Source organism: Paracoccus jiaweipingae (assembly GCF_044335505.1).
Classification (GTDB): Bacteria; Pseudomonadota; Alphaproteobacteria; order Rhodobacterales; family Rhodobacteraceae; genus Paracoccus.
In genome coordinates this window covers 1-110,851 of sequence record NZ_JBISBS010000009.1, presented here as the reverse complement: position 1 = coordinate 110,851, position 110,851 = coordinate 1, and the positions used below count along the sequence as shown (strand labels likewise).

The following is a 110,851-nucleotide window of genomic DNA, read 5'->3' as shown; positions in this document are numbered from 1 at the left end:
AGATGGCGGCTGTTGGCGGCATTGACCACGGTGATTTCGCGCGCGGCATCGGCCATGCCGGCGGCGGCCAGCAATTCGCGCACCTCGGTGTCGCGGCCCACGACCAGCGATTGCCCCATGCCGCCGCGTTGCCAGGCCACCGCGGCGCGCAGCACGCGCGGGTCGTCGCCCTCGGCAAAGATCATCCGGGCCTGTGCCTGACGGGCGCGGGCATGGATGCCTTGCAGGATGCTGGCGGTCGGGTCCATCCGCGCCATCAGCGCATGGCGATAGCCGTCCATGTCGATGATCGGGCGCCGCGCGACGCCGGTGTCCATCCCCGCCTGCGCCACCGCGGGCGGCACGACATGGATCAGGCGCGGATCAAAGGGCGTCGGGATGATGTAGTCGCGCCCGAAGGTCAGCTTGCGGCCATAGGCCACGGCGACCTCGTCCGGGACATCCTGACGGGCCAGTTCGGCCAGCGCCTGTGCGCAGGCGATCTTCATCTCGTCATTGATGGCGCGGGCGTGGATGTCCAGCGCGCCCCGGAACAGATAGGGAAAGCCCAGAACGTTATTGACCTGATTGGGGTAATCGCTGCGCCCGGTGGCGACGATGGCGTCGGGGCGCACGGCATGGGCGTCCTCGGGGGTGATTTCGGGGTCGGGGTTGGCCATGGCAAAGATGACCGGGTTTTCGGCCATGGATTCGACCATGGCCTGCGTCACCGCACCCTTGGCGCTGACGCCCAGAAACACATCGGCCCCCACCATTGCATCGTCCAGCGTGCGGGCATCGGTGTCGACGGCATGGGCCGATTTCCACTGATTCATGCCCTCGGTCCGGCCCTTGAAGATCACGCCCTTGGTGTCGCACATGATACAGTTTTCGGACCGCGCGCCCATGGTCTTGATCAGTTCCAGACAGGCGATCCCCGCCGCGCCGGCACCGTTCAGGACGATGCGGCAATCCTCGATCCGCTTGCCCGACAGTTCCAGCGCGTTGATCAGCCCGGCGGCACAGATCACCGCCGTGCCGTGCTGGTCGTCGTGAAAGACCGGGATGTCCATCAGCTCTTTCAGGCGGCTTTCGATGATGAAACATTCCGGGGCCTTGATATCCTCCAGATTGATGCCGCCGAATGTCGGCCCCATCAGCCGCACCGCCTGAATGATCTCGTCAGGGTCTTCGGTGTCCAGTTCGATGTCGATGGCGTTGACATCGGCAAAGCGCTTGAACAGCACGGCCTTGCCCTCCATCACCGGCTTGGAGGCCAGCGCGCCAAGGTTCCCCAGCCCCAGAATCGCGGTGCCATTGCTGATCACCGCCACCATATTGCCCTTGGTGGTATAGTCATAGGCGGTCTCGGGACGCTGCGCGATGGCCTCGACCGGGACGGCCACACCGGGGGAATAGGCCAGCGACAGGTCGCGCTGCGTCGCCATCGGGGTCGAGGGCACAATGTCGTATTTCCCCGGCCGCGGGTCCATGTGATAGGCCAGCGCCTCTTCCGGGGTGATACGGGATTTGCGGGGGTGGTTGTCGCTGCTCATGGGGTCCTCTGACGCGGGTTCAGGCCTGATTACCCCAGCGCTGCGATGCCCTCAATGGGCTGGGTTTATTTTATTGCGCAAAACGGCTTTTTTCTTTTCGAAAATACCAGATGTCTGCGCCTGTTCCCATCGCCGTGCGGCGGCTTTAGAAGGGGGGGACTGACGCGAAAGGCCGCCCATGTCCGACAAACCGACCCCGATGATGGAACAGTATCTGGCGATCCGCGCGGCCAATCCCGGCGCGCTGTTGTTCTATCGCATGGGCGATTTCTACGAGATGTTCTTTGACGACGCGGTCGCGGCGGCGGCGGCGCTGGACATTGCGCTGACCAGGCGCGGCACGCATATGGGCGAACCCATCCCGATGTGCGGGGTGCCGGTTCATGCCGCGGAATCCTATCTGCTGACGCTGATCCGCAAGGGCTTTCGCGTCGCCATTGCCGAACAGATGGAAGACCCCGCCGAGGCCAGAAAGCGCGGCAGCAAATCGGTCGTCGCCCGCGACGTGGTGCGGCTGGTCACGCCCGGCACCCTGACCGAGGAATCGCTGCTTGAGGCGCGTCGCCACAACTATCTGGCGGCCTTTGCGCAGGTGCGCGACGATTGCGCGCTGGCATGGGCCGATATCTCGACCGGGGCGCTGCGGGTCAGCCCCTGCCCGGCGGTCCGGCTGGCGCCTGAACTGGCCCGGCTGACGCCGCGCGAATTGCTGGCCCCCGAGGGCAGCGCGCTGGACGATCTGACGGCGGAAACCGGCACCGCGCTGACCGAACTGCCCGCGCAGGCCTTTGACAGCCAATCCGCCACCCGCCGCCTGTGCGCGCTGTATGGGGTCGACACGCTGGATGGATTCGGCAGCTTTTCACGCGCCGAACTGGCGGCGATGGGGGCGATTGCCGATTATCTGGACCTGACCCAGCGCGGACAGATGCCGCGACTGGACCCGCCCCTGCGCGAATCCGGTGCCGGGCTGATGCAGATCGACGCCGCCACCCGCCGCAATCTGGAACTGACGCAGGCGCTGTCGGGCGGGCGCGAGGGGTCTTTGCTGACCGCCATCGACCGCACCGTGACGGCAGGCGGGGCGCGGCTGCTGGAACGCCGCATCAGCGCCCCCAGCCGTGACTTGCCCACCATCCACGCGAGGCAGGATGCCGTCGCCGCGCTGGTCGATGACAGCCGCCTGACCGCCGATCTGCGCGATGCGCTGTCGCGCGCGCCCGACATGGACCGCGCGCTGTCGCGGCTGGCGCTGGAACGCGGCGGGCCGCGCGATCTGGCGGCGATCCGTGCCGGGCTGACCGCCAGTGCCGACCTTGCGCAGGCACTGGCGCGCGACCTGCCGCCGCTGCTGGCCGATGCGGCGCGCGACCTGACCGGCCATGACGCGCTGATCGGGCTGCTGGAACAGGCGCTGGTGGCGGAACCGCCGTTGCTGGCCCGCGATGGCGGCTTTGTCGCGGCGGGGTTTGACGCCGATCTGGACGACACCCGACGCCTGCGCGACGAAGGCCGCGGCGTTATCGCCGGAATGCAGGCCGATTACGCCGCCCGCGCCGGCATTGCCAGCCTGAAGATCAAGCATAACAACGTGCTTGGCTATTTCATCGAAACCACCGCGACCCATGCCGAAAAGATGCTGGCCGCGCCGCTGTCGGAAACCTTCATCCACCGCCAGACCACCGCCAATGCCATCCGTTTTACCACGGTCGAGCTGTCGGAACTGGAAACCCGCATCCTGAATGCCCGCGACCGGGCGCTGGCGGCGGAACGCGCCATCTTTGCGCGGCTGTCGCAGGCGGTTCTGGACCACGCCGCCGCCATCGGCCAGACTGCGCGCGCCCTGGCCGAGATCGACGTGGCCACCGGTTTCGCGGATCTGGCCACCGGCGAGGGCTGGGTGCGCCCTCAGGTCGACGCTTCGCGCGCGTTTCAGGTATGTGGCGGGCGGCATCCCGTGGTCGAACGCGCCCTGCGCCGCAAATCGCAGGTCTTTGTCGCCAATGACTGTGACCTGACGGCGGGCCAGACCCCGGCGATCTGGCTGCTGACCGGGCCGAACATGGCCGGGAAATCGACCTTTCTGCGCCAGAACGCCCTGATCGCCATTCTGGCGCAGGCGGGGGGCTTTGTGCCGGCGCAATCGGCCCATGTCGGGCTGGTCAGCCAGCTGTTCAGCCGCGTCGGCGCGGCGGATGATCTGGCGCGCGGGCGGTCCACCTTCATGGTCGAGATGGTCGAAACCGCCGCCATCCTGAACCAGGCCGATGACGCCGCGCTGGTCATTCTGGATGAAATCGGGCGCGGCACCGCGACCTGGGACGGGCTGTCAATTGCTTGGGCGGTGATGGAACATCTGCACGCGGCCAATCGCTGCCGCGCGCTGTTTGCCACCCATTACCACGAAATGACCGCCCTGTCGGCGCGTCTGGACGGGGTGGAAAACGCCACGGTCAGCGTGCGCGAACATGACGGAGAGGTGGTCTTTCTGCACGAGGTCCGCAAAGGCGCCGCCGACCGGTCTTATGGCGTTCAGGTGGCGCGTCTGGCGGGGCTGCCGTCAGCGGTGGTCGACCGCGCGCGCCAGATCCTGACCGCCCTTGAAAGCGGCGAACGTCAGGGCGCGGCCAAGCCTGCGGCGCTGATCGACGATCTGCCGCTGTTCCGCGCCGCGCCGCCCCCAGCCCCGGTGGCCCCTGCCGCAAACAGCGCCTCGGGGGTTGAGGGCCGCCTGCGCGACATCCGCCCGGACGAGCTGACGCCGCGCGCCGCGCTGGACCTGCTGTATGAGCTGCGCGATATGCTGGATGACCGGGCCTGACCGCCCCGGTCACACCCACAGACCCGATCACACCGACAGAAACAGCCGGTGAAACACGAACCCGCCCGCCAGACCAAAGACCAGCCCCGCCGGGACAGACCCTTCTGACAGGCCATAAGCCGCCGCGCAAAATGGCACGGCGGTGACAAGCAGGCGCCACCACAGGGGCGATTCGGGGCTGACAATCCGCATCCGCATGGCGCGACTATACCCGGCTTTTCACCCTGCACCAGCCGCGCCACCCCCGGCGCGTCAGCAGGCCGCAGGAATTTTTCGTTTTTTTCCGTGCCGTTGACGGGTTGGTAAGGATTTGGGCGTAGAAGGGGGCAAAACAGACAAGGGAAACGACATGGATCTGACTGTTACCCCCGGCAATGATTCGCTGATGGTCCACCTGAATGAGGCCCGGCTTGACGCGGCCATCGCCACCCCGTTCAAGGACCGCCTGCGCGACGTGATCCGCAGCAGCGAACAATCTGTCGTGCTGGATATGGGCAAGGTCGATTTCATGGACAGTTCGGGCCTTGGCGCCCTGATCGCGGTGTTCAAAACCCTGCCGCAGGGGCGCCAGATGGCGCTGGCCAACCTGCAACCCAATGTCGACCGGGTGCTGAAGCTGACGCGGATGGACACCATCTTTACCATCCTGCCGGATGAGGTGCGGCAATGACCCCCCGACCCCTGAAACCCCCGCAAGGCCGGAAAAAACAGCGGCGTGAACCGCTGTTCCACCGCTGGTTTCAGGCCCGGCCTCTGGCGGTGCGCGATGCGCTGCTGCGGCTGCGCCAGCGTTTCCAGGGGCAGGTCTGCGACGACATGCTGGGACGTGCGGAACTGGTTCTGGCCGAGGTGATGAACAATATCGCGGAACATGGCGGTGCTGACCCCTCGCGGGTGCCGGTGATCCACCTGACGGTGATGCGCCATGATACCGGGCTGGTCTGTGCCATCACCGATGACGGACCCGCCCTGCCCGGCCGTATCATGGCACAACAGCCGGGCCTGCCCGCCGCCGATACCCTGCCCGAGGGGGGGTTCGGCTGGTTCCTGATCCACGATCTGACGCAGCAGCTTTGCTATTTCCGCGATGGGGGGCGCAATGTGCTGGCCTTCACCATTCCGCCGCAGGATTAGGTCAGTTCAGCGCCAGTTGCAGCGGCGGGTAATGACCATCCTCGTAATCGCCAAACATCTCGGGCAGTTCGGGATGCTCCAGCGGTTCACCCGACAGGTCCGGGACAAGGTTCTGTTCGGACACATAGGCCACATAATATGTCGCCTCGGCCTCGGCCAGCAGGTGGTAAAAAGGCTGGTCACGGTCCGGGCGCGATTCTTCGGGAATGGAATCGTACCATTCCTCGGTATTGGCAAATTCGGGATCGACATCGAAGACCACCCCGCGAAACGGGTGCTCGCGGTGGCGCAGGATCTGGCCCAGACCATATTTGGCGACTCGGGGGGCTATCAAGGTCATCCTCTTCGGGTTCCGCCGGGAACGGCCCCGCCCTCTAACGCAAATGGGGCATCCTGTCCACCAAGCATGGCCCGGCACAGCGTTGACGCAGTGGAAAAAGACCGCAATGGACGGCTATTTCGCGGCGGCGGCCTGTTCCTCGGTCGTGACAGCCACGGTCGAGATCGACATCTTGGCCGACCCCTGATTGATCTGATTCGCGTGGGCCAGATAAATCAGCACACCATTTTCCGCGTCATAGATCCGCTTGACCCGCAGCGATTTGAAGATCAGCGACCGGCCCTCGGAAAACACATCCTCGCCATTCTTTGCCCCGGACAGCCCGGTCAGGTCGATCGGCCCGGTGCGGCTGCATTCGATGGCACTGTTCGAGGGGTCTTCGAACCAGTTGCCCTGACTCAGCCGGTCCAGAACCGAGCGGCTGAAATAAGCCAGATGACAGGTCACACCCTTGACGTCGGGGTCGTGGATGGCCTCGATCACGATGTCATTCCCGATCCAGTCCACGCCCACCTTGGCCACCTGATCGGCCTGCGCCGTGACCGCCGCCCCGGACAGCGCCGCAACCAAGGCCAGTTTATGCATCCATCGCATCATTCTGCGTTCCTTTCCTGCATCGGGTCACAGCCCGGCCTGCCATTGACGCACCGCCTCAAGCGGCCACAGCAGCATCAGCACGTTCAGCACCAGCCCATCGCTGATCACCCAGGCGGTCAGCGCCTCGAACGCAACGAATATGGCAAGGCTGGCCCAGACCGGCAAGATGCGCGCCAGCCAGAACCCGACGATCATCGCGGCCATGTCGGCCAGCGAGTTGACCACCGAATCGCCATAATAATCCAGCGACACCGTCACCGCGCGGTATCGTTCGATCACCGCATCGGTGTTTTCGACAATTTCCCACGCGGCCTCGACCAGCGTGGCCAGCACCAGCCGCCAGCCAAAGGCCAGACGCGGCACCAGCCCCCACAGCGCCGCATAGAACAGCAGACCGTGCAACAGATGCGAAGGCGTATACCAGTCCATCAGGTGTTGCGAGCTTTCCGGGCTCATGGTCTGGCCATGCCACAGTTTGACCACACCACAGCCGCAAACCGGCACCCGCCCCAGCGCCAGCAGCACCCCCGCCGTCGCGACCAGCACCGCCGGCACGACCCCCCATGGCGGCACGCGCCTCATGCGCCCGCCCCCGGCGGCAAGGGCTGTGCGCCATCCTCGGTCAACAGCCACGCCCCGTCGCGGTCCAGCCGCACGGCGGTCAGGGGCCCGCCATAGGCCGCGCCAGTGTCGATGGCCAGCCGCCAGCCCAGATGCGTCGGCTGCCGCACCGGCGTGTGACCATGCACGACCAGAATGCCGTGATCCCAGGGGCAGTCGACAAACCCCTTGCGCAGCCACAGCAGGTCTTCCTCGGTCTGGTCCAGCAGGTCGATCCCGGGCCGCACCCCGGCATGGACGAACAGTGCCAGTGGCGTCAGCCGCCAGCAGGGCAGCCCCGCCAGCCAGCGCAGATGCGCGGGTGGAATGGCGCGGATGGCCTTCGCATGGACAGTGTCCGGGTCGGCGTCGGGGCTGCTGTCGACCCCGTAAGAGGCCAGCGTCGCCGCGGCGCCAATATCCGGGTGGCGGGTATAGGACAGCGGCCGCTTGACGCCGCTGTCCACATGATGCGGGTCGCGCATGAACTGGCACAACATCCGGTCGTGATTGCCCTTTAGCACCGCCCAGTTCCGACCCTGAGCCTGCCCCCGCATCAGATCGTCAATCACCCCACGCGAATCGGGGCCTTTGTCGATCAGGTCACCGACATGCACCACCAGCGCATCGCAGCCCCCATCAGCGACGATGCGGCGATGGGCCTCGGACAACAGCGCGCGCTGGCCGTGAATATCGCCAATGGCATAAATCCGCATCTGCCCCCCGCATAAAAGAACCCCCGGCCAAACATCTGGCCGGGGGTTGGGTTCCGTTGCTGACGCTGCGATCAGACCTCGAATGCAAGCGGCCTGATCTGTTCGAACTTGCCGGTCGCGGCCAGCGCATTTTGCGCCGCTTCCGGCAGGGCCTCGTCCAGATACAGGATCGCGATCGCATCCTTGCCCGCCTCGGCCCGGCCAAGGGTAAAGTTGGCGATGTTGACGCCCTGCTCGCCCAGGGTCATCCCCAGCGCGCCGATCACGCCCGGCACGTCCTTGTTGCGGGTATACAGCATATGCGCCCCGATCTCGGCGTCGATATTGATGCCGCGGATCTGGATAAAGCGCGGCTTGCCATCGCTGAACACGGTGCCGGCAATCGACCGCTCGCGCGAGGCGGTGACGCAGGTCACCTTGATATAGCCGTCATAGACGCCGCCCGCCGCCTGATGCGTGGTGGCAACCTGAATGCCGCGATCCTTGGCCACGACCGGGGCGGACACCATGTTCACATCCGGGTTCGTCGCCTTCATCACCCCGGCAATCACCGCCGCGTTCAGCGCGTTCAGGTTCATATCCGCAACCACACCGTCATACAGCACGTTGATGGCCTCGATCGGCTCGTCCGTCATCTGGCCGATAAAGGCGCCCAGATGCCCGGCCAGCTTGATCCACGGCCCCATCACGGCGGCCTCTTCGGCGGTGACCGACGGCATGTTCAGCGCGTTTTGCACCGCGCCGGTCAGCAGGTAATCGGCCATCTGCTCGGCCACTTGCAGGGCGACATTTTCCTGCGCTTCCGTGGTCGAGGCCCCCAGATGCGGCGTCACCACCACATTGGGCAGGCCAAAGACCGGGCTGGCGGTGGCCGGCTCGACCGCGAACACATCCAGCGCGGCACCGGCGACATGGCCCGATTTCAGCATCTCGGCCAGCGCCTCTTCGTCGATCAGGCCACCACGCGCGGCGTTGACAATGCGCACGCCCTTCTTGGTCTTGGCCAGGTTTTCACGCGACAGGATGTTGCGGGTCTTGTCGGTCAGCGGCACATGCAGGGTAATGAAATCGGCCTTGGCCAGCATCTCGTCCAGCTCGACCTTTTTGACACCCAGCTCCTTGGCGCGATCCTCGGACAGGAAGGGGTCATAGGCCAGCACCTTCATATGCAGCCCCAGCGCCCGGTCAATCACGATCGAGCCGATATTGCCCGCCCCGATGATCCCCAGCGTCTTGTTGAAAACCTCGACCCCCATGAAGCGGTTCTTTTCCCACTTGCCCTCGTGGGTGCTGGTGCTGGCCTCGGGCAGCTGGCGGGCCACGGCGAACATCAGGGCGATGGCGTGTTCGGCGGTGGTGACGCTGTTGCCGAACGGCGTGTTCATCACGATCACACCTTTTTTCGACGCGGCGGGAATGTCGACATTGTCGACCCCGATCCCGGCCCGGCCCACCACCTTCAGGTTACCGGCCTTTTCCAACAGCTTTTCGGTGACTTTCGTGGCCGACCGGATGGCCAGACCGTCATACTGACCGATAATCTCGGCCAGCTTTTCCTTGTCCTTGCCCACATCAGGCAGGTAATCGACCTCGACCCCGCGGTCGCGGAAAATCTGGACGGCGGTTTCGCTCAGCTTATCGGAAACAAGAACCTTCGGCATGTTCGTATCCTTTCGGGTTGCGCGGATATGCGATCCGGCAATGGCATTTCATCTTGGTCAAAATATCCCGGGGGTCCGGGGGCAGCGCCCCCGAAACCACGCCGGCAACGGGCATCAGCCCTGCGCCGCCAGCTCGGCGTTGAAGGCCCATTCGATCCACGGCATCAGCGCAACGACATCGCTGGTTTCAACGGTCGATCCGCACCAGATCCGCAGCCCCGCCGGCGCATCGCGATAGGCCCCGGCGTCCAGCGCCACGCCTTCCTTTTCCAGCCGCTTGGCAACGGCCTTGGCGAATGCGGCACCGTCGCTGATGCGCTCATCGGTGAATTTGACACAGACCGAGGTGGTCGAGGCCGTCGCCGGATCAACCGCCAGATCAGCGATCCAGTCCTTGCCAGCCATGAAATCGCGCACCGCTTTGGCATTGGCATCGGCCCGCGCGATCAGCGCGTCCTTGCCGCCCAGTGATTGCGCCCATTTCAGCGCGACAAGGTAATCCTCGACGCACAGCATGGACGGGGTGTTGATGGTCTCGCCCTTGAAAATCCCTTCGTTCAGCTTGCCGCCCTTGGTCATGCGGAAAATCTTGGGCAGCGGCCATGCCGGGGTATAAGTTTCCAGCCGCTCGACCGCGCGCGGGCTGAGGATCAGCACGCCATGCGCGCCCTCGCCGCCCAGCACTTTCTGCCAGCTGAAGGTCACCACATCCAGCTTGTCAAAGGGCAGGTCCATCGCGAACGCGGCGCTGGTGGCGTCACAGATGGTCAGGCCCTCGCGGCCGGCGGGAATAGCGTCGCCATTGGGCACACGCACGCCGCTGGTGGTGCCGTTCCAGGTGAACACCACGTCCTTGTTGAAATCGACCTGCGCGAAATCGACGATCTCGCCATAGGGGGCCTTGCGCACGGTGGCGTCCAGCTTCAGCTGCTTGACCACATCCGTGACCCAGCCCTCGCCAAAGCTTTCCCAGGCCAGCATTTCCACGCCACGCGCGCCCAACAGCGACCACAGCGCCATTTCAACCGCACCGGTGTCGGATGCGGGCACGATGCCGATGCGGTAATCGGCGGGCACATTCAGGATCTGGCGGGTCAGGTCGATGGCCTCGGCCAGCTTGGCCTTGCCAACCGCCGACCGGTGCGACCGCCCCAGGGGCGCGTCAGCCAGCATATCCAGATTGTAACCGGGAATCTTGGCGCAGGGGCCAGAAGAAAAGCGCGGGTTTACCGGACGCGCAGCCGGGATCGTCGTATCGGTCATGAACTAGCCTTCCAGCTATATGGCCCCTCGTTGGGGAGGGGTGTCCCGCTGCCGGACATACGCCACGCGGATCGCGATTTCAAGGCCCGTGATCTGCCGCGCAGCCCGGCGCAGCGGTGCCGCAATGGCCGGGGGTGGCGCCTGTGGGCGCTGGCGCAGGGCCGGGCTTTGCGTTAACCAGACCGCGATCCACGATCTGACCCCACGATCTGACAAGGTGCGCCAATGCTGACCGTTTCCATCATGGCTTCGCCCACGCGGGCCGACCTCACGCCCGAGCATGTCGACCATCTGCGCGGGCTGTTCGACGGCGGCCATGTGATCTGGCTGAACCCCGGCGTGGCGGCGGAATTCCCGGTTCAGACCCAGCCGGGCAACTTCTGGCACCACTGGCACGACCTTCAGAAACGCGGCTTCGATCTGGCCATCCAGCCGACCGACGACCGGGTGAAGTCGCTGCTGATCGCGGATATGGACAGCACGATGATCATGCAGGAATGCATCGACGAACTGGCCGATCATGCCGGGGTCGTTGACCGCGTGGCCGACATTACCCGCCGCGCCATGAATGGCGAGCTGGATTTCGAGCAAGCCCTGACCGAACGCGTCGGCCTGCTGGCCGGGCTGTCGACCGATGCCATCGCCGAGGTGCTTGAGACCCGAATCACCCTTGCGCCGGGGGGGCGGGCGCTGGTGGCGACGATGCGCGAACAGGGCGCCTATACCGCGCTGGTTTCAGGCGGGTTCACCGATTTCACCGATGTCGTCGCCGCAAGGCTTGGTTTTGACGAACACCGCGCCAATACGCTGTCATCCGATGACGGGGTGCTGACCGGCCATGTCGGCCTGCCCATTCTTGGCCGCGACGCCAAGGTTCAGGCCCTGACCCAGATCTGCGACCGGCTTGGCATCACCCCCGCGCAGGCCATGGCGGTGGGCGATGGGGCCAATGACCTTGGCATGTTGCAACTGGCTGGCACCGGGGTGGCGCTGCACGCCAAGCCCATCGTGGCGGAACAGGCGCGGTTCCGCATCAATCACGGCGACCTGACGGCGCTGCTGTATCTGCAAGGCTATGGCGCCGACGAATTCGCCACCGGCTAAGCCGCCGCGCTGACTGCGGGCGCGCGGGCCGATGGCCGCGTCAGGGGGCCGGGCCGGGGCCGTCCTGCGCCCCCGCCGCATCGCCCTGCCCGGCAAGCCACGCCACCACCTGCGCCGCCGGCAGGGCACGCGCCTGCGCCGCCCCCGTTCCCGCCCAATGCGCGCCATAGCCCGTCTGCCCAGCCGCCAGCGCAGCCGCATTCAGGGCTTTGCCGGCATCATAGGCCACCGGATAATCAGGCGCCCCGGCACCGTCGATGCCGGTAAAGCGGTTGCGCAGACACCGCGCCCCCCGCCCCGAGATCGCCCGCGTCATCACCGTGTCCCCAGCGGCCAGCGCGGCACGGTGGGCGGGACTGGTCGCGGCCTCGGGCGTGGCCAGAAAGGCGGTGCCGCATTGCACCGCCACCGCCCCCGCCGCCAGCGCGGCGCGGGTCTGGGTGGCCGACATGATGCCCCCGGCGGCGATCACCGGCAGGCGCAGGCCGCGCAATTCGGCCAGCAGGTCCAGCGTTGCCAGCCGCGCGTCATCGGCCTGCGGATCAAAGACGCCGCGATGCCCGCCCGCCTGCCAGCCCTGCGCGATCACCGCGTCCAGCCCGGCATTCTGAACCATCTCGGCCTCGGCCCGGCTGGTGGCGCCGCCCATCAGCACCGCCCCGCTGCGGCGCAGATCCGCAATGACCGACAGCGGCGGCAGGCCGAAATGAAAGCTGATCACCGCCGGGCGCATCCCGACCAGCAGGCGCTGCATGGCGTCATCCAGCAAAAAACTGGAATAAATCTCGTGCAAGGTCGCGGGCGGGGTGGCACCGAACGCCGTGAAATGCGGGCGCAAATGGTCCAGCCACGCGGATTCGGCCCCGGGGTCGCGGCGCGCGGGGGCGTGGCAAAACACATTCACCCCAAAGGATCGCGCGGTCAGGGCGCGGGTCCGGGCGATGGCGGCCTGCGCGTCCGGGGCCGTCATCGCGCCCAGACCAAGGCTGCCCAGACCCCCGGCGTTACTGACCGCCGCCGCCAGCGCCGGGGTCGAAACCCCGGCCATCGGGGCCTGAATCACGGGGCAATCCATCCCCAGACGCCGCATCAGGTCCATCCTTGCCCCCTTTCACGTTCTGCCCACCCTTTACAGTCGCAACGCAAGCGCAGATCAAGTCAGCATGTTTGACCTTGCCCCCGATCTGATCGCCCTGCTGATGCTGGCCGCCTTTGCGGCGGGATTTGTCGATTCCATCGCCGGGGGTGGCGGGCTGATCACCCTGCCGGCGCTGATGCTGGCCGGGGTGCCACCGGCGCAGGCGCTTGCGACCAACAAGATTCAGGGGGCTTTTGGCGCTGCCACCGCCGCCATCACCTATGCCCGCCGCGGCCATGTCGACCTGCGGCGGCAAAAACTGGCGGCGGCAATGGCCTTTGGCGGCGGGCTGGCCGGGGCGGGGCTGGTCAGTGTGCTGCCGACCGACTGGCTGCGGCTGGTGCTGCCGGTGCTGATGATCGCGATTGCCGCCTTCTTTGCGCTGAAGCCCGGACTGAACGATCTGGACCGGGCACAGCGCATCGCCCCGGCGGGGTTTGCCCTGCTGGTCGTGCCCTGTCTGGGCTTTTACGACGGGCTGCTGGGACCGGGGGCGGGGGCGTTTTACATGCTGGCCTTCGTGATGCTGGCGGGGTTCGGTATCCTGAAGGCGACGGCGCATACCAAGCTGTTGAATCTGGCGTCGAACCTTGGCGGGCTGACGGCCTTTGCGCTGGCCGGCCAGCCGCTGTGGCTGTTGGGGCTGGCAATGGGCGCGGCCCAGATCGCGGGCGCGGCCTGCGGTTCGCGGCTGGCCATGCGCATTGGCGCGCGGCTGATCAAACCGCTGCTGGTGGTGACCTCGGTCGCGCTGGCGCTGCGGCTGATCTGGCAGATGGTCTGAATGCCCGGCACCGGTTTTCGCGCATAAGCTGCGCGGCAATCTAAATACAACCTTGACGTGTTAAAGCGCTTTTGCCACCCTGCCCTGACCAACCCCAGCGGCGAGGCAGTCATGACAGGCAAGGTTTTTGCAATCGGCTTCAACAAATGCGGCACCACCAGCCTGCATGTGATGTTCCGCAAATCCGGCCTGCGATCGTCGCATTTCCGCCACCGGATGCCCGATGGCACGCGCGAGGTGATCGCCCTGCGGATGCATGAAAACGAAACCCTTGGCCTGCCGCTGCTGGACGGCATCGACGACGCCACGTTTTACTGCGACATGGATATGTGCCTGTCCAACGCCTATCTGTCGGGCATCGGGCGGTTTCGCGAACTGGACCGCCAATACCCCGGCAGCCGCTTTATCCTGAACCTGCGCGATCCGGCGAACTGGCTGCGCTCGCGCAGTCAGCACCGGCAGGGCGGTTTCCTGCGCCGGGCGATGGAATACAGCGGGGTGCGGTGCCCCGACCATATGCGCCGGGTCTGGCTGGGGCAGTGGCATGACCACATCGCCAGCGTGCGCAGCTATTTCCGCGACCGGCCGCAGGCGCGATCTGTTTCGACATCGAACGCGACGACCCGGCCCGGCTGGCCCGGTTCTTTGCCGATCTGAACGTGCAGCCAAGGCATTGGAGCCACCGCAACAAAACCACAGCCGAACCCGCCGCCCCCGCCCCGCGCGTTCTGGCGGCGGCCTGACAGGCGGGCGGGAAAAGCCGGCGCTTTCGCTGCCACCAAAGCGCCGGCTGTGAATGGTTAACCCACCACCGCGCGGCGCGGGGGAACGCGCCGGGCGGACAGCGCCATCCTGCCCCGGTGTTTGAATCGGGGGCGCGACACCGCGCTGACAGTTGCGCGACGATTTCGCGACAGGCGCGGGGGCGGTTTCGCGACAGGCGCGGGACGGCGGGGAAAGGGCGCGATGCGCGCCTGATCAGGCCGGAAAGCCCTGCGCCAGCCGCAATTCGCCGGTGCGGATGCCGTTCCAGTTCACCTGCGGGTTGGTGACAAGGCGGTCGACCACGGGATGCGCGGCGTCCAGCACCCCCAGATGCACCAGCAGCGCGGTAATCGCGGCCTCGGACGCGCGGGTGCCGCCATCCAAGATCTTGACCGCCGCCCCCAGCCCCAGTTCGGGGATGATCGCGACGTAAACGGCCTCGGCCCCGGTTTTAACGGCAACCCGGCCTGCGGTGGCGCGCATCAGCTCCGTGCAGGCGCGACCCTGACCGGCAACCAGTTCGGGATGCGCGGTCATCGCATCGCGCAGCCGCGCCATCGCCCGCCCGCGCAGGCCGGGGGGTGGCGCCGCAAAAGCCGCCATGGCGCGCGCCAGCCCGGTGATGGAACAGGCGTGGTTGGGGGCCGAACAGCCATCAATGCCAAAGCCGGGGCTGGTTTCGGCGGTCAGGTCCTCATGCGCCTGTTTGACCGCGCGCTGCACCGGGTGGTCGATCAGGTGATAATCCGCATCCCCGCCAAGATGCCGGCTCAGGGTCAGAAAACCGGCATGTTTGCCCGAACAGTTATTGTGCAACTGGCACGGCGCGGTGTCGGAACAGATCAGCCGCCGCTTTTCATCGGCGTCGCGCGGCAGATGGCTGCCACAGCGCAGGTCCGGTTCCCCCATCCCCAGCCCGGCCAGCCAGTCGCCCACCCCCTGCACATGCAGTGCCGCGCCGGAATGGCTGGCGCAGGCCAGCGCCAGATGGCGGTCGGTCAGCCCTGCCGCATCGGCGGCGCCGCTTTCCACCAGCGGCAGCGCCTGCATCATTTTGCACGATGATCGCGGAAAGATCACCGCCGCCGGGTCGCCCCAGCTTTCGGTCACGCCGCGGTTGTCACAGACCACGATATGCCCGCGATGGGTGCCCTCGCGCAGGCCTCCGCGCCACAGCTCGACCAGATCGACCGCATTCATGGTGAAAATCCTCTGACAAATACGCGATTTTCTGCGCGCGGGCCTTTTGCCCCGCGTCATTTTCGCGTTATCTTGCCGCCATCACGTCGGAATGACCACCGATGTTTGTAAAAACCCGTGAAACCGGGGCCAGAGGCAGGAGGCCAGAGCATGAACCATCTGACGCTGCGCGGCGCATGTGCCGCCCTTATCCTTGCGACCGGGCTTGCCGCACCGGGTCTGGCGCAGGTCTCGACCAATGTTGTCGCGACCGAAGGCGACTGGACCGTGTTCAGCGGCGACAAGCCCAGGGAATGCTGGGCCGTGTCGCCGCCCAAATCGACCCAGAACACCAAGGACGGCAAACCGGTCGAGGTGCAGCGCGGCGATATCCGCCTGTATGTCGCCTATCGCCCCGGATCGGAGGGCGAGGTGTCCTTTAGCGGCGGTTACCCCTTTGCCCCCGACTCTACGGTCGAGGTCAATATCGGCGGTCAGACCTTCAGCCTGTTCACCGAGGGTGAAAACGCCTGGACCGGCAGCACCTCGGAGGATGCCAAGTTGATCGGCGCGCTGCGCGCCGGGTCGTCGGCCACCGTCACCGGCCGGTCGTCGCGCGGGACGAAAACCGTCGACACGTTCAGCCTGTCAGGCATCACTGCGGCCACCAACAAGGCCAAGGCCGAGTGCAAGTAACCTGCTGAACGCGGTCTGCGGGGTCGCCCCCGCAGCCGCAACCCGAGGTGGGACGCGCGCCCGGCAGATGCGCCGTCTGTGGGGATCACGCCCCACATCCGCGGCTTTGCGTGGGGAATCAGGCCCCCATACCCGCGGTTCTTTCTGGGGGTTTCACACCCCCAGACCCGCGACTTTTTGTGGGGGTTTCACACCCCCACACCCCCGTGGGATATTTCCGCCAGGGTGAGGCCCCCGCCGCCGCGCTTGCAGGGCGGGGCGGTTTTGCCTATATTGCGGTCTTTCCGCACATTCCCGCCAAATCGGTGACGCGCCATGACCGCCCCCATCACGCAAGACGTGCTGACCATTCCCCGCAAGCTGCCGGATACGGGCCGCACCAATATTGTCGGCCTGACGCGGGCGCAGCTGCGCGATGCGCTGATCGCCGCCGGCACCCCGGAAAAGCAGGCGAAAATGCGGGTCGGGCAGATCTGGCAATGGGTCTATCACTGGGGGGTGCGCGATTTCGCGCAGATGACCAATCTGGCCAAGGACTACCGCGCCCAGCTGGCCGCCCAGTTCGAGATTGCGGTGCCGGAAATCGTCACCCGGCAGGTCAGCGCCGATGGCACCCGCAAATACCTGCTGCGGATCGCCGGCGGGCACGAGGTCGAGGCGGTCTATATCCCCGAGGAAACCCGTGGCACGCTGTGTATCTCCAGCCAGGTTGGGTGCACGCTGACCTGTTCCTTCTGCCATACCGGCACGCAAAAGCTGGTGCGCAACCTGACCGCAGGCGAAATTGTCGGGCAGGTCATGGTCGCCCGTGACGACCTTGGCGAATGGCCCCAGCCCGGCCAGCCCAAGGACGAAACCCGGCTGGTCAGCAACATCGTGCTGATGGGCATGGGCGAGCCGCTGTATAATTTCGACAATGTCCGCGACGCCATGCAGGTGGTCATGGATGGCGAGGGCATCAGCCTGTCGCGCCGCCGCATCACCCTGTCGACCAGCGGCGTCGTCCCCGAAATTGCCAAGACCGCCGAAGAAATCGGCTGCCTGCTGGCGATCAGCTTTCACGCCACCACGGACGAGGTCCGCGACCGGCTGGTGCCGATCAACAAGCGCTGGAATATCGACACGCTGCTTGGGGCGCTGCGCGATTACCCCCGGCTGTCGAACAGCGAACGCATCACCTTTGAATATGTCATGCTGGACGGCGTGAATGACAGCGACGATGACGCCCGCCGTCTGGTCAAGCTGATTCGCGGCATCCCGGCCAAGATCAACCTGATTCCGTTCAACGAATGGCCCGGCGCGCCCTATCGCCGGTCTGGCTGGGACCGGATCGAGGCTTTTGCCGACATCATCTATAAGGCCGGTTACGCCAGCCCCATCCGCACCCCCCGTGGCGAAGATATCATGGCCGCCTGCGGGCAGTTGAAATCCGCGACCGAGCGTGGCCGCAAATCGCGCGCCGAAATCGCCGCCGAGGCCAGCGCCTGACACCGCCGGAAGGGCGCCGGAAGGGGCCGTGGCACCCCGCCCTGATGTGACGCAAACGTGACCCTGCGCCCCTGCAACCCTGTGGGCGGGTCGGGCATTATGCGGTCACAGGCCCGGCGTGACCGGGTTGTCGCAACAAGGAAATCCGCGATGAAGATGCTTGCCGCCACCACGATTGCCGCGCTGTCGCTGGCCGGTGCCGCCCATGCCGACACCGGCAAGGACGAGGTCAGTCAGGTCAAATACGCCTGCGCCGGAAACGCGGTTCTGGACGTGGTTTACGTCAACACCGCCGCTGGCAATTCCTATGCCATCATCAGCCAGATGGATGAGCTGATCCCGATGCAGATCACGCCGATGGCCTCGGGGGCCAGCTATGCGGCGATGGATGCGAATTATACCTATCGGCTGGACACCAAGGGCGACAACGCCACGCTGGTGACGGTGGATGGCGACAAGGACACGCCGGTCCTGTCCGACTGCACCGCGTCGGAATAAGCCGCGAAGGCGTCTGCGCCCCGTATCGGCCCCCGCATCAGGCCGGGGGCCAGACAGGCCACTGATCGGTGATCTGCCCGCCTTGCAGGACATGCAGGGCGGGAAATTGCTGGATCAGCGCCTCGGACTGGGTGGGGCGCAGCCAGATGCGGTCGGGGGGCGGGGTGCCGCGCGGCAGGACAAAGCCCTGCTGATTCGCGCTTTCGCCGTAAAACGGACTGCCGGTCAGGCCCTGCGGCCAGACCGGGCGCGCCATCCATTTGCCGCCATAAACAAAGGCAATCCGCCCGCCGATCAGCCGCAGGTGGCGCAGCCAGCGCGACAGGCGCGGATGGCCCGGCAAGCCATGCGGCACGCATTTCAGCACCGGCGTGGCAATGAACAGCGCCGGGCGCAGCGCCGCGTTACAGGGCTGGTCGAAATCGGACGGTTTGACCAGCGCCGAACCAAGCGTCAGTTCCGTCCCCGGCCCATCGGGCGGCAGGGTCAGCGCGGTCGAACTGCCGCCGGTATTGACCACCAGATCCCCCGCATTGCCGCCCGCCTGTTCCGCCACGGCCTGCCGAAAGGATGCCAGCCGCGCCATCGCCGCGTTCTGCGCCCACGCGCCGCGCCCCAGCAAGGCAGGCAGGGCGGCGGTGTGGGCCTCGTATCCCATCAGGCCGCGCGGGGTCAGGCCGGGCAGACAGGAAGCCGCCAGATCGCCGGGGTGGGTAAAGCCCCCGCGACCAAGGCCGATATCGACCTCGAACGCGACGGGCAGGTCGCGCCCCAGATCGCGGGCCAGCGCGGCATAGTCCGCCGCGCGGCGGGGGCTGTCGATCAGCCATGTCACCTGCCCGGCGCGGGCATGGCCGCGCAGAAAATCCGCCGCCATCGCCACCGGCGCGGGTTTGCCCATCAGCACCCCGGCGCGGGAAAAGCGGTCCAGCACGCGTGCGGTCAGCGGCAGGTGAAAGCTCATGATCCGGTCTGTCGCCAGCCCCGCCATTGCCGCGGCCAGCAGGTCGGGCGCGGGCAGCGATTTATCGGCAATGCGCAGCGCATAGCCCCGTGGCAGGTCGCGGCGCAGCGTCGCGATATTGGCCGCCAGCGCGTCATGGTCCAGCACCAGCACCGGGCCGTGCAGCCCCGCCGATGCCAGCGCCCGACCCGCCTGTGCGAAACCCGTCACAGCCCCAGCACCCGCCGCAGATAGGGCGACAGAAAACGCCCGCGCGGGTCCAGATCGCGGCGGATCTGCATCGCCTCGTCCCAGCGCGGATACAGGGGTTTCAGCTGTGCCGCATCCAGCCCGTGGCACTTGCCCCAATGTGGCCGCCCGTCATGGCGCATCATCACCGCCTGCACCGCGTCGAACAGCGCCTGACAGGGTTGCCCGGCCTCGTGATGGACGGCGATGGACACCGACGGGCGCTGATAGAACGGCGACAGCCACAGGTCGTCGGCGGCAACGCTGCGAACCTCCATCGGGAAATAGACCTGCGGGAAATCGCGTTCCACCACGCTGATGACATCGGCCAGTGCCTGCGCCCCCGCCTCGGCCGGGACGTGCCATTCGGTTTCGACAAAACGCAGCCCGTCGCGTTCGGTCGGATAGGCCAGATGCCAGTCGTTGATGAAATATTCGGTCGTGTGCGTCATCAGCATCTTGCCCAACAGCCAGCGCCGCAGGGCCGGGGTCCGCCCCAGCAGGCGCCCGGCCAGCCGCAACTGGCGCAGCCCCTGCTGATCGCGGTCGGCGGGGCGTTCGGTGGCGGGCTGGTCGGTCTGTTGGCTTTCCATCCCCAGCGCGGCACCGGAATGGGTGATATAGTAAAATTCGACATTGCGCGCCGCGCCCATCAGGTCGTCGAACCCGTCGATCAGATCGCCAAGCCGCACCGCGAAACGGCGCTTGGCCAGGCGATAGGGCCGCACCGCGCCCATCACCGCCTGCGTCAGGATGGCGCCGGTGCCCAGACCCACGGCCAGCGCCTGAAACATCGCATCGCCGCGCGCCGTCTGCCAGCGCTGGCCCTGTGCATCGACCAGCGTGATGTCATGCAGCATCGCGGAATAACAGCCAAAGTCGCGCCCGGTGCCATGCGTGCCGGTGGCCAGCGCACCCCCCAGCCGCTGGCCATCGACATCGCCCATATTCGACAGCGCCAGATCAAGGGCGTGCATCCGCGCGGTCAGGTCGCGCAGCACGATCCCGGTGCCGGCACGCACCAGCGCCTGCCCATCGGGGCCGGTTTCGGCGCTGACCCCATCCAGTCCGTCCAGCGCGAAATGCAGATCGTCGGTTTCAAGCAGCGGGCTGAAGGAATGGCCCGACCCGACCACCCGCACCGGGGCGGTGGTGGTGGCCAGAAGATCGGCCAGTTCGGCCTCGGAAGCGATGGGCTGGCGCGGGGCGGTGCCCGTCACATTCCCGGCCCAATTGCGCCATTGCGTTGTCATCCCGGCTGTCCCCCCATGCACGTCCAGAAAATGAACAGTGTCGTTCAGTTTCTGGAATGATGCGGCAGGCCGGGTCATATTTCAAGCCCGCGATCCGGCGCCTTGCGCGGGCGGCGTCAGCTGTCCTGACAGGGCAGGTCGTAATCGTCGATAATGGCCACGGCCTCTTCGGCGGTTTCGACGTAATGGAACAGGTCCAGATCCTCGGGGCTGATGGTGCCGGCATCGGCCAGCGCCTGCCAGTTGATCACGCTGTCCCAGAAATCGCGCCCGAACAGCAGGAACGGCACCCGCCGCATCCGCCCGGTCTGGATCAGGGTCAGGGTTTCGAACATCTCGTCCAGGGTGCCGAAACCGCCGGGGAAAATGGTGATCGCCCGTGCGCGCATCAGGAAATGCATCTTGCGAATGGCGAAATAATGAAAGTTGAAGCACAGATCCGGCGTCACATATTCATTGGGCGCCTGTTCATGCGGCAACACGATGCCAAGCCCGATGGAATGGCCCCCGGCCTCGTGCGCGCCCTTGTTGCCGGCCTCCATCACGCCGGGGCCGCCACCGGTGCAGATGACGAAATCGCGGCCATAGCTTTCAAGGCTGCGTTCGGTCATCATCCTGGCAAAGCGATGCGCCTGTTCGTAATAAACCGACAGCGCCGCCAGCGTTTCGGTGCGGGCCTGATCACGGTTTTCAGGCGCCGGAATGCGCGCGCCGCCGAACATGACCACCGTGCTGCGGATGCCGCGTTCATCCAGCACCAGTTCGGGTTTCAGCAGTTCCAGTTGCAGGCGCACGGGGCGCAGATCCTCGCGCAGCAGAAAGTCGGGGTCGGCGAAGGCCAGACGATAGGACGGCGCACGCGTCTGGGGCGTGTCCGCGATGTCGCGCGCCTCGCGGGCGTCCTCGCGGCTGTCGCGGAAGGGGTGGCTGCGATCGTCTTTATCCGTCATGCTGTCCTCTGGCTGACTGGCGGCCGCGTTGCGCGCCCGGCGGTTCAGGCTTATAGCCCCAAGCGAACAGTTTCCACCCGAGAGAAGACGAATGACCAACGCCGCACTGGAATCCGCCATCGAAGCCGCGTGGGAAACCCGCGACCAGATCACCCCGCAAACCACGGGCGAAACCCGCGATGCCGTCGAGGCCACGCTGGAGGCGCTGGACAACGGCACCCTGCGCGTTGCTGAAAGGCGCGGCGACGACTGGCACGTCAATCAATGGGCCAAGAAAGCCGTGCTGCTGGGGTTCCGGCTGAAGGATATGGAACTGCAACCCGGTGGGCCGCAAAATGGCGGCTGGTGGGACAAGGTCGACAGCAAATTCGCCGGCTGGGGCGAAAACCGCTGGCGCGATGCCGGTTTCCGCGCCGTGCCCAACTGTGTGGTGCGCAAATCGGCCTTCATCGCCAAGGGCGTGGTGCTGATGCCGTCTTTCGTCAACCTTGGCGCCTATGTCGACGAAGGCACGATGGTCGACACCTGGGCCACCGTCGGGTCCTGTGCGCAGATCGGCAGGAACGTCCACCTGTCGGGCGGGGTCGGCATTGGCGGTGTGCTGGAACCCATGCAGGCCGGCCCGACCATCATCGAGGATAACTGTTTCATCGGCGCCCGGTCCGAGGTGGTCGAGGGCGTGATCGTGCGCGAAGGCTCGGTTCTGGGGATGGGCGTGTTCATCGGCCAGTCGACCAAGATCGTCGACCGCGAAACCGGCGAAGTCATGTATGGCGAGGTGCCCGCCGGGTCCGTCGTCGTGGCCGGGTCGATGCCGTCGAAAAACGGCGTCCACCTGTATTGCGCCGTCATCGTCAAGCGCGTCGACGCGAAAACCCGTTCGAAAACCTCGATCAACGAATTGCTGCGCGACTGATCAGGCGCGGGTAGAAAGGGGAGGGCTTTCCGCCCTCCCCCTGGCCTGCGGCCATTCCCCCACCCGAGGATATTTTGGCCAAGGCGAAAGCCGCCAAAAAACCGCCCGAACCGCCGAACCGAAACGGTTTTTGGTGCGTTAGGCGGTATATTGCCCAACAGCGGAAGGGAAAGATCATGCAGGGTTTGGGGTGGATTGCCGCCATTATCGTCGGCGGTTTGGCCGGTTGGATCGCCAGCAGCATCATGAAGGCCGATACCGGGATTCTGATCAATGTGGTGATCGGTATTCTGGGCGCGGTGATCGCCAATGCGCTGTTCGCCATGGTGGGGATCAATGCGCAGGCAGGCAGCTGGATTGCCCAGGGCATTGCCGGGCTGGTTGGCGCGGTGATCCTGATCTGGCTGTATCGCGCGATTTCCTGAACGCGCCGCGTGGCGCGAAGGCCATGACCTGAACATCCGGCCCGCGGTGATCATGCCGCGGGCTTTTTACGTTCTGGCCTCAGGCGGTGAAGGGCGCGACCTGTGCCCCGGTCAGCCGCAACAGATCGGCGGGGCGGATGGCAAAGACATGACGCGGGGTGCCGGCGGCGGCCCAGACCATTTCGAAATCCTGCAATCGCGGGTCCAGAAACGCCGTTACCGGGCGCAGATGCCCGACCGGCGCGACGCCGCCGATGGCAAAGCCGGTTTCGGCCCGGATCAGCGCGGCATCGGCCTTGCCCAACGGCTGACCTGCCGTGGCCGTGGCCCTTGCGGTGTCGACGCGGTTGCCCCCGGCGGTCAGGAACAGCACGATATGGCCGGTTTCCTCGCCGCGAAAGATGATGGATTTGGCGATCTGGTCAACGACGCAGCCGACGGCACGGGCGGCATCTTCGGCGGTGCGGGTGCTGTCGGACATTTCTCGGATGTCGGCGGCGATATCTGCCGCCGCCAGCGCGGCCTTGACGCGGTTCAGGCTTTTGCTCATGTGGGTCCCCGGATGGTTTCGGGCCAGCATACGACCTTGATCGGAAAGGAACAGCCATGGCAGGCGAGGTTTACACATTGCTGGTGCAGGTCGGGCGCAAACAGGGCGATGGCCTGCCCGATGGCGCGACCGGCGCCGCGCTGGTCTGTTACGCCAGCGGCCGCGACGAGGCCGAGGCCGTGCGCGAGACCGTCGCCATCCTCAAGGATGCCGGACTGGCGCCGCTGGATGTCACCGGCTACGGCACGCTGGCCGAACGCGAGGCCGAAGGCCATGACATCCCCGACGAGGAACGCGCCCTGATGGCCCGCGCGGCGGATGAAAACGCGGTGATCATCGCCCAGATGGAGCCGTTCTTTCAGGGCTGCCCCGATGCCGGGGACGATACGCTGCACTGATTGCGGGGCTTTGCGCGCAGCCCCCGCGCCCCCTGTGCAAGCCTTCACGCCTGCGTTAGACTGTTGTGAAAACCGCCCGCAAAGGGCCGCAAACCGCAGTGAAGAACCCGCAGTCAAGGAACAGGCACAGACATGACCAGAACCCGCTTTTCCCTCGCCGCTTCGGCCGCGCTGATCGCCCTTGTCGCGGGCTGTGGCGCGCCCGTTTCGCGCGGCGCCCCGGTCGAGATCAAACCCATCCCCACCGCCGCCCCCGGTGACGAGGCCGGGCTGCAACGCTGGGTCCAGTCGTTCCGTCCGCGCGCCTTGGCATCGGGCATCCGCCCCGGCACCTATGACAATGCGATGCGGCTGGCGCGCTATAACCCCGATGTGATCCGGCTTGACCGCAAACAGGCGGAATTCTCGCGGCCGGTCTGGCTGTATCTGGACAGCGCGGTCTCGGATGCGCGCATCCAGACCGGGCGCCAGATGCTGTCGCAGCACGGGCGCACGCTGGCCGCGATCGAGGCACGCTATGGCGTTCCGCGCGAAATCGTGCTGGCGGTCTGGGGGATGGAATCGAATTTCGGCGCCAATCGCGGCAAGATGCAGATCATCCCTTCGCTGGCGACGCTGGCCTATGACGGGCGGCGCGGCGAAATGTTCGCAAAACAGCTGATTGCGGCGCTGAAGATCATTCAGGCGGGCGACACCGACCCGGCGCATCTGGTCGGGTCATGGGCGGGCGCGATGGGCCACACCCAGTTCATGCCGACCAGCTTTCTGGAATATGCGGTCGACTTTACCGGCGATGGCCGCCGCGACATCTGGTCGGACGACCCGACCGACGCGCTGGCCTCGACCGCGGCCTATCTGGCCCGCAACGGCTGGAATCGCGGCCAAAGCTGGGGCGCCGAGGTTCAGTTGCCGTCCAGCTTCCCGATGGGCCAGATCGGCAAAGGCACCCGCAAATCCAGCGCCGCATGGGCCGCACAGGGCGTGCGCCGCATCGGTGGCGGCGGCCTGCCGTCGGGCAGCGGGTCGATCATCATGCCGGCGGGCGCACGGGGTCCGGCCTTCTTTATCACCGACAATTTCCGGTCGATCCTGCGCTATAACAACTCGGACAATTATGCGCTTGGCGTCAGCTTCCTGGGCGAACGCATCGCCGGGCGGGCCGGCATTCAGGGCGCGTGGCCGCGCAGCGACCGCCCGCTGTCCACCGTCGAGCGCAAGGAAATCCAGCAGCGGCTGATGGCCAAGGGCTTTTATCAGGGCGAAATCGACGGCCTGTTCGGGTCCGGCACGATGGAGGCCGTGTCCGCCTTCCAGCGCGCCATCGGGGTGACGCCGGATGGCTATCCGACCTCGATCTTGCTGGGGCAGCTGCGCCGCTGACCCAACAGGCGGCGGCGCCCGTCCGGGGTGCCGCGCCATTGGGTATTTTCACAACGAAGAAGCGACCGTCGGGCAAAACCGCACGGTCGCTTTGTCATTCAGGGTTTCTTCGTTGTCCAAATACCCGGCCCCGGCCCCACAGCCAGGGCACGGCGGTCAGGCAAGGTGATCGCGGAAATCGCGGAACACCTGTTCGTAAACCGCGCGTTTGAACGGCACGATGCGGTCGATCAGGTCATCGGCGCGCATCCATGCCCAACGGCTGAATTCCGGGTGTTCGGTGGCGATATTGACCTGCGCATCCGTCCCCAGATAGCGCATCAGGAACCAGCGCTGGCGCTGACCGCCATATTTGCCGCCCCAGATCTTGCCCAGCATATCCTCGGGCAGGTCGTAATAGACCCAGTCGCTGGACTTGGCGATCACCTCGACCAGATCGGGGGCCAGACCGGTTTCCTCGGTCAGTTCGCGCAGGGCGGCCTCGCGGGGCGATTCGCCTTTGTCGATCCCGCCTTGTGGCATCTGCCAGGCCGCGCCGGGGTTGTCGATGCGCTGGCCGGCAAAGACCATGCCACCCCGGTCGATCAGCACCACCCCGGCGCAGGGCCGATAGGGCAGGCCGCCGGGGCCGCTGCGGTGGCTGTCATCATGGCTCATTCGGGCTTGTCCTTGTCAGCGGCAGCTTTGGGGTTGGTGTCGCTGCGCAGGTCCGTCGCCGCCGTGGCGGAAAAATCGACCGCAGCCAGACCTTTCAGGATATCGACCGCATAGGCCAGCTGGTAATCTTCGTCGCGCAGCTTGGCGGTGGCCTCGACTTCTTTGGCCTCTTGCTCGATCTGCTTTTTCTCTTCCGCGCTGATGGAATCGTTGTTCAGCGCGCCGCGCAGATCGGCCTCGGACCGGGCAAAGCTGGACTGGGTCTTGGGCTTGTCCTCATCGGCCTCGGGCTTGGGCCTGGGTTGGGCCACGATGATATCGGGCTGAATCCCCAGCGACTGGATCGACCGCCCCGATGGCGTGTAATAGCGCGCCGTGGTCAGGCGGATGGCGCTGTCCTGTGTCACCGGCATCACCGTTTGCACGCTGCCTTTGCCAAAGCTCTTTTCGCCCACGACAATCGCGCGGCGGTGGTCCTGCAAGGCGCCGGTGACGATTTCCGACGCGCTGGCCGATCCGCCATTGATCAGCACCACCATCGGCTTGCCATCGGCCATATCGCCGGGCTTCGCGTTCCAGCGTTCGCTGTCCTCGGGCTTGCGGCCACGGGTGCTGACAATTTCGCCCTTGTCGAGGAACGCATCGCTGACGTCGATCGCCTGGTTCAGCAGGCCGCCGGGGTTGTTGCGCAGGTCGATGACAAAACCCGTGACCTTGTCCATGCCACCGGCGTCCTTGACCGCCTTGGCCATCTCGGTCTTCAGGGTCGACATGGTTTCATCATTGAAGGTCGAGATGCGCAGCACCACGGCGTGCCCCTCGACCCGCGATTTCACCACGGTCAGCTTGATCGTGTCGCGGGTCATGGTGATGTCGAACGGTTCTTTTTCTCCCTCGCGCAGGATGGTGACGGTAATGTCCGACCCGACCGGGCCGCGCATCATGTCCACGGCCTCGTCCAGCGACAGGCCCATCAGCGATTCCCCGTCCACATGGGTGATATAGTCGCCCGCTTTCACCCCGGCCTCGGCGGCGGGGGTGTCGTCGATGGGCGAGATCACCTTGACCAGCCCGTCTTCCTGACCGACCTCGATCCCCAGCCCGCCAAAGCTGCCACGGGTCTGGGTCTGCATGTCTTCGTAATCGTCGCCCGCCATAAAGCTGGAATGCGGGTCCAGCGAGGTCAGCATCCCGTTGATCGCGGCCTCGATCAGCTTTTTGTCGTCAACCTGTTCGACGTAATCGGCACGGACACGTTCGAACACGCTGCCGAACAGGTCCAGCTGTTCGTAAACCGAGACCTTCTTGTCGGCCTCCTGCGCGATGATCGGACCGGCCAGTTGGGTGGTCGCGACGATACCAGCCAGCGTGCCACCGATGCCTGCGATCAGATATTTCTTCATTCTGTCCTTGCCTTAGTCCTGTGTTTCGGGCGCGGCGGCCTCGACAATGGGATTGAGCACAAACCATTCCGCCGGGTCCAGCGTTTCCTTGCCGTGCCGCAGTTCGACATACAGGGTTTCGGTCTGGCCCGCACCCCCGCCCTTGGCGGCATTGCGCACGAAACCGACACCGAATTCCTGTGCCGGGGCCTCGGCGCCGCCCATCAAACCAATGGGTTCGCCGGATTTCAGCACATCGCCCACCTCGCCAAAGACCTGCGACAGCCCGGCGAAGACCATCAGATAGCCCCGTGCCGGTTCGACGATCATCACATTGCCGTAATCCAGCAGCGGCCCGCGATAGCGCACGGTTGCGGGCCAGGGGGTGGTGACCAGTGCTGCGGGCGCGGTGGCGATGATCATGCCGGGGCGGCGCACCCCCGCCGCGTCGGGCTGGTCATAGCCGCGCAGCACGCTGCCCATCACCGGCATCCGCAGGCTGCCTTGCGCGCCTTCGAAATCGCCCATCGGGGCACCGACATCTTCCTCCATCGTGGCGATACCAGCGGCGAACTGGTCCAGCGTGGTGGCGGAATCCTTCAGCATCTGCAATTCCTTGGGCGTGCTGGCAAAACGCGGCGGCAGATGTGACCGGTCGCTGACGGCGCTGGCCAGCAGGCGGCGGGCCTCTTGCACCTGCCCCAGGCCCTGCGCCAGCTCATTCGCCGCCGCCTGTTGCAGGGCGCGGACCTTGTTGATTTCCTGCAAATCGCCGCGCAACGCCTCGGCCTGTGCCTGCAAGGCCGGCGCGACCGAGGTCAGCACCATCCCCGAATGCGCGGTGGCATCCGGCCCGGACGGGTGCAGCAGCAGCGTGGTTTCGGGGCTGCGTTCCATCGCCACCATCACCCCCAGCACCCGCCCCAGACGGTCGCGGCGCGCGTCAAAGCCCTGCCGGATCTCGGCCTCGCGGATCGAGGCGCGGCGCAACCCGTCCCGCAACGCGCCAAGCCCCTGTTCATAGGCGCGGATCATCCGGGTCAGCGCCACCACCTGATCGTCAGCGGTCAGCGCCGTGTCGATCTGGCTGATGGCGTCGCGCAATTGCTGTGCGGCCCCGGCGGCCTGTCGTGCCGCATCTTCGACCGCGTCGGCAGACAACGGCAGCGGTGGCGCCAGCAGGGCCAGCGCCAGACAGATCGCGCGGATCGGCCTCATGCCCGGCGGATCAGGCTGTGGCCGGTCATTTCCGGCGGCAGGTCCAGCCCCATCAGGTCCAGAACCGTGGGTGCGACATCGGCCAGCCGGCCGTCCTGAACCGTTGCCCCCTGCGGCGCGCCAACCACGATCACCGGCACCGGGCTGGTGGTGTGGCTGGTATGCGGGCCGCCGGTTTCGGGGTCGACCATGACCTCGCAATTGCCGTGATCCGCGATGATCACCGCCGCCCCGCCCTGCGCGGCCAGCGCCGCCAGCGCCTGACCCAGCCCCTTGTCGACCGCCTCGACCGCCTTGACGGCGGCGGGCAGGCTGCCGGTATGGCCGACCATGTCGGGGTTGGCATAATTCACCACGATCAGGTCATAGCGGTCATTGATGGCCGCGATCAGCCGTTCGGTGACCTCGGGGGCGGCCATTTCGGGTTGCAGGTCATAGGTCGCGACCTTGGGGCTGGAGGGCATAAAGCGGTCCTCGCCCGGTTCGGGGGATTCCTTGCCGCCGTTCAGGAAGAAGGTGACATGGGGGTATTTCTCGGTCTCGGCCAGCCGGAACTGGCGCAGCCCCCTGGCCGCGACCCAGGCCCCCAGCGTGTTGACCACCTGTTTCTTGGGGAAGGCGCTGGTCATAAAGTGGTTATGGACATCGGAATAATCGACCATCCCCAGCATCGCGGCCCATTTCGGGCGCGGGCCGGTGGCGAAATGGTCGAACCCCGGTTCGCCAATGGCGGACAGGATCTCGCGCGCGCGGTCGGCGCGGAAATTCAGACAGAAAATCCCGTCGCCATCCACCGCACCGGCATAGCCGTCCAGAACCGTGGGCTTGATGAATTCATCGCTTTCGCCGCGCTCATAGGCGATGCGCACGGCGCTGGGGGCGTCGTCGGCGCGATATTGCGCCGATCCGGCCACCATGGCCGCGTAAGCCGCGGCGATGCGTTCCCAGCGATGGTCGCGATCCATGGCGTAATAGCGCCCGATCACCGTGCCGATCCGCGCCCCCTCGGGCAAGGCGGCGTGCAACTGGGTGATGAAATCCAGCCCGGAATCGGGGGCCACGTCGCGGCCATCGGTGACCGCATGGATCACCACCGGCACCCCCTGCGCGAAAATGTGACGGGTGGCGGCGATGATGTGGCGGATATGGCCATGCACCCCCCCGTCCGAGATAAGCCCGATCAGATGCGCGGTCCCGCCGCTGGCCTGCATCGCGGCAACGAAATCGCCCAGCGCGGCATTGCGCACGAAACTGCCATCCTCGATCGCCAGGTCGATCTGGCCCAGATCCATCGCCACCACGCGCCCGGCGCCGATATTGGTGTGGCCGACCTCGCTGTTGCCCATCTGCCCCGAGGGCAGGCCCACATCAGGCCCATGCGTGACCAGCGTGCCATGCGGACAGGTCGCCATCAGCCGGTCCATGACCGGCGTATCGGCCTGATCGGGGGCGCTGGTTTCGGGGCGGTCGGACAGGCCCCAACCATCCAGAATGCACAACATGACGGGATTGCGGTCGCTCATCGGGGCCTCCTGACGGGAAATACAGGCCGGGTTTACGCCCCTGCCCGCCCTGCCGCAAGCAAAGCCGGCACACTGCGCGGGGTTTTGCGCCGATGGGGGCTTTGCCCCCCGGCCTGCGGCCGCCCCCCAAGGTATTTGCAACAGAAGCGAGGTCAGATGACGGCGCGCCACCCTCGCTTCTGTCACAAATACCTTCAGGGGGTGAATGGCCACCGGCCAGAGGGGGCGCGAGCGCCCCCTGACCCCGCCTCAGCCCGCTTGCGCGCCGCTGAACGCGCCGCCCTTTTCCAGGGCCCGCTGATAGGCGGGGCGGGCGTGGATGCGGGCCAGCCAGTTTCTGATCGCGCTGTGATCCGCCGCACCCAGACGCAATGCGGCCATTTCGACGGGAAAGCTCATCGCGATATCGGCCACGGTGAAATCACCACCCGCGAACCATTCGCCTTGCTGCAACTGCTGGTCCCAGAACGCAATCTGCCGGGCCAGGTCCGGGCCGGTAAAGCCGTCATGGACGCCTTTGACCAGCTTGCGGGCAAGCGGGCGCAGCAGCGCCGGGCTGCGGTCCACCATCTTGTTAAGCACCAGCGACATGACCAGGGGTGGCATGGCCGACCCTTCGGCATAGTGCAGCCAATAGGTCACATCGCGCCCGGTTTCGGTATGTGGATCGGGGCGCAGGGGCGAACCTTGGGCCATTGCCTCGATGATCGCGCCGGTTTCCGCGATGATCTGCCCGTCGCGTTCCACCATCGGCGCCTTGCCCAGCGGGTGCAGCCGGCGCAGGCTTTCGGGGGCCAGCATGGTTTTCGGGTCGCGCCAGTGCTGTTCGATGCGATAGGGCTGGTCCAGCTCCTCGGCCAGCCAGATGATGCGGTGCGACCGGCTTTCGTTCAGGTGATGAATGGTCAGCATATGCCTTAACTTCGATGATAGGGGCTGCCCGACAGGATGGTCGCGGCACGATAGATCTGTTCGGCCAGCATCACCCGCGCCAGCATATGCGGCCAGACCATGCGGCCAAAGCTGATCGCCAGATCGGCGCGGTCGCGCAGCGCCGGGTCGATGCCATCGGCACCGCCGATCACGAAACACACGTCGCGGGCCTGATCGCGCCAGCCGGCCAGACGTTGGGCAAATTCCGGCGAGGTCGGTTGCGCGCCGCGTTCATCCATCACCACCAGCGCGGCGCCGTCGGGGATGGCGCGGGCGATCAGCGCGGCCTCGGACGCCATGCCGCCGCCTTTGCGGTCGTCAAGCTCGACCAGATCAACGGGCGGCAGGCCAAGGCCGCGGGCCGCCTTGGCAAAGCGGTCAAGGTAATCGCCCACCAGCGCGGCCTCGGGGCCTTTTTTCAGCCGCCCGACGGCGACCAGCACCAGCCGCATCAGTGTGACACGGCGGGGCCGGGTTGCGGGGCGCTGGCAGGGGACTGGCGCAGTTCGGCCAATGCGTCGGCGGGCATCCACATTTTTTCAAGCTGGTAAAAGTCGCGCACTTCCGGGCGGAAGATGTGAACGATCACGTCATCGGTGTCGATCAGCACCCAATCGCCCTGCTCCTTGCCTTCGACGCGGACGGGGCGGCCGGTCATCTGCTTGACACGATCAGCCAGTTTTTCGGCCATGGCCGCGACCTGACGGGCATTGCGCCCCGAGGCGATCACCATATGGTCGGCCATCGACGACCGGCCGCGCAGGTCGATGCTGACCACATCTTCGGCCTTGTCATCGTCCAGCGAGGTCAGGACCAAATCAAGAAGCGCCTTGGCCGGCGCGGTTTTCGGGGTCGCGGCAGGGCTGCTGGGCGACGGGGTCTGGGTGGACAGGGGGTATTCCTCCGGGTCACGCGCCGAATGGCCCCCGGCGCAGGGGCAGGTCCAATGTAACACGGATGGGCGATTTCTCAATGGCCGGGGGCATTTTCCTGCCGGCCCGGCACCGGGTCGCCGCCGACGCCTTGCGGCGGGTCCAGCGCCGGGGTGATCATGCGCAGTTCACGCTGCGGGAAGGGGATGGTGATGCCCTTGTCCTGAAACGCGTCCCACAGCGCCAGAAACACCTGCCCGCGCACATTGGTCAGCCCGCCCTGCGCGTCGGATATCCAGAACCGCAGCACATAATCGACCGAGCTGTCGCCAAAGCCGGTGATCCAGCAGACCGGCGTGCGCTGTGCCAGCACCCGGCGCACCTTCAGCGCGGCATTGATCGCCACTTTGCTGACGATATGCGGGTCATCCGCGTAAGAGGTGCCGAAATGGATGTCCAGCCGCACAAAGTCATTGGTGTGCGACCAGTTGACGACCTGCCCGGTGACCAGATCTTCGTTGGGTATCAGGTATTCCTTGCCATCGCGCGTGACCACGCTGACATAGCGGGCGCCCAGTTCCTCGATCCAGCCGAAGGTGTCGCCAAGGCTGATGACGTCGCCGGGCTTGATCGACTTGTCCAGCAGGATGATCACCCCCGACACCAGATTCGACACCACCTTTTGCAGGCCAAATCCCAGACCCACGCCGACCGCGCCGGAAAACACCGCCAGCCCGGTCAGGTCGAACCCCACCGCCTTCAGCCCGACGATGATTGCCAGCGTAAAGGCCACCACCTGCACCAGCTTGGCCGTCAGCACCCGCATCGTGGGCGAGATGTCCTCGTTCAGGGCCAGCCGCCCTGAGACCATGCGCGACAGGATGCGCGCCGCCGCGATCATCATGCCGGTGACGGCCAGCGCCTTCAGCACCGCCAGCGCCGACAGCCGGAATTCGCCAAATGTGATGGCGATGCTGTCCAGAATGCGGGTCGCCGCGCCCAGAAAGCCCAGGAAATACAGCACCGCGCAGATCCACGCCGCCCATGTCACGATGCGGCGCAGGAACCGGTTGCCGATCACCCGCGCCAACAGCCCGATCAGCGCCACCGCGGTGGCAATGGTCGCCGCCAGCGCGATCAGCTGGCTGCGCGATGGCCATGTGACCTCGCGCATGATGGCGACGGTCAGCCATGCAAGCGCGCAAAACAGGATCAGCCGCAGCCGCTTGTCGATCAGCAGTGCCAGCCGCAGCCGCGCCCTGGACCAGCCCCGCGCGCGCAGCCAGCCGCGAAACAGCGGCGAGATCCCGCGCGCCAGCACATGCGCCGCGCCGAACAACAGCGCAATCGCACCCAGCTGATACAGCCGCCACGGCAGCAGCATCGTTTCAAAGAACAGCCTGATCTGCGCCCAGGCGCTTTGGGCCGCGTGCATGACCTCGGGGGAAAACTGATCCATCCTGCCTCCTGCCGCTGATTTGACCACCCGGCGGGCCTTGCCACAAGGGGCGCGAGGGCTTATTCCAATGCCATGATGCGTTATTTCGACATTCACGACCGCGCCCGCCTGCCGGGCCGCTTTTACGGCGAAAGCCTGTCCGTGACTGCCCGACTGTGAAGCCGGTTCTGGCCGCCTGCGCGGCCCCGATGCTTTGCACCCTTCATCCAGCCAATCTGAAAAGAGACAGCCATGACCGGCAATCCACGCACGCTTTATGACAAGATCTGGGACGCCCATGTCGTCGACCGGCAAGCCGACGGCACCTGCGTTCTGTATATTGACCGCCATCTGGTCCACGAGGTCACCAGCCCGCAGGCCTTCGAGGGGCTGCGCATGGCCGGCCGCAAGGTCCGCCACCCGGAACGCACCATCGCCGTGCCCGACCACAACGTGCCCACCACCCCCGACCGCGTGAACGGCATCGAAAACCCCGAGGGCCGCGCGCAGGTCGCGGAACTGGACAAGAATGCGCGCGAATTCGGCGTGAATTATTACCCGATGGACGATATCCGTCAGGGCATCGTTCATATCGTCGGCCCGGAACAGGGCTGGACCCTGCCCGGCATGACCGTTGTCTGCGGCGACAGCCACACCGCCACCCATGGCGCCTTTGGCGCGCTGGCGCATGGCATCGGCACGTCCGAGGTGGAGCATGTTCTGGCCACCCAGACCCTGATCCAGACCAAGTCGAAAAACATGAAGGTCGAAATCACCGGCCATCTGCGCCCCGGCGTCACCGCCAAGGACATTACGCTGGCGGTGATCGGGCGCACCGGGACGGCGGGCGGCACCGGCTATGTCATCGAATATTGCGGTCAGGCGATCCGCGATCTGTCGATGGAAGGCCGCATGACCGTGTGCAACATGGCGATCGAGGGTGGTGCCCGCGCCGGCCTGATCGCGCCCGATGACACCACCTTCGACTATTGCAAAGGCCGCCCGCACGCCCCCAAAGGCGCCGCATGGGACGCCGCCGTCGCGTGGTGGAAGACGCTGCAAACCGACGAGGGCGCGCATTTCGACAAGGTCATCACCATCCGCGGCGAAGAGATCGAGCCTGTCGTGACCTGGGGCACCAGCCCCGAGGACGTGCTGCCGATTTCCGCCACCGTCCCCGCGCCCGAGGATTTCACCGGCGGCAAGGTCGAGGCCGCGCGCCGCAGCCTTGACTATATGGGGCTGACGCCGGGCATGGCGCTGCGCGATGTGAAAATCGACGCGGTGTTCATCGGCTCCTGCACCAATGGCCGGATCGAGGATCTGCGCGCCGCCGCCGGGATCGTCAAAGGCAAAAAGCTGGCGCAGGGCGTGCGCGGCATGGTCGTGCCGGGGTCGGGCCTTGTGCGGATGCAGGCCGAAGAAGAAGGTCTGGACAAGATCTTTACCGATGCGGGTTTCGAATGGCGTCTGGCCGGGTGCAGCATGTGCCTTGGCATGAACCCCGACCAGCTGGCCCCCGGCGAACGCTGCGCCGCGACCAGCAACCGCAATTTCGAAGGCCGCATGGGCCGTGGTGGCCGCACCCACCTGATGTCGCCGGTCATGGCGGCGGCGGCGGGCATTGCGGGGCATCTGACCGATGTCCGCGACGTTCTGGCGGAAATGGCGTAAGCGGGGGGTTATCATGGACAAATTCACCACCATCACCGGGGTTGCGGCGCCGATGCCGCTGGTCAATATCGACACCGATATGATCATCCCCAAGCAGTTTCTGAAAACCATCCACCGGTCCGGGCTTGGCAAGAACCTGTTTGACGAAATGCGCTATGACGCCGATGGCAACGAGGTGCCGGATTTCGTGCTGAACAAGCCCGCCTATCGGCAGTCGCAGATCATCGTCGCGGGCGATAATTTCGGCTGCGGGTCATCGCGCGAACACGCGCCATGGGCGCTGCTGGATTTCGGCATTCGCTGTGTCATCTCGACCAGCTTTGCCGATATCTTCTATAATAACTGCTTCAAAAACGGCATCCTGCCCATCACCCTGCCCGCCGAGGCGGTCGAGGCGCTGATGGACGATGCCCGCAAAGGTGAAAACGCCCGCCTGACCGTCGATCTGGCGGCCCAGACCGTGACCGGCGCGGATGGCACGGCCTATCACTTTGACATTGACCCGCATAAAAAGCACTGCCTGCTGAACGGGCTGGACGATATCGGGCAGACGCTGGAAAAGGTCTCGGCCATTGACGGGTTCGAGGCGCAGATGGCGCAATCGCGCCCCTGGGTGTAAGCGCCCTTGCGGCTGGCGCGGGCTTTCGGGGCGGTGATCGCCGCCGCGCTGACCACTGCGCTGGCCGCGGCACCGGTCGTGTCGGTCGCCACCCCCGCCGCGGCGGACCGGCTGCGCCTTGCCAGCTTTGACCCCGGCCTGACCCGCAAGGGGCCGGGGCTGTTGCTGCGCGACATTCAGCGCGGCAAGGATGACCAGATCGACGCCGCGCTGACGGTGATCGTGCAAACCCGGCCCGATATTCTGCTGCTGACCGGAATCGACTGGGATTACGACAATCTGGCCCTGACCGCCTTTGCCGACCGCCTGCGGGACGCGGGGCTGGACTATGCCCATCTGTTCGCCGCGCGGCCCAACAGCGGCATGGCCACCGGCATTGACCTGAATGGCGACGGGCGGCGGGGGCGGTCCAGTGACGCGCAGGGCTATGGCCAGTTTACCGGGCAGGGCGGCATGGCGGTGCTGTCGCGCTTTCCCCTTGATCCGCCGCGCGATCATTCCGCGATGCTGTGGCGCGACCTGCCCGGCAACCTGATCGGGCAGGCGCTTTCCCCACAGGCGGCGCAGGTTCAGCGCCTGTCATCGGTCGCACATTGGGATGTGCCGGTGCGCGTCGGCCAGACCACCCTGCACCTGCTGGCCTTTTCGGCCACACCCCCGGTCTTTGACGGTCCCGAGGACCGCAATGGCCGCCGCAACCATGACGAAATCGCGTTCTGGACCCGCTATGACGTGCCGGGGCCGTTCGTGGTGATGGGCAATGCCAATCTTGACCCGGTCGATGGCGAGGGGCGGCATCAGGCGATCCGCGACCTGCTGGCGCGCACCGGCGACCCCCGCCCGCGCAGCGCCGGGGCCGCGCTGGCGCCGCAAACCGGCGCCAATGCCGGGCATCGCGGCGACCCGGCGCTGGACACCGCCAGCTGGGGCGACAAGCCCCCCGGCAACCTGCGGGTGGATTACGTCCTGCCTTCGCGCGGTTTGAACGTCACCGATGCGGGCGTGTTCTGGCCCGCCCCGGACCAGCCGCTGGCGGAACTGGCGGCGCGGGCCTCGGTTCACCGGCTGGTCTGGGTCGATGTGGTGATCGAATGACCTTAGCCGCCATCACCGCTGACGATGGGTTCGGTGCCGCCGCCCATGCCGACCAGACGCTGGATCAGCGGGCGCGCGGTCGGCCCGATGCGGTCGCAACTGGCCGGGTCGTCCAGCAGCCGGAAGGCCGGCCCGTAATAAGTCTGGTCATAGCTGGCCGGGTCCAGCCCCAGCCGCGCCGCCAGCTTGTCCCCGGTGCCGGTGATCAGCGTCCATTCGCCGTCCGTGATCTCGTAACCCGGACAGTTCGAGGTGATGACATTGACCCGCGCCAGTTCAGCGATCAGCGCCTGTGCCTGCGCCTTGGGCAGCGCCGACACATCGGGCAGCTTGACCGTGACCCCGCCATCGGCCAGCGCCCCAGTCGCTGTCAGGCCAATCGCTGTCAGGCCCATCGCCGTCAGACCCGTCGCGGCCAGATGCGCCGCGATCAGAACCGGAATAGTCAGCCTCATATCGCCCCCTCGTGCCGTATCTGTCGGCGCCGATCCGACCCCATCGCGGGCCTGGGCACAAGCCAAATCAGCGTGATCCTGACCGTGATCCGCCCCCTCGACACCCCGTTTTCCAACCCCGTCAAGAAAGGCAAAACCCATGTCTGACCGCTATTCCCTGCTGATCCTGCCCGGCGACGGCATCGGCCCCGAAGTCATGGCCGAGGTGCGCAAGATCATCGGCTGGTTCGAGGCCAATCGCGGCATGTCCTTTGACATTTCCGAAGATCTGGTCGGCGGCGCGGCCTATGACAGGCACGGCGTTCCGCTGGCTGATGAAACCATGGCCCGCGCCCAACAGGTCGATGCCGTGCTGCTGGGGGCGGTGGGCGGACCGGCCTATGACAACCTTGATTTCAGCGTCAAACCCGAACGCGGGTTGCTGCGCCTGCGCAAGGACATGGACCTGTTCGCGAACCTGCGCCCGGCGCAGTGCTTTGACGCGCTGGCCGATTTTTCGTCGCTGAAACGCGATGTCGTCGCGGGGCTGGACATCCTGATCGTGCGCGAGCTGACCTCGGGCGTGTATTTCGGGGAACCGCGCGGCATTTCCGGCGAAGGCGATGACCGCGTCGGCATCAACACCCAGCGTTACACCACGGCCGAGATCCGCCGCGTCGCCCGCGCCGCCTTTGACCTGGCCCGCAAGCGCGGCAACAAGGTCTGTTCGATGGAAAAAGCCAATGTGATGGAATCGGGCATCCTGTGGCGCGAAGAGGTCCAGTGGGTGCATGACAACGAATACCCCGATGTCGAGCTGTCGCATATGTATGCCGATAACGGCGCCATGCAGCTGGTGCGCAACCCGCGCCAGTTCGACGTGATCGTGACCGACAACCTGTTCGGTGACATCCTGTCCGACGCCGCCGCGATGCTGACCGGCAGTCTGGGGATGCTGCCCTCGGCCAGCCTTGGCGCGCCGATGGCCAATGGCCGGCCCAAGGCGCTGTATGAACCCGTCCACGGTTCGGCCCCCGATATCGCGGGCAAGGCGCTGGCCAACCCGATCGCCTGTATCCTGTCTTTCGCGATGGCGCTGCGCTATTCCTTTGACGAGGGCGCGGCGGCAGACGCGCTGGAGGCCGCGGTCCAGCGTGTGCTGGCCGATGGCGTGCGCACAGCCGACCTGATGGGCCCCGAAGGCGGCACCCCGGTTTCGACCAGCGGCATGGGCGACGCGATTATCGCCGCGCTGTCGGCCTGACGCGCCCGGCACCTGTGGGGCCACGCCTTCCGGCCCCGCACCCTGGCCCGCACCTTGGAACCGCCTGCCGCCACCGGGCGGCGGGCACCCGCCCCCCGGTCAGCCCGGCGTGGCGGATGACGCGGCGGGTGCTGACCCAGCCGACACGGCACCGGGGGCGGCCAGCGCACTGGCCCGGTGCCGCGCCAGCCCCGACAAATGCGCCGCGACCCGCCCCAGCCAGCGCACCGCATCGGCCTGTTGAAACAGCACCTCCAGCCCCGCGCCGGGGGTGGCGGGACGCGCGGCCAGCAGCGCCTGCCGCACCCGCCCGCCCCGCTGTGCCACCATCGCGGCCAGATCCTCCAGCCCGTCGGGGCGGCGGCGGCCATCCAGCACCGCCGTCAGCGCCGCCGCCATGGCCTGCGCGGGCCGCCGCATCGGCGCGATCTGGCGCAGCGCGGCAATGGCCTGCTGATCCTGCAACCGGGTATGCAACCGCGACAGGTGGTCCAGCTGATGCAGCAGCGCGGTATAACGCGACAGCAGCGCCCCCTGCCCCAGCGGAATGGTGATCTGCGCCAGATAGGTTTCAATCGCCGCCAGCGCCGGTCCGGTCTGGGCCGACAGCGCCGCCAGCGGACGCAGGTCGCCACCCCCCGTAAGCGCCGCCGCCAGCGCCTGCGCCTGACGCCGCGCCACCGCGTCGCATACCGATTGGGCCGCATCCAGCGCCGCCGCCGGGTCAGCCAGCAGATGCGGGTCCAGCGGCTCGGCCAGCGCGGTCGGGCGCTGCGGGACCAGCCGTTCGATCAGCCGGGCAAAACCGTGGGTAAAGGGCAGGAAGGCCAGCGTGCCCGCGATGTTGAAGCTGCTGTGAAACAACACCAGCGCGGTCTGGTCATCCGCACCCAGCGGCGTTGCGTGCAGCAGCGGCGCCAGCAGCGACAGGACCGGAAAGGCCAGCAGCGCGGTGCCAAGGTTGAACAGCAGGTTGGCCAGCGCCGTCATCCGCACCGGGCGCGCACCCCCGATTGCCGCCAGAATGGCGGTGAATGTCGTGCCGATATTCATCCCCACCACCAGCGCCGCCGCCTGTGCAAAGCTGATCGCACCGCTGCCCAGCAGCACCAGCGCCAGCGCCAGCCCGGCACTGGACGACATCATCACCATCACCAGCACCGTCCCCAGCCCGACCAGCGCCAGCCGCCCCCACAGGCCGTCCCCCGGCAACAAACCGGGGGTGATCAGCCCGCCAAGGCCGCTGGCCGCGTCCTGCATCATGTCCAGCCCGATGAACAACAGCGCCATGCCCGCCAGCATCCGCCCCAGCCGCGCCACCCGGCCGCGCCCCAGCACCGCCATCAGGCTGGCCACGAACAGCGCCGGCAGGGCGATCTGGCCCAGATGCAGCCTGAAGCCCAGAAACACCACGATCCAGCCGGTCAGCGTGGTGCCGATATTGGCCCCGAACAAAATGCCCAGCGCCTGCACGAAACCCAATATGCCCGCGCCGACAAAGCCGATCGTCATCACCGTCACTGCGGTCGAGGACTGGACCACCGCCGTCGCCGCCAGCCCGGTCAGCACCCCCCGCAACGGCGAGGTGGTGAACCGCGCCAACAGGTGCCGCAGCCCCGGCCCGGCAAGGTCGCGCAGCGCGGTGGTCATTACCTCCATCCCGAACAGGAACAGCCCCAGCCCACCCAGAAACCCGAACACCGCCGATCCCATCGTCCCGCCTTTCCATGCCGGCCATACCCGGCGCCGCACCCTTTGGCACCGGCGCCCCGGCCCTGCCCCACCCTAGCCGCAGCCTGACCCCGCCTTCAACGCCGCCCCGCCACCCGGCCACAGCGCCGGGACACACCGCTGCCCCGCCGTGATAAATATCACGCGGCCACCCAAAACCCCCTTGCATTTCCCCGCCCATGGCGTTACCTGCCCCACCTACGGTCGGAGCGTAGCGCAGCCTGGTAGCGCACCTGCTTCGGGAGCAGGGGGTCGGAGGTTCGAATCCTCTCGCTCCGACCAGATTTCCCGTTGTCGATTCCAGTGATATTTAGCCTTTGGGGTCGGAATTTATCCTTTGCGGCAGTGGGGCTGATTTTTAAGCCAACTCTGTGACAGAAATCGAAGCCGGCTACTTTCGGCCCTCATTTAGATCGCAAAGATCGAGACCGAACCACAGCCCTATGTACTGTGCAGCCCGGATGGTTCGACAGCGCACGATGCTGGGGGATGGAAGCGATCAAGGGCAGATGCGGATACCGTGACCCTTATGACGATCCACGGCGCCAGGGGGAAGGAATTCGATCATGTTTATGTGGCCGGACTGGCAAAGGACATCTTGCCGCGATTCCAAACCCTGAAAGCGGGCGCGAACAGTGCTGAAGTGGCGGAAGATGGGCGCAACGGCTTCGTGGCTATCACGCCTGCGCCAGTGCGGCCCTGCCTCTCCGATGCAAACAGTTATTGGGGATGGCCGCGCTGAACTCTGCCGCCAGCGCGTCATCCCTCGTTGTGTCGGCTTAACCGGTCTCCCGGCAGCCCGTTCTCGCGGCGGAACTGCTCCACCTTGGCCGACCACGCCTTCGGGCGTTTCCTCGACGCCCACTTCGGGCCATAAGATCAGGTCGCTGCCCCGCGGGTCGGGCGCGACGATGTTCTCGAAATGCAGGATCTGCGCAATATTCTCTTCTTCCCTCTCTGCTTCTCCGCGAAAAAAAAGCAGTGATATAGGCCAGAAATTCGTCCCGAGAGAAATCGGACACACTGTTTTTCTGAAATGCCCTCGTCAATTCATTCATTCCTGCTCTTCTCCACATGCGCCTTTGGCGACAAGACCTGCATGTTGTCGCTATCATGGACCGGTCCACCCCGCCTCAAAGGTACATGGTGGTCCAGCTCGAACTTTCTTCGCCCGCCTGCCGGCACTGCCTTGGGCGTTGCCGGCGCCAGCCCCAGCTGCATCAGTTTCCGGCTGGCCACGCTGAACTGCTTTGCCTGCGCGTCATCCCGTGCCACCTTTTTCAGAACGCCTCCCGGAAGGCGCAGAAGTCCGGGAACGCGCGCCTTGCTCGACCAAGTGCATCGTTGAGGTATTCTGCATTTCAAAAGATGTGCCCAAACCCGCCTTGAGCGCCCGAACCATACTGTGGCGGTCCCGCACCGTCCCACGCTCGATCGGGCCGTGACATAGGCGTGGGTGGCGTTCCGGCATTCATTGGGCCGGAAGCCGTTCCGCTGCCACGCCTTAGGCCGCGCCCAACCATGCGACAGATTCAACGTGTCCCGCAGCGTCGAGAAACTGCGCCCCCGGCCGGAAGGGCGCGATAATCAGCGTCCGCCCGCTGATCAGCCCCCTGAAAGGGGGTACAAAACAAAGCGCCATCAACGGCAGGTCGCGTGATCAGATCAGATGCGCGACCTCGGGTGCGGACACAAAGCGCCAGTTGCGGCGCGGCCCCGCCATCACGTTCAGGTAATACATCTCGAACCCGTAGGGCGCGCCGCAGGGGTGGTGGCCACGCGGCACGCAGACCACATCGCCGTCACGCACCGCCATGGTTTCGTCAAGCTGGCCATCATCGGTATAGACCCGCTGGATGGCCCAGCCATTTGCCGGGTTCAGACGGTGATAATAGGTTTCTTCAAGATAGGTGATACGGGGAAAATCATCCTCGTCATGGCGGTGGCTGGGATAGGACGACCAGTTGCCTGCGGGGGTGAAAACCTCGGTCACCAGCAGGCTGTCGGCGTAATCCTCGGCCTCCATGGCGATATTGTTGATCCAGCGCGTGTTGGCACCTTCGCCGCGCTGGGTCAGGGTGATGCCATCCGGCCCAATGCGGCGCGCGGCATGGCCTGAATGGCCCGGCGCCTTACAGACCGCGATGGTCGCATCGGTGGTGGCGCGCAGCGACCAGTCCTGCCCGTTCGGCACATAAAGACAATGCGGCGGCGTCTTTTCGAACACGTTCATGCGCTGGCCAAGCTCGCCCCAGCTCTGACCGGCGGCGGTGATGACGGCGCGACCCTCGACCATGACCAGAATGACCTCGTCATCGCCGGTGACCTCGGCGGCGGTGTCCCCCGCACGCAGGCGGTAAAGGTCAAAGCCGACATAGCGCCAGCCCGCCGATGCGGGGGTCAGGTGATGCACCTTTCCGCGGCTGCCGGTGGGGCGTTTCAGAAGCTCAGCCATGCGCGCCCCCTTCGACCAGACCCGCCGCACGCGCCAGCCGTTTCAGCGTCGCCAGACCAAGCGTCTGATACATCAGCGGATTGCGGACCGAGGGGTCCTGTTCAGCCTCGATCACGATCCAGCCGTCATAGTTGTTCCGGGCAAGAATCCGCAGCAATGGCGCGAAATCAATGCAGCCTTCCTGATCGCCGGGCACGGTAAAGACCCCGGCGCGCACCCCATCCATGAAGGACAGGCCCTCGGCCTCTGTGCGCGCGCGGATGCCGGGGCGGATATTCTTGGCATGGAAATGCCGCACCCGCCCGATATGGCGGGCCAGAACCGCTTCCGGGTCACCGCCGCCAAAAACACAGTGCCCGGCATCGAATAACAGCCTGGTCGCGGGGCCGGTCGCCGCCATGAAGCGGTCAATATCGTCGGGGCTTTGCACCACGGTCCCCATATGGTGGTGATAAACCAGTTCGATGCCCTGATCGGCGCAATAGGCGGCGATTTCCCCCACCCTGGCGGCGAAATCAGCCATCGCGGCATCGTCCAGCACCACCCTTTCCGACAAGGGAAGGTCCAGCCCCTGAACGGAATTCGAGGTCTCGCAGGCGATGCACACCGTGCAACCGTTATGTTTCAGCTTGTCCAGATGCGGCTGAATGGCGCGTTTTTCATCCTCGACCGAATGGGCCAGCAGATTCAGCGAATGCCAGCCAGAGATAAACCTCAGCCCGTATTCCGCCAGCAGCGCCCGCAGGGCCTCGGGGTCGTCCTGCGGCCAGCGATGGCCGTTTTCGATGCCGTCAAAGCCGATCTGGCGGCCCGCCTCGTCCAGAATGCGGGTGGTCGGGATGTCAGCGCCAAGGCTTTGGTCGTCATCATTGGCCCAGGCAATCGGGTTGGTGCCAAAGCGGATCATGTCGGTTCCTTTTCAGTTCACCAGCCGCGCATGGGCGATCTGGGTCAGATAGTTTTCGTAATAATCGCGTTTCGTCCCATCCCCGGAAACCTGTGGCAGCGCGACATCCCAGAAATGACCCGGACGGCCTGCGCTGCTGTCGATCCCGGTGCCGGGAAAATCGCGGGCTGTTGTCTCGATCACGATCACGGTCGGAATGTCGCGGCTGCGCGCTGCGGCAATCGCCGCTTCCAGCGCGTCGGTGCCGCCGACCTGCACGGCCTGCGCGCCCATCGCGCGGGCATGGGCGGCATAGTCGATCCGGGGCTGGTCGACGATGTCGCAATCGACATACATATTGTTGAACGCCGCACCGCCACAGCCCTGTGTTTGCAGCCGGTTGATACAGCCATAACCGCGATTGTCGGTCAGAATGACAATAAACGGCACGCGCCGCATCACCGCCGTGGCCAGTTCGGAATTGGCCATCATATAGCTGCCATCCCCGACAAAGCAGATCACGTCCCGGTCGGGCCGGGCCAGCTTCAGCCCCATCGCGCCCGCAATTTCATAGCCCATGCAGGAAAATCCGTATTCCATGTGATAGCCGCCCTGCGCCGGCTGCCACAGCAGTTTCAGCGCACCGGGCATGGTGCCTGCCGCGCAAATGGCGATGGCGTCATCCCCGGTCGCGCGCTGGACCGCGCCGATCACCTGCGCATCCGATGGCAAGGCGGTCTGATCGTCGGGTCGGGCGCAATGGGCATCGACCGCCGCCAGCCAGTCGGCGCGCGCGGCACTGTCGGGCGCGTCGGCGCGGTAATCGCCAAGCGCCGCGTCAAGCGCCCCAAGGACAACCCGCGCATCCGCCACAAGGCTTTCCGCGCCGTGCTTTGCCGCATCGTAAGGCTGAATATTGACCGAAACCAACCGCGCATCCGGGGCAAACAGCGTGCGCGAGCCGGTGGTGAAATCCTGCAGGCGCGTGCCAACCCCGATCACCAGATCCGCCCGCGACAGCGCCGCATTCGCCGCTGCCGAACCATCCACCCCTGCTGCGCCAAAATTCATCGGATGGCTTTGCGCCAGCGCCGATTTTCCGGCCTGCGTTTCCGTCACCGCAATGGCGTGGCGGCTGGCAAAACCTGCCACAACATCCTCTGCCCCGGAATAGATCACCCCGCCGCCGGCGATGATGACGGGGCGCTTTGCGGCACGGATCAGGCCCGCAACGCGCGAAACCTCGTCCGTGTCGGGGGCGGGGCGGCGGATATGCCAGATGCGCGGTTCAAAGAAGGCAACGGGCCAGTCGAATGCCTCGGCCTGAACGTCCTGACAAAAACTGAGGGTTGCGGGGCCGCAATTGGCGGGATCGGTCATCACCCGCAATGCCCGCGGCAGCGCGCTTAGCAATTGCTCGGGGCGGGTAATGCGGTCGAAATAGCGGCTGACCGGGCGCAGACAGTCATTTGCGCTGACCGTGCCGTCGTCGAAATCCTCGATCTGCTGCAAGACCGGGTCGGGGCGGCGATGGGCGAACACATCGCCGGGGATCAGCAACAAGGGCAGCCGGTTCACATGCGCCAGCGCGGCGGCTGTAACCAGATTGGTCGCCCCCGGCCCGATGGACGAGGTCACCGCCATCGCCCGCCGCCGCGCATGACCCTTGGCAAAGGCAATGGCGGCATGGGCCATGGTCTGTTCGTTCTGGCCGCGCCATGTCGGGAAATCGTCGCGATACTGGTGCAGCGCCTCGCCAAGACCTGCAACATTTCCATGTCCGAAAATCGCCCAGATGCCGTCGATAAAGCGGCTGCCTTCGGGCGTCATCTGCACGGACAGCCACTTGACCATCGCCTGCGCCGCAGTCAGCCGGATTGTGCCCGTCATGCGCGCTGTCCCCCTTGTTGGCGGGCCTGATCCCAGACACCGCAAAGCCGGGCAAAGCGGTCCTGCATCCGGGCCACAGCCGCATCGTCATCCATCTGGCCCAGCATCCAGGCCCGCGCCGCATCGCCAAAGATCGTGCGCCCCACGGCAAAGCCACGCACCAGGTCGAACTGTGCCGCGATCCTGAACGATGCGGCCAGATCCGCCTCGGGGGCGTCCAGCCCCAGAACCACGATGCCGCGCGTATGCGGGTCGTTTTCGGTAATTGCCGCAACCGTGGCGGCCCATGCGGCGGGGCTGGACATTGGCTCCAGCTTCCACCAGTCGGGAAAAATTCCGGCGGCATAAAATTGCCGGATCAGCGCCGCATTGGTGTCATCACCCACCGGCGCGACCTTGGACGGGATGATTTCCAGCAGAAATTCCAGACCATTGCGCCGTGCCGACGTGAACAGGCGGTGGACCGTCGCCAACTGCGCGTCGCGCGTTTTGGGGTCGTCATCGGGATGGCAAAAAACCAGCAGCTTGACAACATTGTCGCGCGCCCATTGCGCCAGCTGCCCGCAATCGGGTCCAAGTTCGGGTTCCAGTTCAATAGGCCGCGAACCGGGCAATTCCGTCGGGCGGCCCACCCACAGCCCGGTGCCGCTGGCCGCGTGCAGCGCATCGCGGCCAAGCCGGCTGTCGCACAGGATGCCATAGCCGGGGCGCCCATCCGCCACCGCCAGCGCGGCCTTCAGGCACAGTTCCTTGAACCGCCCCGCCTTTTCGGGGGTAAAGCCGGGCATTTCCTCGAACTGAAGGCGATGATCAAAGGCAAAGCTGCGCAGGCTGGACCAGTCGCCATGCCGGTTCGTCGCCCAGTGCAGCTGTTCCAGCGCGGCATCGTTGCGCAGATCGGGACGGGTGACGCCGCGCGACAGAAAGAACTGCAACTCGGCCCAGCTTGGATAGGCCGGGGTGCAGCCATGGCGGCTGACCGCCAGCGCGCCGCAGGCATTGGCATAGGTCAGCGCAGTGGGCCAGTCCTCGCCATCCAGCCAGCCCTTCAGCAGGCCGGACATGAACCCGTCACCCGCGCCCAGAACGTTGAAAACCTCGATCGGAAAGCCCGGCCCGGCCTGCCCCTGATCCAGATCGTCCGGGATCGCGCCGGTAAAGGCGACCGCGCCCATTGGCCCGCGTTTGCACACCAGAACCGCGTCCGATACCGCCCGCACCGCGCGCAACGCCGCCAGCGTGTCGGTGCTGCCACCGGCGATGTGGAATTCCTCCTCGGTGCCGACGATCAGGTCGAACAGATGCAGCGTGTCGCGCAGCCTTGCCGTAACGGCGGCACTTTCGACAAACCGGCTTTCGCCATCGCCATGACCCGCCACGCCCCACAGATTGGGGCGATAGTCGATGTCCAGCGCGGTTTTCAGCCCCCCCTCGCGTGCGATTCCCAGCGCTTTCAGAACCGCGGCCTCGGTTCCGGGATGGGACAGATGGGTGCCGGTCGCCACGACCGCGCGCGCGCTGGTAATGAAAGCGGGGTCGATGTCATCTTCGCACAGCGCCATATCGGCACAGTTTTCACGATAAAAGATCAGCGGAAAGCTGTCGCGGTTGCGGATGCCCAGAATGACCAGCGCGGTCAGCCGGTCGGGATCGGCTGCAACCCCGCGCGTGCTGACGCCATGGCGGGCCAGCTCCTCAAGGATAAACCGCCCCATATGTTCATCGCCCACGCGCGAAATCAGCCCGCTTCGCAGCCCCAGACGCGCCGTTCCGCAGGCAATATTGGTGGGCGAGCCGCCGATATATTTCTGGAACGATCCCATATCCTCCAGCCGGCCACCGATCTGGGTGCCGTAAAGGTCGACGCCCGCCCGACCGATGGTGATAACGTCAAGCTGACTCATGCATCCCCCAGTTCCATGACCTTGCCATTCGATGCGGCAATGGCGTGGATAATACGTTCAATCTGATGGCCTGCCGCGAAATCAGGCCCGGCATGGGGCGCACCCGCGATCGCGGCCAGAAGGTCACGCGCCTCGATGATCTTTTGTTCATTAAAACCGAAATTATGGCCCGGCGCCGGGCAAAAGGCGGCAAAATCGGGCTGGTCGGGACCGGTCAGGTGGCGCGTGAACCCGGCCTCGCCCAGGCGGTGAACCCACAATTCGTTCATGTTTTCCTGATCGAAGGCAATGCTGCCCCTGCTGCCGTGGATTTCCCACTGCAACCGGCATTTGCGCCCCCGTGCCACCCGCGAGGTCGCAAAAGACCCCTGCGCCCCCGAGGCAAAGCGGATCATTGCCATCGCGCTGTCCTCGTTTTCGACCGCGCGCGGCCCCTGATCGGACGGGCGTTGCGGCACCGCGATCTGGGTCTGCCCGATCAGGCTGTCGACCGGACCCATCAGCGCCAGCATCTGGCTGACCAGATGACAGCCCAGATCGCCAAGCGCGCCCAGACCGCCCGCCTGATGTGTCATCCGCCATGACCATGGCAGGGCCGGGTCGGCGGAATAATCCTCGTCATAGACACCGCGAAAGGCCAGCGGCGTGCCGATTTCCCCTGCCCGAACCATGGCCCGCGCGGCCTGAAAGGCGGGACTGCGCAGGTAATTATAGCCCAGCATCGTCACCTGCCCCGGACAGGCCGCCGCCAGATCGGCCATGGCGCGGGCATCCGCCAGCGTCAGGGCCATGGGCTTTTCCAGCCAGACATGCTTGCCCGCACGCAAGGCGGCCTCGGCCATGGGGCGGTGCATTCCGTTGGGGGTGGTGATCGAGACCACATCCACATCCGGGGACGCCACCGCCGCCTGCCAGTCGACCGTTGCACGGTCAAAGCCGAACTGCGCCGCATGGGCCACCGCTGCGTCCTGCGTCGCGTCGCACAATACCGCCAGCCGGGGATGGGCACCGCCAAAAACCGTTGCCACATTGCGCCACGCCATCGCGTGACATTTCCCCATAAAGCCAGTCCCGATCAGCGCCACGCCCAAGGGCCGGTCCGGCATCTGTGCCGCGCCCATCAGATCGTCCCCCCAAGCGACCCTTCAAGCCGCGCCATTTCCTGCCCGCCCGCCATCAGATCCTGCAATTCGTTCGCGGTGATCTGGCCACGTTCGGCGGTGCCCAGCGTCTTGCCCCGGTTCAGAACCGTAAAGCGGTCGCCCACCGCCATGGCGTGCCGCACATTGTGGCTGATGAACACGACCCCGACGCCCTGCGCCCGCACCCGGTCGATGGTGGCCAGCACATTCGAGGTCTGACGCACCCCAAGGGCGGATGTCGGCTCGTCCAGAATCAGCACCTTGGCCCCGAAATAGACCGCGCGGGCAATGGCGACCGTCTGGCGTTCCCCGCCAGACAGGGTGCCCACCGCCTGATCGGGACCGCGCAGGTTGATGCCCATCCTGCGCATTTCGGTCATCGTCACCTCGCTGGCGCGGGCGGCGTCGAAGCGCCGGGTCAGGCCGCGGCCTTTGACCGGTTCCCGCCCCATGAAGAAATTTCGTGTCACGCTCATCAGCGGGATCATGGCAAGGTCCTGGAACACCGTGGCAATCCCGGCCTCCATCGCGTCGCGGGGGCTGTCAAAGGACAGCGGCCTGCCTTCAAAGGTGATGGTGCCACGGGTCGGTTTGTGCACGCCTGACATGGTTTTGATAAAGGTCGATTTTCCCGCCCCGTTATCACCCAGCAGACAGTGGCATTCGCCGGGCCGGACATCAAAGCTGACCCCGGCCAGTGCGATGATATTGCCGAAATGCTTTTCGATATTCTGCATCTCGATGATCGGCGCGTCAGCCGTGACATCGCCGTGGTGGAATGCGGTGTCGATGGTCATCTCAACGTTCCCCCGTGACACGCTTGCGGATGGCATTGTTGAACAGAACCGCGATCAGCAGCATCCCGCCCAGAAAGACCTGAAACCAGTCCTGATCAAAGCTGGTATAGGTCAGACCGATCACCACCATGCCAAAGATGATCGACCCGAAGAACGCACCAATGGCGGACCCGTAACCACCGGTCAGCAGGCACCCGCCGATGACGGCGGCGATGATCGCCTCGAATTCCTTCTGAAAGCCGCGACGGGCATCGGTCGAGCCGGCATCCATCACGGTAATGATCGCCACCAGCGCCGCACAGCAGGCGGTCAGCATGAACAGCGCGATCTTGACCTTGCCCACCGGCACGCCGGAATTGGATGCCGCATTCGCATCGCCGCCGGCTGCGAAAACCCAGTTGCCGACCGGTGTGCGCAGCAAGACCCATGTGGCCAGCAGCGCAATGGCCGCAAACCACAGGATTTCCACCGGAATGCCCGGCACTTTCGGCGCACCGCTGCGAAAGGTCTCGATCAGGCCGTTTTCGGCCAGCCAGCGAAACAGCCCGCCAAAGGCATCACCGGAAAAGACCGGGGCCAGAAAATCGGTCTCGACGGCCTCGCGCACGCCACGCAACTGTGTCGAGCCGCCAGTGGCCAGCTTCAGCCCCACCAGCGACAGCCCGCGCAGAATGAACAGGAAGGCCAGCGTAACGATGAAAGACGGCAGGCCAGACCGGATGACGATGGTGCCGTTAATCGCCCCGACAATGGCCGCAAAGGCAAATGTCATCGGGATCGCCAAAATCAGCGGCACCTGCCAGTTGATCACGCAAACCCCGAAGAACAGACCGGCGAAGGCCACCATCGACCCGATGGACAGGTCAAATTCGCCCCCGATCATCAGCATCGCCGCGCCTATGGCCAGAATGCCAAGCTGTGCTGCGGGGGTCATGAAATTCACCACCCCCGACAAGGTGAACATGGCCCCGTCCGCTGTCAGCAGAAAGAACAGGGTCACCAGCAGGACGCCCGCCATGGCCCCCAGTTCGGGCCGCTTCATCATGCGGGTAAGGAATGGTTCGGGTTTAAGCCGCTCGTCCGCGGTCGGAATATCGGTCATGGCCTGCCTTTCTGTCGCAGCCGGGGCGGCAGATCGCCGCCCCGTCCGGTGCCCGGATCAGCGGATGCCCTTGGCAGACAGGTCGATGACCTGTTCGGCCTTGTCAGCGGTGATCAGGTTCGGACCCGAGGGCACATTGCCCCCCGGCATCAGCCCGTATTGCGCGTGCAGCGCCAGAAAGCTGACCGGCAGATAGCCTTGCAGGAATTGCTGCTGGTCGATGGCAAAAGCCGCATCGCCATCAATGATCGCCTGCAAAAAGCCCGCCGACATATCAAAGGTCGCGACCTGCACCTTGCGGCCCGATTCCTTGATCGCCTGCACCGAAGGTTCGCCCGCCAACGAGGCGCCAAGCGCCATCACGGTGTCGACCTCGGGGTCGGAATCCAGTGCGGCGCGCAGCTTGGAACGGATCTCGGCGGGGTCATTGCTGGTCGGCAGAACCGTCACCTGACCACCGAACCCTTCGATAAAGCCCTCGCAGCGCTGATCCAGCGACAGGTTTCCGACCTCGTGGTTGACACAGATGCCCTTCTTGCCGCCCATCTGGGCCAGCTTTTCCCCCGCCGCCTTGCCGGCGTCGAATTCGCCCTGCCCCACATGCAGCAGAGCGCCCAGATCTTTGGACACATCCGCCCCCGAGTTGATCGAGATGACGGGGATACCCGCCTCGACCGCGCGCCTGATCGAGGGGCCAAGCGCATCGGCATCGGCAATGGAAATCGCCATTCCGTCCGGTTCCTGATTGACCGCAGCGTCGATCAGCTGCGCCATGGCAACCATATCAAAGGTTTCAGGGGCGCGGTAATCGACATTGACCCCGGTATCCTTGGCGGCCTTTTCAACGCCGTTCTTGACCACCGACCAGAACGGATCATTCGCCTGACCATGGGTGACGACGATAATATCGGTGGCCAGCGCCGGACCGGCCAGTGCCGTCACAGCGGCCACGGCCACGGTTGCAAACAGCTTCTTCATGTTTTCCTCATCCCAAGAATGGGGCGTTATTCTGGCCCCTGCTTTGCCGACATCCGGGTCGGCTTGTCCCGCCCTGCGCCCGCCCCTCCCGGCCAGCGCGTGGCGGTATCAGTATTGCGGCGCGACAGCCGCGCCGGTTTGCGCGGACTGGGTCGCGGCCTCGGCCATGGCCAGCGCGGCAATGCCATCCGCCAGCGTGACCGGCACCGGCTGGCCATCCAGAACGGCGGCCACAAACGCGTCCCATTCCGCCACATAAGCCGACAGATAGCGTTCAAGGAAAAACCATGTTGGTTTGGCCGAAACCACCCCGGCGGCCGTTGACCTTACAACGGTGTTTTCCAGCATGTTCTGCGCCTGCAACAGCCCGTCAGCGCCCAACATCTCGACCCGCTGGTCATAGCCATAGGCGGCACGGCGGCTGTTCTTGATCACCGCGATCTGCCCGTCGGCATAGGTCATGGTCACAACGGCGGTATCGACATCGCCCGCCGCCCCGATCGCGGGGTCGATAATGGCACTGCCCACGGCGCGCAGGCTGACCGGGCGCTGACCCATCAGGAAATTCGCCATGTCGAAATCGTGGATCATCATATCGCGGAAAAGCCCGCCCGAGACACGAACATACGAGGCCGGCGGCGGCGCCGGATCGAACGAGGTCAGCGACAGCAGCTCTGTCTTGCCGATCTCGCCACGCTGGCTGGCGGCTTGCAGCGCGGCAAAGCTGGGATCGAAACGGCGGTTAAACCCGATCATGACCGGCAGGCCGCGCCCGTCGACCCGCGCCAGACAGCTGCGCGCACGCTGCAATGACAGGTCGACAGGCTTTTCGCACAGCACGGCCTTTCCTGCCGCGGTTGCGGCCTCGATCAGGTCGGAATGCGTGTCGGTCGATGTCGCGATCAGCACTGCGTTGATGCTGTCATCCGCCAGAATTTCGTCGGTGCTGCGGGCGCTGGCCCCGTATTTGGCCGCCAGATCCTGCGCCGCCTTTGCATTCACATCCGCCACGGCCACCAAGGCCGAGCGCGAATGCCCCGCGATGTTCCCGGCATGAACCTGACCGATGCGCCCCGCGCCCAGCAATCCGACTGTCAGCATATTCCCCCCTTCGGACCGATTCTGATTCGCGGCCCGTTAAGGCAAAGTGAACCACCCGATGCACTCGCGTGCAAGAATTATTTTGCACGCGCGTGCAAATGATGCCAGCCGGGGTTGTTACCGCCCCCACGCTATTGTCAGCGCGACCGGATACGGGCAAACGGGGTGTGGGTTACAGGGGCACGCCATGGCCAGCGACAATATCACCGCCGACGATGTGGCACAGGCCGCCGGGGTTTCGCGCTGGACGGTGAACAGGGCGTTCAAGGCCGCGGCCTCGATCTCGCCCGAGACAAGGCGCCGCGTGATCGAGGCCGCCGACGCGCTTGGTTACGTTCCGGATCTGCGCGCGGCGGCGCTGGCCTCTGATCGCTCACGGCTGATCGCGCTGCTGATCGACGATTTCGCCAACCCGCACAAACTGGTCATGCTGGAACGCCTGACAGATACGCTGCAACGTCACGGCTGGGACACGCTGCTGGTGAACACGCTGGGAAAGATCGACGCGGGCGACGCCATGCGCAAGGCCCGCCAGCGTCGCGTCGACGCCACCGTCCTGATCGGCATCCAGTTCAGCGACGAGATGCTGGCAGCGGCAGGCAGTGCACGCCTGTTGCGCAAGCTGATTATTTTTGCACGCAATTCCCAGAACCCGGACACGATTTCCATTGCCGTGGACGACCGTGCCGCGACGCATGACATCGCGGGCTATATCGTGAAGCGTGGCTATCACAGGCCGATGTTTCTGGCCGGACCGCGCACGATTTCTGCGCATCTGTCGCGCAAGGAAACCTTTGTCCGCTTTTGGCAAAACAGCACCGGCCACGCGCCGGAAACAGCAGACGTGGATGGTTACGATCCGGCGCTGGCCACCGAATTGCTGGCCGGCCTTCTGGCAGGCAGGCCGCGCGCCGCGCTGCCCGACGTGATTGCCTGTGAAAACGACGCGCTGGCACTGGGTGCGGTGGATTGCATCCGGCACCGTCTGGGCCTGCGCGTGCCGGACGACATCGCCGTCACCGGGCTGGATGACATCCCCCAGGCAGCGGGCGTGGGCTATCGTCTGACGACCTATCGGCAACCGATCCGGGACATGGCCGAATATCTGGTCGAGGTTCTGGAAAGTCGCGAAACCACCCAGCTAAGCCGCACTTTTACCGGCAGGCTGGTGGTCAGGGAAAGCGCCTGAAACCCAATTTCGCAACAGCCACGTCCAAGGCGACCGGTCTCAGGCTCGGGTTGCGGCTGGACCGCGCATTCTGCTGGTCGTTTTCTTTTGAGCGGGGTGTCACGGCTTTACCGTCGCATTTCCGCCGATGGATACCGGTTCGCAACATGCCTTCACGATAAGCAAATGACCCTCGGATCGCCTGTTTTTCAGGCATCGCGCGCCGCAGCCCCTTTCTGCCGCGTCGCGGCCCTCGTGGTGGGTGACGGGTGACGTTAAGGCTTGGCGCATGTTGGATACCACCCCGCCCCGCCCCGCGCTTCAGCGCAGCCACGGTTCAGCGCATGTCGCCCTTGACGGAGGGCGGCTGACCGGGCTGGCGCAGTCGGGTTCGGCCAAGCTGTTCCTGCCGCCCCCGCGCGCGGCACGGCCTGAGGTGGTGTTTCTGAACACCTCGGGCGGGTTGGCCTCGGGTGACCGGCTGGACTATGCGGTGACGCTGGCGGCGGGGACACAGGCCAGCGCCACCACCCAAACGGCCGAGCGCGCCTATCGCGCCGATGGTCCCCCGGCGCGGGCCAGCGTGCGGCTGCGGCTGGGGCGCGGCGCGGCGCTGGACTGGCTGCCGCAGGACACGATCCTGTTCGACGGCGCGGCGCTGGACCGGCGGCTTGAGGCCGAGCTGGAGGAGGATTCCACGCTGCTGATGACCGAAACCCTTGTGCTGGGGCGCGCGGCGATGGGGGAAACCGTCACGCGGCTTGACCTGCATGACCGTCGCATCGTGCGGCGCGCGGGGCGGCCCGTGCTGGTCGATCCGCTGCGGCTGGATGATGCCGCGCTGGCGGGTGACGGCGCGGCGCGGCTGGCGGGCGCGCGGGCGATCGGGTTTCTGGCGCTGATCGGGCCGGGCGCGGCGGATGCGCTGGCGCCCCTGCGCGCGCTGCTGGATCAGCCGGGCGTGACGGCTGCGGCCTCGGCCAGTGACGGGCGGCTGGTGCTGCGCTGTCTGGCGGGGGATGGCTGGCCGCTGCGCCGCCAGATGATCCGGCTGATCGACCACCTCAGGCCCGGCGCCGTGCCGCGCGTCTGGCAGATTTAGGAGCCACGGATGAACCTGACCCCCCGCGAAAAGGACAAGCTGCTGGTGGCGCTGGCCGCGATGGTGGCGCGCGCCCGGCTGGCGCGCGGCGTGCGCCTGAACCACCCCGAGGCCGTCGCGCTGATTTCCGATTTCGTGACCGAGGGCGCCCGCGATGGCCGCAGCGTCGCTGACCTGATGGAGGCCGGGGCGCAGGTCATTACCGCCGATCAGTGCATGCCCGGCATCGCCGCGATGATCGAGACCGTGCAGGTCGAGGCCACCTTTCCCGACGGCACCAAGCTGGTCACCGTCCACCACCCGATCCGATAGGAGAGACCGATGAAGCGCATCCTTCCCGCCCTGTTCACCCTGGCCCCCACCGCCGCGCTGGCCCATGCGGGGCATGACACCGGCCATTTCAGCGGCGGCTTTGGCCATCCGTTCAGCGGCGCCGATCACATGCTGGCGATGGTGGCGCTTGGCCTTCTGGCGGCACAGTCGGGCGGACGGGCGATCTGGGCGCTGCCGCTGACCTTTATCGCCGCGATGGTTGCGGGTGGCGCGATGGGCGCGGCGGGGGTCGGCTTTCCGGCGGTTGAACCGGCAATCCTGGCCTCGGTCATGGTGCTGGGCGCGCTGGTGGCGCTGGCCTGGCGCCTGCCGCTGGCGGGGCTGATCGCGATGACGGCGGTGTTCGGCGCGGCCCATGGCTGGGCGCACGGGGCCGAGGGTCCGGCGCAGGGTCCGGGGCTGGGGCTGGGGCTGGCGGCCTATGCGGCGGGCTTTGCGCTGGCCACGGCGGTTCTGCATGGCGCGGGCCTCGCACTTGGCCGCCTGGCCCCCGCGGCGCTGCGGCTGACGGGCGGCGCGGTGGCGGTGGCGGGGCTTGCGCTGGTGGTGACGGCATGATCCCCGGCGAGGTCATCCCCGCCGAGGGCACCCTTACCCTGAACGCGGGCCACGCGGCGCTGACCCTGATGGTCGCCAATACCGGCGACCGCCCGGTGCAGGTGGGCAGCCATTACCACTTTGCCGAGGCCAATCCCGGCCTTGACTTCGACCGCGCGGCGGCACGCGGGATGCGGCTGGACATCGCCGCCGGCACCGCCATCCGGTTTGAACCCGGCCAAAGGCGCGAGGTCCGCCTGATCCCGCTGGCCGGGGCGCGCGCGGTCTGGGGCTTTAACCAGCAGATCATGGGGGCGCTGTAAATGCCGGTGGAAATTTCCCGCGCCGATTACGCCGCGATGTTCGGCCCGACCACCGGCGACCGCCTGCGCCTTGGCGACACCGACCTGCTGATCGAGGTCGAGCGCGACCTGACCACCTATGGCGAAGAGGTCAAGTTCGGCGGCGGCAAGGTCATCCGCGACGGCATGGGCCAGTCCCAGATCACCCGCGCGGGCGGGGCTGTGGACACCGTCATCACCAACGCGCTGATCCTTGACTGGACCGGTATCCTGAAGGCCGATGTTGGCCTGAAGGATGGCCGCATTGCCGCCATCGGCAAGGCGGGCAACCCCGACACCCAGCCCGGCGTCACCATCATCATCGGCCCGGGGACCGAGATCATCGCAGGCGAGGGGCGCATCCTGACGGCGGGTGGCATCGACTGCCACATCCACTTCATCTGCCCCCAGCAGGTCGACGAGGCGCTGGCCTCGGGCATCACCACCATGCTGGGCGGCGGCACCGGCCCCGCGCATGGGACGCTGGCCACCACCTGCACGCCGGGGCCGTGGCACATCCGCCGGATGCTGGAGGCCGCCGACAGCCTGCCGATGAATATCGGTCTGGCAGCCAAGGGCAATGCCTCCCGCCCCGAGGCGCTGGAGGAACAGATCCGCGCCGGGGCCTGCGCGATGAAACTGCACGAGGATTGGGGGACGACGCCGGGCGCCATCGACTGTTGCCTGACGGTGGCCGACCGGATGGATGTGCAGGTGATGATCCACACCGACACGCTGAACGAATCCGGCTTTGTCGAAAACACGCTGCGCGCCATCGCGGGCCGCACCATCCACGCCTATCACACCGAGGGCGCGGGCGGCGGCCATGCCCCCGACATCATCAAGGTCGTGGGCAGCCCCAATGTCATCCCGTCCAGCACCAACCCGACGCGGCCCTATACGGCCAACACGATCGAGGAACATCTGGACATGCTGATGGTGTGTCACCACCTTGACCGCCGCGTGCCCGAGGATGTGGCCTTTGCCGAAAGCCGCATCCGGCGCGAGACCATCGCGGCCGAGGACATCCTGCACGACCTTGGGGCGTTTTCGGTGATTTCCTCGGACAGCCAGGCCATGGGCCGCGTGGGCGAGGTCATCACCCGCACCTGGCAGACCGCGCATAAGATGAAGGTGCAGCGCGGCCCGCTTGAGGGCGAGACCGGCCCGAATGACAATCTGCGCGCCCGGCGCTATGTGGCGAAATACACCATCAACCCCGCGATTGCGCATGGAATTTCCGCCCATGTCGGCAGCATCGAGGTCGGCAAGCGCGCCGATCTGGTGCTGTGGCACCCGGCCTTTTTCGGCGCCAAGCCCGAGATGGTGCTGATCGGCGGGCAGATCGCAATGGCGCAGATGGGCGATCCCAACGCCTCGATCCCGACGCCGCAGCCGATGCATATGCGCCCGATGTTCGGCGCGCTTGGCCGGGCCTGCCAGTCGGCGGCCGCGCTGTTTGTCAGCCGCGCCGGGCTGGAGGCCGGTGCCTGCGACGGTCTGGGCAAGGCGGCGCTGGCGGTCGAACACACCCGCGACATCGGCAAATCCGACATGCGGCTGAACGACGCCACCCCGGTGATCGAGGTCGATCCCGAAACCTATGAGGTCCGCGCCGATGGCCAGTTGATCACCTGTGAACCGGCCAGCGAATTGCCGCTGGCGCAACGCTATTTCCTGTTCTGAGGCCCGCCATGACCCTGCCTGAAAAGACGCAGAACGATCTGGGCACGGCCTCGGCGGTGCTGAATGCGGGCCATGGGCGCCCCGTCGCGGGACGGGTCGTGCTGGATTACGACGCGCGCTGCCTGCGCCGCAAACGGCTGGTGACCGAGGCGGGCGACAGCTTTCTGGTCGACCTGCCGCAGGTGATCAGCCTGCCCCCCGGCGCCGCCTTCGCCTTGGCCGATGGGCGCGTGGTCGAGGTGGTCGAGGCGCGCGAACAGCTTTTGCGGATAACCGGCGATCTGCCGCGTCTGGCCTGGCATATCGGCAACCGGCACTGCCCCTGTCAGATGGGCGGCGATCATCTGGTGATCCGCGCCGATCCGGTGCTTGAGGCGATGTTGGTGCAACTGGGTGCCCGGCTCACACGCAGCTTCGCGCCGTTCCGCCCCGAGGGCGGGGCCTATGGCCACGGGCGGACCTTTGGACACAGCCATTAAGCCCGCTGCCGCCCGCCTGCTGGCCGTGCAGATGCTGTCGCCCGCCTTTCCGGTGGGCGGCTTTGCCTATGCGCAGGGGTTGGAATGGGCGATGGATCAGGGCGCGGTGCGCGATGCCGGGGGGGTGGCGCGCTGGCTGGCCGAAGTGCTGGAATACGGCGCGGGCTGGTCGGATGCGGTGATCCTGTCGCTGGCGCTGCGCCCCGGCGCCGATCATGCCGCGCTGGACGATCTGGCCCGCGCCCTGTGCCTGCCCGCCGAACGCCTGACCGAGACCACCGAACAAGGCGCGGCCTTCGCCCGCCACGCCGCCGCGCTGACCGGCGCGCCCGGTGACGCGCTGGCCCTGCCGGTCGCGGTAGGGCGCGCGATGGCCGGGCTGGACCTGCCGCGCGCCGAACTGATCGCGCTGTTTTTGCACAATCAGGCGCTGAACCTGACACAGGCGGCGGTGCGGTTTTTGCCCTTGGGCCAAACCGACGGCCAGAAGGTGCTGGCGGGGCTGGGGGCGCTGATCCTGCGTCTGGCCGCCCGCGCCGCCGACGCGACCCAGGACGATCTGGGCGGCTGCGCCATTGGCGCGGATATCGCCCAGATGCGCCACGAAACCATGGAAACAAGGATTTTCAGGACATGACAAACGGACCCCTGCGCGTTGGAATCGGTGGCCCGGTCGGCGCTGGCAAGACCACGCTGACCGAACATCTGGCGCGCATTCTGGCCCCGCGCCTGTCGATGGCGGTGATCACCAACGACATCTATACCCGCGAGGATGCCGAGGCCCTGATGCGCGCGCAGGTGCTGCCAGACGAACGTATCCGCGGCGTGGAAACCGGCGGCTGCCCGCATACCGCGATCCGCGAAGATGCCAGCATCAACCTGGCCGCCATTGCCGATCTGACCGCGGCCTTCCCCGATCTGGACCTGATCCTGATCGAATCCGGCGGGGACAATCTGGCCGCCACCTTCAGCCCGGAACTGGCCGATCTGACGATCTATGTCATCGACACCGCCGCCGGTCAGGACATTCCGCGCAAAAAGGGGCCGGGGCTGGCGCGATCTGACCTGCTGGTCGTCAACAAGACCGATCTGGCGCCGCATGTGGGCGTGGATGCGGCGCTGCTGGAATCGGACGCGCGGGCATCGCGGCAGGGGCGGGCTGTGGTGATGGCCTCTTTACGCAACGGCAAAGGCATTGAAGAAATTGCCGAATTTCTGATCCACGAGGGCGGGCTGACGCCCCGCGCGTAACCGCGCTGCCCATTTTCAGGGCAACCGCCCACCCACCTGCCACCCAAAACGCCAATCGCCCCGCGCGCCCTGCAAAAACCGCACGGGGCGTTGATCGGGCCGCGACAGGCCGCTTTTCTGAACCTGTAAGGGCCGCCATGGCCCGATATGTGCGGAGGCCCACGCCTTGGAAAACGAGACCGCCGCACGGGTGCAACAAGGTTGCTGCCCCGGTTCAGCAGTCCCGTGTCTGGCGGGAAAGCGGCGGGCGCGGCCTCAGACGGGGAAAAGCGTGTTTTTATTGGTGCGTCTGTTCGGTACCACGATTCAGGATCTGCGCTGCGCTGAAGGCGAAGGCGAAGGCGGAATGCATGGTGTCTGGCTTTTGGGCGGGGCCAGCAAGGGGGCGGCGGGCGCGGCCATGCCCGGCTGATCCGGGCGCGATGTGCCTGAGGTCGGGGTGAGGAACGCGCTGGGCGATCAGCTGATGTCGCCGCATTTCGTGCGGGCCTTCTGCGCGGGATACACGCGCGCGATGGCCAGTGCCTTGCTGCGCCGGTTGATACCTGGGGTCGAAGGGGGACATTCAGGCAGCCTGCCAACCGCTATGGTGCTGCATCTGCGCAATCTGGCGACGGACCATAGGCCAACCCGGCGGGCTTGAGCGGACAGAGCGGCATCGCAGCGACCATGATCCGCAACCCATCTGACAGCGGCGGCTTGCGGCGCGCGGGTTTAGGTGCTGCGCTGGGTGTGGTTTATCGTAACGGAACTGAAGCGCGGTCACATGGGTGATGCGTGATCGGAATGTGCTGGCCCCCGGTCCCAAACGCGGTGCGATTTGCGTCAGGCTGCACGCTGGCGCAGCCTCCCCGGTCAGACGGGGGGCACGCGATTGGGAGGGGTGCCAAAACGACAAAGCCCGCCGCTTTTGCGACGGGTTTTTGGTTGCGGGGGTAGGATTTGAACCTACGACCTTCAGGTTATGAGCCCATGGAAGGGCAAAACCGAATAATCAGAAAATTCAGCCACTTACGGGGCAAGCCTTTGTTCTGGCGTGATTTTGACCCTCGCAAACATCAGCGTTCGCACGGATTCACACGCAAGACCGGCATGAAGCCCGCAGTCGCGGGTTGATGTGGTGTTGATGTAGCCCTTGCGCCCTCCCCCGCAGATCATCATCGCAGACTGTCTTGTCGCCCTTCATTTCCGATGTTCCTGCAGCCCAAGCTCGACCCACATCCAGCCGAAATCGTACTCGGAAATCGGACCCTCCCCATGCCCGGCGCTCCGGTTCTCCAGCATCTTAAGCCAGTCGATCACCTTCTCGCGCCCCGCGGACGTGCGCACAGCCTGGCGCGGTGACTTGCCGCCCAGTGCCGGAATCGGCGCGTCCAGCGTTTCGCGGTAGTGCTTGTCCAGGTGATCCCGCATGAGATGGCGCGCGATCTCGGGCGGGATTTCAGCGGCGGCGTCACTTGGCCCTTCACGCCGTTGGTCGGCCCGCATCTGCTCAACCGTCCGGATCGTGGTCAAAGGCGATCTCAACAGATCCCCGGCGGCCGCACCGATCAACTTCTGGACCTTGGCCGCGCGCTCGGCCGAGTTGACGGTCACGAGCAGCGTCTTGCCCGCCAATTCCAGCGAACCCAGAACGGTGGCGCCTTCCATCTGCGTATCGAGCATGATGCCGCTGCCTACCTTGCCAACGCGCCCCTTCCGCGTGGCCAGCCAGTTCCAGAACTTCGGTCCTTCCGGCAGGAAGCCTTTCACCCGGTCCAGCCGCTCCGCCACTGCTTTCTGCGTCACGCCGCTGGCAAGCGGGTACCGCAAATCGTGGAACAGCACATCGTCGCCGTCCGAATTGGAGAACTGCGGCTGTGCCGGGGTGAGGGCACGGTCGATCTCGATGAACAGCCAGGCGGAAGTGAAGATGGGCGCGCAGCCCATCAGCTGATCGTGCGAGAGCCGCAGCGCATCTCGCTTCTTCAGCTTCAGGGCATCGCGCAGCCCGGCAAACAGGAAATCGACCGCCTCGGCCCGGAAGGGCAACAGCGCCCCGGAGATCACATGATGATCACGCTCGGGCACCACCCGCACGGCGATCCGGTCCCATTGTTTCAGCGTCCGCGTGGCGGATTTCTCTCTGACCGTTACAGGTGCGGCATCCGACAGCAAGTCGCGCAGCACCATAGACGTCCCGGGCTGGACATCGCTAACTTCATACAGACTGACCGGCGCATCCCTTAGCGCGGCGAAATAGGCCCTGTTCAGCGCCGTTTCCTTCCAGCCGCGCCGTTTCAGGTAGAGATCGACGATGTTGCCGTCCTCATAGTGCTGGCCAAGGAAATCCTCAAACCCGCACCCCCATAGGACGCCTGACCACTGCTCACCCAGCAGGTCGGCCAAGCCGTCCTGATCGATCTCGAATTCTTCCAACGCGGGCATCAGGTGTTCGGCGACCACATCTTGCAGCCGTTCCCGCCAGTCGCCTTCACGGCTGATGAAGGCCAGAAGGCCCGATATGTCATTGCGCTCGGCCATTGCCCCTCACTAACGTGATCGCTCGGAACGAGGCCGCGGGATTCTGCCTGGGGCCAATATCCCGCAGCCTGGCATCCATTTCTAGGTAAGACGCCGCTGGAGCGCCACACGATAGCTGTAGGGTGCCACTTCCTCGACCGTCACCATGTCCCCGGCGCGAACGCCATGCCGTTCGAAGAACTCCCGGATCCAGCCGCGCTTGCGGAAGAACTTCTTCTGACCATCGAGGTCTGTCATGACAACGACCGCTCCACCCCAGTCGACGGCAATATCGCGCTGGGCGGCCGATGCACGGTTCGATCCACCGATGGCATCAGCAGGAAACTTTTCGAAGAAGCTCCTGAGATAGATGTGGTTGTTGTCGATGTTGCCCTGCGTGATTTCGGTCGTGCCGATGTGGCGCCCGGTGTGCTGGCGCAGGATTGCGTCCGACCGCATCGGTGCGGCGAGGGGCTCGTGGAGGATCTCCACAGTGGCGACGCTGTCTTCGATCAGGTCAAAATCCTCTTCGTCCGCAATCGTCACGCGGCCCGCCTGAACCGGGATCTGCGTGCGAGGGGGTTGAACGCCTTCGGCACGCAGGACCACTTCCGCTGCCGCGCGGGCGTCCTCACCTGCGTCATGGTGCTCGAACATGAGGCCAAGGTGCTGCTTGAGGCTTGCAAGGCCATGGCCGCCGTTGCCCCGCAATTCGGGCCAGGCAGCGCGGGCAACGTGGACACTGTCGCGCCAGTCCCACTGCGGGACCGGCAGGCCGCAGTTGCCACACGCCGCGGCGACGGCGCTGCGGTCAAAGCCAGAGTGCTGGTAGACCGTCGCCCCGTTCAACGCATCCCGCAAGACCGGCAGCACCTCGGCAAAGGTCGGGGCGCCCTGCACCGTGCGGGCACTGATTCCATGGAGATAGGTGAACACCCAGCGCTCCACCTGCGGATCAACGTAAGTCACCCAGGTCTCGATGGAATTGTCGGGGCGCACACAGGCGACACCGATCTGGCAGATGCTGCCGCGGTCGTTGTTCGCCGTTTCGACGTCCAGAGCAAAGAAGCGGAACGGGCCCTTGGGAAAGGGCGTGACGCGCGTCTGCCGCGTGGCCGCGGGCTTCGGCGCTGGCGCAGCCGCGGGAGCAACCATCGCGGAAAGGAAGCGCAGGCGCTGCCGTTCGATGGCCGCCAATTCCCGCGCGCCCCATCCGAGGCGGCTCAGCGTGGCTTCGACCAGATCGACCGGCTCCTCATAGGCCTGCATCCGGCGCCGGTTCCAGGCGATGGCATGATCGGGCGCGAGGGAGAGCACCTCGGCCTCCAGCCGGGCGATATCCGCCGTGTCGGGCAAGGGAAGCCAAACAGCGCGGCAGTGATCGACGACGAATTCGTTGCGCAGTGCCTTGGCAATGTCACCATCGGCCTTGGTCAGCCCATCCTTGCGGTCGCGCCACATCCGGCCGGTGTTGTACATCTGCGAGAAGTAGTGGCTCATGCCCTCCGATCCGGTCCGATGGCGCTGGTGGATCCGTTCATAAAGGGTCTGTTCCCTCGAACTGGTCGAGCCGATGTAGCGAAGATCACCATGGTGATCGACGAGGCCGTAAAGTCCACGTGCATCGCGCGGCGCCTGAACGGTCGGGCGTGGCGCCGCTTCGAGAAGGGCGGAAAGCAGGTCTTCGGCAGAAAAACGCATCATCATCAAACTCCGGATCACATCGACATCAGCTGGCGGCGTTCGATGCGCTTCCAGTCGCGTCCCGAAACGATACCCCAGTTGCCCGCTTCATTCGGGCGGCGCCAGCGCGGGGTGGCCATCTTGTGCAAGGCGGACAGCGCCTCGCCGAACGAGGAATACTGCACCTCTTCACCCTTTGCCCCGATCATGAACTTGCCGCCCCGCGCGAGGCCGGGATGGAAATAGCTGCCGTCTGCAGCGACGGGAACAAAAACCACCTCGTCCGAGAAGTCCGGGCTCGGCGCCTCGGGCGCCGCCTCATCCGGCTGCTGCCAGATCGAGGCAAAGAACTCCTTCCGACCTTTCAGCCAAGAAGCTGCGCTGACGGACGTCACACGCTGACCAACCTTTTCCAGACCACCATCGCCGCTGGACAGGATGTTCCGGATCCGGCCTTCCGTGACACCGCCGAACAGGGCGAGCGACTGCAGGTCGACTTCGCCTGCGCCGGTGTCGATGGCGTGACGCGAAAGCGCGAGATTGATGATCCGGGCAATCACACCCTGCGGCTCGGGCTGCGCGACCTGCCGGAACTGGTCCAGCTGCTGCGCCAGTGCATCAACCCACTCCTTGCGGGCATCGAACGCAACATCAGCCGGAAGCACACCGTAGAGGCCGTAGATGCCAGCATTGTCGATCAGCTTCGTGCCGGTCCAGTGCGGGGTCAGAACCGGGTCATAGGTCTCGAACGCCTCGCGCCAGGTCTCGCCTTCGACATCGGGACCATGCAGCGTCGCGAACAGGTGCGGCGCGACTTCCTCTGCGCCGAGGATCATCTCGATCACGCGGAAACGGGAGGCGAGAAGCTCGAGAAGTTCGGGTCCGTAATCCCAGTTCTGCCGGTAGTCGATGTTGTCGGCGCTGAAGTACCCGGCCAGCTCGCGGTGGAACCAGGTCTCGCGGCGCTGTTCGGCCGTCATCGTCTCGGGAGTGAGGGCGGGCATGTTCATGGTCTTGTCCTTCAAGCGTGCAGGCGGCGGATCATGGCGCGGAGGTTGTGGCGCGCGCGGTGATCGGAGGGGGTGGAGGCCGCGATGAGGAACCCTCTCTCGAAATGAAGAGCGTAGTGACGGCCGCGCGGCTCGATGCCGAGCAAGTCAACACCTTCAGCGCGACACAGCTGCTGATACTCTCTGACGACCTTACGCATGAGGCTATCTCCGTGAAATAATATTTGTTGTGGAATGTATATATGCCCACCCCTGCGCTCGTCAATCACATGATTACACGTTTCACGCCTTTTGCCTTAATCCGCTTGGGCACGGCATAGGGACCTTCAAACACTCTGTTTTTCATGCATTTTCATGCGCACAGCGTTCCCGCAAACAGTCGCAGAACGCGTTGATGAGCGGCTTCATGCACCCGCTACCCTTATCCACAGCTTCGTTCGGGCCACCCCCTTGCTCCGAATCGAAGCCCGCGGCACGGTGCATCCTTGAGGAGAGCAGCCCTCAACCAAAAGCATAACAGGTCTATCGGAACGGCATTCTGGCAGGGTCGAGGCGCTTTGGCGCCCCCAACGACGTTGTCACCGATCATGTATTCCCCCGCACCTTCGTGGCGCGGGCTGCAGGTGGTTTGAGCAAGGCCGATCCTCTGTCTTGATGAGGATGTACCGTTCATGGGCTTGCCGCCGCGCGTCTATTTCACCGTTCACGAAGTCACCGCCCGCTGGGGCTGCAACATCGCCGATGTCGCGGGATGGGCCGATGCAGGCCGGTTCCGGATCCTGACTGGCATCCCCGCCGTTCGCTGCGGTGACGAGGTCGTAGCGGGCAAGGTCGTGCTGTCCCCGATGGAACTGTTGCCTCTGTTCCGCCGCTGCGGCACGGGCCCGACTGAAGGCGTGATGCGGCGCATCCAGCCCATCGGGCGCCAGGACTGGTTGCTGATCACTGATCCTGCGGGCGGCATTCCCGTCGCCGTGGCCGACATGCTGATCCTGGCCGAGGATGTCCATGCCTTCGAGGAAGAGAATGAGATGGTCCGCCGCGTGACGAGCGGCCCCGGCGCGACCACACCCTATGATTGGGAAGGCATGATGGTGGCCTTGATCCATCGCATCCATGACCGGGGCCTCCCCGCCACGCAGGCGGAATTGGTCGCCGAGATGCAGGACTGGTTCGCGGATCAGTCGGACGGCCGGAAGATCCCTGACAGCCGTAGCATCCGGCGCAGGGTGACGCCGGTCTGGAAGAAGCTGCGAGGAGAAGGATCGTGACGATGCGGGGCTTTGGCTTGCCGAGTCACGCGGTCTTTCGGCCGCCCTGATCGTCGGCGTCATGAACAAGCCGAGGCTTTGGCCGGAAGGCGCTGGCGACCGCGTCCACCCCAGCGCGCAGGGGCGAGTCCATCAGGTGGGCATATCGCAGGGTCGTCTGCATCTGGCTGTGACCCAGAAGCTTGCCGATCATTTCCAGCGAGGCCCCGCCGCTGACCAACAAGGACGCAAAGGTGTGGCGCAGGTCATGGATCCGGACGTCCTGCAGCCCGCACTGCTTCTGGACCTGCGCCCAGAACCGCCGCACCTCCTGCACCGGTTGCCCGGGCGTGTCGCCGGGGAAGAGCCACGGCGATCCTTTCGGCACCAGCAGCTGGCGCTGGCGCACGATGGCGGCGGTCTCGTCCGAGATCGGCACGCGGTGGGCGCGGCACTGTTTCGTCATGGTGGGCGGCTTCGACCAGCTCATGTGCTCGAGGTTGAACTGTTCGAACCGGGCCTGCCGCACCTCGCCCAGCCGGGCGCCGGTCAGCATGCACATCCGAATGATGTCGGCCGCGCGCCGATCTTCGGCGGCATCCAGCGCGGCAGCGAGCTTGGAGATTTCCTCTTTGGAGAGGAAGCGTTCGCGCGGCGTCTCGGTGCGGCGGTGAAAGCGCTGGGCGGGGTTCTCCTCGCACCAGCCCCACTGGACCGCCAGCGTGAACATCTTGCGCAGCACCTCGCCGATCCGGTTGGCGCGCACCGGCGTGGGCTTGGCCCCCTGCAGCTTGCGCGCCCGGTTGTTGGGTTTTTCCTTGTGGGGCCGCGCCCTGCCCTCGGCGATCTTGGTCAGGAGCTTGTCGACGTCGGTCGGAGTGATTTCCTTCACCAGCTTCCGGCCCCAGACCGGTTCCACCATCTTGGCCAGCGCCGACCGCTGGTCGGCTGCGCTTCGCGCTGACAGTTTCGGAAGATGTTCCGCGCGGTAGCGCTCGATGAGGTCGGACACGCGCGGGGCTTCGCGCTTTGCCTCGCGCTGGCCCAATGGATCGGCCCCGGCGTCGATCTCGCGCCGCAGTTCCTTGGCCCGCTCCCGAGCGGCCGACACCGACCATTCCGGCCAGCGCCCGAAGGTCATCCGGCGCTGGCGCCCGGCATGGCGGTAGTCCAGCGTGAAGGCCCGCCCGCCGCCGCGGTAGATGCAGGCGGCAAAGCCCCGGATGTCGGTGTCGAAGATCTGGTAGTCCCGCCCCGGCACCGGCTCGGCGTCGCGCAGCACTTTCTCGGTCAGCTTGATGCGTTCGGGCATGGCTTCGGTCCTTCTTGCATCCGACATGAGGCGTGGTTTCGCCTGACTATCAAGGCAAGCATGGCGAGGTTGGTGGCGGGGAGGCGGAGAGTGGCACGAAGGACGCCAAGGCCGCGCCACCCCTTGTTTTCTTGGAGCTTTGGCGCTGGGCGGATCAGTCCGCGACTGGCGACCGCATGCGCATTGGTGCGTCTAAGGCGGCAGGCGTGATCATAGCGCTGCAAATCAAGCCTCTGAAGCGGTCTGGAACGGCCAATCCTCAATGATTTCAATGGGTGGCAGGGGTGCCGTGTCGGGTGCCACCCCTTCTTTGTCCGTCAATGCCGGTCAATCACAGTCAATGCGACTGTTCGCTGGTGTTTGCGGCCTTCGCCTCAGTTTCGTCCATCTGGCGGCCTCGCCCCACATCACCTCGCTTAGCCCGATCACCATCGAAAACCCTAACGAAACAAGGGGTGGCACAAAGGTGGCGTCCTTTCTGCCACCCTCCGCCTCGCCGCCACCCTGCGGCCTCTGCGCTCACTGGTCCCTGCAAGACGTCCCCGATCTTCGGGGCCAGGACCAGGAGACCCCGATGCCGCATCTCGGATCGATGCCAGACCGACAAGACAAACCCCGCACGCTGCTGGTCGGCTGGATCAGCCGCCTCGACCTCGCGCTGGAACTCGGCCTTTCGGTCGACACCCTGCGCCGGTGGGAGGCCATGCGGACGGGACCGCCCTGCGTCCGCGCCGGGCGCAAGGTCTATTACCGCCGCGCCGCTGTCGAGGAATGGCTGGAGGAGCAGGAGCAGGCAGCCCCGCGCCGCCGTCGTGCCGGAGGGCGCCGGTGATGACTTTCCAACCCCGCTCCGAATGGCCCGCCGACCGCGTGGCCGAGGCGCGCGCCGTCATCGCTGACGTCGCGCATCACAGTGATCTCCTCATCCGGCTCGCCTGCAACGTGCTCGTCCAGCATGGCGAGACCCCGGGCGAGCGTGCTGATGCCCAGCGCCTGCTGGTCGTCGTCGATGCGCGGCGGCCGGTACGGCGCGCCCAGTGCGAGGATCAGAGGAGGGCTGCGCGATGATGCGCCGTGGCACCCCCGAGGCTGATCTCCAGCGCGCCGTCGTGCAGGCGCTGCGCATCGCCCTGCCCCGCTCGGCCATCATCCATCACTGCGCCAACGAGGTGACCGAAGCCGGGCCCCGCGGGGCCAAGCGCCAGGCGATCCTTATCGGCATGGGCGTCCATGCCGGGTTCGCCGATCTGATGGTGCTCTGCGAAGGCCGTGTCCTGTTCCTCGAACTGAAGGCGCCGAAGGGACGGCTGCGGCCGGAGCAGGAGGCGTTTCGCGATGCGGTGCAGGCGCAGGGCTTTGGCTGGGCGCTTGTGCGCAGTCTTGATGACGCGCTGGGCGCGCTCGCCGATCACGGCTTCACGACGTGCATCGCCCCTCCCAGGCGGAGGCCCGCGCCATGAGCCATGAGGCCACCAACTGGGCCATCAAGCAGCGCGGGCTGAAGCCCACGACCAAGATCGTGCTCTGGCACCTCTGCGACAGGTTCAACCCGGACTATGGCTGCTTTCCCTCGCAGGATCGGCTAGCACATGACTGCGAGATCAGCCGGTCGACGCTGAACGATCACCTTGGCCAGCTCGAGGCCGTGGGCCTGCTGCGGCGCGTGCCGCGGCTTGATCCCGTGACCAAGCGCCAGCTGCCCACCCGCTACATCCTGGGGTTCGAGCCGGGCTTCACACCCGTGGCTGTGGTGCCGTGTCCGGAAATCGGACACGGTGAGAATGAGAACACAGAAAGCGTCGACGATGCCGATGCTTGTGCTGGTGACGACATGGTTGATGCACTGCCGTGTCCGGATTTCGGACACGGAGGTTGTGCCGGAGCCGTGTCCGATTTTCCGGCTGACCCGTGTCCGGAAATTGCCGAAAGCCGTGTCCGAAATCCGGACACTAACCCTGTAAGGGAACCTCTAAGTAAACCAGTAAAGGAGGAGGAGGGCGCGCAAGCGCGCGAGGCGATTTCCGATGAGGTTTTCGGGGACCTGCTGGCAGCGCTGGGCCTAGACCCCGCCGCCCTGCCCGACTGGTGGCAAGGCTGGCCGCCCCGGCTGCACGTCCAGCGCTGGCGCGACGAACTGGGGCTGACCGAGGCGGAGATCATCGCTACCGCCGAGGCCAGCCGCCAGAAACACCCCGAACCGCCCGATGGACCGAAGGCGCTGGACCGCGCCATGCAGCGCGCCGCCCAGCGCAAGGTCGAGGATGCCGGTCGCAAGCGCCGGAAGCCCAAAGCGTCCCCTGCCGCGGCGGCGAAGCCGATCACCGACCTGCCAGCGTTCTACGCCGATCTGGTCAACTCCGACCGCTACCTGCCGGTCAGCGCGATCAGCAACACCATGCGCGATGCCATGCTTGCCCGGGGGCTGGTCACGGCCGAACGCCTGCGCGAGCGCGGGGTGCGGTGAATGGCATGGTGCTTCGTCCCCGGCATGGACTCTCCCTCTGCGCAGGCGGCGGAGGCCTTGATCTGGGCATCATGCTCGCCGAACCCGGCTATCACACCCGCGCCTTCGTCGAATGGGAGGACTGGCCAAGGGCGGTCCTCCTCGCCGCCCAGCGCGCGGGCTACTTCGCCCCAGCCCCGATCTGGACCGACCTGCGCAGCTTCGACGCCCGTCCCTTCCGCGGCGCATTCGACGCCATCCTCGCTGGATACCCCTGCCAGCCCTTCAGCGCGGCCGGAAAGCGCGGCGGGGCCGACGATCCCCGTCACCTCTGGCCCGACGTCGCCCGCGTCATCGGCGAATGCCGCCCGGAATGGGTCTTCCTCGAAAACGTCGCCGGTCACGTCACCCTCGGCCTCGAGACCGTCCTGCGAGAGCTTTCGGGATTGGGCTACACGCCTGCGGCGGGCCTGTTCTCGGCGGCAGAAGTCGGCGCGCCGCACGAGCGGTTGCGGATCTTCATCCTGGCCCACACCGATGAGCCTGCATCCCGGCACTGGCCGCTACAACCCGGCCGGGAACAGCGACTTCACCCGCAAGGCCGAGGCGCTGGCGCTGGGCATCGCGAAAGCCCTGCCGAACCACTGGCCGACCCCGGCCGCCCAGAACTGGAAGGGCAGTTCCGAGGCCAGCATCACCCGTGCCGACGGCAAGTCCCGGATGGACCTGCTGCACTACCGGGCGGAGCAGGGCTTCACCCGCCCTGCCCCGGCGACTTGGCCGGATGGGCCCAGGTCCTCGCCGCACGCCCCGATCTCGCGCCCGCTCTGGGCTTCGATGATTGCCTCGCATGGGCGCGTCGTCTCGCGGCGGATCCTGAAAGGCAGGTCGCGGCGGCGGCTGAACCCGCTCTTCGTCGGATGGCTGATGGGCTGGCCCATCGGGCACGCGCTCTGCGCCTGCTCGGCAACGGAGTTCACCCTCTGGCAGCAGCACATGCGTGGCGCTCTCTCGCAGCTGCCCATGGCCTCGGGCCCGTGGATCTGGCGGCCGACGGATGCAGCCCATCGCCCAGCGCAGATGGATTTCCTTGAAGGATTGCAGCCATGAGTTTCCACGGCCGTGTCAGCGGCACCAGGATCAAGCGCGCGCTGGGCGTGCAGGCGGCGCTGGAATGGGCGTTCCGGGTGGAACAAGCGCAGCTGGAACTGCCCCTGCCCCCGGACATCACCGAGGAAGGTTTCGGCTTCGGCCTGGAATACGTCCTCCTCCAGCGCGCTATGCTCGGCTGCAAGATCGACGGCGGACAGCACAAGATCGGCGGCTATACCCACGAGGACGCCGAGGTGATCGCCGCCACCGTGGCCGGGATCCCCGACAGCCTCGGCGGCAAGCGCATGGCGATCCGCGTCGCCGAACTGGCCCGCGCTGGGCTGACCCCGGACTGGATGCCCGGCGCCGTCCCGCGCTGCGTGCCCACCATCGTGAAGCAGAACCAGCATGGCACGCATGCGGGGGCCGTCGTCGTCGGCACCGAGCGCATCCGCGTGCGTGGCCACGGCGCACGAGGCAAGTGGAAAACCATCGACATCCTCGCCTGTCCGGTCACGTTCTCGCCCCACCCTCACCAAATCGAGGCCGCCCGCCGTGGCTATGACGACTGGTGCCAGGCGCTGGGCTGGGTTCGGGACGGGCTGATCGCGGGCGGGATGCTGCGCGAGGTCGACGTGACGGCAGCGATGCCGAAGACGCGGCCTTGGGGGACGGCCAGATAAGGCCACGCGCCGTTCAACGCCCGTCAAGCCTTTGGAAACCCCGAGCAACAGGCCTAAACCGCTTCCGTTGGGCGGATGTGCCGTCTATTGTCGCCGGAAAACGATGTCGCGGCGGCGGCAGCCGGGGCAGGAAGGTATCTGATGACGACGATTGAACAAGCTGAGGTCCGCTTTGTCGAGTTGATGGCGGAACTGTTTCAGCTGGATGAAGCGGAACGCCTCGACTTCGGATTTTACCGGGTCATTCGCCACCACAATCAGGAAGTGAAAGCATTCCTCGGTCAGGTGGTCGAAAAGAACGGCACCAAGGCGCTGGAAGGTGGAAAACTATCTGAAATCCTCGCCACGGCCTTTCGCAAAGCAGACGATGAAGAAGCCGCGGGGGGCCGCCTTCGCATAAAGGAAATTGAGGGCGAAATCGGCATCAAGCCGGGAATGAACGATCAGGAGCGGCGCGATCTGCTTGATCAGGCAGAGCGCTTCCCCGCCTTCAAATCGAAGGTCGATGAATACCGTTCGCTTCAAGAACAGCTGCGCGCCAGCGAGAATGTCGGAACCGACCGCCGCGAGGTGTTGAACCGCCTCTACCAATTCTTCTCGCGCCATTACCAGGATGGCGATTTCATCGTCGAACGCCGCTATGGCCGGGATGGCAGCCGATACATCCGCTCGACCGGCGAGGACACCGAGTTCCACTGGGCGACGGAGGACATGTATTACATCAAGTCGGGCGACACGTTCACCGACTTCACCGTGCGCCTGTCCAATGGCGAACGCATCGTCTTCTCGGTCGAACCCGATGAACTGCAGAAGACGCGCGCCAGCCTGAAGCCGACGGACAAGGCGCATTACGAGATCGATACCGTTACCAAGGCCGAGGACGGCCGGTACATGGTCTTGCTGAAGTACCTGAAGGGCGCGCAGTCCAACAAGCAGAAAGACGACATCGTTAAGGCCATCCAGGGGCACATCAACGCTGACGAGGCCGAACTGAAGCGCTGGCTGAACCACTTCGTCGCTCGGAACCAGTCGGATTTCTTCATTCACAAGCGGCTTGGCGCTGCCCTTCGCGAAGACCTCGACATCTTCCTGAAGACCGAGGTGCTGAACGCCGACCAGCTGCTGATCGACACCGAACTGCCCCGCCGCCTGATCAGGGTCGGCCGGATCGTGCGTGAGATCGGCCAGCAGATCATCGACTTCCTGGCGGTGCTGGAGGATTTCCAGAAATCCCTGTGGGAGAAGAAGAAGCTGGTCTTCACCACGCGCTATGTCATCACGCTCGACAGGATTGCCAAGCTGGCGGGTGAAGACTGGCTGGTGAACCACCTCCCGCAGATCATCGCCGCGCAACAGTCCGAGTGGAAGGATCTGGGGCTGGGCGACTTCGCTTCTGCCGACGATTGCCATGAAGTCATCAAGGGCGATCTCGCGCAGGCTGCGCGCCGACGCTGGTTCCCTCTGCCGGTGGACACCAAGCACTTTGATCCGGCGTTCCGGTGGGATCTTGTCGCGGCCATCACGAAGTCGAACCAGCTTGAGGCCATCATCGACGGCGTCGCCTTACGCTCTGACAACTGGCAAGCGCTGAATTCGATCAAGCCGAAGTTCGCGGAATCGGTGAAGTGCGTCTATATCGACCCCCCCTACAACACAGCGACCAGCTCGATTCCCTACAAGAATGGCTACAAGAAGGCGTCCTGGGCCGCGCTGATGCGTGACCGGACGGAGGCCATCCGCGATCTGATGAACCGTGAATCGGCGATCTTCGTGAGCATCGATTCCGAGGAGCGGACCAATCTGGAACATGTGCTCAGCGAAGTCTTCGGCGCGCAGAACCGGGTTGAGGAACTGATCTGGACCCAGAACACCGCCAACAGCCAGCTTTCCCTTTACTCGACCAACCATGAGTTCGTGCATGTCTTTGCCAAAGCGCGACCGGTGGCCGAAAGCATCCCCCAAATGTTCAGGGAGCCAAAACCGGGCTGTGCCGAAATCCTCGATCTCGTGGAAAGGCTGGGGCACGACTACCCGCCGATTGCCGAGGTCGAGAAAGCGATTGCCGCGCTGTTTGACCAGCACCTGATCGAATATCGGGAACAGTTGGAAGAACGCGGCCTGGAATGGAACAACGAGACCAAGAAGCAGGATCCCTGGAAAGGGATCATGCCATACAAATACGCCGAGTATCGCGACAAGAATGGAAAGTACGTTTCAGAGAACGATGCGCGAGCAAGTGAAGCGGTGCTGTGGGTATGGAGTGAAATTCCTACAGCGGCACCTGCCTCTAAACAGGCGGAAACGACCAAAGACCCCAATCATCTGAACTTCCGCTATTACAAGCCGTTGCACCCCGTCACAAAGAAGCCCTGCGGTCATCCGAACAGTGGCTGGAAGTTCCCACAGTTCCCAGATCCGGAAAGCCCGGGGCGCCGTAGCTTCCAGAGCTTGTCAGAAGATCATCGAATTGCTTGGGGGCCGAATGAGAAGAAGGTGCCAAGAACAAAAGGCTTCCTACACGAGGTCGAGACCAACATCGGGACCAGCGTCTTCTACGACTACAACGACGGCGAGGCGCAGTTGACCGACCTGTTCGGGACTGCCGGGGCGTTCCTGTCGCCGAAGAACTCGCGCTTCGTTCGGCGATTCATCAACCAAGCTGCCGAGAAGGACAGCACGATCCTCGACTGCTTCGGCGGCTCGGGCAGTTCCGCTCATGCAGTGGTTGAAGCCAATCGTCTGGATTTCGGGCACCGCAAGTTCATCACGGTTGAAGTCAACCGCTACTTCGAAACGCTGGTTGTTCCACGGATAAAGAAGGTTGGCAGTGCGACCCAGTGGAAAGCCGGGAAGGCCAAAGATCATCGTGGGCCTGGACTTTTCATTCGTGTCCAAGAGCTTGAACAGTACGACGACACGCTTGAGACCCTGAACATCGACCAGCCCAAACCTCAGGATGCGATGGCGTTCGAGAACCTGGCATTTTCCATCCAGTACCGCCTCGACCGGGACGCCCGCCGACTGTTCCAGTCTGTCGACCATTTCCGCTCGCCCTTTGGCTACAGCATCAAATGCGCAAAAGGCGGCGGCGACGCCGTCGACCGCGAAGTCGATCTAGTCGAAAGCCTGATCTACCTGCTCGGCCTCGATGTGGAGCGCCTCTACCGAGAAGATCAGGGCGTGGTCGTCACCGGCACTGACCGCCGCAACCGGTCTGTCACTGTGCTGTTCCGCGAATGTGACCGGGACGGCAATGAGGACTGGTGTAGGGCGAAGATGGCCGAGCATCCTGCCGACCGCTTCCTGACGAACGCCATGCCGGAGCTGGCCTTTGAAGGCTGCGAGCGGTTCGAGGCCATAGAGGCCATCTTTGCAACTCAGTTCGGGGGGCGCTGATGGCATCCGGTCACGCCAGGCTGAAGAAGGCCCTCGTCCTGCGCGATGCGCTGGCCCACGAACTCGGGCTGGATCTGGCTGCCGTCATGCGCGGGCTCTCGACGGTCGAAGACACGATGACGGCCGACCTAGCGATGGCAGACGGCAACTATCTGGCGCAGATGGAGTCGCTTTGCCGGGGTGATGCATCCCTGCTGACAGAGGCGGATCAGGCGGTCCGCGCGGCGTGCCAGACAGTGAAGCTGGCGCCGCGTTATGCGCAGTATCTGTCGCTGATCCTGTTCGCGCACTGGCAGAAGTGCCGCAGCACGGACGAGGGGGCATTCCTTGAGCGGCTGAATGCCTTCCTTGCCGATTGGGCACAGAAGAACCGCAGCGAGACAATCAGCCCCTTCACCGCAGACGATCTGCAGTTTGCCGCGTTCTGGATGGCCACCGGATCGGGCAAGACCCATGTGCTGCACGCCTGCATCGCGATGCTGCACGCCGCCGGGACCTGGGATCGCACCATTCTGATCACGCCATCGGAAAGCCTGTCGCGCCAGCATGCCGACAAGCTGCGGGAAACGAAGGCGTTCGATGTCTTTGCCTATCCGATGGATGGCGATGCCTCGAGCCTCGGCCGCCTGCATCCTGACACCGTGATCGTCGTCGACATCAACAAGCTGGCCGAAACCAAGAAGGGCGACGGGGTGACCATCCCCACATCGGTCTTCCGCGATGGGCGCAATCTCGTTTTCGTCGACGAAGGACACAAGGGCCAGCGCAGCGAAGAAAGCGTCTGGAAGAAGCTGCAGTCCGACCTCGCCGGGATCGGGGACAGCCAGCCCGACCATCGCGGCATGCTGGTCGAATTCTCGGCGACCTTCGGCCAGGTGGCCGAGGCCGAGGCCACGTTCGGCAGGTATGCCAAGGCCATCATGCTCGACTATGCCTACGACCGGTTTCATGCCGATCTCTACGGCAAGGATTTCTGGAATGTGAAGCTCGACGGGCACGACGAGACCACCGAGGAAATCCAGCACACGACCCTGACCGCGGCGCTGATCGCGTATTGGTATCAGCTGGCAAGCTTCGGTAAGTCAGACGTGCAGAAGCAGATCAAGGACCGGGGTCTGCGTATCGCGAAGCCGCTATGGGTCCTGCTCGGCCTTTCCGTGATCGGCGGCAAGAACGAAGGCGACAAGGAGCAGACGTCCGACGTCATAGATGTCCTGCGATATCTCGACCGGGCGTTGTCAGAAGATGACTTCATCTCGGAAGGCATCACGCGCGTGCTGGATGCAGCCCGACAAGGTGCCAGCCTCCTACCTGAGGTCGTGACCACTGGGTTGCACGCTATGTCTGCGGCGGCAATTCAGGCCCGAATCCTGAACGATGTTTTCGGCTGGCAGGACGGCGACATTCCGTTGTTTCGTGTCTTGAAGACGTCACCGGGCGAGATGGGGCTCGGCCTTCGTCGCGGCGACAGCGTGCATTACTATGGCGTCGTGAACGTCGGCGATGTGAAGGGGCTGAAAGATGCGCTGGAGGCAGCGTCCCTAGAAGTCGAAGATGACGCTTTCACCGCATCTTTGTTCGCGGACCTGGAACTGGCCAACTCGGGCGTGAACCTGTTGATCGGATCTCGCCGCTTTGCGGAAGGGTGGGACAACTATCGGGCCTCGAGCTTGACCCTCCTCCGTCTGGGGCAGAACGAAGGATCGCTCATCATCCAGATGTTCGGGCGGGTCGTTCGTTTTGCCGGAACAAACGGCAACGGAAAGCGCTTGCGCGATATCAAAGGCGATCTAGCCGCACTGCAGACGGCGTTCGTCTTTGGCCTGAAGTCCCGGTACCTCCAGGCTTTTCTTGCCGGGTTGTTCGAGAATGGCATCGGAGAGAAGACCAGGACCGTCTGCGACGTCCAAAACTGGCTCCCGGAAGCACCCGCGCTTCTATCCATCAAGGCCGTAGGCCCGCAACAAAGCGCGTTCCTTGTCGACCTGCGCGACGTCAACTGGCTGAAATCCGTGAACAAGGTTGTTGTGTCCTATGCGGCTGGCGTCGCAACCGCACGCATTGGGCGAGATGGACTGGATGAGAATGCAGCCCGTGTTGGCTCCGACGTCACCGCAGCGTTCAAGCAAACCGCTCATCTTCTAGACATCGACGCGATCTATTCAGAGCTCGTCCAGTGGAAGGGCATAGGGAAGCGCTGGAACCTCCGCTTTGATCGAACGTCGGTCAGCACCGCCCTTCATTCGGGCCCGTACGAGGTGTGGGCGCTGCCGGGCTTCTGCAGCATTCAAAGTCGGCAGGACATTCAGCGTCTTCAGATAGCGGCCAGTACGGTGGCGAGGAAATTGTTCGAAAGCGCCTACCGCAAGATCGAGGCCAAGCACAGCCGGTACGAGATCATTGGCGCGTCGGAAAGCGGCATTCCAAGCCAGTATTTCAAGGAAATCACTAATGCCTGACAAGTCCCAGCCGAATTTGTTCGGTGACCGCGTGCTGTGCCCTGACGTACAGAATCTGCCCCTGATTGTCAGCGCCACCAGCAATAACTGCGAAGTTCTCGCCCCTGGAAGCGTCTACCAACCCCTTCTTCTCGACCAGCAGGGCTCAGGAGTTTTGTCTGGGCCTGGGGCATTGAACCGAGAAGAAGAGCAGTTCGTTCGCGACCTGATCACCTACCTCTACCCCAAGAAGGACTACCCAAAGGCAGCTTCTACGCCCTTGGTCTGGGGAAAACGAAAGATCTGGCTGAAGCGGAACATAGAAAAGGACGCCAAGTCCTTCAGGCTACGGGTTGATTCTTCGGACTGGTACTATCCCGACTTCGTCATATGGATCGTTGATGAGGAAAACCGCACCCAGACCTTCGGGTTCGCAGATCCGAAAGGCCTTGCGCTGGGCGCTCATGCTGGTTGGGGTGAGTACAAGGTCGTTTGCACCCAGATCGTGCCGCATTTTCTGCACGACGAGATCGGCCCGGTCACAATAGACGATCAGACTTGGACGTTCAGAATTCGTGGAGTTCTGGTGTCGACATCGAGTTTCAATGGCCTGCGCGAACAACGCAAGTTCTTGGTAAGAGACGCGAACGACGACGCGCACCCTCCAACCAAGGAGCAGTTCGCTCAAGCACGAATTGTGTTCCAAGAGGCACGCGCCGACGACTACATTCCGGAGGTCCTGCGCCTGCTGATCGAGGATAACGCTCTGGACGAGGTATGGAAGCTTGCGGCAGAATTCTATGGCAAGTCGGCTCCTGTGCAGTTTGTCAGCGAAATCCAGGCGGACTTGGCCATTCGGCATCGCAAGGCAAGAACTGTCAGCGATTTCACGTCGTCAATTGTGGACGACTACCTCTTGCCCGGCACGGATGGCATTTTCGGATCGCGTGCGCGTCAGAAGAGGCATGACCAAGTCAACAGGTTGATCACTTCTTCGGATCCCGTCGCGCGTTCGCTTTGGGATGCGTGGGCCGAGAAGGATCAGCCAAGTCGCTTCCTGCTCGCGCATTTCTCCGAAACGCTCTGATCCACAACGGGCCGAAACCGAAGGCTATCCCCCCCTCCTCTGGTTCCTCCCCGGCCCTGAACGTGTGCGGGGGGGCGCAGCGCAGCGGTACGCTAGCGTGAGGCAATTTCACCGGGGAAGCCAGGCGGAAGCCACCTTGCGACCCGGAGCCGGAATTCGTGAGTCAGATCAGCGGCTTGCGGAATCACGATCTGGTCGGGGTGGATTCCCGGTGGGAAGCCAGGGAAACCACCTTCGGGGAAGCCAGGTGGCCAGAAGCCACCCCGGAAAACCAATTCCTGAGAAGCCGTTGAATCCGCTTCATTTTTCGGATTGACAGACCTGCCCCCATTGACCTACCCCTTGATCATCGAAGAATTGCGCCCGGAGGACCCCCCTCGCGGGCGCTTTTCATTTCCCTCCCCCACATCCCGAGCCCCGCCCCATGGACCTCGTCTTCGCGCCGAGCCAGGTTGAGTCTTGGCCGATTGCCCGGCTGCGCCCCTATGCACGCAATGCCAAGATGCATGGCGACGACCAGGTGGCCAAAATTGCTGCCAGCATGGCCAAGTTCGGCTGGACCGTGCCCTGCATGGTCGCCGACGACGGCGAACTGATCGCGGGGCACGGCCGGGTACTGGCCGCCACCATGCTCGGGCTGACCGAGGTGCCGGTGATCCGGCTCAGCCATCTCGACGAGGCCGAGCGCCGGGCCTACCGGATCGCCGACAACAAGCTGACCGAACTGGGCGAATGGGACGAGGCGCTGTTGCGCGACGAGATCGCGGGGCTCTTGGCCGAGGACTTCGACCTGACCCTGCTCGGCATCAACGACGATGATCTGGACGCGCTGCTGCGGGATCCCGAGGCGCTGGGCGGCGATGGCCCGGTCGAGGGCGAGGACGATGTTCCGGAGTTGCCGGTCGCGCCGGTGTCGGTGCCGGGCGACCTCTGGCAGCTGGGCGCGCACCGGCTGATCTGCGGCGACAGCACTGCGGCCGATGTGGTCGGGCGGCTGCTGGGCGATGTGCGCCCCCTGTTGATGGTCACCGACCCGCCCTATGGCGTGGAGTACGATCCCTCCTGGCGCAACCAGGCAGGCGCGGCCAAGACCAAACGCACCGGCAAGGTGCTGAACGACGACCGCGCCGACTGGCGCGAGGCTTGGGCGCTGTTTCCCGGCGACGTCGCCTATGTCTGGCATGGCGCGCTGCACGCGGCGACAGTAGCCGACAGCCTGGCCGCCGCGGGTTTTGCCATCCGGTCGCAGATCATCTGGGCGAAAGACCGGCTGGTCCTCAGCCGCGGCGATTACCACTGGCAGCACGAACCCTGCTGGTATGCCGTCCGCGCCAAGGGCAAGGGTCACTGGGCCGGAGACCGCAAGCAGACGACGCTGTGGCAGATCGCCAACCGGGATCAGGATGCCGACACCGTGCACGGCACCCAGAAGCCGGTCGAATGCATGCGCCGCCCGATCCTGAACAACTCCAGCCCCGGCCAGGCGGTCTATGAGCCCTTCATGGGTTCCGGCACCACGCTGATCGCGGCCGAGACTACCGGCCGGGTCTGCTTCGGGGTCGAGTTGAACCCAGCCTATGTCGATGTCGCCATCGAACGGTGGCAGTCCTTCACCGGCCAAGAGGCTGTGCTGGCGGAAACCGGCGAGACCTTCGCCGCCCTCAAGGCGAAGCGGCTCGCCGCATGAACGCGCCCCACCTGCCCGGCCGGATCGAACACTGGCCGCTGGCCCGTCTCCGGCCCTACGCGCGGAATGCCAAGACCCACGGCGCCGACCAGGTGACGAAGATCGCAGCCAGCATGGCCGAGTTCGGCTGGACTGTTCCCTGCCTCGTCGCGGCCGATGGCGAGCTGATCGCGGGCCATGGCCGGGTCCTGGCCGCGGCCCAGCTAGGGCTGGCCGAAGCGCCGGTCATCGTGCTGGGCTATCTGACCGAAGCGCAGCGCCGGGCTTACCGGATCGCAGACAACAAGCTCACTGAACTGGGCGGTTGGGACGAGGCGCTCCTCCTCGAGGAACTGCGCGGGCTGCTGGCCGAGGATTTCGACCTCGGGCTGATCGGGATCCCCGAGGACGAACTGGACGCGCTGCTGCAAGATACCGACGACCGTGCGTCCATCGACGATGACGCGGTTGACACCATCCCCGAGGCCCCGGCCGATCCGATCACCCGTCCGGGCGACATCTGGCGGCTCGGGCATCACCGGCTGATCTGCGGCGATGCCACTGACCCGGCCGTGGTGGCGCGGCTGATGGACGGGGCGCAAGCTTTGCTGATGTTCACCTCCCCGCCATATGCCCAGCAGCGCGACTATGGCGCCGCCAAGGAAAAGGTCGGCGACTGGGATGCGCTGATGCAGGGCGTGTTCACTGCGGCACCGGTCACCGCCAATGCCCAGTTGCTGGTCAACCTCGGCCTTGTCCATCGGGACGGCGAGTGGATCCCGTACTGGCAGGGCTGGCTCGACTGGATGCGCGAGCAGGGCTGGCGGCGGTTTGGCTGGTATGTCTGGGACCAGGGGCCGGGCCTTCCCGGCGACTGGAACGGGCGGCTGGCGCCCTCGCACGAGTTCATCTTCCACTTCAACCGCCAGCCGCGGAAGCCTAACAAGACGGTGGAGAGCAAGCACGCGGGCGAAACCCTCGGCGGCGGCGGACTGCGCGGGGCCGACGGCACGGTCCACCGCAAGACCGGCTACGGCAACGCGATCCAGAGCCACCGCATTCCGGACTCTGTGTTCCGGATCATGCGCCACAAAGGGGGCTTGGGCGACGCCGGATCGCATCCGGCCGTGTTCCCCGTGGCGCTGGTCGAGGCGGTGCTGGAAGCCTTCACCGACCCCGGCGACCTGGTGTACGAGCCCTTCTGCGGCTCCGGCACCCAGCTGATCGCCGCGGAACGCACCGGGCGGCGCTGCTGCGCGTTGGAACTGGATCCGGTCTATTGCGATGTCGCCGTGCGGCGGTGGGAGATGGTGACGGGGAATACAGCAGTTCAGCTAAGCGACGGCAAAATTGAGAAAAGTTGATCTTCCGGTGTTGAGTCCTGGCTTACGCCAAGTTCATATGCTTGCGGATGTCGCCATGCTGCGACAGCAAACAGCCGCAAGCAGGATCGCACCATGTCTCTTCAGGGAAAGTCTGATGACGAAATAAGAGCAATGCAGGAGGCATTGGTCGAGAAGGTTCGTGAGCTCGGAGGTAGTGCAGGAAACACGCGGTTGCTTCGTGAACTCGGCTGGCCCGAAGACGATTACTGGCCGATCCGGGACAAGGTCGTGGATCTTGGTTTGCTTCGTCGTTATCGCGCCCGCGGGGGTGCAGTGGCAATTGCTCCACCCGCCGCAGCAGAAGAGGCGCCGGAAGCCATCGACCTAGGGCAACAACCTCAACCCGCAGTCCCTCAAGCGCCACAGCCCAGCGAAAAGGATCTTTATGAGCCAATGGCAGAAGTCCTTCGGGGACCATGGGCGAGAGACAGCCGATTTCGACACCAGATCGTGGAAGTAACCGCAAGCCAAGGTCGAAGAAACACCGGTGGCACTTGGACAAGGCCAGACGTGGTTGTTGCCGCGCTTCGCGTCTTTTCCTTTCTTCCCGGGAAGTATTTCGACCTGATCACTTTTGAGATCAAGCCAAGTTGGGCGCTGAACGTGACGGGTGTCTACGAAGCCTTGGCGCATCGAAGAGCCGCAACGCAGTCGTACCTCTGGATGCACTGCCCCAATCCTGATGAAGAGGTCGAATTGCTCAATAGGATCGTGGAAGAAGCAGAACGCCATGGTATCGGTGTGATCGTCGCAAGTGACCCCTCCAACTATGAAACATGGGATCAAAGGTGCGACCCGATTCGGGTCGAACCGGACCCCGAGTTATTGAACGAATTTATCGCCCTTCAGGTAAGTGACGGAGCGAAAGAGGAACTAGCAGCTTGGGTTAGGTGAGAGCCGATACACGGTCCCCCTGCCCTCGACTCTCTCCGCGGCGATGGGCAGGCCCAGCTTCCTCTTCAGGGCGCCAGAGATGCAACCGCGGACGGTATGGGCCAGCCATCCGGTGGCCTTGACCATCTCGGCGACCGTCGCGCCCTCGGGGCGCTGGAGCATGGCGATGATCTGCGCCTGCTTTGTGCCCGCGCGGATGGCGACGGGTTTCGCGGTTTCGGTGTCGTCGGGCGTCTTCACCGGTTCCGCCTTGGGCTTCGCCCTCCGCACGCTGGCGACGGCGCTGGCCACCACCGGCTCGATCCCGATGGCCTCCAGCCCGGCCTCGGTGGCGATCAGCGTGGTGCCGTGGCCGTCGCCGGTCTCGCGCCACATCGGCTCGCTGCGACGCAGCTTCGCCTCGACCTCCTCGAGCCAGCCGCGGGCGATCATCTTGCCGACCACCATCTTGGCGGCGGCGCCGACCAGCCCCTCGGGCAGCGGCAGGGCGAGGTTCCCCGGCCGGGTCGCAGCGCGGGACAGGATCAGAGACTGGGTGTCGGACGGGGTGGTCATCGGGGCCTCCGTGGCTGTGGGCGCGCGGTGTGCGCGCCTTCTACGGACGTTCGCCCGGCTTACGCGGCCCCACTGGGGCCACGGTCCGGGCTCACCCCCGTCATCGGACGGGGCGGCCGTCGCGCCGTGTGGACGCGTCAGGCGGCGTGTTCGCCTTCCTTGAAGGTGCTGTCGGTGATCTGGCGCAGCAGGCCCGCGCAGTGCTTCAGCGACCTGAGTCGAAAGTACAAGCAACTCATCCAAGCTGGTAAACCCGCAAAGGTGGCACTGACCGCCCTGATGCGAAAGCTGCTGGAGCTTGCAAACAGCCTCGTCCATCAGGACCGGGAATGGGCGTCACGAGCCGCTTGATCAAAACGGATACTTTCTGATCGCTCCGGTCAGATCAGCCGCATCTCGGCCAGCGTGCGGCTGGCGACACCAAGCTGGGCGGTCGGCAGTTCGATCTTGAGGTGCGACAGGACGTCGGAGGCGTCAGCCGGGATCCCGCTCTCGCGCAGTGCCTGCTCGATGACCTCGGCAATGGCGTCCGGGCGGCTCAGATCGAAGCCCTCCGGAAGGGTGGAGTAGTCGATGCGGATGGTGGTCGTGGTCATGGTGAAGCCCTCCTGGTGTCGGCGCGATGCGGCCTGTTGATGGACGACAGAATCGCTCCGAAGGGGGAGACAATCAACGGGAATGACTGCATTTTCCTGTTCATTTTCAATATGTTGATATGCATCACGGCGCCATGAAGGGCATGAGCGAACGCGAGTATGCGGCCCATTCCGGCCTGTCCCGTGGCGGGGTGCAGAAGGCGCGGAAGAACGGACGACTGGTGGTCCATGACGACGGGTCGATCAATGCAGCGGCCTCGGATGTGCGGCGTGCGGAAATGACGGACCCCGACCAGCAGCGGCGGTCCTTGGGTGGGGATGGGTTGGCCAGCGGTGCGGGCGAGACCTCGTCCTACATCAAGGCGCGTACGTTGCTGACGGTCTATGCCGCGCAGGACAAGCAGATCGCGGTCCAGAAGAAGAAGGGCACGCTGGTCGACCGTGCCCGGGCGGAGACCCTCGTCTTCCGCCTGGCGCGGCAGGAACGGGATGTCTGGGTGACCTGGCCCGGACGGGTGGCCGCTCTGATGGCGGCGCAGATCATGGCGGAGGTGGAACGGCAATCCGGGGCATCGGTGACGATCGAGACCGCGATCATGCAGAGGGTGCTGGAAGCCCATGTCCGCGAACAGCTCGACGCCCTCGCCGACCTCCGGGTCTCGCTTGCATGATGAGGAGGACGAGAACGACCTGACGGCCGACCTCGACCTCGGCTTTGACGGCGCCGAGGATCTGCTCCGGGTCTGGCGTCAGGGGATGCGGCCCGATCCGAACCTGACGGTGTCGGAATGGGCGGATCAGCATCGCTGGCTGTCGTCGCGCGGCGCGGCCGAGCCGGGACGCTATCGCACCGCCCGCGCACCCTATCTGCGCGAGATCATGGATGCGCTGTCGCCGGGCCATCCCGCCCAGCGCATCACTTTCATGAAGGCCGCGCAGGTGGGCGCGACCGAGGCAGGGAACAACTGGATCGGCTTCGTCATCCATCACGCGCCAGGGCCGATGCTGGCGGTGCTGCCGAGCCTCGAACTGGCCAAGCGCACCTCACGGGGCCGTCTTGATCCGCTGATCGCAGACAGCCCAGCGCTGCGCGAGCGGGTGAACCCGGCCCGGTCCCGCGATGCCGGGAATTCGATGCTGTCGAAGGAATTCCCCGGCGGCATCCTGGTGCTGACCGGCGCGAATTCCGCGACCGGCCTGCGGTCGATGCCCGCGCGCTATGTCTTCCTCGACGAGGTCGACGCCTATCCCGCCTCGGCCGACGAGGAAGGCGATCCGGTCACACTGGCCGAGGCACGGACCACCACCTTCTCGCACCGGCGCAAGGTGTTCATGGTCTCGACGCCCACGATCCGGGGCCTGAGCCGGATCGAGCGCGAGTTCGAGGCATCGGATCAAAGGCGCTACTTCGTACCCTGCCCGCATTGCGGCACGATGCAATGGCTGCAATTCGACCGACTGCGCTGGGCAAAGGGGAAGCCTGAAACCGCCGCCTATCACTGTGAGGGCTGCGAGCGTCCCATCGCCGAGCACCACAAGACCGAGATGCTGGCCAAGGGGGAATGGCGGGCGACGGCGGTTTCCAGGGATCCGAAGGCCATCGGCTTCCATCTCTCGGCGCTCTATTCGCCCTTGGGCTGGAAGAGCTGGTCCGACGTCGCGCGGGAATGGCTGGCAGCCCAAGGGTCGGACGAGACGCTGCGCGCCGCACGCAACACGCTTCTGGGCGAGACTTGGGTCGAAAGCGGCGACGCGCCGGAATGGCAACGGCTGGCGGATCGGCGTGAATCCTGGAAGCCGGGCACGGTGCCAATGGCGGGGCTATTCCTGACGGCAGGCGCCGACGTCCAGAGGGACCGGATCGAAGTCGACATCTGGGCCTGGGGCCGGGGCTTGGAAAGCTGGCTTGTCGATCACATCGTCATCCCGGGCGGGCCTGACGATCCGGCCGCCTGGGACAAGCTGACGGCCCTGCTCGGCCGGTCGTGGCAGCACGCCAACGGCGCCTTCATGACCGTGGCGAGGCTTGGCATCGATACCGGGTATGAGGCGGCGGCGGTCTATGTCTGGTCGCGCAAGGTTGGCTTCGAACAGGTGGCCCCGTTGAAGGGGCTTGAGGGCTTCAACCGCGCCGCTCCAGTTTCTGGCCCGACCTATGTCGATGCGACCATCGGCGGCAAACGGCTGCGCCGCGGCGCACGGCTCTGGTCGGTGGCCACGGCGACGTTCAAGGCGGAGACCTACCGGTTCCTGCGGATCGAACGGCCCTCGGATGAAGGTGAGGCGGAACCGTCGCGCCAGTGGCGCGGCGTAAGTCCGCCGAACGCGCTGGGCGTGCAATATCCACCCGGCACGATCCACCTTCCCGGCTGGGCCGACACCGAATGGCTGAAACAGCTGGTGGCCGAACAGCTGGTCACCATCCGCAACAAGCGCGGCTACGCCCACCAGGAATGGCAGAAGATGCGCGAGCGGAACGAGGCACTGGACTGCCGGGTCTATGCCCGCGCCGCGGCGTGGATCCTTGGTGCCGACCGATGGGACGAAGCGACCTGGCGGCGGCTCAAGGCGCAGGCGGGCGTGGAAACGCGCCTGCCAGTGGCGGTCGCCGCGGCCTCCGCACCACCCGACCCGGCCCAGCCCAAGGCCGGAACCCTGACCACACCACGCCGGAAACGGCGGGCCTACACCCCGAACTTCATGAGGGACTGATGGACCTTGAACGCATGCAGGCCCTGCTGACCGCGCTGCAGGAAGCCCGCTTCGCCGGGCTACGGAGCGTCAGCTACGACGGCAAGACCGTGACCTATGGCTCGGATGCTGAACTGGCAGCGGCGATCCGCGACTTGGAAGGCCGGATCGCTACCGCCTCTGCGACGCCCCGCCGCCGTCGCTGGGGCACCGTGGCGACGAAGGGTCTGTGACCATGGTCCTCGACGCCTTCCGCGCGCGCCTCGGGTCCATCATCGGCGGGTTCGATGCGGCGCAGTCCCACCGCCGCATGCGCGGGTTCCGGGCCACGCGGGCGCATGTTAACACGCTCATCGCCGCCTCGGGCGAAACCATCACCGCCCGGGCGCGCTGGCTGGTCCGCAACAACGGCTATGCCGCAAACGCCGTCGATGCCTTCGCGAACCATGTTGTTGGCGACGGGATCAAACCCTCGTCGAAGATCGCCGATCCCACAAAGAAAGAGGAATTGCAGAAGCTCTGGCTCGCCTGGACCGACGAGGCGGATGCCGAGGGGCTGACCGATTTCTTCGGCCTCCAGCGCCGGGCCGCGCGAGAGGTGTTTCTGGCGGGTGAAGTGTTCCTGCGCATCCGCACGCGGCGGCCGGAGGATGGTCTGACCGTGCCGATGCAACTGCAGATGCTGCCCTCGGAAATGCTGCCCCAGGACATGACCCGCGTCCTGCCCGGTGCGGGATCGATCCGGCAGGGGATCGAGTTCGACGGAATCGGACGGCGCGTGGCCTATCACTTCCTCCGCCGCCATCCGGGCGACAGCACCGATCCGGGCCTCGCGGGCGAGACGGTGCGCGTGCCCGCATCCGAGGTCATCCACATCCTCGACCCGGTCGAGGCGGGCCAGCTGCGCGGCGTGTCGCGCTTTGCCGCGGCCGTGGTGAAGCTGTTCACCCTCGATCTCTACGACGATGCGGAACTGGAGCGGAAGAAAACCGCTGCGATGTTCGCGATGTTCATCACCTCCCCCGCCCCGGAAACCGCCCTCGATCCGGCAGAGGACGATCTCGAGGTCGAACCCGGCCAGGTCGTGCGCCTTGATCCAGGCGAGGACGTGACGACGCCTTCAACGCCAGACTCGGGCAACACTTACGAGCCATTCCAGTACCGAACGCTCCTGCAGATCGGCGCCGCGCTGGGCGTGCCTTACGGCTATCTGACCGGCGACACGGCGAAGGGGAACTTCTCGAACACCCGTATTGCGCTCGTCGACTTCCGACGTCGCATCTCCGCCTTCCAGCATTCGGTGATGGTCTATCAGCTCTGCCGGGCCGTCTGGAGCCGCTGGATGGACATGGCGGTGCTGGCCGGTGCGATCGACCTGCCGGGCTATGCCAGCGACCAGCGACAATACCTCGCCTGCGACTGGCTCCCAACCAAGTGGGACTGGATCGACCCTGCCAAGGATGCCGCTGCCGAGATCCTGCAGATCGAGGCGGGCCTGAAATCCCGCACGCAGGCCATCGCAGAGCGGGGCTATGACGCCGAGCAGGTCGACCGCGAAATCGCCGCCGAACGCAAACGCGAGGCGGAGCTTGGTCTCGACTTCCGGCGGCCGGGGTCACCGGCGCAGGCGGCGGGCGGCAGCGCGCAGCCGGGTGATGCCGAGAGCCAGAGTCAGGATCAGCAGGACAGCGGCGATCAGGAAGACGAGGGTGAGGACCGGGAGCCCAGGCCCGCGGAGGACGCATGATGCACCACACCCAAATCGCTCAGCGCGTCTTCAACACGCCGCTTATGGTCGATCCGGCCAAGGCGCTGGCCTTCCTGACCGGGCTCGGCCCACGGATCGTGGGGCGGGAAATCAGCGTCGAGGGGGTCGAAATCGGCGCCGAAGCAGAGGCCACCGCCACCCTGCCCGCCCGCGCCTCGCTCTTTGGCGAGGACCTGACCAGCCGCCAAGCGCGGAACGGAAGTCAGCCCTTCGCCGTGGTGGGCGGGATTGCCGTCATCGAGATCGCTGGCACGTTGGTGCATCGCGGGGCGTGGATCGGACAATCCTCTGGGCTGACCTCCTACGAGGGGATCGCGGCGCAGCTGCACGCTGCTCTTTCCGACCCTGCGATCCGCGGCATCGCCCTCGATATCGACAGCTTCGGTGGCGAAGTGGCCGGTGCTTTCGACCTCGCGGATCGCATCCGCATGGCAAGGACGCAGAAGCCTGTGCAGGCCTTTGTCGCCGATCACGCCCTCTCGGCCGCTTACGCCCTCGCCTCCCAGGCCGACCGGATCGTCCTGCCCCGCACCGGCGCGGTCGGCAGCATCGGTGTCGTGGCGATGCACAGCGACATGAGCGGGGCGCTCGACCAGAAGGGCATCGCCGTCACGCTGATCCACGCCGGGGCCCGCAAGGTCGATGCGAACCCTTACCAGCCCCTGCCCGAGGCCGTCCGCGACCGGATCGCGGGCGAGTTGGAAGACCTGCGCCAGCTCTTCGCCGAAACCGTCGCCGAAGGTCGTGGTCGCCGCCTCGACACCCTACGGGCACTGGGCACCGAAGCCGCCGTCTTCCGCGGCGAGGCGGCCGTCTTCGCCGGTCTCGCCGACGAGGTGGCCGATCCCGTCACCGCCTTCCGCGCTTTCGCCGCCGCTCCCAGCGGCACATCCACCCCCAGAGGAAAGGGCCCGATGATGACCACTGCCCCCGAAGACCATACGCAGCCTCCGGCAGCGCCTGCCGCCAGCACCCCGCCGGAACCGGCCCCGCCAGCGGCAGTCGCACCGCTGCAAACCGCGGCGGCCGCGATGTCGCCCGAAGCCATCCGCGCCGAGGCGGCCGAGGTCGCGCAAGTCTGCGCACAGGCCGCGCGCCTCGGCCTCCAGATCGATTCCGCCGAGGCTGTCGCCAAGGGTGTGAAGCCCGAGGCCCTGCGCGCCAAGGTCCTGGCCGATCTCGCGGCCCGCAGTGACGCCGCGGGCATCATCGCCACGGCTCCTGCGGTTGTCACCAAGGAAAGCCCCATCGTCGCGGCCGCGAAAAAGTCGGCCGCCGCGTCGCGCTGATCCCGGCGCACCCCATCCCCCAACATCCTGGAGACTGAACCATGCCCGTCCTGACGGAACCGCCCAGCATGGGCGATGTCCTCAAATATGAGGTCAACCCGAACTACACCCGCGAGGTGGTAACGCTGCTCGCGGGCATGCCCTATCCCGTCGGCGCCGTGCTCGGCCGTATCACTGCCAGCGGCAAATACAAGCTCGCGACCAGCGGCGGCAGCGATGGAGCCCAGACCGCTTCGGCCGTCCTGCTCTATGCTGTCGATGCCACGTTGGCTGACGCCACAGGCATCGTCGTCACCCGCGGTCCGGCCATCGTCTCGCGCGCGGGCCTCGCCTACGACGCCACCGTCGATGACGCGGCGAAGATCACCACCAAGATCGGCCAGCTGGCCGCCGCAGGCATCATCGCCCGCGACGGCGTCTGATCCCCCTCATTCCCCAGGAGCACCCTCATGACCCTCGTCCGCAATCCCTTCGACGCTGGCGGTTACTCGCTGGCCGAGATGACGCAGGCCATCAACATCCTGCCCAACCTCTACACCCGCCTCGCCCAGATCGGCCTCTTCCGCTTCGAAGGGGTCAGCCAGCGCTCGGTCATCATCGAACAATACGAAGGTGTCCTGAGCCTCCTGCCCTCCGTCCCCCTCGGTGGCCCCGCCACGGTCGGTACCCGGGAAGGCCGGTCCATGCGCAGCTTCGCCCTGCCGTGGATCCCGCATGACGACGTGATCCTGCCCGCCGATATCCAGGGACAGCCCGCGCTGGGCGCCTTCGACGCCGCCGATCCCCTCGTCGAGGTGATGAACCGCAAACTTCTGCTGATGCGGCGCAAGCATGCCCAGACCCGCGAATACATGGAGATGAACGCCCTGCGCGGCATCGTGAAGGACGGCGCGGGCACCACCCTTTACAACTACTTCACAGAATTCGGCTTGGCGCAGATCTCGGTCGACTTCGTGCTTGGCACCGCAGGCACCAACGTGCAAGGAAAGGTCCGCGAGGTGCTGCGCGCCATCGAAGACAACCTTCTGGGCGAGGCGATGACCTCGGTCCATGCCCTCGTCAGCCGGGAATTCTTCGACAAGCTGATCGCGCATCCAAAGACCGAGGAGGCTTACAAGTTCTACGCCTCGACCGGCGCCCAGCCCCTGCGCGAGGATGTGCGGCGGAACTTCCCCTTCGGCGGGATCCTGTTCGAGGAATACTCCGGCACCGTCACCCTCTCGACCAAAGCCACCGAACGGCTGGTCCCCGCGAACGAAGGCATCGCCTTCCCCTTGGGCACGATGGACACCTTCACCACCTATGGCGGCCCGGCGAACCTCCTGGAAACCGCCAACACAATCGGCCTGCCCCTCTACGCCCGCCAGCACCTCGACGAGAAGGGCCGCTGGATCGACGTGATGACCGAGGCCTCGATCCTGCCGGTGAACAAGCGGCCGCGGCTGGCGATCCGTCTGCATACGTCGAACTGACGCCAGGCAGAAACACCCATGTCCGTCTTTGCCGCCGCCATGGACCGCATCTTCACCCATGCCACCATGGCGGCCCCGGCCCTCTGGATCTCGGCCACCACCTCCGAAGAGCGCACCATCCGCATCATCCGCCGCGCGCCCGACCGCGTCACCGACTTCGGCGCGGGGCGGTTCGTCAGCGACACGACGGTGGTCGACGTGCGCGTGGCCGACCTGCCCGCCCCGCGACCGGGCGATGTGATCGTCATCGGTGCGGACAGCCAGGTCATCCAAGGGGAACCGCTGCGCGACCGGGAACGGCTGATCTGGACCCTCGATCTCCGCCCGGCGTGATCCGATGAAACTGAAGCTCACCATCGATCCTGACATCGTTGCGATGATGCAGGCGGAAATCGCCGCGGGTGAAAAGGCCGTCACCACCGCCATGCGCGAGGCGGGCGCGGGCCTCAAATCCGCCTGGCGCAGCCAGATCACCGGCGCAGGGCTGGGCACCCGGCTCGGCAACTCGATCCGGCTGGCCACCTATCCCGAGGGCAGCGAGAGCCTGAACGCCGCGGCGCTGGTATGGTCGAACGCCCCGGTGATCGTTGGCGCGCATGACACCGGGCCGCTGACCCGGTCGCGCAACGGCTTCTGGCTGGCGATCCCCACCCCGGCCGCGGGCAAATCCACGCGCGGCGGCCGCATCACACCCGGCGAATGGGAGCGCCGCACCGGTCTGCGATTGCGCTTCATCTATCGCCGCCGGCGCCCGAGCCTGCTGGTGGCCGAGGGGCGGCTGAACAGCAAGGGACGGGCGGTGGCGTCACGGGCGAAAACCGGTCGTGGGCTGACCACCGTGCCGATCTTCCTCCTCATGCCGCAGGTACAGCTGCGCAAGCGGCTCGAACTGGCGCGGGATGCCGAACGGGCCATCGACCGCGTGCCGGGGCGGATCGTGGCAGGGTGGGTGGAAACATAGGAAAAGAAATGTCGATCACTCTTCCGGACCCACGGTTTCTTGTTCCAAGCTCTCCGGATGCGCGAGTGCGTCCTCAATCAGACGCGTTTCATCGGGTTTGACCTCTTCGAGCGCCTCACCGGCCTCGCGGAGCTTGTCGCTCGCTGAGGACGCTTTTCTGAAGCCCATCATCTCACTGTAGGATTGAGCGTCCTTCGTTTGTTTGCCGGAGGCTCCTGGGCTACCATCGATTGAAAACCGTTCGCGCTCCACAACAGTAGAAATGTTGTGGAGCCACGGGTTCGAATTCATTGCGTGACCGATCATCATGTATTCGGCGCTATTGATTACTTTCTCGGCGCTAGATTCGCCCGGCGCCGCTGTCGGAAGCCGAGCAAGTCGTCCCGTGGGCGTAAGGAGCGGGAACAAGAACACAAACGGCTTAGCATGTTTGTAAACATTCAGGATCTCAGTCACCTTGGCGAGCTTATCCTGCTTTTGAAACAGCCGTTCCTTAATCGTCTGACGCGCCGCCTTGCCAACATAGAAGGGGATGAGCTTCCCCCTCGGTTTCATGCCGATAATATAAAGGCCGATTGCTTGGTCTATACCCTCAACCCCAATTCTGCGCTCTTGCTGAGCCGCCTGCTCAAAAACTGCCTCCGTGGCAGCTTTAGGATCGAACAGACGGTAGTGGTTTTTCCAATGGCGCGTGCTTCTATAGACCGGAAACTCAAATGGGCCGAGGCAACGGAAACGGTAACCAGACATCTTATCTCCGACTATGGAATCAAAGTTAAACACAGGCTTTTCAGGTGGTTGGGTCAAGAAAATTCTGGCTCTGTGGTTGACCAGCAGCATGATCGAGCGCCAAACCCGTCCTCTGTCCCGTCTGTGGCTCTCGTGGCTGGAGGTCTACTAACCGCTCGATCTAGCCACTGAATACTGAATATTGCATGCCCACCACCCGCGAACTCGTCCTCGCTGCGCTGTACGCGCGGCTTCAGCCGCTTGCCGCCCTCACCCTGCGTGACGAGGTGCTGCCGGAGCGGATCCCCGCGTCCGGGCTGATCATCCTGCGCGACGGCCAGGCGGGCGAACCAGAGGTCACGCTGTCGCCCCTGCGTTATCACTACCAGCACCGAGCCGAGCTGGAGGTCGTCGTCCAGGTCGGTACCGACCGGAACAGCGCCTTCGATGACCTGATCGCCGCCATCGGCGCGGCGTTGGAGGCGGACCGCACCCTCGGGGGCCTTTGCGACTGGGTCGAAACCGAGGCTCCGGCCTCGGTCGATCTGCCGGTCGAGGGCGCGGCGGCGCTAAAGGCGGCGGTGATCACTGTCGTCCTGCACTACACCACCACCGGCCCCCTCGCCTGATTTCCCCCACATAGGAGACCCCCCATGGCACGCGCACACGGCGCGCGGGCGCAGATGGCGCTTGCGTTCGAAACCGTCTACGGCACCCCACCCGCCAGCGGCTACCGGCTGATGCCCTTCGCCCGGACCACACTGGGCGCGGAACAGCCGCTGTTGAACTCGGAATTGCTCGGCTATGGCCGCGATCCCCTGGCTCCCATCAAGGACGCCGTCACCGCCGATGGCGAGGTGGTGGTGCCGATCGATGTGGAGGCCTTCGGCTTCTGGCTGAAGGCGGCCTTCGGCGCCCCGACCACGACGGGGACCACGCCCAAGACCCACACCTTCCAGTCCGGCAACTGGACGCTGCCCTCGATGGCCATCGAAGTGGCGATGCCCGAGGTGCCGCGGTTTGCGATGTACGCAGGCTGCGTTATGGACCAGCTTTCGTGGCAGATGAACCGGTCGGGGCTGCTGACCGCGACCGCCCGCCTGATCGCCCAGGGCGAGGCGATTGCGGCCACCACTGCCGCGAGCACCCCGACCGCGCTGGGCCTGCAACGCTTCGGCCATTTCAACGGAGTGGTGAAGCGGAATGGCACGGCACTGGGCAACGTCGTCTCGGCCGAGATCACCTATGCCAACGGCCTCGACCGGATCGAGACCATCCGGAACGACGGCAAGATCGAGGGCGCCGATCCGGGCATGGCGGCGCTGACCGGCCGGATCGAGGTGCGCTTCGCCGATAGCGCCCTCGTGACCCAAGCCATCGACGGCACGCCCTGCGAGCTGGAGTTCGCCTACAGCCTCGGCCCGAACGCCAGTTTCACCTTCACAGCCCACGCCGTCTACCTGCCCGTCCCGCGGATCGAGATCCCCGGACCCCAGGGCATCCAGGCGACCTTCGACTGGCAGGCTGCGAAAGCCACCAGCCCTGCCCGCATGTGCACCGCCGTCCTCGTCAACACCGTCACGGGATACTGACCATGATCCGCCTGAACCTCTCGAACCGGCCCGAATGGCTGGACCTGCTCCCCGGTCTGCGCGTGCTGGTGGCCCCTCTTACAACCGCGCTGATGGTCTCCGCCCGCGCCGATCCCGCCATCGATGGCCTGTCGGAGACCTCCAGACAGGAGGACATGGCGCTGGCCATGGCCAAGGCCGTCGCGCGCCGCGCCGTGCTGGAATGGGAAGGTGTCGGCGACGAGGCTGGCAACCTCGTGCCGGTCAGCCCGGCCGGGATCGATGCGCTCCTCGAAATCTGGCCGGTCTTCGAAGCCTTCCAGGCGCAATATGTCGCCCGTGGTCTGATGCTGGATCAGGAAAAAAACGCCTTCGCGCCCTCGCCGACTGGTCCTTCGGCGGGGGCGACGGCTATTGCGCGGCCTGCGCAGGCCCCTGCCCCGACTGCCCCGCAAGGCTGAACCGGCCGCTTACGGTCGAGGGCTGGCAGGTCTGGGACCTGACCCAGCGCCTCGGCGGCCAGTTGCGCATCGCGCCGGGGGCGGTCGTCGGATGGGACATGGGCGCTGCCCTCGCGCTGGCGAGCGCCTTGGGCGTCAACGCCCTGATCGCCGCGGAACTGCTGCCCGAGCTCGAGGCGGTGATGGTGCGCAAACTGAACGAGCAGATGGAAGGACGCCGGAATGGCTGAGAAGAAGGTCTCCGTCCGCCTCGTGGCGGAGGGCGGACGCCGCGTGCGCGCCGAGCTGGAGGGGATCGGGGATGCCGGTGCCCGTGGCTTCGGCCGCCTGTCGCGCGAGATGGAACTGGCCAACACCCGTCTGGCCGCCTTTGCACACCGGGCCGGTCTCGCTCTCGGCGCGGCTGCTGCCGCCACGGCTTCGCTAGGCTTGATCGTCCGTTCGACGGCCGAGAGCGCCGCCCAGATCCGGCAATTCGCGCAGGTCGCCAATGCCACACCGGAAGCCCTGCAGCGCTGGTCGGCCGGGGCGCGGACGGTCGGGATCGAACAGGAGAAGCTGGCCGACATCCTGAAAGACGTGAACGACCGTGTCGGCGATTTCCTTCAGACTGGCGGCGGGCCGATGGCGGACTTCTTCGAGAACGTGGCCCCGCGCGTGGGCGTCACGGCCGACCAGTTCGCGCGTCTGTCGGGGCCGGAGGCGCTGCAGCTTTACGTGGACACGTTGGAACGGGCAGGCCTGAGCCAGCAGGAAATGACCTTCTATCTGGAGGCGATGGCATCGGACGCCACACGCTTGCTGCCGCTGCTGCGGAACGGTGGGGCGGAGATGGCCCGACTTGGGGATCAGGCGTCCGACCTTGGGGCTGTGCTGGACGGCGATGCGCTGGAAGCGCTGCGCCGCACGCAACTCGCGCTGGGCACCGTATCCCTCGTGTTCGATGGCCTTCGGAACCGTCTCGCCGTCGCTGTAGCACCGACCATCGAGGCACTGGCGAACGCCTTCGTGGCCCTTGCCTCCGATGGCGGCATCCTGCGCTCGGCCATCGACGGGCTGATCGGCAACCTTGGAAGGCTGGCGTCCTATGCCGCGACCTTCGCTGCTGTCATGGCGGGGCGCTGGGTCGCGGGTCTCGCCGCCGCTGCTTTGTCGGTGCGCGGTCTCGCCACCGCTCTGGTGTTCCTCCGCGGGGCACTGATCCGCACCGGCATCGGGGCTCTTATCGTCGGCGCAGGCGAACTGGTCCATCAGTTCTCGCAACTGGTGGCCCGGGTCGGCGGGGTGGGCGAGGCGTTTCGGCTGCTGAGCGATCTGGCCCGCGAAGTCTGGTCCCGCATCGGCCTGTCGCTGGACGCGGCCCTCGCGCGGATGGCGGCAGGGTGGGAGGGGCTGAAGGCGGCCGGTCTCTCGGCGCTGGAAGGCACCATCGCAGGTGTCGTCAGTTTCGGTGACCGGACGGCCGCGATCTTCCAAGGCGCCTATGACGCTGCCGTCGCCATCTGGGGCAGTCTGCCCGGTGCCATCGGCGATTTCGCTTTCCAGGCTGCGAACGGGCTGATCTCCGGCGTCGAGGCGATGCTGAACGGCGTCGTCACCCGCATCAACAGCTTCATTGAGACCCTGAACGCGGCGCTGGCCTTGCTGCCAGAGTGGGCCACCGGCGAAGGGGGCGTTCGGATCGGCATCCTTGACCCTGTAGAGCTGGGGCGTATCGGCAATCCCTTCGAGGGGGCTGCAACGGCCGCAGGGGCTGCGGCGGCGGATGCCTTCACGGCCGCCTTGTCGCGAACCTATCTCGAGCCGCCTGACCTCGGCCTCGGGGCCATGGCCGATGACGCCCTCGCTCGGGCCGATGGGTTCCGCGAAGCGGCAGGCATGCTCGCCGATGCCGCCGGTCGGCCGCTCGCCAACTGGCAGGCGCTGAAGGATGCGGTGACCGGCACGGGGACGGAGGCCGAGACCGCGCTGGCGGATGCGGCTGGCGCGGCCGACGCCCTTGCGTCCGGCCTGAACGACACCGCTACTGCAGCCGAAGGAGCAGGCGGCGCAGCGCGCGAGGCTGGGGCCGCTGCGGCCGAGGGTGCGGAGACCGCTCTGACCGGCTGGCAGGCCGTCACCGCCGCACTCGCCGACTATGCTGCAAGGGCGCGCGACATCGGCGGGGATATCGGCAGCGCGCTGGTCGGCGCGTTTCAGAGCGCCGAGAATGCCATCGGTGACTTCGTGAAGACCGGAAAGCTCGACTTCCGCGATCTGGTCACGTCGATGATCGCTGATCTCGCGAAGCTCGCCGCCCGGCGCTTCATCCTCGGCCCCATCGCGAATGCACTCTCCGGCGCGCTGGGCGGGGCGGGCGGGATCTTCGCCAACATCCTGCATGCGGGCGGCATGGTCGGCGCCCCCGGTCCCGGCCGGATGGTCCCGGCCCTGGCCTTCGCGGGTGCGCCCCGAATGCACAACGGGGGCTGGGCCGGGCTGCGGCCCGACGAGGTGCCCGCGATCCTGCAGCGGGGCGAGCGGGTCCTTTCCCGGCGCGAGGCGGCAGGGTTCGGCCAGTTGGGCGCGTCCACCGTCAATGTCGCGATCAACGCCCGCGACGCCGAGAGCTTCCGCCAGTCGCGCACGCAGGTCGCCAGCGACATTGCCCGGGCAGTCTCGCTGGGCCGGAGGGGGATGTAATGGCGTTTCACGAGGTCCGGTTTCCGGACAACATCAGCCGCGGGGCGCGGGGCGGCCCCGAGCGGCGTACACAGATCGTCGAACTGGCAAGCGGGGCCGAAGAGCGCAATGCCAGCTGGGCCAATTCGCGCCGCCGCTACGACGTCGCCTATGGCATCCGCCGTGCCGACGATCTGGCGGCCGTCGTCGCCTTCTTCGAGGCCCGCAACGGCCGCCTGCACGGCTTCCGTTTCAAGGACTGGGCCGATTTCAAGTCCTGCCTGCCATCGCAGACACCGAGCCCGATCAACCAGCCGATTGGCACCGGCAACGGATCGGCCACCCTGTTTCAACTGACCAAGCGCTACACTTCCGGCGCACAGTCCTGGACGCGAGCCATCACCAAGCCTGTCGCCGGAACCGTGACCATCGCCCTGAACGGCACGCCGCAAGCCTCCGGCTGGTCGGTTTCGACAACCACCGGCCTCATCACCTTCGCCACCGCCCCGGCCGCGGGCGTGGCCATCACTGCAGGCTTCGAGTTCGACGTCCCCGTCCGGTTCGACACCGACGCCCTCGACGTCACCCTCGACCTCGAACGCCTCGGCTCGATCACCTCGATCCCCCTCGTGGAAATCCGCGCATGAAGTCCCTGAACCCCTCGCTGCAGGCCCATCTCGACGACGGCACGACAACACTCGCCTGGTGCTGGCGCATCATTCGGGCCGACGGCGTGACCTTCGGCTTCACCGACCATGACCGGACGCTGTCGTTCGATGGCACCGATTTCGATCCGGAAAGCGGGCTGACCGCCTCCGAGGTGCGCTCGAGCTCCGACCTCTCGGTCGATGCGCAGGATGCCCAAGGGGTGCTGTCGTCGGACCGGATCACCGAGACCGACATCCTCGATGGCCGATGGGACAATGCAGCGGTCGAGGTCTGGCGGGTGAACTGGTCGGCCCCGGCGCAGCGCGTGCTTCTGCGCCGCGGGGCCATCGGCCAGATCCGGCGCGGGCGGCTGGCCTTCGTGGCGGAGGTGCGGTCGCTGGCCCATGTCCTAGGCCAGACGGTCGGGCGGACATTCCAGGCCAGCTGCGACGCCGCGCTGGGCGACGCGCGCTGCGGCGTGAACACCGATGCCCCGGCCTTCAAGGGCACAGGGGCGGTGATCGACGTGATGCTGGACCGGGCCTTTACCGCTTCCGGTCTCGCCCCCTTCGCGGCGGGCTGGTTCGCCTTCGGGCTTGTCGAATGGACCAGCGGCGCGAATGCCGGGCGGCGGGTCGAGGTGCTGTCGCATGACCTCGTCGACGGGGTGGCGATCCTGACTCTGCTCGAAGCCCCGGTGCGCCTGATCACGGCGACAGACACCTTCATTGTCCGCGCGGGCTGCGACAAGCGGATCGCGACCTGCGGGACGAAGTTCGCCAATATCTTGAACTTCCGGGGCTTCCCGCACATCCCCGGTCAGGACGCGGTCCTGCGTTACGCGACGAAGGACGGCGGCCATGAGGGAGCGGTGTTGTGAAGACCGCCGATCCATCCCTTGTCATCGCCGTCGCGCGGTCGTGGCTTGGCACGCCCTACCACGACCAGGCCAGCCTGCGCGGGGTCGGCTGCGACTGCCTCGGCCTTGCGCGCGGTGTCTGGCGCGAAGTCGTCGGCCCGGAGCCATTCCCGATCCCGCCCTACAGCCGGGATTGGGGCGAGACCGGCCCTCGCGAGGTGCTGGCGGACGGGGTGCGGCAGATGATGCCCGAGGTTCCGGTTCAGTTGGCGCGCTCCGGTGCGCTGATCCTGTTCCGGATGATGCCGCGCGCCATCGCCAAGCATGTAGGCATCCTGACCGGACCTGACACCTTCCTGCACGCCTATGAACGCCTCGGCGTGATCGAGGAACCGCTGACACCCGCATGGCGGCGCCGCATCGCCTTCGCTTTCCTGTTCCCTGCACGCTGAGAGTCTCCCATGGCCACGCTCGTCCTCGGTGCCGTCGGTTCCGCCATCGGTGGGGCATTTGGCGGCGCGATCCTCGGCTTTTCCGGTGCCGCCATCGGCGGTTTCATCGGCTCGACCATCGGTTCGGTGGTGGACAGCTGGATCGTGTCCTCGCTGGCTCCCGCGCAGAAGATCGAGGGCCAGCGGCTGGATTCCCTGCGCATCACCTCCGCCACCGAAGGGGCCATCATTCCCCGCCTCTACGGCCGCATGCGTATCGGTGGCAACATCATCTGGGCGACCGATTTCCGCGAGGAGACGAAGACTACGACACAGGGTGGCGGCAAGGGCGGCGGGGGCGGCCGGGTCCAGACGACCGAGTATCTGTACTATGCGTCCTTCGCTGTCGCCTTGTGTGAAGGCCCAATCACCGGCATCGGCCGTGTCTGGGCCGACGGCAAGCCGCTCGACATGACCGGCATGACATGGCGCTGGTATCCGGGGAACGAGACCCAGACGGCTGACCCGTTCATTGCGGCGAAGATGGGGGCGGCCAACACTCCCGCCTATCGCGGCACGGCCTACGTCGTCTTCGAGGAACTGCCGCTTTCCACCTATGGCAACCGCCTGCCGCAGCTCAGCTTCGAGGTGTTCCGGCCCTTGGCCGATCCCGACACGGCCGAGGGGCTGGTCAAGGCCGTCACCATGATCCCCGCCTCGGGCGAGTTCACCTATGCGACCGAGGCTGTCCGCAAGACCGTGGGCGCATCCACCACGGTCTTCGGCCAGACCACCGGCGGCACAACCTCGGCCGAGAACCTCAACGCGCTGCCGGATGAGGCCGACATCGTCGTGGCGCTGGACCGGCTCCAGGCCATGGCCCCTGCAGTCGAGAGCGTCAGCCTTGTCGTCGCCTGGTTCGGCAATGATCTGCGCGCGGGCAACTGTACGATCAAGCCCGGCGTCGAGGTGGCGACAAAGGTCACCAGCCCCAAGGTCTGGACGGTCAACGGGGTTTCCCGCGCTGCAGCCCATCTCGTCAGCCGGGATGCCGAGGACCGACCAGTCTACGGCGGGACACCTGCCGACTTCGCGGTGGTGCAGGCCATCCGCGAGATGAGGGCGCGCGGGCTGCGGGTGACGTTCTATCCCTTCCTCCTGATGGACGTGCCGCCCGGCAACACGCTGCCGAACCCCTACTCGAACAACGCCGCCACACTGGTCCAGCCTTCCTTCCCCTGGCGCGGCCGGATCACCTGTTCTCCTGCGCCGGGATATGTCGGGACCGCGGACAAGACCGCCGCCGCTGCCACGCAGGTCTCTGGCTTCTTCGGTACAGCCACCCTGGCGCAGTTCGCAGTATCGGGCGACAACGTGAACTGGACCGGCCCTGCGGGTGACTGGGGCCTGAGGCGCATGATCCTGCACTACGCCCATCTCTGCGCGGCGGCAGGCGGGGTCGATGCCTTCCTGATCGGCACCGAGATGCGCGGCCTGACGACGATCCGGTCCAGCGCCAGTGCCTATCCGGCCGTGACGGCCTTCAAGGCGTTGGCGGCTGACGTGAAGGCGATCCTCGGGCCGGGCACCAAGATCGGATACGCTTCGGACTGGTCGGAGTATTTCGGCCACCAGCCGGGCGATGGAACAGGGGACGTGTTCTTCCACCTCGACCCGCTCTGGTCGGATGCCAACATCGACTTCATCGGCATCGATAACTACATGCCGCTCTCGGACTGGCGCGACGGGTTCGACCATGCAGACGCCCTTCAAGGCTGGCCCGCCATCCATGACCGGGCCTACCTGCAGGCGAACATCGCCGGTGGCGAAGGCTTCGACTGGTTCTACGCCAGCGCCGCCGACCGCTCGGCCCAGATCCGCACCCCAATCACCGATGGCACCGCGGGCAAGCCTTGGGTGTTCCGCTACAAGGATCTGCGCGCATGGTGGTCGAACCCGCATTTCAACCGGCCGGGCGGGGTCGAGAGCGGCACGCCGACCGCATGGGTGCCGCAGTCGAAGCCGGTGTGGTTCACCGAACTGGGGTGCCCCGCCATCGACCGGGGCACGAACCAGCCCAACGTCTTCTTCGACCCGAAGTCGTCCGAAAGCTTCACGCCCTTCTTCTCGCGCGGCTGGCGCGACGATGCGATCCAGCGCGCCTATCTCGAGGCGAGCTACCTCTGGTGGGGCCAGGGCGCGAACAACCCGACCTCATCCGTCTATGGTGGCCGGATGGTGCATGTTCAGGAATGCGCCGCCTGGACTTGGGATGCACGACCCTATCCGTTCTTTCCCGAACTGACCGGGGTCTGGACGGATGGTCCGAACTGGCGCCTTGGCCACTGGCTGACGGGTCGTTTGGGCGCGGTGTCGCTGGCGGCCCTCGTGCGCCACCTGTGCCTGCGAGCGGGCCTCGACGAGGCATTCATCGACGTTTCCGGCCTCTGGGGCGCGGTCGAGACCGAGGGCGTCATCCGCTTCGTCATGCGCGGGCGGGCGTCCAGCCTCTCCTTGACAGTGGATGATCTGGTGGCCAGTCGTGAGGGCGAAGCCTTCGAACTGACCCGTGGTCAGGAGACCGAACTGCCGCAGGCCCTGAAGTGGCAGGTCGCCCGCGCCGACGAGGACTATGATGCCGCCCTCGTGGAAGCGCGGCGCATCACTGTCGACACGACGCGCATCGCGTCCGAGAGCTTCCCGATGGCGATCCCGCCCGAGGAGGCCGAACGCCGCTGCCGCCGTGCGCTGATGGAAGCCTGGATCGGTCGGGAAAGCGCCACCTTCCGCCTGCCACCCTCGCGGCTCGCCCTCGACCCTGCCGACGTGATCCGGCTCGCGCATGACGGCCGGGAGGTCGAGTTCCGGCTGGTGTCCGTCGCTGATGCCGAGGCGCGCGGGATCGAGGCCGTCCGTCAGGACCGGGCCGCCTACGATCTGCCACCCGGTGATCCCCGCCCGGCCTCGCTCGCCAGCCCCGTCGTCTTCGGCACGCCCGAGGTGGTGATGCTGGACCTGCCGCAGATCACCGAGGACCAGCCCGCCCATCGCCCCCTGATCGCCGCCCATGCCAGCCCTTGGCCGGGCGAGATCGCGGTGTTCCGGAGCGCCTCGACGGATGGGTTCTCGTTGCTGACGACCTTCGGGAGTCGGGCCCGGATCGGCACCTTGGCTTTCGACTTCTTTCCGGGCCCCGCCTCCCGCTTCGATCTGGGCAATGCGCTGGTGGTCGATCTGCTGTCTGGGACGCTGGAAAGCGTGACGGACGTTGCGCTGTTCGGCGGGGCCAATGCGGTAGCCGTCGAGACAGCGGCGGGCCTTTGGGAGATCGTCCAGGCGGGTGCGGCCGAACTGATCGCGCCCGGCCGTTATCACCTGACCCGCCTGCTGCGTGGTCAACGAGGGACAGAACATGCGATGGGCAACCCGGCCCCGGCAGGGGCGCGGGTCGTGGTGCTGGACGCGACACTGGCCTCCCTATCCATCGCCGAGGCTGACCTCGGTCTGCCGTGGAACTGGCGGGTGGGCCCGGCCGCGCGTTCTGTCATGGATGACAGCTACGCCGCGCTGGGCTTCACCCCGACCGGGCGGGGCCTTGTCCCCTTCGCGCCGGTGCATGTCGAACAGCCATGGCGGGTCGCGCGCAACCCGGGCGATCTGACCATCCGCTGGATGCGCCGATCCCGCGCGCTCGTGGCCAATGCCTGGGAGCAGGTCGAGGTGCCGCTGGCCGAGGACGTGGAAAGCTATGATGTGCAGATCCTCGACGGGGCCGCCGTCAAGCGAACGCTGACCAGCAGCACGACCTCCGTCCTCTACCCCGCCGCCCAGCAGACCGCCGATTGGGGCGCGCCGCTTGGGCCCGGCCAGACGCTGGCGATCCGCATCTACCAGCTTTCGAACCGCCTCGGCCGCGGCACGCCTGCGGCCGTGACCCTCCAGTTCTGACGGGAACCCCATGTCCGACACCACGACCCATCTGGGCCTGCCATACCTTCTGGCGGCCCAAGCTCAGAAGCATGTCACCCACAACGAGGCGCTGCGCCTGCTCGACGCCATGGTGCAGCTGTCGGTCCTCGACCGTACGCGCACCGCGCCCCCGGCCAGCCCGGTCGACGGCAACCGGCATCTGGTGGCCTCGGGCGCGACCGGCCTCTGGACAGGATGGGACCTGAACATCGCCTTCTGGGTGGACGGCGCATGGATCCGGCTGGTGCCGCGCACTGGCTGGCTCACTTGGGTCGCGGCGGAAGGCCTGTTCCTTGTCTGGACTGGCAGCGCCTGGGAAGTGGTGGGCGAGCCGCGCGACGTCTCGGACGCCGTGTTCAGCCTGGTGAATGATGCGGACCCGACGAAGAAGGCGACCTTTTCGCTGGCGGGGATCAGCTCCGGGACCACGCGCAGCTTCACGCTTCCCAACACCTCGTCCGAACTGGCGATCCTTGCGGGCACTCAAACCTTCACTGGCAACAAGACGTTTTCGGGGACTCTGACGGCGTCCGGGACCGTCACTGTCTCGGCGGCCAGCGCCGCGATCGGCACGGCCACGACGACCGCCACCTACGGGATGGGCACCGGGGCGACGACCACCGGCGTCACGAAGACGGTGAACATCGGCACTGGCGGCGCGTCCGGGTCGACCACCGTCGTGAACATCGGCTCGGCCACCGCTGGCGCGGGCGGCACGACGGTGGTGAACACGCCCACGGTCACCTTCGCCAATGCCGTGACGCAGGTCGGCATGCCCCAGGCAAACCTGACCGCCCAGCTTCTGGGTCTCGGCGGGGCGACGGCCGACAGCTTCAACCGCCTGTCGATCAACACGCCTGCGGTCCTTCTGAACAACGCAGGCGCGGGCATCGAAGCCACGGTGAACAAGGCCGCCGCAGGGAATGACGCTGCCTTCGCCTTCAAGACCGGCTTCTCGGCCCGTGCCCTGATCGGCCTCTTGGGCAATGACGACTTCAGCTTCAAGGTCAGCCCGGATGGCTCGGCCTTCTTCGACGCGATCCGCATTGACCGGACCAACGGCCAAGTGGAACTGCCGCAGCCGACAATCCTGTCGGGGCTCTCGGCCGCGCCGACTCCGCCGCCCGCAGGCAAAGCCGCTGTGTACGCGCGCACCCGCGCCGGTGCGCCGTGGATCGACGTGATGCGCCCCTCCGGCCGGGATTTCCCCCTGCAGCCCCACTTCGGGGTGAACCGCATCGCCAACTGGTCCCCCTCCGTCAGCACCACGATCACGACCGAGGGCCTGCCGATCACCTCGGTTGGCACGGTCTCCCACCCGACGCTCGCCGCCACGAACCTTGCTGCATCAATGCGGCGCTGGCGACTGACTTCCGCGGCCGTCGTGGACTCGGTGGCCGATCAGCGCTCCGCTGGCTGGGCCTGCTGGCGCGGCAACGCGGCGGGCCTCGGCGGCTGGACCTTCGTCACGCGGATTTCGCTGACGACGCTGCAGTCGACCGGGATGGGGTTCTTTGGCCTCTACGGTTCTACCGCCGCGCTGGCCACCACCCTGACGCTGGCGGCCGCCATCAACTGCATCGGCATCGGCTTCCAGCGCGGGACGCACACCCGCTGGCAACTGGTCGCGAACGACGGCACCGGGGCGCCGACGCTCACCGACATGGGCGCGTCCTTCGCCATCGCCACAGGCGGCGTGCTGACGCTCTTCATCGCCACCGCGCCGAATGGCAGTTCGGTCTGGGTGCGCGTCGTCGACGAGGTCTCAGGCGCGATCTTCGAGCAGGAGATCACCACCGACCTGCCCGCCGCGACGCAATTCCTGTCGCCGCGGCTGTTCCTGAACACCGGCGCGACTGCCGCCGCCGTCGCCTACGACTGCGCCGGGGTCTACCTCGAAACCGACTTCTGAACCGCAGGACCGCGATAGCGAAAGGACCATCATGAACGACCAGACCACTCTCGCCGGGGAGGTCGCGCGGGCCTTTCGGGACCACGGGATCACCGCCGCGCTGACCGCCCTTATCGGCGGTACAATGGCCCTGATCGCGGCGATCACGCGCAAAGCCTTCACCAACGAGGCCCTGCTGGACCGCCTCGACCGCGAACTGGTCGCCGACCGGGACCGCATCGACCGCCAGCGCAGCGAGGATCGCAAGGCCGATGGCGACCGCCTCGACCGGATCGAAACGGACATCCGCTCGATGCGGGACATGCTCTTCGACGCCTTCCAGCGCGGCCGATCTGACTGAGCGCCTGGCGACCACACCACCACGACCACATCCCCCGCCCCAGAGGCGGGGTTTTTTCATCTGGAGGATCCACCATACCCACCTTGACCTACCCCAACTGGCGCGACGTGCCCGCCAACACCTGGCGCTGGCCGAACTTCTCGGCCGCCGAGATCGCCTGCCGCGGCACGGGCGCGCTGAAGATCAACACCGAGGCCATGGACAAGCTCCAAGCCCTGCGCGACCGGCTGGGCAAGCCGCTGATCATCCGCTCCGCCTATCGCAGCCCGGAACACAATCGCGCCGTGGGCGGGGCCCCGGCCTCGAAGCACATGCAGGGCACCGCTTTCGACATCGCCATGGCGAACCACGATCCTGCGGCGTTCGAGGCGGCGGCGCGGACTGTGGGTTTCCTCGGCTTCGGATACTATCCGCGGTCGGGCTTCATGCACATCGACCTCGGTCCCGCTCGGTTCTGGGGCGATCCCTTCCAGGCCCGGCCCGTGCCCTTCGCGCCTGAACTGCTGCCTGCACGCGAGGTTCTGGCCGAAAGCCGCACCCTGCGCGGTGGGGGCGCTGCGGGTGCGGCGACGGTCGGCGCGGCCGGGGTGGAGGTGCTGCAGGACGTTCTTGCCGAGACCCAGTCCACGATCCAGCCGCTGGTGCCCTACCTCGACACCCTGCGTTGGGTGCTGATCGCCATCGCCCTGATCGGCATCGCCGTCACGATCCACGCGCGACTGGACGATTGGAAACGAGGCCAGCGGTGATCGGTTGGCTCCTGACCCACGGCCTGGCGCGCAAAGCGCTGGGCCTGATCCTCACCTCTGCAGCGATCCTGCTGTTCCTTCTGAACCTGCGCCGCGCCGGGGAACGCGCTGGGCGCACGGCCGAACGGCTTGATGCCCGAGAGAGAAACGATGCCATCCACCGCCAGATGCTTGACGCCGCCGCCCGCCGCCCTCCTGATCGTGATGCTCTGGCTGACCGGCTGCGCGATGGCAGGTTCTGAAGCCCGCGCGCCCTGCCCGCCGGTGGTTGATTACTCCAGCGCTGATCAGGCTCGGGCCGCCGATGAGGTCGAGGGGCTACCGGGAGAGGCTGTCATCGTCCGGATGCTCGGCGATTACGCCGTGTTGCGCGATCAGGCACGGGCGTGCAGGTGAAATCCGAGCCGGGCGAAGCCTGCCACGAGGCAAGCGCCAGACGCCTCGACCGCGGCGCATCGCCCGGCCCGGTTCATGGATTCACGATGTCAACGAGCAGCAGGGATTCGCTGCGGGTTGATGATGTCAGATGCTGCCCTGCCTGTCCCGCGCAGCGATGGGCACAATTGTGCACCTGGCAGGGGCTTGCCCTTCGACCTTACGGTAGTGCGGGGGCCATTTCTTCGAAGCCAGTTAGGATCCGGCCACGAATGCGATCCACCAGGTCGGCGCCAGTGGAGATGTCGAAGCTCGCCGTTTCCAGCACTGTCTCCTGACCCGTCACCCGAAACCGCGCGCGGATCCCCTCTGCATCGCCGAGGGCCATGTGGTGGGGATAGAGCAGCGTCAGCCGCGGTGCCTTGTAGAGGTGGGCATAGGCCATCATCTGGTAGACGTCCGCCTGCGACACCCCCTGCTTAGGATCGTCGATCCGGGCGGAAATCCGCTTCCATTTGGTGTCGATCACATGGACGACCTGATCGGCCCGCTTGATCAAGATATCGGGCTTGGTCTGGAAGACCGTACGATCCTCATCAAGCGACGTCAGGCAGAACAGTCGGCCGCCCTGCAGGGTCACGCGGAACTCGGACCCCGCGAGCGCCCGCGTCACCAGACGGCCGATGTACTCCTCGAAGAGCGCGTTCATCTCAAACAGCAGGGCCGATCCCTGACCTGACCCGGCGCTGGTCGTCTGGTACCGGTTGCGCAGGAACAGTTGCGCCATTCCAAAGAGTTCCTGCCACGCGCTGTTCGTGCGGTCGATGACGACGTCGTCCCACCGCAGGGCGGGGACATGCACTTCCGCGACCTCGGCATAGACGAAGGCAAGTTCGCGCAGCCTCTGCACGTTCGTCGCATTGCGCGACATGCCCGCCAGATGCGCTATGGTCGCCTTCATGATGCGGTTGAGGGCGATATCCTCGGACAACTCATCATAGCGGCACGCCAGGCGGCCCGGGTTTGCGAGATGCCGCGTGAACTGACGCGGGATATCCAGCGATCCCCGCAAGGTCGGCAGGTCGTCGTCATGCAGGGTGTAACGCCGCGGCATGCCCCGCCGCACCGCCTCGGTCAGCTTGTCGCAAAAGATGCGGATCAGAATTTCCAGAAGCGTTTCGCGCTGCCAGTCGAGGTCGGTCATGCGTCCGGTCTCGACCTTCAGGTTGAGGGCCACTGCGAGCATGTGAACAAGGCGCTTGCGGATCTCGCGCGTCTCCTGGGACGAGCCTTCCTTTTCGCCGACGTCGATCTTCGGCAGGATTTCCAGCGTGCAGCCCGGCACCGCCAGAACGCCAACCACCCCGCGCGCCCGCAGGTCATGGCGCCGATCCTCCAGCACGCCACCGCCACCGCGCCCGGCGAAGGGGGATGCCTTGGCCAGTGCCACAAGGCGCTGGGCAAGATGTGGCGGGATGCATCCTTCCCCATCGCCATGGGGCACGGCCTCCCATTCGCGAACGGAGTAGGCGGGCATCAGGCCGCGAACTCGGAGAAGTCGAACTGGCCCTTCACCCGCCAGCGCAGCCGCTCGCCGCTGAAATCATCATCGGCAATTCCCGGCGGCGCAGTCAGGCGGCGCGCCTCCAGAAACCGGGACGGCCCCTGCGGGCCATCGCCCAGAACAGCGGCGACCTTCGACCAATCCTCGTAGAAATATTCGGACAGAAGCGGAATGACCTTGTGCCGCATGACGACCTCGACCTCTTCGGCAGACTTGCAACCAGTGAAATAGGCGTGCCCGATCTGGTGTTCGCGGTCGAAGAGATACTCGATGCGATCGTTGATCGTGGCCAGCAGCTTCTGCAGGTTGATCCCGCCGACATTCGGGGACAGGACTGAGGGGTTCGGCATCAGTTCCTTGAAGGTAAACCGACGGCGCAGGGCCGTATCCAGCAGCGCAATCGAGCGGTCGGCCGTGTTCATGGTGCCGATGATGTGCAGATTGGGCGGCACGCCGAAGGGCTTCTTCGAGTAGGGCAAGGTCAGCTGGATTTCGTCGCGCCGCCCGAGGCGCTTGTCCGGTTCCAGGAGCGTGATCAGTTCGCCGAAGACTTTCGAGATGTTGGCCCGGTTGATTTCGTCGATGATCAGGACATGCGCAGATGCGGTACTCTGCTCAACCCTGACCGTGGCGCCCGACGTCTGCAAGTCGCCATCCATTGGAGGGTTCCGCACCGCGGCAGTTGCGGAAGTCGCGTCTGCAGGCACCAACCAAGCCTGGTCCGGATGACTAGCCCATGTGGGCATGTTGTGTTTTTCCCAACCACCGGTCGGCTCAATACCCGTCTCTCGACCTGCTCGCACGAGGGCTTCACGATATTGCTGGAGGGAGAAACCCTGCGGGTGTTCCTCCGCCAGCTGTTGCGCGACATCCTGGGCAAGTTTTCGGAAGGTGCCATCGCGCACAGGCGGCAATTGCCCCACGGTGAACAGGCCTTTTTCCAAGGCGCGTTGGGGCTGAAAATCATTGTTGTCTGTGGCTTCTGTCGCGGGCGGTGCAGACGGAGCGACATCCGGCTCTTGGGCATCAGGCATCCCTGCAGTTGCATCTGCATCCTGCCGGTGGCTCGCAACATCCCTTGCACTGGCCTCTGCACGCCGAGCAACTCGCTGGAAAATCCCGGCAACAGGTTCAAGTCGAAAGCCTGCACTGTTTTCCGACGGCACCTCTCCGTCAACAGCGGGCCTCAACCCCTCGACGAATTCCTCGTATGACATCGACTGGTGGAAGGTCACGAACTCGATCCGGCCCTCGGACATCAAGCGCCGGTATTCCGCCATCAGCCGGTCGCGGTTCTTTTCACCTGAGAGGCCAGCGGCGACGTCCTCGCCCAGACAGAGGCGAACCGCCTCCCACGCCGTCTGGTAAGTCTTGCCGGTGCCGGGAGGTCCGTAGAGGATCAGGTTGGTCGTCTTGACCGCCGTCCAGGCAAATTGGTCCTGCGAGCGGGCTTCTGAATCTGCCATCGCGTTACCCTCTTTGTCCCCGGTATCGAGGGTGAATGTGAAAGTCGTCGTGCTGGACGGATTGGGCGTAGTCGACTGAAGCGTTGAGTAGCCCGCCATGTCTTTGAACTTCTTGCCACCCAAGGCGCTGCAAATTGTCGGAAAGGCATCTTGCTCGGAAATGTCGCGAGCTACGTCCCGCGCACGGATGGCCACTGAAGACATGTCAGCTTCGCGGGCAGGTGCGATGTAGTAATTGAGTGCGACCAAACGCACGCGGTCTGCCCCGCGCATCAGGTGGGTGTACTGCTCTGGCAGCGGCAGTGGTACGTCGTCTTGATCGACAATAATGTAGCCTGCCGCGTGGAGACGTGCGGCCGCATCATGTGGCTGACTCCATCCGCCAGTGAGTGCGTTTGACGCCTTGGACAGCAGGTACCCTACAATCGGCTTTGTCGGAAAGCGCCTGTCCTGGCGCGGGCGGGTCGACCGCACCCAATACTCGGATGGCGTGCCGAAGCTTGAGAACGCATCGGCATGGGCACCGGACGTGCGGAACTGGTCGTAGGCGTCCATCGCACCCTCGATCCGGTCGCGAGAGAAGGCTTCATCTCCGCCATTGGCACCCTTGCGAAGGATCTCATACCCAAGAGCCTCGAGTTTGGCGAAGGATTGCGCCTCCCCAAAACCGTTGAAGAATTCCTTGGCCGCGAGAGCACGACCATCGGGAAGATGCCCCACAGCTGCTGCGACAGTCGCCTTCGCCGGATAGGACTGCTCATTGCCCTCGTCGCTGACCCAGACCTGAGGGCTGGCAAAGCCACCGCGGGCGAGGAAGGCCTTAAGGCCCAAGCTATCACACTCCCGCATCGCCGCATCGATCTCCTTGCGGGTCAGGCGGTCGACCAATGCCTTGTGTTCTGCCTTGTCGGGCACATTGGACTGTTCGGTCAGGAAGGAATGGTAGAGTTTCAGGGCCTGCTGGAGGCTGGCCAGCCCCGTGCGCAAGACACCATCGATGGGGACGGGTGACGGGTTGGGGCGGTCTGCGCGTTCATCCTCGGCCGTGTAGGCAAACCGGTTGAGGATGCTGTCCCTATCCTCCTGCGCGAACAACTCATCTAGATCGCCCAGATACTGCTCCACGCGCTTGGCACTGCTCACGCGCGACGAAGCAGTCGCATCCGTTTGCCCCTGCGCAACCAACCACTTCCGGAACTCGTCCTGCTTCATCGCCTGCCCGTCCGTCTGCCTGAGAGGTGCTGATCCGAGGTCAGGAAGCCGAGGGCAAAATCCTTCGTCGTCAATTCACCGTCTAGAGAACCACGGGGGGATGATGGCGGGAAGCGGAATCGCGCGCAACTGCGAGTTGCCTGCTGCTGCCTGCGACTGCGTGATTATCCGTGCTGGTGCGGTTTTTCTGGTGTCGTGTTGATGTGGCGTTGATGTAGAGGGGAACACCAAAAACCCGACGGTTTGCGTCGGGTTCTAAGGGTCTGATATCTTGTGATATTTTGGTTGCGGGGGCAGGATTTGAACCTGCGACCTTCAGGTTATGAGCCTGACGAGCTACCGGGCTGCTCTACCCC

Annotated in this window: 107 protein-coding genes, 1 tRNA gene and 2 pseudogenes (1 of these 110 cut by a window edge); 65 read left to right on the top strand and 45 right to left on the bottom strand. The window is 65.7% G+C overall.

From position 1 onward, the window contains the following. Positions 1 to 1,535, bottom strand: partial view of an NADP-dependent malic enzyme gene (locus ACFXP9_RS13880; protein ID WP_397209031.1) — the 5' portion only. The gene continues 748 nt to the left of window position 1, outside the view; only the first 1,535 of its 2,283 coding nucleotides appear in the window; it begins with the start codon at positions 1,533 to 1,535; its stop codon lies beyond the left edge, outside the window. A gap of 178 nt (positions 1,536 to 1,713) precedes the next feature. Between ACFXP9_RS13880 and mutS the strand changes: the two genes are divergently transcribed. Then, complete coding sequence (gene mutS / locus ACFXP9_RS13875; protein WP_397209032.1) at positions 1,714 to 4,356, top strand: DNA mismatch repair protein MutS; 2,643 nt, start codon at positions 1,714 to 1,716, stop codon at positions 4,354 to 4,356. A gap of 27 nt (positions 4,357 to 4,383) precedes the next feature. Here mutS and ACFXP9_RS13870 read toward each other — a convergent pair whose 3' ends face one another. Beyond that, on the bottom strand, positions 4,384 to 4,554 hold the full coding sequence (locus tag ACFXP9_RS13870; RefSeq protein WP_397209033.1) for a hypothetical protein: 171 nt from the start codon (positions 4,552 to 4,554) through the stop codon (positions 4,384 to 4,386). A gap of 151 nt (positions 4,555 to 4,705) precedes the next feature. On the opposite strand from ACFXP9_RS13870, the gene ACFXP9_RS13865 reads away from it, so the two are divergent. Together ACFXP9_RS13865 and ACFXP9_RS13860 are read left to right on the top strand one after the other, a co-directional pair. Continuing rightward, positions 4,706 to 5,026 carry an STAS domain-containing protein gene (locus ACFXP9_RS13865; RefSeq protein WP_397209034.1) on the top strand — a complete coding sequence of 107 codons (321 nt, stop codon included), beginning with the start codon at positions 4,706 to 4,708 and terminating at the stop codon, positions 5,024 to 5,026. After that, positions 5,023 to 5,490: an ATP-binding protein gene (locus ACFXP9_RS13860; RefSeq protein ID WP_397209035.1), complete on the top strand. Its 468-nt coding sequence runs from the start codon at positions 5,023 to 5,025 to the stop codon at positions 5,488 to 5,490. The genes ACFXP9_RS13865 and ACFXP9_RS13860 overlap by 4 nt, the downstream gene beginning before the upstream one ends. Position 5,491: 1 nt before the next feature. Here the strand turns inward: ACFXP9_RS13860 and hspQ are convergent, their stop codons facing one another. The 6 genes from hspQ to ACFXP9_RS13830 all read right to left on the bottom strand — a co-directional run bounded on the left by hspQ (position 5,492) and on the right by ACFXP9_RS13830 (position 10,667). Continuing rightward, the gene (hspQ, locus tag ACFXP9_RS13855) at positions 5,492 to 5,830 is read right to left on the bottom strand and encodes a heat shock protein HspQ (RefSeq protein WP_397210292.1); all 339 of its coding nucleotides are present in this window, start codon (positions 5,828 to 5,830) and stop codon (positions 5,492 to 5,494) included. Positions 5,831 to 5,944: 114 nt separating this feature from the next. Then, a complete protein-coding gene (locus tag ACFXP9_RS13850; RefSeq protein WP_397209037.1) occupies positions 5,945 to 6,427 on the bottom strand; it encodes a CreA family protein in 483 nt (160 codons plus the stop codon). A 24-nt stretch (positions 6,428 to 6,451) separates the two neighbouring features. Continuing rightward, a complete protein-coding gene (locus tag ACFXP9_RS13845; protein WP_397209038.1) occupies positions 6,452 to 7,009 on the bottom strand; it encodes a DUF2585 domain-containing protein in 558 nt (185 codons plus the stop codon). Continuing rightward, positions 7,006 to 7,743, bottom strand: coding sequence for a metallophosphoesterase (locus tag ACFXP9_RS13840; RefSeq protein ID WP_397209039.1), 738 nt, complete (start codon positions 7,741 to 7,743; stop codon positions 7,006 to 7,008). Before ACFXP9_RS13840 ends, ACFXP9_RS13845 begins: the two co-directional genes overlap by 4 nt. A 71-nt stretch (positions 7,744 to 7,814) precedes the next feature. Next, on the bottom strand, positions 7,815 to 9,404 hold the full coding sequence (gene serA, locus ACFXP9_RS13835) for a phosphoglycerate dehydrogenase (RefSeq protein ID WP_397209040.1): 1,590 nt from the start codon (positions 9,402 to 9,404) through the stop codon (positions 7,815 to 7,817). Between the two features lie 114 nt (positions 9,405 to 9,518). Further along, a complete protein-coding gene (locus tag ACFXP9_RS13830) occupies positions 9,519 to 10,667 on the bottom strand; it encodes a phosphoserine transaminase (protein WP_397209041.1) in 1,149 nt (382 codons plus the stop codon). Between the two features lie 225 nt (positions 10,668 to 10,892). On the opposite strand from ACFXP9_RS13830, the gene serB reads away from it, so the two are divergent. Beyond that, positions 10,893 to 11,771: a phosphoserine phosphatase SerB gene (gene serB / locus ACFXP9_RS13825; RefSeq protein WP_397209043.1), complete on the top strand. Its 879-nt coding sequence runs from the start codon at positions 10,893 to 10,895 to the stop codon at positions 11,769 to 11,771. 40 nt (positions 11,772 to 11,811) lie between these two features. On the opposite strand, the gene ACFXP9_RS13820 is transcribed toward serB, so the two are convergent. Next, the gene (locus ACFXP9_RS13820; protein WP_397209044.1) at positions 11,812 to 12,870 is read right to left on the bottom strand and encodes an NAD(P)H-dependent flavin oxidoreductase; all 1,059 of its coding nucleotides are present in this window, start codon (positions 12,868 to 12,870) and stop codon (positions 11,812 to 11,814) included. Positions 12,871 to 12,934: 64 nt separating this feature from the next. On the opposite strand from ACFXP9_RS13820, the gene ACFXP9_RS13815 reads away from it, so the two are divergent. After that, on the top strand, positions 12,935 to 13,693 hold the full coding sequence (locus ACFXP9_RS13815) for a TSUP family transporter (protein ID WP_397209045.1): 759 nt from the start codon (positions 12,935 to 12,937) through the stop codon (positions 13,691 to 13,693). Positions 13,694 to 13,804: 111 nt separating this feature from the next. Then, positions 13,805 to 14,350 carry a sulfotransferase gene (locus ACFXP9_RS13810; RefSeq protein ID WP_397210289.1) on the top strand — a complete coding sequence of 182 codons (546 nt, stop codon included), beginning with the start codon at positions 13,805 to 13,807 and terminating at the stop codon, positions 14,348 to 14,350. A gap of 321 nt (positions 14,351 to 14,671) precedes the next feature. Here ACFXP9_RS13810 and ACFXP9_RS13805 read toward each other — a convergent pair whose 3' ends face one another. Next, positions 14,672 to 15,658, bottom strand: a complete 987-nt coding sequence (locus ACFXP9_RS13805) for an asparaginase (RefSeq protein ID WP_397209047.1) — start codon at positions 15,656 to 15,658, stop codon at positions 14,672 to 14,674. Positions 15,659 to 15,808: 150 nt separating this feature from the next. Here ACFXP9_RS13805 and ACFXP9_RS13800 point away from each other — a divergent pair, with 150 nt between their 5' ends. The 3 genes from ACFXP9_RS13800 to ACFXP9_RS13790 all read left to right on the top strand — a co-directional run bounded on the left by ACFXP9_RS13800 (position 15,809) and on the right by ACFXP9_RS13790 (position 18,319). Then, positions 15,809 to 16,333: an invasion associated locus B family protein gene (locus tag ACFXP9_RS13800; RefSeq protein WP_397209048.1), complete on the top strand. Its 525-nt coding sequence runs from the start codon at positions 15,809 to 15,811 to the stop codon at positions 16,331 to 16,333. A gap of 315 nt (positions 16,334 to 16,648) precedes the next feature. Continuing rightward, a complete protein-coding gene (rlmN, locus tag ACFXP9_RS13795; protein ID WP_397209049.1) occupies positions 16,649 to 17,821 on the top strand; it encodes a dual-specificity RNA methyltransferase RlmN in 1,173 nt (390 codons plus the stop codon). 150 nt (positions 17,822 to 17,971) lie between these two features. Continuing rightward, positions 17,972 to 18,319, top strand: a complete 348-nt coding sequence (locus tag ACFXP9_RS13790; RefSeq protein ID WP_397209050.1) for a c-type lysozyme inhibitor — start codon at positions 17,972 to 17,974, stop codon at positions 18,317 to 18,319. Between the two features lie 37 nt (positions 18,320 to 18,356). Here the strand turns inward: ACFXP9_RS13790 and ACFXP9_RS13785 are convergent, their stop codons facing one another. The 3 genes from ACFXP9_RS13785 to ACFXP9_RS13775 all read right to left on the bottom strand — a co-directional run bounded on the left by ACFXP9_RS13785 (position 18,357) and on the right by ACFXP9_RS13775 (position 21,714). Continuing rightward, a complete protein-coding gene (locus ACFXP9_RS13785; RefSeq protein WP_397209051.1) occupies positions 18,357 to 19,493 on the bottom strand; it encodes an alanine racemase in 1,137 nt (378 codons plus the stop codon). Continuing rightward, the gene (locus ACFXP9_RS13780) at positions 19,490 to 20,764 is read right to left on the bottom strand and encodes a D-arabinono-1,4-lactone oxidase (protein ID WP_397209052.1); all 1,275 of its coding nucleotides are present in this window, start codon (positions 20,762 to 20,764) and stop codon (positions 19,490 to 19,492) included. The genes ACFXP9_RS13785 and ACFXP9_RS13780 overlap by 4 nt, the downstream gene beginning before the upstream one ends. A 116-nt stretch (positions 20,765 to 20,880) precedes the next feature. Next, positions 20,881 to 21,714 carry an LOG family protein gene (locus ACFXP9_RS13775; protein WP_397209053.1) on the bottom strand — a complete coding sequence of 278 codons (834 nt, stop codon included), beginning with the start codon at positions 21,712 to 21,714 and terminating at the stop codon, positions 20,881 to 20,883. 91 nt (positions 21,715 to 21,805) lie between these two features. Here ACFXP9_RS13775 and dapD point away from each other — a divergent pair, with 91 nt between their 5' ends. Continuing rightward, positions 21,806 to 22,630 carry a 2,3,4,5-tetrahydropyridine-2,6-dicarboxylate N-succinyltransferase gene (dapD, locus tag ACFXP9_RS13770; RefSeq protein WP_397209054.1) on the top strand — a complete coding sequence of 275 codons (825 nt, stop codon included), beginning with the start codon at positions 21,806 to 21,808 and terminating at the stop codon, positions 22,628 to 22,630. Between the two features lie 176 nt (positions 22,631 to 22,806). Next, positions 22,807 to 23,055, top strand: coding sequence for a GlsB/YeaQ/YmgE family stress response membrane protein (locus ACFXP9_RS13765; RefSeq protein ID WP_397209055.1), 249 nt, complete (start codon positions 22,807 to 22,809; stop codon positions 23,053 to 23,055). Between the two features lie 79 nt (positions 23,056 to 23,134). Here the strand turns inward: ACFXP9_RS13765 and ACFXP9_RS13760 are convergent, their stop codons facing one another. Beyond that, on the bottom strand, positions 23,135 to 23,605 hold the full coding sequence (locus ACFXP9_RS13760; RefSeq protein ID WP_397209056.1) for a YbaK/EbsC family protein: 471 nt from the start codon (positions 23,603 to 23,605) through the stop codon (positions 23,135 to 23,137). A 56-nt stretch (positions 23,606 to 23,661) separates the two neighbouring features. On the opposite strand from ACFXP9_RS13760, the gene ACFXP9_RS13755 reads away from it, so the two are divergent. After that, complete coding sequence (locus ACFXP9_RS13755; protein WP_397209057.1) at positions 23,662 to 24,003, top strand: hypothetical protein; 342 nt, start codon at positions 23,662 to 23,664, stop codon at positions 24,001 to 24,003. A gap of 132 nt (positions 24,004 to 24,135) precedes the next feature. Then, positions 24,136 to 25,383, top strand: a complete 1,248-nt coding sequence (locus ACFXP9_RS13750) for a lytic murein transglycosylase (protein ID WP_397209059.1) — start codon at positions 24,136 to 24,138, stop codon at positions 25,381 to 25,383. Between the two features lie 156 nt (positions 25,384 to 25,539). On the opposite strand, the gene ACFXP9_RS13745 is transcribed toward ACFXP9_RS13750, so the two are convergent. From ACFXP9_RS13745 to ACFXP9_RS13710, 8 genes are all read right to left on the bottom strand, one after another. Then, on the bottom strand, positions 25,540 to 26,040 hold the full coding sequence (locus ACFXP9_RS13745; protein ID WP_397209060.1) for an RNA pyrophosphohydrolase: 501 nt from the start codon (positions 26,038 to 26,040) through the stop codon (positions 25,540 to 25,542). Beyond that, positions 26,037 to 27,443: a S41 family peptidase gene (locus ACFXP9_RS13740; protein ID WP_397209061.1), complete on the bottom strand. Its 1,407-nt coding sequence runs from the start codon at positions 27,441 to 27,443 to the stop codon at positions 26,037 to 26,039. Before ACFXP9_RS13740 ends, ACFXP9_RS13745 begins: the two co-directional genes overlap by 4 nt. Before the next feature lie 12 nt (positions 27,444 to 27,455). Next, complete coding sequence (locus ACFXP9_RS13735) at positions 27,456 to 28,640, bottom strand: murein hydrolase activator EnvC family protein (protein WP_397209062.1); 1,185 nt, start codon at positions 28,638 to 28,640, stop codon at positions 27,456 to 27,458. Then, positions 28,637 to 30,163: a 2,3-bisphosphoglycerate-independent phosphoglycerate mutase gene (gene gpmI, locus ACFXP9_RS13730; RefSeq protein WP_397209063.1), complete on the bottom strand. Its 1,527-nt coding sequence runs from the start codon at positions 30,161 to 30,163 to the stop codon at positions 28,637 to 28,639. The genes ACFXP9_RS13735 and gpmI overlap by 4 nt, the downstream gene beginning before the upstream one ends. 249 nt (positions 30,164 to 30,412) lie before the next feature. Further along, on the bottom strand, positions 30,413 to 31,075 hold the full coding sequence (locus ACFXP9_RS13725; RefSeq protein WP_397209064.1) for a glutathione S-transferase: 663 nt from the start codon (positions 31,073 to 31,075) through the stop codon (positions 30,413 to 30,415). Between the two features lie 5 nt (positions 31,076 to 31,080). After that, a complete protein-coding gene (rlmH, locus tag ACFXP9_RS13720) occupies positions 31,081 to 31,548 on the bottom strand; it encodes a 23S rRNA (pseudouridine(1915)-N(3))-methyltransferase RlmH (RefSeq protein ID WP_397209065.1) in 468 nt (155 codons plus the stop codon). After that, on the bottom strand, positions 31,548 to 31,913 hold the full coding sequence (gene rsfS / locus ACFXP9_RS13715) for a ribosome silencing factor (RefSeq protein ID WP_397209066.1): 366 nt from the start codon (positions 31,911 to 31,913) through the stop codon (positions 31,548 to 31,550). Before rsfS ends, rlmH begins: the two co-directional genes overlap by 1 nt. A gap of 152 nt (positions 31,914 to 32,065) precedes the next feature. Further along, positions 32,066 to 33,427, bottom strand: a complete 1,362-nt coding sequence (locus ACFXP9_RS13710; protein WP_397209067.1) for a mechanosensitive ion channel family protein — start codon at positions 33,425 to 33,427, stop codon at positions 32,066 to 32,068. A gap of 231 nt (positions 33,428 to 33,658) precedes the next feature. On the opposite strand from ACFXP9_RS13710, the gene leuC reads away from it, so the two are divergent. From leuC to ACFXP9_RS13695, 3 genes are read left to right on the top strand one after another with little or no spacing between them, the layout of a single operon-like run. Next, a complete protein-coding gene (leuC, locus tag ACFXP9_RS13705) occupies positions 33,659 to 35,080 on the top strand; it encodes a 3-isopropylmalate dehydratase large subunit (protein ID WP_397209068.1) in 1,422 nt (473 codons plus the stop codon). 13 nt (positions 35,081 to 35,093) lie between these two features. Continuing rightward, positions 35,094 to 35,699, top strand: coding sequence for a 3-isopropylmalate dehydratase small subunit (gene leuD / locus ACFXP9_RS13700; protein ID WP_397209069.1), 606 nt, complete (start codon positions 35,094 to 35,096; stop codon positions 35,697 to 35,699). A gap of 6 nt (positions 35,700 to 35,705) precedes the next feature. Continuing rightward, positions 35,706 to 36,794: an endonuclease/exonuclease/phosphatase family protein gene (locus ACFXP9_RS13695; RefSeq protein ID WP_397209070.1), complete on the top strand. Its 1,089-nt coding sequence runs from the start codon at positions 35,706 to 35,708 to the stop codon at positions 36,792 to 36,794. A 2-nt stretch (positions 36,795 to 36,796) separates the two neighbouring features. Here ACFXP9_RS13695 and ACFXP9_RS13690 read toward each other — a convergent pair whose 3' ends face one another. Continuing rightward, on the bottom strand, positions 36,797 to 37,249 hold the full coding sequence (locus ACFXP9_RS13690; protein ID WP_397209071.1) for a hypothetical protein: 453 nt from the start codon (positions 37,247 to 37,249) through the stop codon (positions 36,797 to 36,799). A gap of 139 nt (positions 37,250 to 37,388) precedes the next feature. Between ACFXP9_RS13690 and leuB the strand changes: the two genes are divergently transcribed. After that, positions 37,389 to 38,492: a 3-isopropylmalate dehydrogenase gene (gene leuB, locus ACFXP9_RS13685; protein ID WP_397210286.1), complete on the top strand. Its 1,104-nt coding sequence runs from the start codon at positions 37,389 to 37,391 to the stop codon at positions 38,490 to 38,492. Between the two features lie 99 nt (positions 38,493 to 38,591). Here the strand turns inward: leuB and ACFXP9_RS13680 are convergent, their stop codons facing one another. After that, positions 38,592 to 40,205: a Na/Pi cotransporter family protein gene (locus tag ACFXP9_RS13680; RefSeq protein WP_397209073.1), complete on the bottom strand. Its 1,614-nt coding sequence runs from the start codon at positions 40,203 to 40,205 to the stop codon at positions 38,592 to 38,594. A gap of 223 nt (positions 40,206 to 40,428) precedes the next feature. Between ACFXP9_RS13680 and ACFXP9_RS13675 the strand changes: the two genes are divergently transcribed. Continuing rightward, positions 40,429 to 40,505, top strand: a tRNA-Pro gene (locus tag ACFXP9_RS13675). A 130-nt stretch (positions 40,506 to 40,635) separates the two neighbouring features. Beyond that, positions 40,636 to 40,965, top strand: a complete 330-nt coding sequence (locus ACFXP9_RS13670) for a 3'-5' exonuclease (RefSeq protein WP_397210294.1) — start codon at positions 40,636 to 40,638, stop codon at positions 40,963 to 40,965. A gap of 102 nt (positions 40,966 to 41,067) precedes the next feature. Here ACFXP9_RS13670 and ACFXP9_RS13665 read toward each other — a convergent pair. The 11 genes and pseudogenes from ACFXP9_RS13665 to iolG form a co-directional block, all read right to left on the bottom strand. After that, positions 41,068 to 41,247, bottom strand: a pseudogene (locus tag ACFXP9_RS13665) (hypothetical protein); the annotation flags it as partial. Between the two features lie 26 nt (positions 41,248 to 41,273). Next, a complete protein-coding gene (locus ACFXP9_RS13660; RefSeq protein WP_397210284.1) occupies positions 41,274 to 41,498 on the bottom strand; it encodes an HNH endonuclease signature motif containing protein in 225 nt (74 codons plus the stop codon). A 385-nt stretch (positions 41,499 to 41,883) separates the two neighbouring features. Further along, a complete protein-coding gene (iolB, locus tag ACFXP9_RS13655) occupies positions 41,884 to 42,678 on the bottom strand; it encodes a 5-deoxy-glucuronate isomerase (protein WP_397209074.1) in 795 nt (264 codons plus the stop codon). Next, a complete protein-coding gene (gene iolE, locus ACFXP9_RS13650) occupies positions 42,671 to 43,585 on the bottom strand; it encodes a myo-inosose-2 dehydratase (RefSeq protein WP_397209075.1) in 915 nt (304 codons plus the stop codon). The genes iolB and iolE overlap by 8 nt, the downstream gene beginning before the upstream one ends. A 12-nt stretch (positions 43,586 to 43,597) precedes the next feature. Beyond that, positions 43,598 to 45,454 (bottom strand): 3D-(3,5/4)-trihydroxycyclohexane-1,2-dione acylhydrolase (decyclizing), encoded by a 1,857-nt coding sequence (gene iolD, locus ACFXP9_RS13645; protein WP_397209076.1) that lies wholly within the window; start codon positions 45,452 to 45,454, stop codon positions 43,598 to 43,600. After that, a complete protein-coding gene (locus ACFXP9_RS13640) occupies positions 45,451 to 47,358 on the bottom strand; it encodes a bifunctional 5-dehydro-2-deoxygluconokinase/5-dehydro-2-deoxyphosphogluconate aldolase (RefSeq protein ID WP_397209077.1) in 1,908 nt (635 codons plus the stop codon). Before ACFXP9_RS13640 ends, iolD begins: the two co-directional genes overlap by 4 nt. Further along, positions 47,355 to 48,479, bottom strand: a complete 1,125-nt coding sequence (locus ACFXP9_RS13635; RefSeq protein ID WP_397209078.1) for a Gfo/Idh/MocA family protein — start codon at positions 48,477 to 48,479, stop codon at positions 47,355 to 47,357. The genes ACFXP9_RS13640 and ACFXP9_RS13635 overlap by 4 nt, the downstream gene beginning before the upstream one ends. Beyond that, a complete protein-coding gene (locus tag ACFXP9_RS13630; RefSeq protein WP_397209079.1) occupies positions 48,479 to 49,297 on the bottom strand; it encodes an ATP-binding cassette domain-containing protein in 819 nt (272 codons plus the stop codon). Before ACFXP9_RS13630 ends, ACFXP9_RS13635 begins: the two co-directional genes overlap by 1 nt. A 1-nt stretch (position 49,298) precedes the next feature. Then, the gene (locus tag ACFXP9_RS13625; RefSeq protein WP_397209080.1) at positions 49,299 to 50,399 is read right to left on the bottom strand and encodes an ABC transporter permease; all 1,101 of its coding nucleotides are present in this window, start codon (positions 50,397 to 50,399) and stop codon (positions 49,299 to 49,301) included. A gap of 57 nt (positions 50,400 to 50,456) precedes the next feature. Further along, positions 50,457 to 51,377: a sugar ABC transporter substrate-binding protein gene (locus ACFXP9_RS13620; protein WP_397209081.1), complete on the bottom strand. Its 921-nt coding sequence runs from the start codon at positions 51,375 to 51,377 to the stop codon at positions 50,457 to 50,459. A 108-nt stretch (positions 51,378 to 51,485) separates the two neighbouring features. Further along, positions 51,486 to 52,478 (bottom strand): inositol 2-dehydrogenase, encoded by a 993-nt coding sequence (iolG, locus tag ACFXP9_RS13615; RefSeq protein ID WP_397209082.1) that lies wholly within the window; start codon positions 52,476 to 52,478, stop codon positions 51,486 to 51,488. Between the two features lie 187 nt (positions 52,479 to 52,665). Here iolG and ACFXP9_RS13610 point away from each other — a divergent pair, with 187 nt between their 5' ends. From ACFXP9_RS13610 to ACFXP9_RS13565, 10 genes are all read left to right on the top strand, one after another. After that, a complete protein-coding gene (locus ACFXP9_RS13610) occupies positions 52,666 to 53,667 on the top strand; it encodes a LacI family DNA-binding transcriptional regulator (RefSeq protein WP_397209083.1) in 1,002 nt (333 codons plus the stop codon). Between the two features lie 268 nt (positions 53,668 to 53,935). After that, entirely contained in the window at positions 53,936 to 54,748 is an 813-nt protein-coding gene (locus ACFXP9_RS13605) for an urease accessory protein UreD (RefSeq protein WP_397209084.1), read from the top strand. A gap of 9 nt (positions 54,749 to 54,757) precedes the next feature. Beyond that, a complete protein-coding gene (locus tag ACFXP9_RS13600; RefSeq protein ID WP_397209085.1) occupies positions 54,758 to 55,060 on the top strand; it encodes an urease subunit gamma in 303 nt (100 codons plus the stop codon). A 9-nt stretch (positions 55,061 to 55,069) separates the two neighbouring features. Continuing rightward, the gene (locus ACFXP9_RS13595) at positions 55,070 to 55,639 is read left to right on the top strand and encodes a HupE/UreJ family protein (RefSeq protein WP_397209086.1); all 570 of its coding nucleotides are present in this window, start codon (positions 55,070 to 55,072) and stop codon (positions 55,637 to 55,639) included. Further along, complete coding sequence (locus ACFXP9_RS13590; RefSeq protein WP_397209087.1) at positions 55,636 to 55,941, top strand: urease subunit beta; 306 nt, start codon at positions 55,636 to 55,638, stop codon at positions 55,939 to 55,941. The genes ACFXP9_RS13595 and ACFXP9_RS13590 overlap by 4 nt, the downstream gene beginning before the upstream one ends. Further along, positions 55,942 to 57,645 carry an urease subunit alpha gene (gene ureC / locus ACFXP9_RS13585; protein ID WP_397209088.1) on the top strand — a complete coding sequence of 568 codons (1,704 nt, stop codon included), beginning with the start codon at positions 55,942 to 55,944 and terminating at the stop codon, positions 57,643 to 57,645. A gap of 8 nt (positions 57,646 to 57,653) precedes the next feature. Further along, entirely contained in the window at positions 57,654 to 58,124 is a 471-nt protein-coding gene (locus ACFXP9_RS13580; RefSeq protein WP_397209089.1) for an urease accessory protein UreE, read from the top strand. Continuing rightward, positions 58,090 to 58,761, top strand: coding sequence for an urease accessory protein UreF (locus tag ACFXP9_RS13575; RefSeq protein ID WP_397209090.1), 672 nt, complete (start codon positions 58,090 to 58,092; stop codon positions 58,759 to 58,761). Before ACFXP9_RS13580 ends, ACFXP9_RS13575 begins: the two co-directional genes overlap by 35 nt. Next, positions 58,758 to 59,375: an urease accessory protein UreG gene (gene ureG / locus ACFXP9_RS13570; RefSeq protein WP_397209091.1), complete on the top strand. Its 618-nt coding sequence runs from the start codon at positions 58,758 to 58,760 to the stop codon at positions 59,373 to 59,375. The genes ACFXP9_RS13575 and ureG overlap by 4 nt, the downstream gene beginning before the upstream one ends. 166 nt (positions 59,376 to 59,541) lie before the next feature. Next, complete coding sequence (locus ACFXP9_RS13565) at positions 59,542 to 59,787, top strand: hypothetical protein (RefSeq protein WP_397210282.1); 246 nt, start codon at positions 59,542 to 59,544, stop codon at positions 59,785 to 59,787. Between the two features lie 770 nt (positions 59,788 to 60,557). On the opposite strand, the gene ACFXP9_RS13560 is transcribed toward ACFXP9_RS13565, so the two are convergent. The 4 genes from ACFXP9_RS13560 to ACFXP9_RS13545 form a co-directional block, all read right to left on the bottom strand. After that, positions 60,558 to 61,898 carry a hypothetical protein gene (locus tag ACFXP9_RS13560; protein WP_397209163.1) on the bottom strand — a complete coding sequence of 447 codons (1,341 nt, stop codon included), beginning with the start codon at positions 61,896 to 61,898 and terminating at the stop codon, positions 60,558 to 60,560. Positions 61,899 to 61,979: 81 nt separating this feature from the next. Then, the gene (locus ACFXP9_RS13555) at positions 61,980 to 63,584 is read right to left on the bottom strand and encodes an exonuclease domain-containing protein (RefSeq protein WP_397209164.1); all 1,605 of its coding nucleotides are present in this window, start codon (positions 63,582 to 63,584) and stop codon (positions 61,980 to 61,982) included. A gap of 11 nt (positions 63,585 to 63,595) precedes the next feature. Beyond that, entirely contained in the window at positions 63,596 to 64,570 is a 975-nt protein-coding gene (locus ACFXP9_RS13550) for a hypothetical protein (protein WP_397209165.1), read from the bottom strand. Between the two features lie 11 nt (positions 64,571 to 64,581). Then, the gene (locus ACFXP9_RS13545) at positions 64,582 to 64,770 is read right to left on the bottom strand and encodes a hypothetical protein (RefSeq protein ID WP_114350963.1); all 189 of its coding nucleotides are present in this window, start codon (positions 64,768 to 64,770) and stop codon (positions 64,582 to 64,584) included. A gap of 471 nt (positions 64,771 to 65,241) precedes the next feature. Here ACFXP9_RS13545 and ACFXP9_RS13540 point away from each other — a divergent pair, with 471 nt between their 5' ends. After that, positions 65,242 to 65,841: a hypothetical protein gene (locus ACFXP9_RS13540; protein ID WP_397209166.1), complete on the top strand. Its 600-nt coding sequence runs from the start codon at positions 65,242 to 65,244 to the stop codon at positions 65,839 to 65,841. A gap of 25 nt (positions 65,842 to 65,866) precedes the next feature. Here the strand turns inward: ACFXP9_RS13540 and ACFXP9_RS13535 are convergent, their stop codons facing one another. Then, on the bottom strand, positions 65,867 to 67,132 hold the full coding sequence (locus ACFXP9_RS13535; protein WP_397209167.1) for a tyrosine-type recombinase/integrase: 1,266 nt from the start codon (positions 67,130 to 67,132) through the stop codon (positions 65,867 to 65,869). Positions 67,133 to 67,706: 574 nt separating this feature from the next. On the opposite strand from ACFXP9_RS13535, the gene ACFXP9_RS13530 reads away from it, so the two are divergent. The 13 genes and pseudogenes from ACFXP9_RS13530 to ACFXP9_RS13470 all read left to right on the top strand — a co-directional run bounded on the left by ACFXP9_RS13530 (position 67,707) and on the right by ACFXP9_RS13470 (position 82,216). Then, positions 67,707 to 67,964: a helix-turn-helix transcriptional regulator gene (locus ACFXP9_RS13530; protein ID WP_397209168.1), complete on the top strand. Its 258-nt coding sequence runs from the start codon at positions 67,707 to 67,709 to the stop codon at positions 67,962 to 67,964. After that, positions 67,964 to 68,200 carry a hypothetical protein gene (locus ACFXP9_RS13525; RefSeq protein WP_397209169.1) on the top strand — a complete coding sequence of 79 codons (237 nt, stop codon included), beginning with the start codon at positions 67,964 to 67,966 and terminating at the stop codon, positions 68,198 to 68,200. The genes ACFXP9_RS13530 and ACFXP9_RS13525 overlap by 1 nt, the downstream gene beginning before the upstream one ends. Further along, positions 68,197 to 68,592 carry a VRR-NUC domain-containing protein gene (locus ACFXP9_RS13520; protein ID WP_397209170.1) on the top strand — a complete coding sequence of 132 codons (396 nt, stop codon included), beginning with the start codon at positions 68,197 to 68,199 and terminating at the stop codon, positions 68,590 to 68,592. Before ACFXP9_RS13525 ends, ACFXP9_RS13520 begins: the two co-directional genes overlap by 4 nt. Continuing rightward, positions 68,589 to 69,596 (top strand): helix-turn-helix domain-containing protein, encoded by a 1,008-nt coding sequence (locus ACFXP9_RS13515; RefSeq protein ID WP_397209171.1) that lies wholly within the window; start codon positions 68,589 to 68,591, stop codon positions 69,594 to 69,596. The genes ACFXP9_RS13520 and ACFXP9_RS13515 overlap by 4 nt, the downstream gene beginning before the upstream one ends. 5 nt (positions 69,597 to 69,601) lie before the next feature. Then, positions 69,602 to 70,060, top strand: a pseudogene (locus ACFXP9_RS13510) (DNA cytosine methyltransferase); the annotation flags it as partial. Between the two features lie 52 nt (positions 70,061 to 70,112). Continuing rightward, on the top strand, positions 70,113 to 70,685 hold the full coding sequence (locus tag ACFXP9_RS13505; protein WP_397209172.1) for a DNA methyltransferase: 573 nt from the start codon (positions 70,113 to 70,115) through the stop codon (positions 70,683 to 70,685). Beyond that, a complete protein-coding gene (locus ACFXP9_RS13500; protein ID WP_397209173.1) occupies positions 70,682 to 71,350 on the top strand; it encodes a hypothetical protein in 669 nt (222 codons plus the stop codon). Before ACFXP9_RS13505 ends, ACFXP9_RS13500 begins: the two co-directional genes overlap by 4 nt. A 141-nt stretch (positions 71,351 to 71,491) precedes the next feature. Continuing rightward, positions 71,492 to 74,746 carry a DNA methyltransferase gene (locus ACFXP9_RS13495; RefSeq protein WP_397209174.1) on the top strand — a complete coding sequence of 1,085 codons (3,255 nt, stop codon included), beginning with the start codon at positions 71,492 to 71,494 and terminating at the stop codon, positions 74,744 to 74,746. After that, on the top strand, positions 74,746 to 77,205 hold the full coding sequence (locus tag ACFXP9_RS13490) for a DEAD/DEAH box helicase family protein (RefSeq protein ID WP_397209175.1): 2,460 nt from the start codon (positions 74,746 to 74,748) through the stop codon (positions 77,203 to 77,205). Before ACFXP9_RS13495 ends, ACFXP9_RS13490 begins: the two co-directional genes overlap by 1 nt. Then, positions 77,198 to 78,271: a hypothetical protein gene (locus tag ACFXP9_RS13485; protein ID WP_397209176.1), complete on the top strand. Its 1,074-nt coding sequence runs from the start codon at positions 77,198 to 77,200 to the stop codon at positions 78,269 to 78,271. The genes ACFXP9_RS13490 and ACFXP9_RS13485 overlap by 8 nt, the downstream gene beginning before the upstream one ends. 424 nt (positions 78,272 to 78,695) lie before the next feature. Beyond that, positions 78,696 to 79,958, top strand: a complete 1,263-nt coding sequence (locus ACFXP9_RS13480; protein ID WP_397209177.1) for a site-specific DNA-methyltransferase — start codon at positions 78,696 to 78,698, stop codon at positions 79,956 to 79,958. After that, positions 79,955 to 81,301, top strand: coding sequence for a site-specific DNA-methyltransferase (locus ACFXP9_RS13475; protein WP_397209178.1), 1,347 nt, complete (start codon positions 79,955 to 79,957; stop codon positions 81,299 to 81,301). Before ACFXP9_RS13480 ends, ACFXP9_RS13475 begins: the two co-directional genes overlap by 4 nt. Positions 81,302 to 81,394: 93 nt before the next feature. After that, positions 81,395 to 82,216, top strand: a complete 822-nt coding sequence (locus tag ACFXP9_RS13470; RefSeq protein ID WP_397209179.1) for a hypothetical protein — start codon at positions 81,395 to 81,397, stop codon at positions 82,214 to 82,216. Here the strand turns inward: ACFXP9_RS13470 and ACFXP9_RS13465 are convergent. Next, a complete protein-coding gene (locus ACFXP9_RS13465) occupies positions 82,196 to 82,771 on the bottom strand; it encodes a DUF3489 domain-containing protein (RefSeq protein WP_397209180.1) in 576 nt (191 codons plus the stop codon). The genes ACFXP9_RS13470 and ACFXP9_RS13465 overlap by 21 nt on opposite strands. 380 nt (positions 82,772 to 83,151) lie before the next feature. Further along, positions 83,152 to 83,367 carry a hypothetical protein gene (locus ACFXP9_RS13460; RefSeq protein WP_397209181.1) on the bottom strand — a complete coding sequence of 72 codons (216 nt, stop codon included), beginning with the start codon at positions 83,365 to 83,367 and terminating at the stop codon, positions 83,152 to 83,154. A 134-nt stretch (positions 83,368 to 83,501) separates the two neighbouring features. Between ACFXP9_RS13460 and ACFXP9_RS13455 the strand changes: the two genes are divergently transcribed. The 9 genes from ACFXP9_RS13455 to ACFXP9_RS13415 are packed head-to-tail and all read left to right on the top strand — an operon-like array spanning position 83,502 to position 91,548. Next, the gene (locus ACFXP9_RS13455) at positions 83,502 to 84,038 is read left to right on the top strand and encodes a hypothetical protein (RefSeq protein WP_397209203.1); all 537 of its coding nucleotides are present in this window, start codon (positions 83,502 to 83,504) and stop codon (positions 84,036 to 84,038) included. After that, entirely contained in the window at positions 83,986 to 86,079 is a 2,094-nt protein-coding gene (locus ACFXP9_RS13450; protein WP_397210280.1) for a phage terminase large subunit family protein, read from the top strand. Before ACFXP9_RS13455 ends, ACFXP9_RS13450 begins: the two co-directional genes overlap by 53 nt. Next, positions 86,079 to 86,291, top strand: coding sequence for a phage head-tail joining protein (locus ACFXP9_RS13445; RefSeq protein ID WP_036706918.1), 213 nt, complete (start codon positions 86,079 to 86,081; stop codon positions 86,289 to 86,291). The genes ACFXP9_RS13450 and ACFXP9_RS13445 overlap by 1 nt, the downstream gene beginning before the upstream one ends. 2 nt (positions 86,292 to 86,293) lie before the next feature. Continuing rightward, the gene (locus ACFXP9_RS13440) at positions 86,294 to 87,805 is read left to right on the top strand and encodes a phage portal protein (protein WP_397209183.1); all 1,512 of its coding nucleotides are present in this window, start codon (positions 86,294 to 86,296) and stop codon (positions 87,803 to 87,805) included. Beyond that, a complete protein-coding gene (locus ACFXP9_RS13435) occupies positions 87,805 to 89,115 on the top strand; it encodes a S49 family peptidase (protein ID WP_397209204.1) in 1,311 nt (436 codons plus the stop codon). Before ACFXP9_RS13440 ends, ACFXP9_RS13435 begins: the two co-directional genes overlap by 1 nt. Before the next feature lie 41 nt (positions 89,116 to 89,156). Then, a complete protein-coding gene (locus tag ACFXP9_RS13430; RefSeq protein WP_397209184.1) occupies positions 89,157 to 89,537 on the top strand; it encodes a head decoration protein in 381 nt (126 codons plus the stop codon). 27 nt (positions 89,538 to 89,564) lie between these two features. Then, positions 89,565 to 90,587 (top strand): major capsid protein, encoded by a 1,023-nt coding sequence (locus ACFXP9_RS13425; protein ID WP_397209185.1) that lies wholly within the window; start codon positions 89,565 to 89,567, stop codon positions 90,585 to 90,587. A gap of 18 nt (positions 90,588 to 90,605) precedes the next feature. Continuing rightward, a complete protein-coding gene (locus ACFXP9_RS13420; RefSeq protein ID WP_397209186.1) occupies positions 90,606 to 90,920 on the top strand; it encodes a head-tail joining protein in 315 nt (104 codons plus the stop codon). A gap of 4 nt (positions 90,921 to 90,924) precedes the next feature. Then, positions 90,925 to 91,548 (top strand): DUF6441 family protein, encoded by a 624-nt coding sequence (locus ACFXP9_RS13415; protein WP_397209187.1) that lies wholly within the window; start codon positions 90,925 to 90,927, stop codon positions 91,546 to 91,548. Between the two features lie 15 nt (positions 91,549 to 91,563). Here the strand turns inward: ACFXP9_RS13415 and ACFXP9_RS13410 are convergent, their stop codons facing one another. Further along, a complete protein-coding gene (locus ACFXP9_RS13410) occupies positions 91,564 to 92,388 on the bottom strand; it encodes a hypothetical protein (protein ID WP_273502085.1) in 825 nt (274 codons plus the stop codon). Between the two features lie 95 nt (positions 92,389 to 92,483). Between ACFXP9_RS13410 and ACFXP9_RS13405 the strand changes: the two genes are divergently transcribed. The 13 genes from ACFXP9_RS13405 (at position 92,484) to ACFXP9_RS13345 (ending at position 106,120) form a co-directional block, all read left to right on the top strand. Beyond that, on the top strand, positions 92,484 to 92,906 hold the full coding sequence (locus tag ACFXP9_RS13405; protein WP_397209188.1) for an acyl-CoA transferase: 423 nt from the start codon (positions 92,484 to 92,486) through the stop codon (positions 92,904 to 92,906). A gap of 24 nt (positions 92,907 to 92,930) precedes the next feature. Further along, positions 92,931 to 93,869 carry a phage tail tube protein gene (locus ACFXP9_RS13400; RefSeq protein ID WP_397209189.1) on the top strand — a complete coding sequence of 313 codons (939 nt, stop codon included), beginning with the start codon at positions 92,931 to 92,933 and terminating at the stop codon, positions 93,867 to 93,869. A gap of 2 nt (positions 93,870 to 93,871) precedes the next feature. Further along, complete coding sequence (locus ACFXP9_RS13395) at positions 93,872 to 94,309, top strand: hypothetical protein (protein WP_397209191.1); 438 nt, start codon at positions 93,872 to 93,874, stop codon at positions 94,307 to 94,309. A 62-nt stretch (positions 94,310 to 94,371) separates the two neighbouring features. Then, entirely contained in the window at positions 94,372 to 94,539 is a 168-nt protein-coding gene (locus ACFXP9_RS13390; protein ID WP_459253783.1) for a DUF7697 family protein, read from the top strand. Next, positions 94,532 to 96,991, top strand: a complete 2,460-nt coding sequence (locus tag ACFXP9_RS13385) for a phage tail tape measure C-terminal domain-containing protein (RefSeq protein ID WP_397209193.1) — start codon at positions 94,532 to 94,534, stop codon at positions 96,989 to 96,991. The genes ACFXP9_RS13390 and ACFXP9_RS13385 overlap by 8 nt, the downstream gene beginning before the upstream one ends. Beyond that, complete coding sequence (locus ACFXP9_RS13380; RefSeq protein ID WP_397209194.1) at positions 96,991 to 97,617, top strand: phage distal tail protein, Rcc01695 family; 627 nt, start codon at positions 96,991 to 96,993, stop codon at positions 97,615 to 97,617. The genes ACFXP9_RS13385 and ACFXP9_RS13380 overlap by 1 nt, the downstream gene beginning before the upstream one ends. Next, the gene (locus ACFXP9_RS13375) at positions 97,614 to 98,498 is read left to right on the top strand and encodes a DUF2163 domain-containing protein (RefSeq protein WP_397209195.1); all 885 of its coding nucleotides are present in this window, start codon (positions 97,614 to 97,616) and stop codon (positions 98,496 to 98,498) included. Before ACFXP9_RS13380 ends, ACFXP9_RS13375 begins: the two co-directional genes overlap by 4 nt. After that, positions 98,495 to 98,929 carry an NlpC/P60 family protein gene (locus ACFXP9_RS13370; RefSeq protein WP_397209196.1) on the top strand — a complete coding sequence of 145 codons (435 nt, stop codon included), beginning with the start codon at positions 98,495 to 98,497 and terminating at the stop codon, positions 98,927 to 98,929. The genes ACFXP9_RS13375 and ACFXP9_RS13370 overlap by 4 nt, the downstream gene beginning before the upstream one ends. A 9-nt stretch (positions 98,930 to 98,938) precedes the next feature. Further along, positions 98,939 to 102,856, top strand: coding sequence for a baseplate multidomain protein megatron (locus ACFXP9_RS13365; RefSeq protein ID WP_397210278.1), 3,918 nt, complete (start codon positions 98,939 to 98,941; stop codon positions 102,854 to 102,856). Between the two features lie 10 nt (positions 102,857 to 102,866). Further along, the gene (locus ACFXP9_RS13360) at positions 102,867 to 104,789 is read left to right on the top strand and encodes a DUF2793 domain-containing protein (protein ID WP_397209198.1); all 1,923 of its coding nucleotides are present in this window, start codon (positions 102,867 to 102,869) and stop codon (positions 104,787 to 104,789) included. Positions 104,790 to 104,820: 31 nt separating this feature from the next. After that, positions 104,821 to 105,129: a hypothetical protein gene (locus tag ACFXP9_RS13355; RefSeq protein WP_397209199.1), complete on the top strand. Its 309-nt coding sequence runs from the start codon at positions 104,821 to 104,823 to the stop codon at positions 105,127 to 105,129. Between the two features lie 74 nt (positions 105,130 to 105,203). Beyond that, positions 105,204 to 105,878, top strand: coding sequence for a YcbK family protein (locus ACFXP9_RS13350; protein ID WP_397209205.1), 675 nt, complete (start codon positions 105,204 to 105,206; stop codon positions 105,876 to 105,878). Beyond that, the gene (locus ACFXP9_RS13345; protein ID WP_397209200.1) at positions 105,875 to 106,120 is read left to right on the top strand and encodes a hypothetical protein; all 246 of its coding nucleotides are present in this window, start codon (positions 105,875 to 105,877) and stop codon (positions 106,118 to 106,120) included. Before ACFXP9_RS13350 ends, ACFXP9_RS13345 begins: the two co-directional genes overlap by 4 nt. 353 nt (positions 106,121 to 106,473) lie before the next feature. Here the strand turns inward: ACFXP9_RS13345 and ACFXP9_RS13340 are convergent, their stop codons facing one another. Both ACFXP9_RS13340 and ACFXP9_RS13335 read right to left on the bottom strand, forming a co-directional pair. After that, positions 106,474 to 107,790 (bottom strand): McrC family protein, encoded by a 1,317-nt coding sequence (locus tag ACFXP9_RS13340; protein WP_397209201.1) that lies wholly within the window; start codon positions 107,788 to 107,790, stop codon positions 106,474 to 106,476. Then, positions 107,790 to 110,495 (bottom strand): McrB family protein, encoded by a 2,706-nt coding sequence (locus ACFXP9_RS13335; protein WP_397209202.1) that lies wholly within the window; start codon positions 110,493 to 110,495, stop codon positions 107,790 to 107,792. Before ACFXP9_RS13335 ends, ACFXP9_RS13340 begins: the two co-directional genes overlap by 1 nt. Positions 110,496 to 110,851: the final 356 nt, after the last annotated feature.

What these genes read in the sequence shown, in the direction of transcription:
- mutS (WP_397209032.1), top strand. Translation starts at nt 1,714, where the DNA reads ATGTCCGACAAACCGACCCCGATGATGGAACAGTATCTGGCGATCCGC.
- ACFXP9_RS13870 (WP_397209033.1), bottom strand. Translation starts at nt 4,554, where the DNA reads ATGCGGATGCGGATTGTCAGCCCCGAATCGCCCCTGTGGTGGCGCCTG.
- ACFXP9_RS13865 (WP_397209034.1), top strand. Translation starts at nt 4,706, where the DNA reads ATGGATCTGACTGTTACCCCCGGCAATGATTCGCTGATGGTCCACCTG.
- ACFXP9_RS13860 (WP_397209035.1), top strand. Translation starts at nt 5,023, where the DNA reads ATGACCCCCCGACCCCTGAAACCCCCGCAAGGCCGGAAAAAACAGCGG.
- hspQ (WP_397210292.1), bottom strand. Translation starts at nt 5,830, where the DNA reads ATGACCTTGATAGCCCCCCGAGTCGCCAAATATGGTCTGGGCCAGATC.
- ACFXP9_RS13850 (WP_397209037.1), bottom strand. Translation starts at nt 6,427, where the DNA reads ATGATGCGATGGATGCATAAACTGGCCTTGGTTGCGGCGCTGTCCGGG.
- ACFXP9_RS13845 (WP_397209038.1), bottom strand. Translation starts at nt 7,009, where the DNA reads ATGAGGCGCGTGCCGCCATGGGGGGTCGTGCCGGCGGTGCTGGTCGCG.
- ACFXP9_RS13840 (WP_397209039.1), bottom strand. Translation starts at nt 7,743, where the DNA reads ATGCGGATTTATGCCATTGGCGATATTCACGGCCAGCGCGCGCTGTTG.
- serA (WP_397209040.1), bottom strand. Translation starts at nt 9,404, where the DNA reads ATGCCGAAGGTTCTTGTTTCCGATAAGCTGAGCGAAACCGCCGTCCAG.
- ACFXP9_RS13830 (WP_397209041.1), bottom strand. Translation starts at nt 10,667, where the DNA reads ATGACCGATACGACGATCCCGGCTGCGCGTCCGGTAAACCCGCGCTTT.
- serB (WP_397209043.1), top strand. Translation starts at nt 10,893, where the DNA reads ATGCTGACCGTTTCCATCATGGCTTCGCCCACGCGGGCCGACCTCACG.
- ACFXP9_RS13820 (WP_397209044.1), bottom strand. Translation starts at nt 12,870, where the DNA reads ATGGACCTGATGCGGCGTCTGGGGATGGATTGCCCCGTGATTCAGGCC.
- ACFXP9_RS13815 (WP_397209045.1), top strand. Translation starts at nt 12,935, where the DNA reads ATGTTTGACCTTGCCCCCGATCTGATCGCCCTGCTGATGCTGGCCGCC.
- ACFXP9_RS13810 (WP_397210289.1), top strand. Translation starts at nt 13,805, where the DNA reads ATGACAGGCAAGGTTTTTGCAATCGGCTTCAACAAATGCGGCACCACC.
- ACFXP9_RS13805 (WP_397209047.1), bottom strand. Translation starts at nt 15,658, where the DNA reads ATGAATGCGGTCGATCTGGTCGAGCTGTGGCGCGGAGGCCTGCGCGAG.
- ACFXP9_RS13800 (WP_397209048.1), top strand. Translation starts at nt 15,809, where the DNA reads ATGAACCATCTGACGCTGCGCGGCGCATGTGCCGCCCTTATCCTTGCG.
- rlmN (WP_397209049.1), top strand. Translation starts at nt 16,649, where the DNA reads ATGACCGCCCCCATCACGCAAGACGTGCTGACCATTCCCCGCAAGCTG.
- ACFXP9_RS13790 (WP_397209050.1), top strand. Translation starts at nt 17,972, where the DNA reads ATGAAGATGCTTGCCGCCACCACGATTGCCGCGCTGTCGCTGGCCGGT.
- ACFXP9_RS13780 (WP_397209052.1), bottom strand. Translation starts at nt 20,764, where the DNA reads ATGACAACGCAATGGCGCAATTGGGCCGGGAATGTGACGGGCACCGCC.
- ACFXP9_RS13775 (WP_397209053.1), bottom strand. Translation starts at nt 21,714, where the DNA reads ATGACGGATAAAGACGATCGCAGCCACCCCTTCCGCGACAGCCGCGAG.
- dapD (WP_397209054.1), top strand. Translation starts at nt 21,806, where the DNA reads ATGACCAACGCCGCACTGGAATCCGCCATCGAAGCCGCGTGGGAAACC.
- ACFXP9_RS13765 (WP_397209055.1), top strand. Translation starts at nt 22,807, where the DNA reads ATGCAGGGTTTGGGGTGGATTGCCGCCATTATCGTCGGCGGTTTGGCC.
- ACFXP9_RS13760 (WP_397209056.1), bottom strand. Translation starts at nt 23,605, where the DNA reads ATGAGCAAAAGCCTGAACCGCGTCAAGGCCGCGCTGGCGGCGGCAGAT.
- ACFXP9_RS13755 (WP_397209057.1), top strand. Translation starts at nt 23,662, where the DNA reads ATGGCAGGCGAGGTTTACACATTGCTGGTGCAGGTCGGGCGCAAACAG.
- ACFXP9_RS13750 (WP_397209059.1), top strand. Translation starts at nt 24,136, where the DNA reads ATGACCAGAACCCGCTTTTCCCTCGCCGCTTCGGCCGCGCTGATCGCC.
- ACFXP9_RS13745 (WP_397209060.1), bottom strand. Translation starts at nt 26,040, where the DNA reads ATGAGCCATGATGACAGCCACCGCAGCGGCCCCGGCGGCCTGCCCTAT.
- ACFXP9_RS13740 (WP_397209061.1), bottom strand. Translation starts at nt 27,443, where the DNA reads ATGAAGAAATATCTGATCGCAGGCATCGGTGGCACGCTGGCTGGTATC.
- ACFXP9_RS13735 (WP_397209062.1), bottom strand. Translation starts at nt 28,640, where the DNA reads ATGAGGCCGATCCGCGCGATCTGTCTGGCGCTGGCCCTGCTGGCGCCA.
- gpmI (WP_397209063.1), bottom strand. Translation starts at nt 30,163, where the DNA reads ATGAGCGACCGCAATCCCGTCATGTTGTGCATTCTGGATGGTTGGGGC.
- ACFXP9_RS13725 (WP_397209064.1), bottom strand. Translation starts at nt 31,075, where the DNA reads ATGCTGACCATTCATCACCTGAACGAAAGCCGGTCGCACCGCATCATC.
- rlmH (WP_397209065.1), bottom strand. Translation starts at nt 31,548, where the DNA reads ATGCGGCTGGTGCTGGTCGCCGTCGGGCGGCTGAAAAAAGGCCCCGAG.
- ACFXP9_RS13710 (WP_397209067.1), bottom strand. Translation starts at nt 33,427, where the DNA reads ATGGATCAGTTTTCCCCCGAGGTCATGCACGCGGCCCAAAGCGCCTGG.
- leuC (WP_397209068.1), top strand. Translation starts at nt 33,659, where the DNA reads ATGACCGGCAATCCACGCACGCTTTATGACAAGATCTGGGACGCCCAT.
- leuD (WP_397209069.1), top strand. Translation starts at nt 35,094, where the DNA reads ATGGACAAATTCACCACCATCACCGGGGTTGCGGCGCCGATGCCGCTG.
- ACFXP9_RS13690 (WP_397209071.1), bottom strand. Translation starts at nt 37,249, where the DNA reads ATGAGGCTGACTATTCCGGTTCTGATCGCGGCGCATCTGGCCGCGACG.
- leuB (WP_397210286.1), top strand. Translation starts at nt 37,389, where the DNA reads ATGTCTGACCGCTATTCCCTGCTGATCCTGCCCGGCGACGGCATCGGC.
- ACFXP9_RS13680 (WP_397209073.1), bottom strand. Translation starts at nt 40,205, where the DNA reads ATGGGATCGGCGGTGTTCGGGTTTCTGGGTGGGCTGGGGCTGTTCCTG.
- iolB (WP_397209074.1), bottom strand. Translation starts at nt 42,678, where the DNA reads ATGGCTGAGCTTCTGAAACGCCCCACCGGCAGCCGCGGAAAGGTGCAT.
- iolE (WP_397209075.1), bottom strand. Translation starts at nt 43,585, where the DNA reads ATGATCCGCTTTGGCACCAACCCGATTGCCTGGGCCAATGATGACGAC.
- iolD (WP_397209076.1), bottom strand. Translation starts at nt 45,454, where the DNA reads ATGACGGGCACAATCCGGCTGACTGCGGCGCAGGCGATGGTCAAGTGG.
- ACFXP9_RS13640 (WP_397209077.1), bottom strand. Translation starts at nt 47,358, where the DNA reads ATGAGTCAGCTTGACGTTATCACCATCGGTCGGGCGGGCGTCGACCTT.
- ACFXP9_RS13635 (WP_397209078.1), bottom strand. Translation starts at nt 48,479, where the DNA reads ATGGGCGCGGCACAGATGCCGGACCGGCCCTTGGGCGTGGCGCTGATC.
- ACFXP9_RS13630 (WP_397209079.1), bottom strand. Translation starts at nt 49,297, where the DNA reads ATGACCATCGACACCGCATTCCACCACGGCGATGTCACGGCTGACGCG.
- ACFXP9_RS13625 (WP_397209080.1), bottom strand. Translation starts at nt 50,399, where the DNA reads ATGACCGATATTCCGACCGCGGACGAGCGGCTTAAACCCGAACCATTC.
- ACFXP9_RS13620 (WP_397209081.1), bottom strand. Translation starts at nt 51,377, where the DNA reads ATGAAGAAGCTGTTTGCAACCGTGGCCGTGGCCGCTGTGACGGCACTG.
- iolG (WP_397209082.1), bottom strand. Translation starts at nt 52,478, where the DNA reads ATGCTGACAGTCGGATTGCTGGGCGCGGGGCGCATCGGTCAGGTTCAT.
- ACFXP9_RS13610 (WP_397209083.1), top strand. Translation starts at nt 52,666, where the DNA reads ATGGCCAGCGACAATATCACCGCCGACGATGTGGCACAGGCCGCCGGG.
- ACFXP9_RS13605 (WP_397209084.1), top strand. Translation starts at nt 53,936, where the DNA reads ATGTTGGATACCACCCCGCCCCGCCCCGCGCTTCAGCGCAGCCACGGT.
- ACFXP9_RS13600 (WP_397209085.1), top strand. Translation starts at nt 54,758, where the DNA reads ATGAACCTGACCCCCCGCGAAAAGGACAAGCTGCTGGTGGCGCTGGCC.
- ACFXP9_RS13595 (WP_397209086.1), top strand. Translation starts at nt 55,070, where the DNA reads ATGAAGCGCATCCTTCCCGCCCTGTTCACCCTGGCCCCCACCGCCGCG.
- ACFXP9_RS13590 (WP_397209087.1), top strand. Translation starts at nt 55,636, where the DNA reads ATGATCCCCGGCGAGGTCATCCCCGCCGAGGGCACCCTTACCCTGAAC.
- ureC (WP_397209088.1), top strand. Translation starts at nt 55,942, where the DNA reads ATGCCGGTGGAAATTTCCCGCGCCGATTACGCCGCGATGTTCGGCCCG.
- ACFXP9_RS13580 (WP_397209089.1), top strand. Translation starts at nt 57,654, where the DNA reads ATGACCCTGCCTGAAAAGACGCAGAACGATCTGGGCACGGCCTCGGCG.
- ACFXP9_RS13575 (WP_397209090.1), top strand. Translation starts at nt 58,090, where the DNA reads ATGGCCACGGGCGGACCTTTGGACACAGCCATTAAGCCCGCTGCCGCC.
- ureG (WP_397209091.1), top strand. Translation starts at nt 58,758, where the DNA reads ATGACAAACGGACCCCTGCGCGTTGGAATCGGTGGCCCGGTCGGCGCT.
- ACFXP9_RS13560 (WP_397209163.1), bottom strand. Translation starts at nt 61,898, where the DNA reads ATGGCCGAGCGCAATGACATATCGGGCCTTCTGGCCTTCATCAGCCGT.
- ACFXP9_RS13555 (WP_397209164.1), bottom strand. Translation starts at nt 63,584, where the DNA reads ATGATGATGCGTTTTTCTGCCGAAGACCTGCTTTCCGCCCTTCTCGAA.
- ACFXP9_RS13550 (WP_397209165.1), bottom strand. Translation starts at nt 64,570, where the DNA reads ATGAACATGCCCGCCCTCACTCCCGAGACGATGACGGCCGAACAGCGC.
- ACFXP9_RS13545 (WP_114350963.1), bottom strand. Translation starts at nt 64,770, where the DNA reads ATGCGTAAGGTCGTCAGAGAGTATCAGCAGCTGTGTCGCGCTGAAGGT.
- ACFXP9_RS13540 (WP_397209166.1), top strand. Translation starts at nt 65,242, where the DNA reads ATGGGCTTGCCGCCGCGCGTCTATTTCACCGTTCACGAAGTCACCGCC.
- ACFXP9_RS13535 (WP_397209167.1), bottom strand. Translation starts at nt 67,132, where the DNA reads ATGCCCGAACGCATCAAGCTGACCGAGAAAGTGCTGCGCGACGCCGAG.
- ACFXP9_RS13530 (WP_397209168.1), top strand. Translation starts at nt 67,707, where the DNA reads ATGCCGCATCTCGGATCGATGCCAGACCGACAAGACAAACCCCGCACG.
- ACFXP9_RS13525 (WP_397209169.1), top strand. Translation starts at nt 67,964, where the DNA reads ATGACTTTCCAACCCCGCTCCGAATGGCCCGCCGACCGCGTGGCCGAG.
- ACFXP9_RS13520 (WP_397209170.1), top strand. Translation starts at nt 68,197, where the DNA reads ATGATGCGCCGTGGCACCCCCGAGGCTGATCTCCAGCGCGCCGTCGTG.
- ACFXP9_RS13515 (WP_397209171.1), top strand. Translation starts at nt 68,589, where the DNA reads ATGAGCCATGAGGCCACCAACTGGGCCATCAAGCAGCGCGGGCTGAAG.
- ACFXP9_RS13505 (WP_397209172.1), top strand. Translation starts at nt 70,113, where the DNA reads ATGAGCCTGCATCCCGGCACTGGCCGCTACAACCCGGCCGGGAACAGC.
- ACFXP9_RS13500 (WP_397209173.1), top strand. Translation starts at nt 70,682, where the DNA reads ATGAGTTTCCACGGCCGTGTCAGCGGCACCAGGATCAAGCGCGCGCTG.
- ACFXP9_RS13495 (WP_397209174.1), top strand. Translation starts at nt 71,492, where the DNA reads ATGACGACGATTGAACAAGCTGAGGTCCGCTTTGTCGAGTTGATGGCG.
- ACFXP9_RS13490 (WP_397209175.1), top strand. Translation starts at nt 74,746, where the DNA reads ATGGCATCCGGTCACGCCAGGCTGAAGAAGGCCCTCGTCCTGCGCGAT.
- ACFXP9_RS13485 (WP_397209176.1), top strand. Translation starts at nt 77,198, where the DNA reads ATGCCTGACAAGTCCCAGCCGAATTTGTTCGGTGACCGCGTGCTGTGC.
- ACFXP9_RS13480 (WP_397209177.1), top strand. Translation starts at nt 78,696, where the DNA reads ATGGACCTCGTCTTCGCGCCGAGCCAGGTTGAGTCTTGGCCGATTGCC.
- ACFXP9_RS13475 (WP_397209178.1), top strand. Translation starts at nt 79,955, where the DNA reads ATGAACGCGCCCCACCTGCCCGGCCGGATCGAACACTGGCCGCTGGCC.
- ACFXP9_RS13470 (WP_397209179.1), top strand. Translation starts at nt 81,395, where the DNA reads ATGTCTCTTCAGGGAAAGTCTGATGACGAAATAAGAGCAATGCAGGAG.
- ACFXP9_RS13465 (WP_397209180.1), bottom strand. Translation starts at nt 82,771, where the DNA reads ATGACCACCCCGTCCGACACCCAGTCTCTGATCCTGTCCCGCGCTGCG.
- ACFXP9_RS13460 (WP_397209181.1), bottom strand. Translation starts at nt 83,367, where the DNA reads ATGACCACGACCACCATCCGCATCGACTACTCCACCCTTCCGGAGGGC.
- ACFXP9_RS13455 (WP_397209203.1), top strand. Translation starts at nt 83,502, where the DNA reads ATGAAGGGCATGAGCGAACGCGAGTATGCGGCCCATTCCGGCCTGTCC.
- ACFXP9_RS13450 (WP_397210280.1), top strand. Translation starts at nt 83,986, where the DNA reads ATGTCCGCGAACAGCTCGACGCCCTCGCCGACCTCCGGGTCTCGCTTG.
- ACFXP9_RS13445 (WP_036706918.1), top strand. Translation starts at nt 86,079, where the DNA reads ATGGACCTTGAACGCATGCAGGCCCTGCTGACCGCGCTGCAGGAAGCC.
- ACFXP9_RS13440 (WP_397209183.1), top strand. Translation starts at nt 86,294, where the DNA reads ATGGTCCTCGACGCCTTCCGCGCGCGCCTCGGGTCCATCATCGGCGGG.
- ACFXP9_RS13435 (WP_397209204.1), top strand. Translation starts at nt 87,805, where the DNA reads ATGCACCACACCCAAATCGCTCAGCGCGTCTTCAACACGCCGCTTATG.
- ACFXP9_RS13430 (WP_397209184.1), top strand. Translation starts at nt 89,157, where the DNA reads ATGCCCGTCCTGACGGAACCGCCCAGCATGGGCGATGTCCTCAAATAT.
- ACFXP9_RS13425 (WP_397209185.1), top strand. Translation starts at nt 89,565, where the DNA reads ATGACCCTCGTCCGCAATCCCTTCGACGCTGGCGGTTACTCGCTGGCC.
- ACFXP9_RS13420 (WP_397209186.1), top strand. Translation starts at nt 90,606, where the DNA reads ATGTCCGTCTTTGCCGCCGCCATGGACCGCATCTTCACCCATGCCACC.
- ACFXP9_RS13415 (WP_397209187.1), top strand. Translation starts at nt 90,925, where the DNA reads ATGAAACTGAAGCTCACCATCGATCCTGACATCGTTGCGATGATGCAG.
- ACFXP9_RS13410 (WP_273502085.1), bottom strand. Translation starts at nt 92,388, where the DNA reads ATGCTGCTGGTCAACCACAGAGCCAGAATTTTCTTGACCCAACCACCT.
- ACFXP9_RS13405 (WP_397209188.1), top strand. Translation starts at nt 92,484, where the DNA reads ATGCCCACCACCCGCGAACTCGTCCTCGCTGCGCTGTACGCGCGGCTT.
- ACFXP9_RS13400 (WP_397209189.1), top strand. Translation starts at nt 92,931, where the DNA reads ATGGCACGCGCACACGGCGCGCGGGCGCAGATGGCGCTTGCGTTCGAA.
- ACFXP9_RS13395 (WP_397209191.1), top strand. Translation starts at nt 93,872, where the DNA reads ATGATCCGCCTGAACCTCTCGAACCGGCCCGAATGGCTGGACCTGCTC.
- ACFXP9_RS13385 (WP_397209193.1), top strand. Translation starts at nt 94,532, where the DNA reads ATGGCTGAGAAGAAGGTCTCCGTCCGCCTCGTGGCGGAGGGCGGACGC.
- ACFXP9_RS13380 (WP_397209194.1), top strand. Translation starts at nt 96,991, where the DNA reads ATGGCGTTTCACGAGGTCCGGTTTCCGGACAACATCAGCCGCGGGGCG.
- ACFXP9_RS13375 (WP_397209195.1), top strand. Translation starts at nt 97,614, where the DNA reads ATGAAGTCCCTGAACCCCTCGCTGCAGGCCCATCTCGACGACGGCACG.
- ACFXP9_RS13365 (WP_397210278.1), top strand. Translation starts at nt 98,939, where the DNA reads ATGGCCACGCTCGTCCTCGGTGCCGTCGGTTCCGCCATCGGTGGGGCA.
- ACFXP9_RS13360 (WP_397209198.1), top strand. Translation starts at nt 102,867, where the DNA reads ATGTCCGACACCACGACCCATCTGGGCCTGCCATACCTTCTGGCGGCC.
- ACFXP9_RS13355 (WP_397209199.1), top strand. Translation starts at nt 104,821, where the DNA reads ATGAACGACCAGACCACTCTCGCCGGGGAGGTCGCGCGGGCCTTTCGG.
- ACFXP9_RS13340 (WP_397209201.1), bottom strand. Translation starts at nt 107,790, where the DNA reads ATGCCCGCCTACTCCGTTCGCGAATGGGAGGCCGTGCCCCATGGCGAT.
- ACFXP9_RS13335 (WP_397209202.1), bottom strand. Translation starts at nt 110,495, where the DNA reads ATGAAGCAGGACGAGTTCCGGAAGTGGTTGGTTGCGCAGGGGCAAACG.